Genomic DNA, 109,847 nt, shown 5'->3' on the forward strand with positions numbered 1-109,847 from the left:
ATCGATCACGGCGGCCCCCACGCTGGCGGGCAGGTTGTCCATCACGTCGCGCAGCGCCAGGATCAGGCCGTCGTTCAAGGCATTGCGCTTGGCGGGGCGGGTGAGGCGGATGACCGCGATTTCCTCGCGTTCGCCACGGATTTCAAGGGAGATGTCGGAGTTCTTGGTCATGGTGGTGTGAGTGAGTTAGGGAAATTATGGTTATCAAAAATAACTAAAACAAGACCGCAAGGCCGCTCTTTGCTAGGGGGTTTCCCTAGCTTTTCAAGCGACTCATATGGTTATGATAAATAACTAAAATTGGTGCGCAATCCAAGCAAGGACCCTGTCATGAACGCCTTCATCCCCTACGGTATCTACTGGTCGTCCCCGTTTGCCAAGTGGCAGGGCACGCTGGCCAACCTCAACGCGCTGCCGCTGGCCGCTGCGGTGGGCAAGCAGGCGCTCACCGCGCGCGGGTACGACCTGGCGGTGGTGGACCTGGCGATCCTCGGCATCACCAACCCGCAAAAGGGCAGCTTCTACGGCCTGCCTTGGGTCACCGGCATGATGGGTATCGACCGTGTGGCCGGGCCCACGGTGCAGCAGGCCTGCGCCACCAGTGTGCGCGCGCTGCAGATGGCCGCGCAAGAAGTGGCGTGCGGCACGGCCACCAGCGCGCTGCTGGTGATGGCCGACCGCCAGTCCAACGGGCCGGTGGTGTACTACCCCGACTCCAGCGGCACCGGCGGCTACGGCATTACCGAGCACTGGGTGCCCGACAACATGGGCCACGACCCGTATGCCAAGAACCCCATGCTGCAGACGGGCGAGAACGTGGCCGCGCGCTATGGCATCAGCACCGAAGAGCAGCACGCGCTCAAGCTGCACCGCTACCACCAGTACCAGGAGGCGCTGGCCGACGACCGCGCCTTCCAGAAGCGCTACATGGCCGATGTGCCCGTCACCGACTCCAAGTTCCGCAAGCAGACCGGCACGCTGAGCACCGATGAAGGCATCTTCCCGACCACCGCCGAAGGCCTGGCCAAGCTCAAGCCCGTCAAAGAGGGTGGCACGGTGACCTTCGGCGGCCAGACGCATCCGGCCGACGGCAACGCGGGCGCCATCGTCACCACGCGCGAACGGGCCCGTGCCGTGGCGACCGACCCCGGCATCGAGGTCGAGATCCTGGGCTTTGGCATGGCGCGCGTGGAGGCGGGCTACATGCCCATGGCGCCGTCGCCTGCCGCGTTCAACGCGCTCAAGAACGCGGGCCTTTCCATCAGCGACGTGGCGGCCATCAAGACGCACAACCCCTTTGCCGTGAACGACATCGCCCTGGCGCGCGACACCGGCTTTGCCTGGGAGCGCATGAACAACTACGGCAGCTCCATCATCTGGGGCCACCCCCAGGCGCCCACCGGCATGCGCGCCATCATCGAACTGATCGAAGAGCTGGTGCTGCGCGGCGGCGGCGTGGGCCTGTTCACCGGCTGCGCTGCGGGCGACACCGGCTATGCCACCGTGCTGCGTGTGACCGACAGCAAAACCACTTCCAAGGCCTGACCATGACTGCCACTTCGACAAGCTCTTTCTCCGCGCCCCTGAACGCCTGGCTGGTGGACGGCGTGCGCACGCCCATGGTCGATTACTGCGGCCCGCTGGGCCATGTGTCGCCCACCGACATGGGCATCAAGGTGGCGCGTGCCGTGCTGGCGCGCAGCGGCGTGCCCGCTGCCGATGTGGGCTCGGTCATCACGGGCTCCATGGCGCAGGCCGATTTCGACGCCTTTGTGCTGCCGCGCCACATTGGCCTGTATGCAGGCGTGCCGCAAGCCGTGCCCGCCATCCTGGTGCAACGCATCTGCGGCACGGGCTTTGAGCTGTTCCGCCAGGCGGCCGACCAGATTGCGCTGGGCTACACCGACGTGGCGCTGGTGGTGGGCACCGAGTCCATGACGCGCAACCCGATTGCGGCCTACACACACCGCACCGGCTTCAAGCTGGGCGCGCCAGTGGAGTTCAAGGACTTCCTGATGGAGGCATTGATCGACACCGCAGGCCCGGTGACGATGATCGAGACCGCCGAGAACCTGGCCAAGAAATACGGCATCACGCGGGAAGACGTGGATGCCTACGCCTCGCAGTCCTTTGCCCGCGCGCTCAAGGCGCAGGAGGATGGCTTCCTGGCGGGCGAGATCGTGCCCGTGACCAGCGAAAAGTTCGAACTGGCAGGCTACGCCACGCGCGGCATTACGCTGCCGCGTAAGGTCGCGCAGCTCGACCGCGACACGCACCCGCGTCCTTCGCCGGTCGAGGCCCTGGCCGCGCTGCGCACCGTGTACCCGGGCGGCGTGCAGACCGCCGGCAACAGCTCGGCCCTGGTGGACGGCGCCGTGGGTGCCGTGGTGGCCAGCGATGCCTATGTGCAGCAGCGTGGCCTCAAGCCGCTGGCGCGCCTGCGCGGTGTGGCCGCTGTGGGTGTGGCGCCCGAGTACATGGGCATCGGCCCGGCCCCGGCCATCCGCGCGCTGCTGGCGCGCACCGGCCTCACGCTGGATGACATCGGCCTGTTCGAAATCAACGAAGCCCAGGGCGCACAGACCCTGGCCGTGGGCCGCGAGCTGGGGCTGGACCTCAACAAGCTCAACGTGAACGGCGGCGCCATTGCCCTGGGCCACCCGCTGGCCGCCACCGGCGTGCGCCTGACGGTGACCCTGGCGCGCGAGCTGCGCCGCCGTGGGCTGCGCTACGGCATCTCCAGCGCCTGTGTGGGCGGCGGGCAAGGCATTGCTTTGCTGATCGAGAACACCGACGCGTAAATCCAGTCTTCACACCATTTGCAAGAGCACAGCACCATGAAAATCATCACCGCAGCCCAGGCCGGGGCACTCATCCCCGACAACGCCACCATCTTCCTGGGCGGCTTGGCCGTCTCCAGCCTGCCCGAGGAAGTGCTCAAGGGCATCGAGAAAAATTTCCTCGACCACGGCAGTCCGAAGAACGTGACCACCTGGGCCTGCGGCGCCATCGGCAACAGCAAGGACGCGGGCATGGTGCACTTTGCCCACCCCGGCATGATCAAGCGCACGGTGGCCGGCCACTTTGGCCAGACCGGCGCCGAGATGATGAAGATGGTGTTTGACGGCGAGGTGGAGGCCTACAACTTCCCGCAGGGCAGCCTGTCGCACCTCACGCGCCACATTGCCAGCCGCAGCCCCGGGCTGCTGACCAAGGTGGGCCTGGGCACGTTTGTAGACCCGCGCATCGAAGGCGGCAAGCTCAACAGCAAGTCCACCGAAGACCTGGTCAAGCTCGTCGAATTCAACGGCGAGGAATGGCTGTTCTACCCCTCGCCCAAGGTCGATGTCGCCATCATCCGCGGCACGCTGGCCGATGAGAACGGCAACATCACGCTGGACAAGGAAGGTGTGCTGTTGGAACAGATCAACATCGCCCACGCGGCCAAGGCCTGCGGCGGCATCGTGATCGCGCAGGTGGAGCGCATCGTGAAGGCGGGCAGCCTGCACCCCAAGTCGGTCAAGGTGCCCGGCGTGTCAGTGGACTACGTGGTGGTCAGCCAGCCCGAGAACCACATGCAGACCATCACCACGCAGTTCAACGCCGCGCTGTGTGGCGACGTGCGCGTGCCGGTGAACTCGCTGGCGCCCATGGCACTGGACGAACGCAAGGTCATCGCACGCCGCACCGCGCTGGAGCTGAAACCTGGCGCCATCACCAACCTGGGCATCGGTATTCCGGCCGGTGTGCCGTCGGTGGCGGCGGAAGAGGGCGTGGCGGACCAGTTCACGCTGAGCGTGGAAAGTGGCATCACCGGCGGCATTCCGGCGCAGCTGGGCGACTTTGGCACGGCCTACAACGCCGACGCGATCATTGAGCAGTCGTTGCAGTTCGACTTCTACGACGGCGGCGGGCTGGACGCGAGCTTCCTGGGCCTGGCGCAGGCCGACAACCACGGCAACGTGAACGTGAGCAAGTTCAACGGCCGGCCCGTGGGCTGCGGTGGTTTTGTGAACATCACGCGGTCCACCAAGAACCTGGTGTTCTGCGGCACCTTCACGGCGGGTGGCCTGGAGGTGAAGGTGGCCGACGGCCAGCTCACCATCGTCAAGGAAGGCCGCTCGCGCAAGTTCATCGAGAAGGTCGAGCAGATCACCTTCAACGGGCTGGATGCTGCCCAGCGGGAGCAGAACGTGCTCTTCGTGACCGAACGCGCCGTGTTCCACCTGACCACCGAAGGCCTGGAGCTGACCGAGATCGCGCCCGGCATTGACCTGGAGCGCGACGTGCTGGCGCACATGGGCTTCAAGCCGATCATGCGCAATGTGAAGACCATGGACGCGGGCCTGTTCCACGAAAAGTGGGGCGGGCTGGCGGCGGCCATGGCGGCGAAGTCTGAGGCGGTGGTACCGGCGGCCGCAGGCCAGTAAACGGGGCGCAGAAGCCGCCCGAAGCCGGGCACAAAACCAAAGACCAAGGGGCGCTGGCTGCAGCGCCCCTTTTTTTGTCAGGCCCCGTCGCGGGCGTAGACCTTTTGCAGCAGGCGGATCAGCGTCTTGCGTTCGGCGGCCGTGAGGCCTGCTGTGGCGTCCACCTCCAGCTGTGCGGCGGTCTGCTCGGCCTGGGCCGTCAGCTCCACACCGGCGGGCGTCAGGTGCAGGCCCATGGCGCGGCCGTCGCTAGGGTGGGGGCGGCGCTCGATCAGCCCGCGCCGCTCCAGCGCCGCAATCAGGCCCACCAGGTTGGGCGGCAACACGCCCAGCGTCACGCACAGCTGGCGCGAGGTCACGCCCGGGTTGTGCGCCACCAGCGACAGCACCGAAAAATCCACCACCTTGAGGCGGTACACCGCCATGCGTTCCATGAACACTTCGATTACGGCCAGCGATGCGCGCCGCGCGTTGTAGCCCACCAGGGTGCGCAGAAAGCCGGTATCCACCGATTCGGGTGCGGGCGCCGGGTTGGCTGGAACCATGGAGGCGGTGGTCTTTTTGGTGGGGCGAACGCTGGACATGGGGTGATTGTGGCGGGGGGTGGGCGCGGGTTGGCAGCAGGTTGCGCGGAAATTTGATTCAAATCAGCCGCTAGCGCTTATTTGACGGATATGTATTGCTATAAAAATTATAGTAATTGATGTGTGGCAGGCGACACACACGGTGCAGCATCGGCGCCTGTGGCTCTCAGACGGGGCTGCGCAACACGCGCCGGTATTGCACGGCCTCGGCCACATGGCCCACTTCGGTCGAGGGTGCACCCGCCAGGTCGGCAATGGTGCGCGCCACCTTCAGCGCACGGTGCGTGCTGCGGGCCGACCAGCCCAGGCGGGCGGCGGCGGTGTTGAGGAATTTGGCGGCGGCATCCTGCAGGTGCAGGTGGGTGTCGATCTCCTGGCCCTGCAGCGCCTGGTTGGTCTTGCCTTGCCGCGCCAGTGCCACGGCGCGGGCCTGCGCCACGCGTTCGCGGATCGCCTCGCTGGGTTCGCCCGCGGGTGCCTGCACCAGTTGATCGGCGGGCAGGGCGGGCACCTCCACATGCAGGTCAATGCGGTCCAGCAGCGGGCCGCTGAGCTTGGCCTGGTAGCGGTTCACCTGGTCGGGCGTGCAGCGGCACGCGCGCTGGGTGGAGCCCAGGTAGCCGCACGGGCAGGGGTTCATGGCCGCAATCATCTGGAACCGGGCGGGGAAATCCGCACGCTGCGCCGCTCTGGAGATGGTGATGTGTCCTGTCTCCAGCGGTTCGCGCAGGGCCTCCAGCGCAGCACGCGGAAACTCGGGCAGTTCGTCCAGAAACAAGATTCCGTTGTGCGCCAACGAAATTTCACCGGGCCTGGGGGGTGATCCGCCGCCCACCAGGGCCACTGCGCTGGCGGTGTGGTGTGGCGCCGCTGTGGGCCTGTGGCCCCACTGGTCGGTGCGAAAGCGCCCGGCCAGGCTGGCAATGGCGGCGCTCTCCAGCGCCTCGTCCACGGTCATCGCGGGCAGCAGCCCCGCAAACCGCAGCGCCAGCATCGACTTGCCCGATCCCGGCGGCCCGGCCATGAGCACGCTGTGCCCGCCAGCGGCAGCAATCTCGAGCGCGCGTTTGGCGCTGGCCTGGCCTTTCACGTCGCACATGTCGGGGCCTGTTGTGCTCGCCGCCATGGGGGTGGCCTGCAGGCGGGTCCAGCCGTCGTTGGCCACGTCGGCATCGCCCGCAGCCACGCTGCCCGGCGGCAGGAAGGCGCGCACCACATCCAGAAGATGCCGTGCGCGCACTACCTGCGCGGCGGGCACCAGGGCGGCTTCTTCAGCGCTGCCGGGGGGCAGCACCAGTTGCGCGGTGATCTGCTGGGTCTGCAGCGCCAGGCTGGTGGCCAGCGCGCCGCGCACGGGGCGCAGTTCGCCCGACAGCGACAGCTCGCCCGCAAACTCATAGCCCGCCAGACGGCTTGCGTCCACCTGCCCGCTGGCGGCGAGGATGCCCAGTGCAATCGGCAGATCGAAGCGCCCTGAGTCCTTGGGCAGATCGGCTGGTGCCAGGTTTACCGTGATGCGCTTGTTATGCGGGAACTCCAGCCCCGCGTTCTGCAGCGCCGAGCGCACCCGTTCGCGGGCCTCCTTGACCTCCACCTCGGCCAGGCCCACCAGAGTGAAGCTGGGCAAACCATTGGCCAGATGCACTTCGACGGTGACAGAAGGCGCCTGCAGCCCCAGAAGGGCGCGGCTTTGCACCAAAGCAAGACTCATGAAGCGGTTTCTCCCCAGATGGGTGCGTTTTATGGTTTTTTAGCGCGGTCCAGTTGTGTTGTGCACCAACAAGGTGCAACATGGTCCGCGCGCACACCGTCACTGTACTTGGGGATCGGTGTAACGCAACGCAACGGCGATGTGAAGGCGATGCAATGGTTGCACTGGCGTGGCACGGTCCGTGCTTAAAACGCTCGTCCCTACTTTGTCCAACCGGAGGAAACATGACCCGCGCCATCATCAAGACCCTGGGCGTTGCCCTTGTTGCAACCCTTCCCATGCTGGCCAGTGCCCAGCTCACCGGCAATGTCAGCCTGACCACCAACTACAAGTTCCGTGGCCAGGACCAGGACGTTTCCAAGTCCAAAGCGGTCAAGCCTGCACTGCAAGGCGGTTTTGACTACGCCTTCGGCGACACCGGCTGGTACGTGGGCAACTGGAACTCCAGCGTGGACTGGCTGGCCAACAACTCGCTCGAATCCGACCTGTACGGCGGCTACAAGTTCAAGGCTGGCGGCGCTGACCTGGACGTGGGCGCCCTGACCTACATCTACCCTGGCAACAGCAACGGCAACACCACCGAGCTGTATGGCGCGGCCACCATGGGCCCCTTCACTGCCAAGTATTCGCACACCATCTCCAAGGACTACTTCGGCTTTGCCGGCGCCAAGGCTGGCTCGGGCCTGAAGGGCCGCAACACCGGCTACCTGAACTTCGCGTTTGCGCAGGAAGTGGCCCCCAGCATCACAGTGAAGGCTTCGGTCGGCTTCACGCGCTTTGCCAGCGACATCAAGGACCTGGGCGTGCCCAACTACATGGACTACAGCGTGGGCGGTGCCTACGACTTCGGCGGTGGCCTGTCGCTGGGCGCTGCCGTGGTGGGTGCCAACAAGAAGGCCTTCTTCGGCCACGTCAACAAGTCGCGCGTGATCGTCACGCTCACCAAAACCCTGTAAGCAAGTCTCAATGGGCGCTTGCTGCGCCCATGTCGGAGGAACCAAAATGAAAATGGTGACAGCCATCATCAAGCCCTTCAAGCTGGACGAGGTGCGTGAAGCGCTTTCGGACATCGGCGTGCAAGGCATCACGGTCACTGAGGTCAAGGGCTTTGGCCGCCAGAAGGGCCACACCGAGCTGTACCGCGGCGCGGAATACGTGGTTGACTTCCTGCCCAAGGTCAAGATCGAAGCCGCTGTGGCGGACGACCTCGTGGACCGCGTGATCGAGTCCATCGAGAGCGCCGCCCGCACCGGCAAGATCGGCGACGGCAAGATCTTCGTGACCCACCTGGAGCAGGTGGTGCGCATCCGCACTGGCGAAACCGGCAAGGAAGCGCTGTAAGGGCGCGGCCGTACTACATCCAAGAAGAGAAACGCCATGAAAAAACTGCTTGCTTCCTTTATTCTGGGGCTGGGTCTGCTGACCATGGGCAACTTGTCCCTGGCACAGGCGCCCGCCGCCTCCGAGCCGGCTGCTGCCGCGCCCGCTGCTGCCGCAGAAGCCCCGGCTCCTGCTGCTGCCGCAGCCCCCGCAGCCCCCGCAGCGGCAGCAGCCGCCGCTCCCGCAGCTGCCGCCGAGGCACCCGCTCCTGTCCCCAACAAGGGTGACACCGCCTGGATGATGACCTCCACCATCCTCGTGATCCTGATGGTCCTGCCCGGCCTGGCGCTGTTCTACGGTGGCCTGGTGCGCAGCAAGAACATGCTGTCCGTGCTCATGCAGGTGATGGTCACGTTCTCGATGATCGTGGTGCTGTGGTTCATCTACGGCTACAGCCTGGCCTTCACCGAAGGCGGCGCGTTCATCGGTGGCTTTGACCGCCTGTTCATGAAAGGCATCTGGGACAACGCCGCAGGCACGTTTGCCAACGCGGCCACGTTCAGCAAGGGTGTCGTGATTCCTGAAGTGGTGTTCGCCGCCTTCCAGGCCACGTTCGCCGGCATCACCTGCGCCCTGATCGTCGGTGCGTTCGCAGAGCGCATCAAGTTCAGCGCCGTCATGATGTTCATGGTGCTGTGGTTCACCTTCAGCTACCTGCCTATTGCCCACATGGTGTGGTTCTGGATGGGCCCTGATGCCTACGCCTCCAAGGAAGTGGCCGACGCCATGACCGGCAAGGCTGGCCAGATCTGGCAGTGGGGTGCTCTGGACTTCGCTGGCGGTACCGTGGTGCACATCAACGCTGCTGTGGCGGGCCTGGTGGGCGCGTTCATGGTGGGCAAGCGCATCGGTTACGGCAAGGAAGCCATGGCGCCTCACAGCCTGACGCTGACCATGGTCGGTGCCTCGCTGCTGTGGGTGGGCTGGTTCGGTTTCAACGCCGGCTCTGCCCTGGAAGCCAACGGCTTTGCCGCCCTGGCCTTCATCAACACGCTGGTGGCCACCGCCGCTGCCGTGCTGGCATGGTGCATCGGCGAAGCGCTGATGCGTGGCAAGGCTTCGATGCTGGGTGCAGCATCGGGTGCCGTGGCCGGCCTCGTGGCCATCACGCCTGCCGCTGGCAACGTCGGTATCGGCGGCGCCCTGGTGATCGGCCTGGTGGGCGGTTTTGCCTGCCTGTGGGGTGTCAACGGTCTCAAGAAGCTGCTGGGTGCGGACGACTCGCTCGACGTGTTCGGCGTGCACGGCATCGGCGGTATCGTGGGTGCCCTGCTGACCGGCGTGTTCAACGCCCCTGGCCTGGGTGGCCCTGGCTACGTGGCCGACTGGGTGACGGCAACGATGGTGACATCGGCCGACTACTCCATCGCCGCGCAAGTCTGGACACAAGCCAAGGCTGTGCTGCTGACCATCGTGTGGTCGGGTGTGGTCTCCTTCGTCGCCTACAAGATCGTTGACCTCACGGTGGGCCTGCGTGTCACGGAAGAAGACGAACGCGAAGGCCTGGACATCACTTCGCACGGCGAGACAGCGTACAACCGCTGATCCGCCTGCACCCCACGCGCTGCGGTGTCTGGTGGCACCGCAGCGTCGCAACAAGAACAAGCGAGTCACTCCTCTGGTTGTTGAGCCCGCCGGCAACGGCGGGTTTTTTTCGTACCGGTGGGGGGGCTCGCTGTTGGCTTTGGCAGGGTTGCCAAGGCAGGTTCCCCCAGACAACTTGCCCGCAGGCCCGAGTCCTTTGCACGCGCCCTGTTCAAAAAATTCACGCACTGCGGGTGTAGCACCGGACAAGGCTGCCGCTACGATGCAAGGCATGGACCTCGCCCTTGCCCAGATCACCGAACGTGTGCGCACCGCCGCCGCCGACCAGACCCCCTTGCGCATCCGTGGCGGGGGCACCAAGGATTTTCATGGCCTGGCACTGCATGGTGAAGTGCTCGACACGCGGGTGTTGCGCGGCATCGTGAGCTACGAGCCGAGCGAGCTGGTTGTCACCGTGCGGGCGGGCACCCCGTTGGCCGAGTTGGAGGCCGCGCTGGCCGAACAAGGCCAATGCCTGCCTTTTGAGCCCCCGCATTTCGCCAAGGCCTCCTCGGATGCCGCCACCGTGGGCGGCATGGTCGCGGCAGGCCTCTCAGGCCCCGCCCGCGCCAGCGTAGGGGCTGTGCGCGACTATCTTCTGGGCGTGACCCTGCTCAACGGCAAAGCCGAGCTGCTGACTTTTGGCGGACAGGTCATGAAAAACGTGGCGGGGTATGACGTGTCCCGCCTCATGGCCGGTGCCTGGGGCACGCTGGGTTTGCTGACCGAGGTCAGCCTCAAGGTGCTGCCCGTGGCGCCCGGCGAGGCCACGCTGCGGTTTGACGACATCAACCAGGCCGACGCCTTGCGCAAGCTGCACGCCTGGGGCGGCCAGCCGCTGCCCCTGAACGCCAGCTGCTGGGTGCAAGACGGTGGCGTGGGCACGCTCTATGTGCGCCTGCGCGGCGCCGTGGCGGCGGTCGAGGCCGCCTGCAAAACGATGGGTGGCACGCGCATGGACAACGCCACGGTGGCCGCCGACTGGACGGCCTGCCGCGAGCAGACCCTGCCCTGGTTCACCGCACGTGCTGCACAGCCCGGCCACGCCCTGTGGCGCCTGTCCGTGCCCGCCACGGCCCCGGTGCTGAGCTTGCCGGGCGGCGCGCAGCCGCTGGTCGAGTGGCATGGCGCGCTGCGCTGGGTGCAAGCGCCCGAATCCGCAGGCGACGCCCTGCGCGAAGCCGCTCGGGCTGTGGATGGAAATGCTTCTATTTTTGTAGCTTCTGGCGCAGGTGGGACAAGCGCCAGCGGCACATTTGACCTTCAGTCCAAGGCGCTGGAACACATCCACGCCCGGCTCAAGCACAGCTTTGACCCGGCTGGCATCTTCAACCCCGGCCGCATGGCGCGGGCCTGGTAGGCGGGGTCAGTTCCATCACCACCACCGTTTTCACCGTCACCTTGGCCATGCGACGCCTTCGCCACCTCACCGGAAACCGCCGCACGGTCGCCAGCAACCGGGTGCTGGGCCTGCTGCTGGCGTTCAACGCGGGGGCCGTCAATGCAGGGGGCTTTCTGGTGGTGCACCTGTACACCTCGCACATGACCGGCTTTTTGTCCTCGCTGGCCGACAACCTGGTACTGGGCCAGATGAAGATCGTGCTGGGTGCCATCGGTGCGCTGTGGGCCTTCATGTCGGGCGCAGGCACCACGGCCATCATGATCAACTGGGCGCGCCAGCGCAAGCTGCGCAGCACCTTTGCGCTGCCGCTGGTGCTGGAGTCCGTGCTCATGCTGCTGTTCGGCCTGGTGGGGGCCATCACGCTCACCTGGCCCACACCGTTTGCCGTGCCGCTGGCGGTGTTGCTGCTCTCCTTCATCATGGGCCTGCAGAACGCCACGGTGACCAAGATGTCGTCGTCGCAGATCCGCACCACCCACATGACGGGCGTGGTGACCGACCTGGGCATCGAGATGGGCAAGATGCTCTACTGGAACCGCACCGGCACCGCGCCCGAATCACAAGTGCGCGCCAACCAGGCCCGGCTGCGGCTGTTTGCCGGGCTGGTGGGCATGTTCCTGGTGGGCGGCATTGCGGGCGCGGCGGGCTTCAAGCATGTGGGCTTTGTGTTTGTGGTGCCGCTGGCGCTGGTGCTGCTGGCCCTGTCGCTGCCCCCGCTGTGGGCCGACCGCGCAAGGCTGCGCCACCCCTTGCGCAAGCCGCTGGCGCTGGAAGCGCCCTTGGACCCACCGACCGCGCCGCGCTGAATCGGCCCTGATCTTTCTGTCTCTTCGCCCAGGCATGCACCATGCAAACCCAGCTCTCTCCTGAATACCGCGCCCGCGCCGATGGCCTGGAGGCCGAATCCATCCTGCGCAAGTGTGTGCACTGCGGCTTCTGCACCGCCACCTGCCCCACCTACCAGCTGCTGGGCGACGAGCTGGACGGCCCGCGCGGCCGCATCTACCTCATCAAGCAGGTGCTTGAAGGCGAGACCCCCACGCGCAAGACCCAGATGCACCTGGACCGGTGTCTCACCTGCCGCAACTGCGAAAGCACCTGCCCGAGCGGCGTGCAATACGGCCACCTGGTGGACATCGGCCGCAAGATCGTTGATGAAAAAGTGCCTCGCCCCGTGGGCGAAAAAGCCCTGCGATGGGCGCTGAAGGAGGGGTTGCCCTCGCCCCTGTTTGCCCCTGCCATGAAGGCCGGGCAACTGGTGCGCGGCCTGCTGCCCGCATCCCTCAAGGCCAAGGTGCCCGCGCCCCAAAATGCCGGCGCCTGGCCCACACGCGAGCATGCCCGCAAGGTGCTCATGCTGGCGGGCTGCGTGCAACCGGCCATGATGCCCAACATCAACACCGCCACCGCCCGCGTGCTGGACGCCGTGGGCATCCAGACCGTGATCGCACCCAAGGCCGGCTGCTGCGGCGCCGTCAAGTTCCACCTCAACGACCAGGAAGGCGGCAAGGCCGAGATGCGCGCCAACATCGACGCTTGGTGGCCGCTGGTGGAGCAGGGGGTGGAGTCCATCGTCATGAACGCATCCGGCTGTGGCGTGACGGTCAAGGAATACGGCCACATCCTCAAAGACGACACGATGTACGCGGCCAAGGCCGAGCGCATCAGCGCCCTCACGCGCGACCTGTCGGAGCTGCTGCCTGACCTGTTGCCCGAGCTGGCGCATAAGCTCGCCGGGCGCGTGCAAAAGCCCGACACGCTGTTCGCCTACCACCCGCCCTGCACGCTGCAGCACGGCCAGAAGCTGCGGGGCGGGGTGGAGATGCACCTGAACCAGCTGGGCTTCAAGTTGCGCGCGGCGCGCAACGATGCCCACCTGTGCTGCGGCTCGGCGGGCACCTATTCCGTGCTCAACCCCGAGCTGTCGTACCAGCTGCGCGACCGCAAGCTCGGCGTGCTCGGCGAGGCCTTTGGCGACCAGCTTCCGGACATGATCCTGTCGGCCAACATCGGCTGCATCACGCACCTGCAAAGTGGCACGGGCACGCCCGTGCGGCACTGGGTGGAGGTGCTGGACGAGGCGTTGCGCGCAGGCTGACCCTCCCATGCCCTGCTGCACAGGCACAGGGTAATTCAGGCCTCTGTCAGAGGCTGTTTTGCGCCCGCCGACCCAACGCTGGCATGATCGAGGGTTTTGTCGCCCCCATTTTTGCCCCGGAACTGCACCGCCATGACCGACTCCGTGTCCGCACAAGAACAACCCCACACAGCCCCTGTCGAACCCTTGGCAGCGCCTGTGGCAGCCGCGCCCACGGAGGCTGGGGCTCCCCCCCAGCGTACAGGGGGCTCGCGCCGTGGTGGCCGCAACCGCCGCAATGCTGACGGGCGCCAGGCGCCCCGGAGCGCGGAGGGGGCCGAGGGCGCCACCGTGCCAGCTGGCGCCCCGGGCCCGCGTGCGCCTCAGCGTGTTCACCCCGCGCTGGAACAACTGGCGGGGCTCTATCCCCATCTGTTTGGCGCCGTGTTCCGCCCGCTCAAGCGCGGCATCTTCCAGGACCTGCTGGCTGCGCACCCCGAGCTGTTTGAGCGCGAGGCGCTCAAGGTGGCTCTGGGCATCCACACCCGCTCCACACGGTATCTGCAAAGCGTGGCGGCGGGCGACAAGCGCCACGACCTGCAAGGCCAGCCTGTGGAAGACATGGCGCCCGAGCATGTGCACCACGCGCTGCTGGAGGTCTACCGCCGCAAGAAGGCCCGCGCCACCGATGACCTGCTGCCCAAGCTGCGCAACCGCATGATTGCCGCGTTCGAGGCCTCGGGCCTCACGCGCGAGGCGTATACCGAGCTGGTGCAAAGCCGCGACGAGGCCGCCAACGCCATCCTCGAAGAAGCCTTTGCCGAATGGGCAGCCCGCAATGCCAAGGACGAGGCCCTGCTGCGCGCCTTTGAAGCAAGCGGCCAGACGCTGGAGGCCTTTGCCGACATGTACGGCATGGTGCCTCGCACTGCGGCCCAGCAGGTCGAACGCGCGCGCCGCCTGGCCGCCGCGCGGGCCCAGGCCACCGTGGCTGCTGCGCCTGAGGGCCAAAGCAGCTAAGGCCAGCGCGGCCCGGGCCGACGGGGCCTAGAATCTCCCCGCGACCCGGTTCATGGGTTGCCGTAAGCGTTTACGTCAATCAACGTGCCAACCAACACCGGCCCTGCCGGGGTTGTGGTCCCTGGCCTGCATCTGCTGCAGGGTGGGGGCGGCACCTTGCTTGACCGGTCTGCTTTCTGGAATTTCAATGAACCAACCTTCCTCGCTCCCGCCGTCGTCCCGCCAGACCTTCCTCGGGCTGCGCAGATTGCCCCCACGCTCGGCGGCTTGGGTCATGCCACTGCTGCTGTCGCTGCTCATGACCTTCATCGTGTCCCTGATCAGCACCGTGCGCGTGGCGGGCTTCTCGCTGGACCTCCCGCGCCTGTGGCTGAGTGCCTGGGCGCTGTCCTGGGTAGTGGCCTTCCCCACGCTGTTGCTGGTGCTGCCTGTGGTGCGCCGCATCACGGCGGCTATCGTCGAGCAGCCGCGCTGATCGATCGCGTGGCGGGCGGTGGGCACCCTCACGCCGCTCATGTGCTGCGCCCACCCGGAGTCACCAGCGTGCGTGCACGCTACTGACATCAGGTTGTCAGTAGCGTGCACGCACCATGCCTCTCCTGCACGGCGCCCAGCGGCCCGCGCGCCAATTCCATTCATTGAAGACCAGAGAGGACCCGCCATGACAAACACCCCCGCAATCATCCAGATTCCAGCATTCAGCGTGGCCGGCATCGCCGTGCGCACCCGCAACAGCGAAGAGATGAACCCCGCCATCGCGCGCCTCGGAGGCCTGTGGAACCGTTTCTTCAGCCAGAGCTGGGAGCGCAAACTGCCCAGCCGGGGCGACGATGGACGCATCTTCGGCGTGTACAGCGGCTACGAGTCGAACGAGCACGGCGCCTTTGATGTGACCGCCGGTGTGGCCGTGGCCGACCCCGATGGGGCCCAGGCCGTACCCGGCGCCAGCCGCGTTGACATTCAGGCTGGCGACTACCTGGTCTTTACCGGCCAGGGCGATATGCCCCAAATGGTGATCGACACCTGGGTGCGCATCTGGCATTACTTTGCCGAGAACCCGCAGGTGCAACGCCGCTTTGGAACCGACTTCGAGGCCTATGAGGGCCCAGACCAGGTGGCCATCCATATCGGAGTGCTGCTTCAAAATTGATAGCTTGTAGCGCTTGATGGATAAGCGCTAGGACCTTAATACTCTGAAAAAATAAACCACCATGCGCCGCGCCGACCGCCTGTTTCAGATCGTCCAGCTCATCCGGGGTCGGCGCTTGTCCACGGCCGCCTTCCTGGCCGAGCGGCTCGAAGTCTCGCAGCGCACCATCTACCGCGACGTGGCGGACCTCCAGCACCAGGGCGTGCCCATTGAGGGCGAGGCCGGTGTGGGCTACCGCCTGGGCGCGGGTTTCGAACTACCGCCGCTGATGTTCAGCCAGGGCGAGGCCAACGCCCTGGTGGCCGCCGCGCGCCTGGCCCAGGCCTGGCTCGACGCCGGGCTGGCGCGCGAGGTCGAGGGGGCGCTGGGCAAGATCCTGTCGGTGCTGCCCCCCGCTGCCCGCGTAGCGGCCGAGGCGCAGGCGCTGTATGCGCCATCGGTGGGGCTGGACCCGCGCGTGCAGGCCACCCTGCAGGCCCTGCGCGAGGCGGTGCACAGTCGCCACGTGGTGCAGATCAACTACGCCGACGTACACGGCCGCCCCAGCCTGCGCCGCCTGCGCCCGCTGGGTTGCTTCTACTGGGGCAAGGTCTGGACGCTGTCGGCCTGGTGCGAGCTGCGCAATGACTTCCGGGGTTTTCGCATCGACCGCATCGTGGATCTGGTGGTGCTCGACGAACAGTTCCGCCAGGAGCCTGGCAAGACCCTGGCCGACATGCTGCGCAAGGTGGAGGCGGAGATGGCCGCCTGCCCGCCCGAATGGGGGGCTGCGCAGACGCCGGGGCTCAATGCCTGAAGTGAAACACCCCCTGAGTCGCTTCGCGCCTTCCCCCTCTCTCTCCTCGCTGCGCGAGTCGGGAGGGGGACGCCCCCAGCGCGGCGGGGCGGCCCTTGCGCGGGGGCACTGGCCTTGGCCGCGCCAGTTTTATGCGTGGAGGGTGGCGCGCAGAACAATGAATAACTGACATCGATTCGCGTTTGATCGCCGCAAGCCGTCCACGCTCAGCGTGAAGGGTTGTGTTTTGTGAACGCAGTCGGGTATGGGGCTTGAACAGCTCCCGAGGTATTTAGCCCGCGCGGGGTGCCAGCCCGTCCCGGTAGCGCCGGCTGCAGGGCACGCTGCTCCCATCCTTCATCACCAGGCGCGCGTCGCCGCTGTCCAGCGGCTCGATCACGGCGATGGCGTCCAGGTTGACCGCGTAGCTGCGGTGCACGCGCACGAAGCGTGACGGGTCCAGCTGGGTGAGGAAGTCGGTGAGCGTGGAGCGCAGCAGGTAGTCGTGCCCATTCACATGCAGGCCCACGTAGTTGGCCTGGGCCTGCAGCCAGGCGATGTCGCCTGCGGCGATCAGGAACTCGCGGCGCAGCTTGCGCACCAGGAAGCGTTCGGGGCGTTGTGCGGGCGGGGCGTGCGGGGTTTCGGGCGTTGATGCCGGGGCTTGCGCGGCGGGCGTTTCGGGCACGTCCTGCACCTGTGGCGCGGGCGGTTCGGGGGCATCCAGCACGCGCGCCTCGCCCTGCAGGCGCAGCAGCAAGAAGCGGTAGCTGACCAGCGCGCACACCGTGAGCGCGTAGCTGCGCACGTCTTTCAGGTATTCATACCCCCACTGCGCCCACCAGCTTGGCGGCTGGTAGCGCTCGCCCAGGGCCGCATAGCCCGCATGGCGCAGCGCCCACATGCCCGCCAGGTGCACGGTGCAGTAGGCCACGCTGGCCAGCACGTGCCAGGGCAGATGGCGCCGCAGCGTGCCCCAGCGCAGCACAAAGCGCCGCTCGAACGCCACCACGGCCGGGATCAGCGCCGCCACCACCAGCGCGCTCGTCAGCTCCCACAGCAGCGGCTCCCACGCGGCCACGGTCCGCCCGGCGCTGCGCAGTTCGATCCGGGTCACCACCGTGTTGAAGGTCGCCTGCACCAGCAGCACCACGGCCCAGAAGCTGACTTCCGCACGGCGCCGCAGGGCGCGGTCGTGGGGGTAGCGGTCGATCCAGGCGGGCGCGGGGGCGGTCATGGGTGGCAAGTGTAGGCAGGGCCGTGCGCCGCCGGGCGGGAGTTTCCCCGCGGCGGTTTCTTTTCGTCCCTCCTGCCCGCCGCTGGTCCCAGTGGCACCCCAGCCCGTCCCCCGGCGGTGCCGTGAGAAGGGGCGGGGCCGCAGCATCGGGCCCTGTGCCCACCCTGTCTGCGTTGTGCCATGTCTACACCTTCCTGTGCCTCCACCCCCGTCCGCCGCCATGACATCGACGCGCTGCGGGCGCTGGCCTTTGGGCTGGTCATCCTGTACCACGTGGCCATGTATTACGTGGCCGACTGGCACTGGCACCTCAAAAGCCCGTACGAGGCGGAATGGCTGCAGGCGCCCATGCGCGCGCTCAACCTCTGGCGCATGGACCTGGTGTTCCTGGTCTCGGGCCTGGCCTTCGGGCTGGTCCGGCGGGGGCAGTCGGTGGCGGGGCTGGTGCGGCTGCGCAGCCTGCGCCTGCTGGTGCCGCTGGCCTTTGGCATGGCCGTCATCGTGCCCTACCAGCCCTACGCGCAGGGGGTGGCCAACGGGCTCATCGCGCCGGGCTTCGGCGCCTTTCTGCTGCGCTACTACAGCGGCAGCACCTGGCCGCCGGGCGCATTTGACGGCTGGCACGCTGGCGTCACCTGGAACCACCTGTGGTACCTGGCCTACCTGTGGGTCTACACCATGGTGCTGGCGGCGTTGCTGCCCTTGGCCGAATCCGCCGCCGGGCAGCGCCTGCGCCGAGCCTTCACCGGGCTGCGGGGCGCTGCACTGATGGTGGTGCCCGTGCTGCCGCTGGCGCTGTATTCGGTGCTGCTGTGGCCGCATTGTCCGCCCACGCACGACCTGGTCCATGACGGGTGGCTGCACGCCGTGTACTTCACGGTGTTTGTCTACGGCTACTGGATCGGGCTGGATACCGGTCTGTGGGCCGAACTGGTGCGCCTGCGCTGGCGCACCCTCGCCATGGCGCTAGTGCTGCTGGTTCTGTACCTGGGTCTGCTCGGCCTGGCGCAGCAGCACGGCGTGCGGTTCGCGCGCTGGCCGCTGCGCGTGCTGGCAGACGTGTACCTGTGGGCGACCCTGCTCACTATCCTGGGCTGGGCCCACCACCGCCTCAATCGCCCCTGGCCCTGGCTGCGCTGGGCCAGTGAGTCGGTCTACCCCTGGTACCTGCTGCACCAGACGGCCATCATCGTGCTGGTGGTGTGGCTGGCGCCTGCGCAGCTGGGGCCGGTGGTGGAGCCGCTGGCCCTGGTGGCCGGGGCGGTGGGGCTTTGCTGGGGGCTGACGGCGGTGGTACGGCGTGTGCGGTGGCTGCGGCCGCTGTTCGGGTTGCCGGGCCAGGGCGAAAAGCCGTTGGTCAAACGGGCCCCAGCAAGTCTGGGATAGGAAGCGCTACCACGACCGCTGGTGCGATGAACACCATGCATCGATGGCTGCGTTGGGATCAACCCGCCAGCGCTGCCTCGATATCCCCCGCCAGCTTCTTCGGCGCATCCTGCGGCGCATAGCGGCGGATCACGCGGCCGTCCTTGCCGACCAGGAACTTGGTGAAATTCCACTTGATCGCCTTGCTGCCCAGCAGGCCCGGGGCTTCGGCGGCCAGCCACTGGTACAGGGGCGAGGCATTGGCGCCGTTCACGTCGATCTTGGCCATCATCGGAAAGCTCACGCCGTAGTTGAGCTGGCAGAAGCTGGCGATCTCGTCGTTGCTGCCGGGGTCCTGGCTGCCGAACTGGTTGCAGGGAAAACCCAGCACGACGAGGCCCTTGTCGGCGTATTGCTTGTGCAGATCTTCGAGCCCGCCGAACTGGGGCGTGAAGCCGCAGGCGCTGGCGGTGTTCACGATGAGCAGCACCTTGTCCTTGTACTGCGACAAGGGCACGGTCTTGCCGTTCATCTGCTGGGCTTCAAAGTCGTAGATGCTGGTGGGCATGCGGAACCTCCGGGGTTGGGATGACGGGCCATGGTAGCCCCTGTCGCCCATCCGCGTGCGGCGCGTGGCCTGCTCAGTGGGCCGTGGCGCCGGGGCGGCGAAACTGCAGCGCCGCGAGCAAGGATGCCAGCAGGATCAGCGCCCCACCCAGCACGGTCCGCGTGCTCAGGGTGGAGGCGCCCAGCAGGGCCGACGACACGCTGGCAAACATCACCTCCGACAGCATCACCAGCGCCGTGGTGCCCGCCGCGAGGCGCGCGGCGCCGAACTGCAGCGCCCAGTTGCCCAGCATGAGCACACCGGCCAGCAGAAGACCGGTGGTGAGCCAAGTGGCGTTCACGGCCGGGAACGGTTCCACCACGCCCACCTGCAGCCCCACGCAGGCCACGCCCAGCGCCATCAGCATGCAGCCGCCGAACATGGTGACCATGCGCGCAGGCCCCGGCACGGCGTGCAGGCGGCGCAGCGTGACGTTGGTGAGCGCGAACATGAAGCCCCCCAGCAGGGCCAGGCCGTCGGCCAGAGACAGGTTCTGCAGCAGGCGCGTGGCGGGCGCGCCCTCGGGCAGCAGCACCAGCACCACGCCTGCAAAGGCCAGCGCCAGGCGCAGCAGTGCCGCCGGCGTGGGGCGCTCGCCCAGAATGCGCCAGGCCAGCAGCACGGCCCAGGCGGGCATCAGGTAGAACAGCAGGATCACGCGCACCACGTCGCCAATGGTCACGGCCCAGTTGAAAGCCACGTTGTTCAGCCCCGATGCGAGCGCCAGCAGCCACAGCTGCGGGTGCGCCCGCACCTGCGCTAGGATCCCCGGCCGCCAGGCCAGCAGCGCCACCAGCACCACGGCGTACATCGACGCCGTGGCCCACAGCGGATGCAGCCCCGCCTGGTGCATGCGCTGAAACGGCCACCACGCCAGGCCCCAGACGAAAGCGTTGAACAGCAGGGCGGCAAAGGGCAGGGGAGATTGCATTGAGAGTAAAAATAGGCTCTAGCGCTTTATGGATAAGCGCTGGAAGCTATAAATTATGTAGCAATTTGCGCCAAGTCACACAGCGCTCAAAACAGGCACGCCCCAAGGCCAGTGCACCCGTGGAACTGGCTCTGCCAGGCCAGCGGGTGCGTCCCCCTCAGGGGGAAGGCGCCGAAGGCGACTCAGGGGGATTCAGTGGTGCGTATCGTGCCGCGCAATGTCCAGCAAGTGGTTCACTTCGTCGCGGTAGTTGATGCAGTTGCGCTGGTGCCAGCGGCGGATGATCCACATGATTCCGGCCACCACGAGGCCAAAGGTGATGATCGCGCCAAACACCGACAGCCCCAGCTTGAGCGACAGGCTGTAGAACGCGCCCAGGCCCAGGATGCAGGCCTGTTCGTTGAAGTTCTGCACAGCAATCGACCGGCCCGCGCCCATCAGGTTGTGGCCCCGGTGCTGCAGCAGCGCGTTCATGGGCACCACCAGGTAGCCGCCCAGGCCGCCCAGCAGGATGAGAAAGGGTATCGCCAGCCAGATGTTGCTGATGAACACCATGAGGATCAGCAACAGCCCCATGCCAATGCCCAGCGGGATCACCTTGGTGGCCATGTCCAGGCGCATGCGCATGGACGCCACCACCGCGCCGACGGCCGTGCCGATGGCCACCACACCGGTGAGGGCCGAGGCCTGCGTGGTGTTGTAGCCCAGTGCCACAGCCGCCCAGGCCAGCACGATGAACTTGAGGTTGCCGCCTGCGCCCCAGAACAGGGTGGTGGTGGCCAGCGAGATCTGGCCGAGCTTGTCGCGCCACAGGCGGCCGTTGCAGGCCCAGAAGTCGGGCAGCAGATTGAGTGCGTTGGCCAGCACGCTGCGCGAAGGGTCGGCGCGCAGGGGGCGCATCTCCACCCCGGTGTGCGGGATGCGGGTGTTGAACCAGGCCGCCAGCGCATACACCGCAATCAGTGCGGCGATGGCGGATTCGGCGGGCGTGTCCACGCCGGTGTCGATCATGGGGATGTCGATGCCCAGCAGCATGTGCGACAGGTGCTGCCCCACCAGCTGGCCGCCAAACAGCACGCCGAGGATGATGGACGCAATGGTGAGCCCCTCGATCCAGCCATTGGCCTTGACCAGTTGCGAGGCCGGAAGCAACTCGGTGAGGATGCCGTACTTGGCGGGCGAGTAAGCCGCCGCACCCAGCCCCACCACCGCATAAGCCATCAGCGGGTGCGAGCCAAACAGCATCATGAGGCAGCCCACCACCTTGATGGCGTTGCTGACAAACATGACCTTGCCTTTGGGCAGGGCGTCGGCAAAGGCGCCGACAAAAGGCGCCAGCACCACATAGAAGAGCGCAAACATGGGCACCAGGGCGGCGCGCTGCCACTCGGGGGCACCTTCTGTACGCAGAAGCTCCACGGCGGCCACGAAAAGTGCGTTGTCGGCCAGCGAGCTGAAAAACTGCGCCGACATGATGGTGTAAAAACCGCGCTTCATCGAATGGCTGTTGGCAGCATCAGTTCGGCTGATGCCCTGTTAAATGTGGGGACCCTGGCAAGTGACGGACGGTTATATCACGCGGATAAACGGCCACGGTGCCAGAATCCGGTGCTTCCCACCCGGTCAAACCCCATGCCCCGTCCCATTGCCGCCACCATCCACACCGCCGCCCTGCACCACAACCTGGAGCGTGTCCGACAGGCGGCCCCTGATGCCAAGGTCTGGGCCGTGGTCAAGGCCAATGCCTACGGGCACGGCATCGAGCGCGCGTACGAAGGCCTGCGCGGCGCTGACGGTTTCGCGCTGCTGGACCTGGCCGAGGCCGAGCGCGTGCGCCACCTGGGCTGGCGCGGGCCCATCCTGCTGCTCGAAGGCGTGTTCGAGCCGCGCGACCTGGAGCTGTGTTCGCGCCTGGGCCTGTGGCACGCAGTGCACTGCGACGAGCAGATCGACATGCTGGCCGCCCACAAGACGCAGGTGCCGCACCGTGTGTTCCTCAAGATGAACTCGGGCATGAACCGCCTGGGCTTTGCGCCCCAGCGCTTTCGCGCTGCCTGGGCGCGCCTCAATGCGCTGCCGCAGGTAGACGAAATTTCGTTCATGACCCACTTCAGCGACGCCGATGGCCCCCGGGGCGTGGCGCACCAGCTGGCCGTGTTCAACACCGCAGCACAAGACCTGCCGGGTGAGCGCACGCTGAGCAACAGCGCCGCCACCCTGCGCCATGCGGCGGACGCACGCGTGCGTGCCGACTGGGTGCGGGCCGGCATCGCGCTGTATGGCAGCGCCCCCGACTACCCGGAGCACACCGCCACCCACTGGGGCATGCGCCCCACCATGACCCTCGCCACCCGCCTCATCGCTACGCAGCAGCTGCAGGCGGGCGACACCGTGGGCTATGGCTCGCGCTTCACGGCCGATGGGCCGCTCTTGATTGGCGTGGCGGCCTGCGGCTATGCCGACGGCTACCCGCGCCACTGCGACACCGGCACACCCGTGCTGGTCAACGGCATCCGCACGCGGCTGGTGGGGCGGGTGAGCATGGACATGATCACAGTGGATCTCACGCCGCTGCAGCAGGCGGGCGTGGCCGCAGGGTTTGGCGCGGAAGTCACGCTGTGGGGCCAGGCCAGCAACGGCACGGTGCTGGGTGTGGACGAGGTGGCCGCCGCTGCGGGCACCGTGAGCTGGGAGCTGCTGACGGCGCTGGCCCAGCGGGTGCCGGTGTCGGTGGACGGCAACGCCTGATTCGTCGACAAGTTCACGCACGGCCGTATGCAGGGCTGCAGCGGCGCGGCAAACTGGTGTGAAATGGCGCGGTTCTGGCCGAACATGCGGCCGGCGACCACCCACTTTTCACCGCAGGCGTTCCGTCCATGGCCACTTCCCGCAGCGACCGCAGCAGCAACAGCAAGAAGAAAACCTCCACCTGGCGCTCCGTGCGCATGCCGCACCACGGCACGGTGGCGCGCACCCTGCAGCAGCGCTACAGCCTGCGCTGGCATGGGCTGCTGATCGGCAGTTTCACGCTGCTGCTGATGTGGTGCACCTCCCATGTGCAGATGCTGCTGGGCGTGGAGTCGCTGGCGCTGCGGTATTTCGTGACCCTCTCGGTCGGCTACCTGGGGTACCTTCTGGTGTTGCGCGCCTGGGCGGCGCGGCTGGTGCGGCAGGAACGAGCATCCCATCACGACGGCAGCAGCCTGGATGTGCCCGATGTGTCCTGGCCCAGCGGGTCGTCCGGCGGCGGCAGTGGCCAGGTACCGCTGCCGCGCACCGGCGGCGGTGATTTTGGCGGCGGCGGCGCATCCGGTGACTTTGGCGGTGCGTGGACGCAGGGCCTGTCCAGCGGGGGCTCGGGCAGCGATTCCAGCGCGCTGGGCGACCTGGCCAGCGGCGCCGCCGACGCCATTGGCAGCGCCGACGAAGGCGCGGTGGTGGTGGTGCCCGTGGTGGCGATTTTTCTCATCGGCGCGGCGATCATCTTTGGCGCGGGCTCGCTGGCCATGCTGTTCTTTGGTTGGGACGTGCTGCTGACCGTGGCGGTCGAAATCGCCTTCTCGGTGGCCACCGCCCGTGCCGCTGTGGGCGTGGAGCGCGAGGGCTGGCTCACGGCTGCCGTGCGCCTGACCTGGAAGCCGCTGCTGGGCGCGCTGGTCTGCGCCGTGGTGCTGGGCGCCACCATCGACCATTTCATGCCCGGCGTGCAGTCGCTGCCCCAGGCCGTGCGGGTGATCCAGGGGCAGTGATGGAAAAGATGAAATGCTACTAAAGTGATAGCTATAAATGTAGATCCATCAAGCGCTAGGCCCCGGTTTTCACCATTTTTCCCTCTTGGAGCGGGGACGGGCCTCCTGCGTCTCCCTTCCCGTCGCTAGCTGCGGCAGTCCCGGCCGCCCTGGCAGCCGGTGTCGATGGCGTCCAGGTTGCTGCGCACCTGTGCCAGCAGGGCGAGCAGCTGGGCCTGCGTGGCGTCGTCACACCCCTTGAGCAGCGACGCCGCCAGCCCCCGGCGGGCGTCGCGCAGCGCCTGGTGCAGGGTCGCACCCTGGGCGCTCAGGCGCAGGCAGCGGCTGCGCTTGTCCTCGGCATTCGGTGCGCTCTCCAGCCAACCCTTGTCCTGCAGCATCCCCACCATGCGGGCCACCTGTGCCTTGTCGGCACCGCTGTGCGCCACCAGTTCGCGCTGCGTGGTGCCAGGGTGGCGCCCCACGAACATCAGCGCCCGCACTTCGTTGTGCGTCAGGTCGGGGTGGATGGCGGCCATCGTGCGCACCATGTGCGCCCGGTAGACATGCAGCAGGTCGTGCATGGCTTCAAAGACATCGGCGGGTGCGTGGGTGGTCATGGCGATATGTGGTTGACAAAATCAACCAATTCGCAGATCATTGGTTGACTAAATCAACATTTTAAGCCATGAACGCACCTCTGCCTACCGCCACTCCTCCGGTTGACGCTGCACACCTTGCCGTCGAACGCGTCCGCCATCCCTTGCAAGCCCGCCACCTCCAGGTGGTGCGGCGCACCGCCGTCAGCCCCGGTTTCGTGCGGCTCACCCTGGCCGGGCCCGAGCTGGCCGGGTTTGTGAGCGCGGGGTTTGACGACCATCTCAAGCTCATCCTGCCCCAGCCGGGCCAGGAGCGCCCCTCGCTGCCGTCCCTGCACGACGGCCGCCCGGTTTTCCCCGATCCGCGCCCCGTGCTGCGTGACTACACCCCCGCACGCCATGACGCCGCCACGGGCGAGTTGGACATCGAAGTGGCCCTGCACGACGCAGGCCCCGCCACCGACTGGGCCGCCAGCGCCGCCGTCGGCCAGTGGGTGGGCATTGCCGGGCCGCGCGGCAGCATGGTGGTGCCCACCGGGTTTGACTGGCACTGGCTGCTGGGCGACGAAACTGCGCTGCCCGCCATCGCCCGCCGCCTGGCCGAGCTGCCCGCCCACACCCAGGCCACGGTGCGCATCCAGGTGCGCAACCCAGCCGACCAGCGCGTGCTTGCCAGTGCGGCACAGCTCGACCTGCAATGGGTGAGCGCGCTGCCCGCCGCCGTGGAAGCGCTGGCGCTGCCAACCGGCGCTGGGTTTGTCTGGGCAGCCGGCGAACACAGCGAGATGGCCGCCGTGCGCCGCGCCATGCTCGCCAAGCCGGGTGTGGATGCCAAGCGCATGCGCATCTCTGCCTACTGGAAACGTGGCGCCGCCGACCACCACGAAGACTTAGTCCAGTGAACCTGAGAAATCGGCGGTACGTGAGTACCTAGCCGCCCCGCATGCTAGGCGGCGGGCGCAGCCGGTTTGTATACCCGGCGAGCACGGCAACGACGCATGCGGGGCGGCGAGGCACTCACCCAAAGGGCCGGGGCCCCACGAGTCGCAGTGCAGCGTTGCAGTCCTTGGAGCACCGGCGTACCGTCGATTTTTCAGGTTCACTGGACTACTCAGCGCAGCAGGGTAAGCCCCGCCGCCCGCTGCACTGCTTCGGTCATGTGGTGCAGCGCCTGCACGTTCAGGCGCCAGGATTGCCAGTACAGCGGCACGTCCACCGGTTTGCCCGGAATCAGCTCGACCAGCGTGCCAGCCTCCAGGTCGTGCTGCACCATCGGGTCGGGCGTCATGCCCCAGCCCAGTCCGGCCCGGGTGGCCATGACAAACGCGTGCGCCTCGGGCAGCCAGTGCACGGGCGGCGTGAGTTTGCGGCGCGTGATGCGCCCCACAAACCGGGCCTGCAGCGCATCCTTGCGGTTGAACACCAGCATGGGCGCCGTAGCCAGCGCAGCAGCGGTCACCCCCTGGGAAAAGTAGCGCTGCATGAACGCGGGGCTGGCCAGCGCCCGGTAGCGCAGCGTGCCCAGCGGGAGCACCTTGCAGCCCTGCACGGGCTGCGGGTCGGCCGTCACGGCGGCCATCACGCGGCCTTCGCGCAGCAGGTTGGCTGAATGGTCCTGGTCCTCCACATGGATGTCGAAGGTGATGCTCTGGCCCTCGGCTGCCTGGGCCATGGCGTGCGGGAACCAGGTGGCCAGCGAGTCGGCATTGACGCCAATGGCCAGGCGCGTGGACGTGTGCTGCCCACCGCCAATGGTGGCAAGCGCGTCGGTCTCGCTCAGTGCCACTTCGCGTGCGTGCCGGTACAGCGCCTGCCCGGCTTCGGTGGGTGTGCAGGGCGTGGCGCGGCGCACCAGCACCTGGCCCACGCGTTCTTCCAGCAGTTTCACGCGCTGTGAAACCGCCGAGCGGGTGACGTGCAGCGCGGCGGCGGCCCGCTCGAAGCTGCCCTCGTCGATTACGGTGGCGAAGGCGTTGAGCTGGGCAGAGTCGAGGCGCATGGTGCGTTAGCCATTTTGACGGATCGTTAAAAAGTATAGCTGGCGTGACGAGAATGCGATCCCCACAATCCACGCCCATGAGCACCACTGCCTTTCTTCACGGATTCACTTCGACGGCCCTTCTGATCATGGCCATTGGCGCGCAAAACGCCTTTGTGCTGCGCCAGGGCCTGCGGCGCGAGCATGTGATGCCGGTGGTGCTGGTGTGCGCGCTGTCCGATGCGTTGCTGTTGCAGGCGGGCGTGTGGGGCATGGGCGGGGTGCTGCTGGCGCGGCCCGAGTGGGCGCAGTTCATGCGCTGGGCGGGCGCGCTCTTCCTGGCCGCCTACGCCGTGCAGGCCGCCAGCCGGGCCTTCAAGCCTGCCCAGCTGCTGGTGTCCGCCAACGGGCCGGGCGCCAGCCTGCGCACTACCGTGCTCACGGTGCTGGCGCTGACCTGGCTGAACCCGCATGTGTACCTGGACACCGTGCTGCTGCTGGGCACCATGGCCACCCCGTACCCCACCTGGGGCCGTGCCACCTTTGCCGCCGGGGGCTCGCTGGCCAGCGCCTTGTGGTTCCTGACCCTCGGGTTTGGCTCGCGCTGGCTGGCGCCTTTGTTCGCATCGCCCGGTGCGTGGCGGGTGCTGGACGCTGGCACGGCCGTCACGATGATGGGTTTGGCCATGGTGATGGTTCTAAGCTAACAAATACAAGTTCGTTACACGGAGAAGCGACTTGCGCCATAGTGGGGGACTGACTGATCTGGAGTGATTCCCCCATGCGTTTCAAGACCCTCTTGCTCGCGGCCGCGCTGGCCACGGCGCTTCCGATGGCTGTGCAGGCCAAGACCTTCCGCTGGTCCCGCTCGGTGGATATTTCCACCTGGGACATCCACACCCAGAACGTGGGCGTGAACAACACGATGCACGGCGCGGTGTACGACACGCTGGTCGAATACAACAGCAAGACCTTCAAGCCCGAGCCGTCGCTCGCCACCGAGTGGAAGCTGGTCAAGCCCACGCAGCTGCGCCTGACATTGCGCAAGGGCGTGAAGTTCAGCGACGGCAGCGAGTTCACGGCCGACGACGCCAAGTTCTCGCTGGAACGGGCCAAGGCCAAGACCTCCAACTTCGCCGTCTACACCCAGGGCATTGACCGCGTGGAAAAGGTTGATGCCTACACCATCGACATCCACTCCGACCTGCCCAACCCGGTGCTGGTGAACCAGCTGACCGAGCTGCGCATCATGAGCCGCGCCTGGGCCGAAAAGAACAAGTCGGTCGAGCCCAAGGACATCAAGACCAAGGATGAAACGTACGCCCACCGCAATGCGCTGGGCACCGGCCCGTACCAGCTCAAGCAGTGGGCACCCGACCAGCGCGTGGTGCTGGAGCCCAACCCGAACTGGTGGGGCAAGGGCAAGTACCCCACCAACCTGACCGAGATCGTCTACACCCCCATCAAGGCCGACGCCACGCGCACGGCGGCGCTGCTGTCTGGTGAGATTGACTTTGTGATCGACCCCAGCCTGCAAGACCTGGCGCGCATCAAGCAGACGCCCACCCTGCAGGTGCTCGAAGGGCCGGAGTACCGCACCATCTTCCTGGGCCTGGACCAGTTCCGTGACGAGCTGCCGGGCTCGGATGTGAAGGGAAAGAACCCGCTCAAGGATCTGCGCGTGCGCAAGGCGCTGTACCAGTCGATCGACATCCAGTCCATCCAGCGCGTGGTGCTGCGCGGCCTGGCCCAGCCCACGGGCACGCTGATCGCCAACCAGGTCAACGGCTGGACCAAGAAGGCCGATGTGCGCTACCCCTATGACCCCAAGGCCGCGCAAAAGCTGCTGGCCGACGCGGGCTACCCCAACGGGTTTGAGGTGGACTTTGCCTGCAGCGCGGGCCGCTACATCAACGACGAGCAGCTGTGCCAGGCCATCACGTCACATTGGGCCAAGGTGGGAGTCAAGGCCAAGCTGCGCTCGCTGCCGTTTGCCACCTACTTCCCGATGATCCAGCGCAACGAAGCCAGCATCTACCTGCTGGGATGGGGCGTGCCCACGTTTGACGCGTTCTACAGCCTGCAGTCGCTGGTGCGCTCGCCCGGCGCGGGTGGGGATGGCAACTTCAACCTGGGCCGCTTTTCGGACCCGCAGATGGATGCGCTGATCGAGCGTGTGAAGAAGGAAACGGACACCGCCACGCGTAACAGCCTGATCGAGCAGGCGCTGATCAAGGAGCACGAGCTGGTGTCGCACATCCCGCTGTACAACCAGGTGATTCCGTGGGCGGGGACGAAGAAGGTGGAGATCATCCACCGGGCGGACAACCGCATCGACTGGCGTTATCTGAAGGTCAATTGATCTCGGATACCCATTAAAAAAGCCCCGGCGCAGCAAAAGCACCGAGGCTTTTTTGTGTCCGCAGTGGGCGTATCAGGCCAGCGCGCGCTGCACCGCCGGGCGCTCCAGCATGCGCTGGGTGTGTGCAAACACCTTCGGGAACGAGGAAATGTCCACGCCGTCGCTTTTTAGCCAGGTGCCAATGGTGAACAGGTAACCGTCTGCCACGGTGTACTGCTCGCCCATGACCCAGGGGCCCTGGTCCGCTTTGGGCAGATAGTGGCTTTCGATGAGGTTGAAGCACTCGGTCATGTTCTGCGGCACCTTGCGCTGGATGGCGGCAATGGCGTCGGGCTCGTCGGCCCAGCGGCTGGCGCGGGGACGGTGGGCGTGGGCGATGTGCACGGTGGAGGCGAGGTAGCTGTGGAACTCCTGCATGCGTGCAAAGCCATGGGCATCGGCGGGGGCCAGGCGTGCCTCGGGAAAGCTCTGTGCCACATAAGCCAGCAGCGCGGGTGTTTCGGTCAAAGTGCCGTGTGGCGTGACCAGCGCGGGGACGCGGCCCTTGGGGTTGACGGCCAGGTACTCGGGCGTGCGTTGCTGGGCAGCGGCAAAGTCCACGCGCACAAGGTCATAGGGAGCGCCCGCTTCTTCCAGGCCGATGCGCACGGCTTGCGCGCAGGTGCCAGGGGTGTAGTAAAGGGTCAGGTTGGTCATAGGTTGTTTGCTATAAATTGAGTAGCTATAAGCGCTTTTTGGATAAGCGCTGGAGGCCAACTTGGCTTGAATTTTTCAGTAAAGCTTGCGCGTGCGTGCCATCAGCCGCACCAGGCCCAGCAGCGCGTCGGTGTGGGGCGTGGGCGTGCCGGTGATCTGGCCCAGCTCGCGCACCGCGCCCACCAGGGCGTCGATCTCCATGGGCTTGTTCGCTTCCACATCCTGCAGCATCGAGGTCTTGAACGCGCCCAGCTTGCGCGTGACGGCGTGGCGGTCCTCGGGCTGCTGGTCAATCGGCAGGCCCAGTTGGTCGCCGATGGCCTTGGCTTCCAGCATCACGGCGCTGACAAAGCCGCGCACCAGGTCGTCGTCCAGGATGCGGTCGGTGGTGGCGCCGGTGAGGGCGCTGATGGGGTTCATGGTGAGGTTGCCCCACAGCTTGAACCAGATGTCCTTCTGGATGCAGTCGCTCACTTCCACATCGATGCCGCCGCGCTGCAGCGTGTCGGCCAGTGCTTGCAGGCGCGGGCTGCGGCTGCCGTCCGGCTCGCCCACGATGAGGCGGTTGCCAAAGTGCTGGCGGACGAAACCCGGAGCCTCCAGCGAGCAACTGGTGTGCACCACGCTGCCCACCACGTTGCGCGCCGGGATGGCCTGGGCAATCACGCCGCCCGCGTCCACGGATTCGAGGGCACGCCCCTGCGCGGCGCCGCCAAAGCCGTCGAGAAACCACCACGGCACGCCGTTCATGGCGGTGAGCACGATGGTGTCGGGCCCAATCAGCGGCGCCATGGCGCGCGCCACGTCGGGCAGGCCCGGGGCCTTGACGGCGACCACGACCAGGTCTTGCACGCCCAGCGCTGTCGGGTCGCTGTGGGCCGTGACGGGCACCTGCGCCAGCGAGCCGTCCGCGCGCCGCATGCGCAGCCCCTCGGCCTGCAGGGCGCGCAGCGTGTCGCCGCGCGCCACCATGCTGACCGGGTGGCCCGCTTGCGCCAGGGCCACGCCCAGCCAACCTCCGATGGCGCCTGCGCCGTAAATACAAACTTTCATGGTGGTCGTGCCTTTGTCTTCCGGTGAGTGTCGTGGTGAATCGGTGTGTGGTGTCTTGTGGGCTTCAGTAGCCCGCAGGGCGCGCTGGTGTGCCCCCAGCGTCGGCGCGAAAGCGCGCCAGCAGATTCTGCGCAGCGCTGGCCAGCAGCATGGTGTCCACGCCCACGGCCACAAACAGTGCGCCCGCCGCCAGCCACTGGTGCGCCTGGGATTCGGTGGTGGCCAGAATGCCTGGCGCCTTGCCCGCACGCAGGATGCGGGTGATGCCGTCGTGGATGGCGGCCTGCACGTCTGGGTGCCCTGGGTTGCCGGGGTGGCCCATGGAAGCCGACAGGTCGGCCGGGCCGATGAACACGCCATCCACGCCGGGCGTGGCGGCAATCGCATCGAGGTGGGCCATGGCTTCCACCGTCTCGGCCTGCACCAGCAAGCAGATCTGCTGGTTGGCCTCGTGCACATACTGGGGGTAGGCCTGCCAGCGTGACGAGCGGGCCAGCGCGCTGCCCATGCCGCGCACGCCCTCGGGCGCGTAGCGCGTGGCGCGCACCAGCTGCTGGGCTTGCTCGGCCGTGTCCACCATGGGCACCAGCAGGGTCTGTGCGCCGATGTCCAGGTACTGCTTGATCAGTGCCGTGTCGCCCACGGGGACGCGTGCGATGGGGTGGGGCGCCTGCACGCCGGGGGGCAGCGCGCTGCTGGCGCTGGCGATGGCCTGCAGCTGGTGCAGGATGGAGCGCAGGTCGTTGGGCGCATGTTCGCCATCGACCAGCAGCCAGTCGTAGCCGGTGCCCGCTAGGATTTCGGCGCTGTAGGCATCGGCCAGCCCGAGCCACAGGCCGATCTGCGCCTGGCCCTGGGCCATGGCCTGTTTGAAGCGGTTGGTGGGTGTCTGCAATCTGAACTCCGTGCGGCAGTGCCAAGCCCGCCATCGTACGGGCTGTTGCTATTCCAGTGGGCATGGCCGCTATAGTCGGCTGCCCCCACTTCGGGGCAGCCTCAACGACACCTGCCATGGCCAAAGAAAAAACCACGTTCACCTGCACCGAATGCGGCGGTACCAGCCCGCGCTGGCTGGGCAAATGCCCGGCCTGCGGTGCCTGGAACACGCTGATTGAGCAGGTGGCCGAGGCCGGGCCGGGCAAGAACCGCTACAGCGGCTCGCAATTTGCCGGTTTGAACCAGGCCCAGGCCGTGATGCCGCTGTCGGCCATCGAGGCCAGCGATGTGGAGCGCACACCGAGCGGCATCGACGAGCTGGACCGGGTGCTGGGCGGCGGCATTGTCGAAGGTGGTGTGGTACTGATCGGTGGCGACCCGGGCATCGGAAAATCCACCCTGCTGTTGCAGGCGCTGGATGCGCTTCAGCGCGCAGGGCTGCCCACCTTGTATGTGACGGGTGAGGAAAGCGGTGCCCAGGTGGCCCTGCGCTCGCGCCGCCTGGGGCTGGACCACAGCCAGGTCAACGTGCTGGCCGAGATCCAGCTCGAAAAGATCCTGGCGACCATCGAGTCCATGCAGCCTGCGGTGGCCGTGATCGACTCGATCCAGACCGTGTACTCCGACCAGCTCACGTCCGCGCCCGGCTCCGTGGCGCAGGTGCGCGAATGTGCGGCGCACCTCACGCGTTGTGCCAAGGCCTCGGGCGTGGCCATCGTGCTGGTGGGCCATGTGACCAAGGAAGGTGCGCTGGCGGGGCCGCGCGTGCTGGAGCACATGGTGGACACGGTGCTGTACTTCGAAGGCGACACGCACAGCCAGTTCCGCCTGGTGCGGGCCATCAAGAACCGCTTCGGCGCGGTCAACGAAATCGGCGTGTTTGCAATGACCGAGAAGGGCCTCAAGGGCGTGAGCAACCCCAGCGCCATTTTTTTGAGCCAGCATTCCGAGCCCGTGCCCGGCAGCTGCGTGATGGTGACGCTGGAGGGCACACGCCCGCTGCTGGTGGAGATCCAGGCACTGGTGGACAGCGGTGGCCCCAGCCCCCGGCGCCTGTCCGTGGGCCTGGACAAGGACCGCTTGGCCATGCTGCTGGCCGTGCTGCACCGCCACGCGGGGGTTGCGTGCATGGACCAGGACGTGTTCGTGAATGCCGTGGGCGGCGTGCGCATCAGCGAGCCAGCGGCCGACCTGGCGGTGATGCTGTCCATCACCTCCAGCCTGCGCGGCAAGGCGCTGCCGCGCGGCTTTCTGGCGTTTGGCGAGGTGGGGCTGGCGGGCGAGGTGCGGCCCGCGCCCCGCGGCCAGGAGCGCCTGAAGGAAGCTGCCAAGCTCGGTTTCAGTGTGGCCGTGGTGCCCAAGGCCAATGCGCCCAAGAAACCCATTGAGGGGCTGACCATCCACGCGGTGGAGCGGGTGGAAGAGGCCATGAACGTGGTGCGGGGCTTGTAAGCAATGCCCACAGCCACACACGGTTGAGGCCGTAAGACAATCCCAGCCTATGAATCTGCGCAATATCCTGGTGCCCCTGGGGGCGGTGGCCCTGGTCGGGTTTGGTTTTACAGCCTATGGCTGGGCCGGTGTGGCGGCCGTGGTGGGCGGGCTGGTCATGTGGGCCCTGCTGCATTTCACGCGGCTGGTGAATGTGATGAAGAAGGCCGCCAAGCGCCCCATCGGCTATGTGGGCAGTGCGGTCATGCTCAATGCCCGGCTGGCTGAGGGCGTGAACCTGATGCATGTGGTGGCCATGACGCAGGCGCTGGGGGAACTGCTGTCGCCCGAGGGCGCTGACCCCGAGGTGTACCGCTGGACAGACGGCACCCAGTCGCATGTGACCTGCGAGTTTCGCCATGGCAAATTGGTGAAATGGACGCTGGTGCGGCCGGAGGGCGAAGCGGCCGCCACTCCCCCCCAAGGCTGACCGCTGCACAGGCCCTTGCCCTTGGCGGGGCACCATTTGCTGCACTGCACCCTGGTGCCCCGGTTCCTGGCCCGCTGCGGCCCCGTAAAATCCCGGTTTTGCGACCCACAGCAACCAAAGGATTCCCATGAGCCCCGTAGTTCCCTCGATGGCCGACCGTGACGGCAAGATCTGGATGGACGGCCAGATGGTCGATTGGCGCGACGCCAAGATCCATGTGCTGACCCACACCCTGCACTACGGCTGCGGCGCCTTCGAAGGCGTGCGCGCGTACAACACGGCCAACGGCACGGCGATCTTCCGCCTGGAAGAGCACACTGACCGCCTCTTCAACAGCGCCAAGATCTTGCGCATGAAGATCCCGTTCACCAAGGAAGAAGTGAACGAAGCCCAGAAGGCTGTGGTGCGTGAAAACAAGCTCGAATCCTGCTATCTGCGTCCATTGACCTGGATCGGCTCGCAAAAGCTGGGTGTTTCGCCCAAGGGCAACCAGATCCACCTCATGGTGGCCGCCTGGGCCTGGGGCGCCTACCTGGGCGAAGAAGGCATGAAGCGCGGCATCCGCGTCAAGACCAGCAGCTACACCCGCCACCACGTCAACATCACCATGACGCAGGCCAAGGCGGTGAGCAACTACACCAATTCCATCCTCGCCAACATGGAAGCCCTGGACGACGGCTACGACGAAGCACTGCTGCTCGACAGCTCGGGTTTTGTGTCCGAAGGTGCGGGCGAAAACATCTTTGTCATCAAGAACGGCGTGATCTACACGCCCGACCTGTCGGCCGGTGCCCTCAACGGCATCACCCGCAACACCGTGTTCCACATCGCCAAGGACCTGGGCCTGGAGATCGTGCAAAAGCGCATCACGCGCGACGAGGTGTACATCGCCGACGAAGCCTTCTTCACCGGCACGGCGGCTGAAGTGACCCCCATCCGCGAACTCGACCGGATCGAGCTGGGCAGCGGATCACGCGGCCCGATCACCGAAAAAATCCAGAGCGCCTTCTTTGACATCGTCAACGGCCGCAACTCCAACTACGCCCACTGGCTCGCGAAAGTCTGAACACCATGTCCCAAGCCGCCATCGAACTCCTGGCCAAGGACCTCAATGCCCAGGGTGGGGTTTTCTGCCCCAGCCCCAAGGCCGATATGAAAATCTGGAACAGCCACCCCAAGGTGTACCTGGACGTGGCCCGCACCGGCGAGGCCAAGTGCCCGTACTGTGGCACGGTGTACCGCCTGAAGGCGGGCGAGCACGTACACGCTGGCCACTGATTGATGCCCGTGGGAACCGGCGGCGCATCGGCGCCGCCCACGTTGACCGTGGCGGTGCTGACCCACAACGAGGCGCACCGTATTGAGGCCTGCCTGAAAAGCGCCGCGTTCGCCGACCAGCTGCTGGTGGTGGACAGCGGCAGCACGGACAACACCGTGGCCATCGCCCAAAGCCTGGGCGCCGAAGTCCACAGCTATCCCGACTGGCAGGGCTTTGCCGTGCAGCGCAACCGGCTGCTGGCGCATTCGCGCGGCGACTATGTGTTTTTCCTCGACGCTGACGAGGTGATGCCACCCGCGTTTGCGCAGGAACTGCAGGCCATCGTCCGTTCGGGCGAGCAGGCCGTGTGGACCATCCGCTGGCGCATGGTGGCCTATGGGCACGAGCTCAAGTATTTCCGGTCGCAGTCGCAGATCGAGCGCCTGTTTGTGCGTGCGCTGGTGAAGGAATACACCGGGGTGGTGCACGAGCAGGCCCAGCTCCATGCCCTGCCCGGTGGCGCAGCGGTGCCGCGTCGCCTCATCAAGGCGCGGCTGCTGCACTACTCCCGCACCACGGTGCGCGGCAGCCTGGAGAAGCTTACCCAGTACGTGATGCTCGGTGCCGCCAAGCGGGCGGAGGCGGGCAAACGCGGCGGGGTCTTGCGGGGCTTGGCGTCGGGCGGGTCGATGTTCCTGCGTCTGTATGTGTTCCGGCTGGGCTTTTTGTGTGGCGGCGCGGGCTTTCTGTACTGCCTGTTTGTGGCGCTGGAGGGCTTTTTCCGGTACGCCGCCCTGCATTACGACCGCGACAGCCTGACGGGGCGGGTGATTCGCTGATGACGTCTCCGCAGGATACCCACCGCTGGTTTTCCCGTTGCGCCAGCATTGGCGCGTTCATGGTCCCGGGGCTGGCGCTGTGGCTGCCCTCGGGCTATTCCTACGGCGCCGTGCTGCTGCTGCTGGCCACGCTGGCCAGCGCGCCGCTGTGGTGGCGCCGCCCTGCGCCGCGTGCCGCCTGGTGGCTGACGGCGGCTTTTTCGTGCATGGCTGCGCTGTGGATGCTGGATGTGGGCGCCACCTGGGGCTGGGGCAGCATGGATCGGCCGGTCAAATACCTCTTGGCCTTGCCCTGCATCTTTTTCCTGATGACGTTCGAGCCCCGTGCCGCCTGGCTGTGGATGGGGGTGGCGGTCGGCGCAGTGGGCAGCGGGCTGGTGGCGCTGTACCAGACCTTCGTGATGGAGCTCCCGCGTGCCAATGGATTTACCAACGCCATCCAGTACGGCAACCTGAGCATGCTGCTGGCCGTGATGAGCGGCCTGCTGCTCGTCGTGCAATGGAAGCGCTGGTGCCTGTGGCAGCGGTTGCTGCTGGCCAGCGCCATCGGGCTGGGTGCCGCCGGCTCGGTGCTCTCCCAGTCGCGCGGCGGCTGGCTGGCGCTGGTGCTGTTGCTGCCCGTGTGTGCCTGGCTGCTGGTGCGCACCACCGGGCAGCGGCGCGTGTACTGGGGCCTGTGTGCGCTGGCGCTGGCGGCGGCTGCGCTGTCGCAGGTGCCTGCGGTGGAGCAGCGGGTGGACGAGGCGCGCCAGGAAGTGCAGGTCTACAAGGACCACGGTGACGGCCGCAGCTCGGTTGGCCAGCGGCTGGCGCATTGGCGCCTGGCGTGGCAGATGGGCTGGGACCGGCCCTTCACCGGCTGGGGCCGGGCCGGGTACACCGACGAGAAGGCCCGGCGCGTGGCCGCCGGGCTGGCGCATCCCGTGGTGCTCGAATTTGGGCACGCGCACAACGAAATCCTGGACCTGTTTGCCAAACGCGGGCTGCCTGGCGTGCTGTTGCTCATGGCGTTCTACGGCATTCCGCTCGCGATGTTCTGGCCCACGGCGCGGCGCATTCGCGACGGTGCCGGCAAGATGGACAAGGAGTCGCTCTCGCTGTGCCTGGTGGGTGTGATGGTGCCCCTGTCGTACATCGGTTTTGGGCTCACGCAAGTGTTTCTGGCTCACAACAGCGGCAACATGTTCTACCTCTTCATGTGCCCCCTGGTGCTGGCGGCCCTGCACGAGCGGCGCACGCGCATGGGCTGCCCAAGACCGCTTTAGATGAAGCACCCCCTGAGTCGCTTCGCGCCTTCCCCCTCTCTCGCCTTGCTGCGCAAGGCGGGAGGGGGACGCCCCCAGTGCGGCGGGGCGGCCCTTGCACGGGGGCGCTGGCTTGGAGCGCGCCGGTTTCATGCATTGCGGGTGTCGTTTAGCGCCATGGAAAACTGAGACGAGAGATTTCCCTATGCACATTCTGCTCATCAACAACTCCCCCATTCCCGTCTTCGGCTACGGCGGCACCGAGCGTGTGATCTGGGATCTGGGCAAGACGCTGGTGCAGCTCGGTCACCGCGTGAGCTATCTGGTGCCCGACGGTTCCAGCTGCGACTTCGGGCATGTGCTGCCCATCCGCCCCGACGCACCGTGGGAGGGCCAGATCCCGGCCGATGTGGACATTGCGCATTTCCAGTTCAACCCCCGCACCGAGCTGAGCCGGCCCTATCTGGTCACCGAGCACGGCAACGCGCGCAAGCCCAAGCCGCTGCCGCTGAACACCGTGTTCCTCTCGCGTGACCACGCCGCGCGTTACGGTTCCACCGAGTTTGTCTACAACGGACTCGATTGGAGCGGCTATGGCCCTGTGGACTTTGACCGCCCACGGCCCCACTACCACTTTCTGGGTAAGGCGGCCTGGGGCGTGAAGAACGTGCGCGGCGCGATCAAGGTGGCCAAGATGGCTGGCGTGGAGCTGGACGTGCTGGGCGGAGACCGCATCAACTTCAAGCGCGGCTTTCGCTGGACGCTGTCACGCAAGATCCACTTTCACGGCATGGTGGGCGGCTCGCAGAAGACCAGCCTGCTCAATGCCTCGCGCGGTCTGATCTTTCCGGTGCGCTGGCACGAGCCCTTTGGGCTGGCGGTGATCGAAAGCCTGTATTTCGGCTGCCCGGTGTTTTCCACGCCCTACGGCGCATTGCCCGAGCTGGTGCCGGTGCACTGCGGTGTGCTGTCGGCCGAAGCCACCGTGCTGGCCGAGGCGGTGCGCAACAACCGCTTTGACGCCCGCGCCTGTCACCAGCATGTGGTCGATCACTTCGGCGCCGAGCGCATGGCCCGCAACTACCTGCGCATGTACGAGCGCGTGCTGGCGGGTGAGAAGATCAACGCCCAGCCGCCTGTCATCCAGGGGCCTGCGCGCGAACTGCCCTGGAAGGGCTGAACCCCCCCTGAGGCGCTGCGCGCCTTCCCCCGGAGGGGGACGCACCCAGTGGCCCGGCAGAGCCGGTTCCACGGGTGCACTGGCTTGGGTGCGCTCCGGTATCGAAGGGCGTGAACATCGCGGGCTGGTTGCTTGGCGATGCAGGACCGTCTACCAGCGTGCACATATCGTCCTACCCGTGCCCGCTCGGACTGGGCCGGTCGAAGCCAGGGCGCGTTCCGCGCGGTGGAGGCGTGTGAAAAACTGATCGAATTGGCCGCTAGCGCTTATTCATCAAGCGCAATATGCTATTTAATTAATAGCAAAATCACCTCTACCCCGCGCCCTGCGCTCCCACGGCTGCCAGCGCAGCCCGCCATTCCGCTTCCAGCACGGCCACGAGCGCCGCCGCTGGCATGGGGCGCACCGCCGCCACGCCCTGGCCGGCCCACAGTGAGAGGTAGTCCGCCCGCCCTGCCTCGGCAGACGCCCGGCGCAGCGCGCCGGTGAGGGCGTTCTGCACCGGGTAGGCTGGCACATCGGCCTCGTGCGCGTGCAGCCGCTGCAGCATCGTGTTGACGATGCCGCGCGCCGGGCGGCCCGAGAAGACGCGGGTGGTGCGCGTGTCCGTGCCGGTGGCGTGGGCCAGCGCATCGCGGTAGGCCGGGCCGATGCCCGACTCGTCGCAGGCCAGGAAGGCCGTGCCCATCTGCACCGCCTCGGCGCCCAGAGCCTGCGCCGCGGCGATGCCTCGCCCGTCCATGATCCCGCCGGCCGCGATCACTGCCACGCCCCGGGGGCGCAGCGCATCCACGCACTGCGGGATGAGGGCCATGGTGCCCACCATGGACGCCGCAAAGTCGGCCTGCGAGGGGCCCTTGGCGGCAGGGGCCTTTTCTGCGGGCGCAAGGCCCTCGGCCTGCAGACGGCCCGTGGGCAAAAAAGTGCCCCGGTGGCCGCCCGCCTCCATGCCCGATGCGACCACCGCGTCCGCGCCCACATCGGCCCAGGCCACGGCCTCGGCCACGGTGGTGGCCGTGCCGATGACAGTGCAGCCCGCGCTGTGCAGCCGCTCGACCTGCGCGGCGTTCAGGATGCCGAAGGTAAAACTCGCCACGGCCGGGCGCGCTTCGACCAGGGCGTCGAACTGGGCCGCAAAGTCCTCGCACCAGCGCGCGGGCACGGCGGGCGTGAGGCCGAACTCCGCATACAGCGGCGCCAGACGGGCCACGGCCTTTTCCACCGTGGCCGCATCGGGCGCGGGCGTGTCCTGCACGAAGAGATTGAGCCCGAAGGGCCGGTCGGTGCGCCGCCGCACCTCGGCCGCCGCCTCGGCCATGGCTGCGGGGGAGCGCATGCCGCAGCCCAGGGTGCCCAGCCCGCCCGCTGCGGACACGGAGGCAGCCAGCGCCGGGGTGTCGGAACCCGTCATGGGCCCCTGGATGATGGGCAGACGCAGGGAGAGGGCGGTGCGCAGGCTGGGGTGGGGCATGGTGGCGTTCCGTTCGCTAAAAAAGGGAAGAAGAGAAGGGTTATCAGTCGCGCAGCACTTGCTGCAGCGCATCCAGCGCCGCGGACCGGTAGCCGTGGCGCCACACCAGCAGCGTCTGCAGGGTGGTCAGGGGGTGCTGGGCCAGCAGCGCGGCGTGGGGCGAGAGCTGGAGCACCGAGCGCGGCACGATGCCCACGCTGCCACCCCCCGCCACGCTGGCCAGGATGGCGTGGTACGAGCCCAGTTCCAGCGTCTGCATGGGCGGGGTGCGGGCTGCGAACCAGTCCTGCGCCACCCCCCGGTAGGTGCAGCCAGGCTCGAACACCGCCAGCGTGCCGGGCACCACATCCTGCGGGCCGGACACGGGCGGATGCCCCGTGGGCAGCACCAGGATCAGTTCCTCGGCGAACACGGGGCTGGCTTCCAGCGCAGGGTCGGGCGACTGCCCTGGCGGCCAGGCCACCAGCACGGCGTCGAGCGCATGGGCGCGCAGCCGCTCCAGCAGTTCGCGCGTGGGGGCGGTCGACAGCTCCAGCGCCACCCCGGGCCACTGGCGGTGCAGTTGCGCCAGCGGGGCGGGCAGGCGGCTGGCGGCGGTGCTTTCCATCGAGCCCAGGCGCAGGCGTCCCGTGGGCTGGCCTGGCCGCACGGCCTGCCGAGCCTCCTCGGCCAGCGCCAGCAGCCGGTCAGCGTAGCCCCGCAGCACCTCGCCCTCGGGCGTGAGCGCCATGCGCTTGCCCTCGCGCAGGAACAGCGGGGTGCCCAGGTCGGCCTCCAGCTGGCGCACCCGCGTGGTCACATTGGACTGCACGCGCTGCAGCCGCTCGGCCGCGCGCGTGACGCTACCCTCTGCCGCCACGGTGCGGAAGATGTCGAGGGCGGCCAGATCGAGTGGGGGGGAAACTTTATCCATCTTGAAAAAGTATGAATGTCAAAAATTCAATCTCTTGCTAAGATCATAAGACCCCGCATCCGACGCCGCAACTCCCCCACCGTCCCACCCTCCCACCGCGCAACCGCCCCAATGCCGTGACCCAGGCCACTTCTTCTTCCACGCTTGCAGCCACCCAGCGTGGCGACACCGGCTCCTCCGCGCTCCAGGTCGCACTGGCGGGCATGGCCGCGCTGGCGGCCGCCATGGGCATCGGCCGCTTTGCCTTCACACCGCTGTTGCCCATGATGCTGCACGACGGCGTGGTGGACATCGCCACCGGCAGCTGGCTGGCCACGGCCAACTACGCGGGCTACCTGGGGGGTGCGCTGCTGTACATGGCCTTGCCCTGGCTGGGTCGGCGCCTGGGCGCGGTGCCCGGCAACGCGGCCCTGGTACGGGGCGGGCTGGTGGCCACGGTGCTGCTCACAGCCGCGCTGGCCCTGCCATGGCCCGTGCTGTGGCCGCTGATGCGGTTGCTGGCCGGTGTGGCCAGCGCCATGGTGTTCCTGGGCACGGCCAACTGGTGCATGGGCCGGCTGGCCCACCTGGGGCATCCGGCCCTGGGCGGGTTGATCTTTTGCGGTCCGGGCCTGGGCATCGTCGCCACCGGCCTGCCCACCAGCGCCATGGTGGCAGCGGGCTGGAGCGCCGCCACGGGCTGGGCGGTGTTCGCCGTGCTTGCCGCCTTGCTGTGCGCGCTGGTGTGGCCGGTGGTGCGGGGCAGCGAAGCCTCCTCGGTGGTGCCAAGCGCCGCAAACACGGCGGCAACGGCGCCACCTCCGCCCGCGCCGCACCCGGCAGCCGAGCGCGCCCTGCTGGCGCTGGCCTATGGCCTGGCCGGCCTGGGCTACATCGTCACGGCCACCTTCCTGCCCGTGATCGCGCGGGCCGCGCTGCCTGCGGGCTCGGCCTGGCCCGACCTGTTCTGGCCCATCTTCGGCGCGGGTGTGGCGCTGGGGGCGCTGCTGTCCACGCGCATTCACCCTGCGCGGGACCGGCGCCTGCTGCTGGCGGGGGCCTACCTGCTGCAGGCGGCGGCCATCGGCCTGGGCCTGCTCTGGCCCGGCCCGGCAGGCTTTGCATACGGTAGCCTGCTGCTGGGCCTGCCCTTCACGGCCATCACGTTCTTTGCGTTGCAGGAGGCGCGACACCAGTGGCCCCAGGCGGGCGCAGGCTTCACCGGCCTGATGACCGCGCTGTACGGCATCGGCCAGATCGCGGGGCCGCCCATGGCGGCGGCGCTCCTGGCGCTCGCGGGCTCGCAGACGCAGGGGTTTGACTGGGCGCTGGGCGTGGCGGCGGCGGTGTTGGTGTTGGGGGCGGTGATTTACGGCTTCATGGCGTGGCGCTGGCGGGTTGTGGATCAAAAAATGTAGCTGCTAGCGCTTGCTGTATAAGGCTTCACTGCCCATTTGACCCAAAAATTCCATGAAGCGCATCGACCTGACCCTGGCCGCGCAGCCTTTGGCGCAAACCCTTTTCGCGCTGGCGGGCAGCGTCCCCGCGCGGCAAGCGCAGGCCCTGGCGCTGCTGGCTGACCATCAACGCTGGGACGCCCTGCTCGCGCTGGCCCGGCTGTGGGGGCGGCCGGGTGCCAGTGAACTGCTTCGGCCCAAGGGGTTCACTCCATTTCTGTACCGCGCCAGCGCCTGCGCCGCCGCGTCCGTGGCAACGCTCGATGGCCTTCGCCGCCTGGGCGGCCTTCCAGGCAGCGACGCCCAGGTGGCCGCGCAGGCCCGCGAGCTGGCTGAGTGGAAGCGCGGCAAGTGGCCTGCTGCGCCCTCCACATTGCATGCCTGGCTCAATGAAGGGTTGCGCTGGGCGGTGCAGGGCGGCGATGTGGCGCGCGTGGAGTGGTGGGTGGCAGCGGGGGCTGACCTGCACCACCAGGATACCGAAGGCGACAATGCCATCCAACGGGCCCGCACACCGCAAATGCTGGACTGGCTGCTGGTTCAGGGCGTGTCCACGGATGGGAAATGCCGCCACGGGGGCCGCGTCGCCTGCAGCCTGGTGCGCTGGGGCCGTTATGAGGCGCTGCGCTGCCTGCAAACGCATGGCCTGGACATGGAAAAGCTGGATTGGCCGCCGTTGCACCGGTTGGTGGCGCTGGGCACGGCGCAGGAGGTGGGCTCTGCGCTGCAGGGGCCGGATGGTGCGGCTCTGCGCATGCAGCTTGAAGTCCGCGACGGCTGGAACCGCACGCCCGCTATCCACGCGGCGGCACAAGGTGCGGTGGACAAGCTCGTATTGCTGCGCGATGCAGGCGCCGACCTGCAGGTCAAGTGGCGCGATTTGCCGTTGCTGTACTGGATCATCGATTCCCGCCAGCCCGATGCGCTGCGCTGGTGGCTGGCCCAGCCGGGCGCGGATGTGGAATTGCCGCTCGGCGGCCCGCGCGAAACTCCCTTGCTGGCTGCGGTGGAGAACGACGACCTGCCCATGGCCACCGCGCTACTGCAAGCCGGAGCCGACCTCCAGCGCTACAACGATAACAAGAGCTGCCCCATGAACAGCGCCCGCAGTCGCGCCATGCTGGAACTGCTGGTCGCCCACGGCGGCCAGGTGGAGTACCTGGGCCGCGACGGCACGCGCCTCTGGCTGGCTCGTCACCTGCACGCCCGACGATTTCAAGCACCACCACACGCCCCGCCCAGGGCGGCACAACGGCGAGGACGTCACCACCGCGTTTCACCTTGCCATGCTGGAGTCGGGTGAGAGCGCTTATGGCGCGGGCGAGGCGTTCGGACTGGACCGCAGCTTCAGCGATACCCCCTGGCAGCACATCTGGAACGCCGACCGCTTCGGCCAAAGCCTGACCGCCCTGCCCGATGGCCGCTGGGTGCAGATCGGCGGAGAGCACGAGGACGGCTACGACCCCGACTTCTTCATCTACGCCGATGTGATCGTCCACACCCCGCCCAGCGAGCCGGGCGGCGCCTGGGACCGGCGCGTGTTCGCCTACCCGGAAGACGTGTTCCCGCCCACCGACTCCCACACCGCCACCCTGGTGGATGGCCGCATCGTCGTCATCGGCTGCCTGGGCTACCCCGCGCAGCGCCGTCCTGGCGAGACGCCTGTCTACGCATTGGATGCACACACCTTTCAGATGCAGAGGCTCGATGTCACGGGCACCGGGCCGGGCTGGCTGCACAAGCACCAGGCGCAGCGGGTGGCGCCGGGCGTGGTGGAGGTGTGGTGTGGAGAGCGCTGCACTGGCGCCAACCAATGGCAGGCAGTGCCGGGGCGTTGGCGGCTCGACCTGGCGCAGCTTCAATGGCAGGCCGTTGCTGGATCGTAAAAATTCAGGTCGATTTGGTTGCTAGCGCTTATCTGTAAGCCGCTAACAGCTATTATTTTTGTAGCGGTAGCCGCAGCACAAAGCAGGCCCCAGGGGCGCCATCCGGCCGGTCCTCGCAATGCACTGTGCCGTTGTGCCGCCCAGCAATTGACCGCACCAGCGCCAGCCCCAGGCCCACGCCGCCTGCGCGTTCGCTGGCGCCGGGCAGGCGGTAGAAGGGCTCGAAGATGCGTTCACGGTGGGTCACGGGCACGCCCGGACCCCGGTCGCACACGCGCACCTCGGCGTGACCCTGGCGGCGTTCGACCACCAGGGTGATCTCGCCGGTGCTGTAGCGCCGGGCGTTTTCCAACAGGTTGCGGATTGCGCGGCGCAGAAGCTTGGGGATGCCGCGCACGTCCACCGAGTCCGAACTCACGTCCAGGTCGGCGTCCACGCGTGCACACTCTTCGGCGGCCAGGCCGATCAGATCCACCAGCTCTACGGTACCCACATCGGCTTCGCGTGCATCCAGGCGACTGGCCAGCAGGATCTCGTCCACCAGCTGGTCCAGCTCGGCAATGTTGCGCAGGATTTCCTCACGGAACGCGGGCGAGGGCTGCTGCCCGCCCATCAGCTCCAGCCCCATGCGGATGCGGGTGAGCGGTGAGCGCAGTTCGTGCGAGGCGTTGGCCAGCAGCGATTTGTGCGACTTGACCAGCGTTTCGACGCGCGCAGCGGCGGCGTTGAACTGACGCGCGAGGTCGGCCACTTCGTCCTGCCCTTGCTCGGGCACACGCACCGACAGGTCGCCCTCGCCAAACTTTTGCACGCTGCGTTGCAGGGCTTCGAGCCGCAGCGTGAGGCGCCGGATGATGGGGTACACACCCACGGCCACGGCCAGGCCCACGATGCCCAGCAGCCACAAAAAGCCGAACGGTGGCCGGGTCCAGAACGCGGCGTCGCCCTGGTTCGGACCTCCGGGTCGGCCGCCCCGATCGCCGCGTGGCTGGCGAGGCGCCATCTGCAGCAGAAAGACCTGCCCGGTGTCCGATTGGATCTGGAATTCAATGCCTTCGCCCGGCTCGCTGGGCTGGCGCGTGGCCAGGCCCTTGAGCACCTGCGTGCCGTTGGGATCGCGCAGCACCATCTCGCGCGAGGGCGGCACGAACGGCTGGGCGTTCTGCGCCTTTTGTTCCTCAGCCATGCGCCAGGCCCAGCCCACGGTCAGCGTCAGCACCGCGATGCCGCCGACCACGGCCAGCCAGATGCGCAGGTACAGACGGCGGGAGAAGGGGGTGGAAAGGGACATTCAGCAAAAGTGGAGGTGCGCGCCGCTGCGGGGCCGCGCCCTACCAGTCAGTCTTGTTGTTTCGCAAAAACGTAGCCCACGCCACGCACCGTGAGGATGCGGCGCGGGTTCTTGGCGTCGGCCTCTATGGCGGCACGGATGCGGCCCATGTGCACGTCGATGGAGCGGTCAAACGCCTCCAGCTCGCGGCCGCGCACGGCCTCCATGATCTGGTCGCGCGTGAGCACCCGGCCCGCGCGCTCGGCGAGCGCCACCAGCAGGTCGAACTGGTAGGAGGTGAGGTCGGCCAGCTCGCCTGCCACGGTCACGGTGCGGGCGTCGCGGTCGATCTCCAGCGTGCCAAAACGCAGGACCTGCGTGGCCGCCGTTGCATTGCCGCCATCGGTGCGGCGGCGCAGGATGGCGCGGATGCGGGCCAGCAGCTCGCGCGGCTCAAACGGCTTGGGCAGGTAATCGTCGGCACCCAGCTCCAGGCCGATGATGCGGTCCATGGGGTCGCCCTTGGCGGTGAGCATGAGCACCGGCACCTGGGCCGCGTGGCCTTGCAACGAGCGGATGCGCCGGCACACTTCCAGGCCGTCCATGTCGGGCAGCATGAGGTCCAGGATCACGAGGTCGGGCAGCGGCCCGGCGTCGGGTCCCTGCAGCTGCGCCAGGCCACTCTTGCCGTCCGCGCGGTGCGTGACCTGCAGGCCCGACTGGCCCAGGTACTCGCCCACCATCTGTGCGAGGCGGGCGTCGTCTTCGATCATCAGCAGTTGGGAACTCATGGGGGCAGTGTAGTAGCGGGTGGCTTCATGGTCGCCAAGGGCTGTCTCGGTGCGTTGTCGGCCATGTAAACCTCCCGTAAAGCCACCAAGCCCGTGCAGCCGTACGACCGCGGTCAAACTTGCCCTGCCGCGCGGTCCCGCCCGGGCCGCTTGTGTTGCACGCATGCCATGCGCAGGAGGCGCAGCTTCTTCTTGTGTGGGCACTGCTTTGCCCCTACGCTCGGAGCATGAATTCCCCCTTCCTTACGCCGGGATGCCACGGCGCCAGCCCGCCGTCCGCATGACGCTCCCGGAGCCTCCCCTTGCCCCGTCCGGGCGCGACGTCTCCGTGGCGATCGTGGAGGACGATCCGCGCACGCGGCGGCGGTTCGAGCACGCGCTGGCGCGGGCCGACCGCCTGTGGCTGGCCTACTCTGCGGGCACGGTGGGCGAGATGGTGGCTTGGCTGCGCGACAACCGTGTGGACGTGCTCCTCGTGGACCTCGGGTTGCCCGACGGCTCCGGCCTTCAGGTCATCAGCCATTGCCGCAAGCTTTCGCCCGGAACCGAGATCATGGTCATCAGCATGTTCGGCGACGAAGCCAACATGATGCGCGCCTTCGAAGCCGGCGCACGCGGCTACCTCCTCAAGGACGGGACCGAAGACGATCTCGCCGACCATGTCCTGAGCCTGAATGCCGGCGGATCGCCCATGACCCCCATCATCGCGCGCCAGTTGCTGACACGTCTGTCGCCCGCGCCAGCGATGACCAGTGCGCTTCCCGTCGATGCGACCTTGACGGCGCGGGAGCGGGATATCCTCGCCAAGCTTGCGCGCGGCTACACCTACGCCGAAACCGCAGAGATCCTGGGCATCTCGCCTTCCACGGTCCAATCGCATGTCAAGAACATCTACAGCAAGCTGGCGGTTCATTCAAAGACGGAGGCGATTCACGAGGCGCGGCAGCTGGGGCTTCTGTAGGAGGCTGCCGGGCATGCCGCGGGAGGCACCGTTGTGCGTGCTCTGGATTGCGGTGCTGTGGGTGCTTCTGGGCGGCACGGTGCAGGCCCAACCGGAGGTAGGGACGATTGCGCAGGCCCATGCGTACCTCGAACCCGATGGCGCCGAACCCTGGGCGGGGCTGGTGGCGCTTCCGCATCTCTGGGACAAGGCCTACCCCGGCATGTCAGGGCGCGCGCGCTACCTGCTGACGCTTCCCCCCGTGCCGTCCGATGGAATCCTCAGGGGGGTCTATTTCCCCCGGGTGGGCAACCAGGTCGAAGTCTTCGTCGGCGGCGATCTGATTGCACACCGCGGCGTGCTGGGCGACGGCCGCACCGATGCGACCAAGGCGCCGCTGTGGGTGCCCGTGCCTGCGCGCCTGTTGTCCCAAAGCGTCCCCACCGTGCTGGAGGTTCGTGTAGCCGTGCAAGCGGTGCGCTGGGGTGGACTGGCCGCACCGCGCTTCGGGCCTGAGGCCGTGCTTCAGCCGCAGTACCGCGAGCGCTATGTCTGGCGGCAGTGGGGCGCAGTGGCCGTGGTGTTTGCACTGGCCCTCACGGGCGTGATTGCCGCAGGGCTGTGGCACCTCAACCGGGAGCCGGTGTACGGCTATTTCGCGCTGTGCGCGCCGTTCGGGATGCTGCGCTTCGGCGACCGTCTGTGGAGCACCTCGCCCCTGGGATGGCCGGTGTGGGGCGGCATCGTGGCGTTCTCGCTGGCGGTGCACGTCCTGCTGCTGGTGCGCTTCTCGCTGGCTTTGATCGGCCGCGACGGGCCTGGGGCCCGGCGGGCGTTCTGGGTGCTGCTGCTCGCTGAAACCCTCCTGGTGTCAGCAGCTTTTGGCCTGTTCCAGCCGGAGTACTGGACCGCCGCCCTGGGATTGCTATTTGTGCCTGCGGTTGGGGCCTACGTCATCGCTGCACGGGAAGCGATCGTGGCCCGCAAGCCCGAGGCCATCGCCTTCTGTATTGCCAGCTTCGTTCCCATAGGCGCGGGCCTGTACGACTTCCTGGAGATCCGCATCGCGACAGAAAGCGTGGGCCGCTCTTCGTACCTTCCGCTGGCGACCATGCTCTTCGTGCTCCTGATGGGCTGGCTCATCCTGGATCGTTATGCCCGCCAGGTGCGTGCATACCAGGCCCTGAGCAATTCCCTGGACGAGAAGGTGCGCCAGCGTGAGCGTGAGCTTGAGGTCAGCTACGCGCTCCTGCAGCAGGAGCATGAGCAGCACGCGGCCCTGCAGGAGCGCCAGCGCATCATGCGTGACATCCACGACGGCGTCGGCTCGCAACTGGTGGGGCTGCTCAGCCTCATTGGCAAAGGCCGGTCCAGCCGGGCCGCGCTGCGTGAGCATGCCCACGCGGCGCTCGATGAACTGCGCATGGCCGTGGACGCCATGCAGCCGGTGGACGGTGACCTGGCCACCGTGCTGGCCACGCTGCGCTACCGGCTACAACCGCGGCTGGCCGCCTCGGGCATCTCGGTCGATTGGCAGGTGGACGAAGAACTGCCCACGCTGGACAGCCTCACACCGCACAGGGTGCTTCAGATCCAGCGCATCCTGCTGGAGGCATTCACCAACGTGCTGCGGCATGCGCAGGCCACCCGCGTACGGGTCAGCGCGCACCAGCAGCCGGGTCTGGTACGCCAGCCCGATGATGAGTCGCCGTGTCTGGTGCTGGAGATCGCCGACAACGGCATCGGCATGCCCGGCCCGGCTGCAGCCGGGGGCCAGGGGCTGGCCAACATGCGCGCACGCGCGCAGGCTATCGGCGCGCAGCTGGATGTCACGTCTGTGCCGGGCCAGGGGACGTGTGTGCGGATTGCGTTGCTGGGGGAGCCTGCACCCGCGATGCCAGCCACACCAGCACCAGCACCGGCAACCCCAGCAGCGCCGTCGATGTGAAGAACTGCGCATAGCCAAACGCATTCACGTAGTCGCCCGAGAAACCCGCCACAAACTTGGGCAGCAGCAACATCATCGAGCTGAACAGTGCGTACTGCGTGGCCGAGTAACTCACGTTCGTCAGGCTCGACAGATAGGCAATGAATGCGGCCGACGCAATGCCGCTGGCCAGGTTGTCGGCCGACACCACGGCAATCAGCGCCGTCACGTCGTGTCCGTGGCCCGCCAGCCAGGCGAACAGCAGGTTGCTGGCCGCGCTCAGGATGGCGCCCAGCATCAGGATGCGCATCACGCCAAACCGCATCGACAACACGCCGCCCACAAAGGCGCCGGCCAGCGTCATGATCACGCCGTAGATCTTGGTCACGGCGGCCACTTCGTCTTTGGTGAAGCCCATGTCCACATAAAACGGGTTGGCCATGATGCCCATCACCACATCGCTGATGCGGTACACGGCGATGAGCGCCAGGATCAGCGCCGCGTGCCAGCCATAGCGGCGCAGAAAATCGGCAAAAGGCTCCACCATGGCGCTCTGGATCCACTCCGCCGCGTTGCGCGCAGGGGGCAGTTGCACGGGCGCGGGCTCGCGTGAGAACAGCACGGTGACCACGCCCACGGCCATCGAGGCCGCCATCACCAGGTACGCCACTTGCCACGCGCTGTTCTGGTAGGCCGCAGCGCCTTGTGCGATGGCCTGGCCCACGGCGGGCGCCACCTCGGAGCGCGCTGCAATCCACAACACGCCCGCTCCGGCCCAGATCATGGCCAGTCGGTAGCCCGTCTGGTACGACGCTGCCAGCGCCGCCTGGTGGTTGGCGTCGGCGGATTCGATGCGAAACGCATCGAGCGCGATGTCTTGCGTGGCCGAGCCAAATGCCACGGCCAACGCGCACCACACGATGGGCCCCAGGGTCTGGCGCGGGTCGGCCAGCGCCATGCCCACCAGCCCAGCCACGATCAGCGCCTGTGACAGCAGCAGCCAGCTGCGCCTGCGCCCCAGCGCGTGTGTGAGCAGCGGAATCGGCAGCCGGTCTACCAGTGGCGCCCACACCCACTTGAAGCCGTAGGCCAGGCCCACCCAGCTCAGGTAGCCGATGGTGCTGCGGTCAATGCCCGCCTCGCGCAGGCGAAAGCTCAGCGTGCCCAGCACCAGCAGCAGTGGCAGCCCGGCCGAGAACCCGAGCGTGAGCATGCGCAGGCTGGCGGGCTCCAGGTACACGCGCAGGGTTTGCAGCCAGGGCGTGCGGGGCGGCTTTTCCGGGGTGAGGTTGGGGGCGGATGAAGTGGAGGTGTCTGACATGGGCGCGCGGAGGTTTTGTCTATCATCGCCGACACACCCTTGTAGCCAGCCTGCCGGCCTCCATCTGCGCGGCAGACTCTGGTGTGTTGTGTGCCAGCTCTGCTCATTATTCCTTCTGGGATCGCCTTGTATGTGTCTTTTCTGCCCCGCTCCCTCTGTTGCGCCCTCGTCCCCGTGGTCGGCGCGCCGCGCCTTCCTGCTGGCGGCAGGCGCCAGCGCTGCGGCGCCAGTGCTCGCGCAGGTCGAGGTGGGCTCGGCATCCAGCCTGCGCAAGCTGGTGCCCGCTGAAACGCTGGAAAACTCCGCCGCCCAGCAGTACCAGCAGATGCTGCAGCAGGCCAAGGCCAAGCGCGCGCTGGCACCCAGCGACCACCCGCAGCTGCAGCGCCTGCACGCCATCGCCAAGCGGCTGATTCCGCACACCATGCCATGGAACGACCGCGCCAAACAATGGCGCTGGGAGGTCAACCTCATCGGCAGTTCGCAGATCAACGCCTTCTGCATGCCTGGCGGCAAGATTGCGTTCTACACCGGCATCCTGGACCAGCTCAAGCTCACCGACGATGAGACCGCCATGATCATGGGCCACGAAATGGCCCACGCCCTGCGCGAACATGCGAGAGAGCGCATCGCCAAGACACAGGGCACCAACCTGGCGCTGCGCCTGGGCTCGCAGCTGCTGGGGCTTGGCGACCTGGGCCAGGCGGCGGCGGGGCTGGGTGGGCAGCTGCTCACGCTGCAGTTCAGCCGTTCGGACGAGACCGATGCCGACCTGGTGGGGCTGGAGCTGGCCGCCCGCGCAGGCTACCAGCCCTCGGCCGCCGTAAGCCTGTGGCAGAAGATGGGCAACGCCAGCGGCAGCAAGCAGGGCGGGCTGGCGTTTTTGTCCACACACCCTTCAGGCCCCGCGCGCATCCGTGAGCTGGAGGTGAATGTGCCCAAAGTGCAGGGCCTGTACGAGGCGGCGCGGCGCAACGGGTAGTCGTGGACGGCGGGTCGGTGGCAAAGGCGCGCCATCGAAAGGTGCCTGGGAATCCTGATGCTACTGTTTTAATAGCTATTAGCGCTTGATGAATAAGCGATAGCGGCCAATTTGACTAAGAATTTGGCTGCCGTGGAGCTATGCCACGCTCACCCGGTTGCGGCCCGCGTTCTTGCTTTGGTACAGCGCCTTGTCGGCGCGTGCAATGGCGGCTTGCAGGTCTTCGGCGCTGTGCACCTGGGCCACGCCAAACGACATGGTCAGCGCGATGGGCGCCTGGCCCACGTCCAGTGGCGTTTGCTCGATGGCGGTGCGGATGCGTTCGGCGGTGGCGCAGGCGGCGTCCAGCGGGCTGGCGGGCATCAGCGCCAAAAACTCTTCGCCGCCCCAGCGCGCCAGCACGTCCCCTTCGCGCAGGTTGGCTGCCAGCACTCTGGCCATGGCCACCAGTACCTCGTCACCCACGGCGTGGCCGTATTGGTCGTTGATCCGTTTGAACAAGTCCACATCACACAGCAGCAGGGTGACTGGCGCACCGTCGCGCTGGCTGCGCGCCAGCGCGTTGGTGGACAGGGCTTCGAAGTGGCTGCGGTTGGCCAGGCCGGTCAGCGGGTCGAGCGTGGCCTGCTTGCGCAAGCGAGCCTCCGCGATCAGGATCGTGCGGCGGTAAAAGGCCGACAGCGCGGCCGACATGGCGAACACCAGACAGATGTGTACCCAGTTCACGATGTTGACGCTGCGGGCGGGCAGGGGGTCGAGCGGACCCAGGTGGCTGCTCAGTGCATGCAGGCCCAGGTAGTACGCCAGCAACGCCAGCACCATCGGTGCGGCATACCCCCGCGTATTGGCAATCACGATGGCAGGAATGAACATCAGCAGGTAGTAGTGAAACCCGCTGTCCCAGCCGATGAGCAGCGAACCCAGCGCCGAATGCCCCACCACCTCCAGCCAGATCAGCAACAGCCCGGCCACGTTGTAGCGTTTCTGTATGAGCCGGTATGCGCCCAGGTACATGCCGATGCTGATCACGTTGATGGCCGCCAGGGGCAGCGAGCCCAGCCACAGAAACAGCACGATGTAGCCGACATCAATGGCCGCTGCGGTCAGCGCCACCCGCTGCACCATGGCCCAGTAGGCCTTGCCCGCCAGGCTGGAGCCGCGCTGCGGTGCTAGGGGAGGGCGTGACTTGAAGGTGGGGTTCATGGCGCGAAAGCGGGGCGGGGCGGATGGAGTCTGGGCAAGGGTGCCACAGGCTGCTTACAACACGATACATCGTAAGCATGCAGACCATCGGCGGTCCGCAGAACTGGCCGCTTTTGCCGCGCATATCCGCCCCGGGCGGGCGCCTGGGTGGGGCGGGGCTACCTCCTAAAAGGAGAAGGTAGTAGTCAAATTGGTCACTAGCGCTTGTCCATCAAGCGCTGGCAGCTATCAAAAAGATACTAATCGATGTGCAACGAAGCGCTGCGGGACGTTTCTGAGGCTCTTCTGGCACGTCTCAGGTCCCGCCCACGTAGGGATTGCTCTGGCGCTCACGCCCGAAAGTGCTCTCGGGCCCATGCCCCGGGATGAACACCGTCTGGTTGCCCATGGGCCACAAGCGCTGGGTGATGCTGTCGATGAGCTGCTGGTGGTTGCCCTGCGGGAAATCCGTGCGGCCCATGCTGCCCGCAAACAGCACATCGCCCACAAACGCCCGGTCGATCTGCGGCGCGTGGAACACCACATGCCCTGGCGTGTGCCCGGGGCAGTGGCGCACGTTCAGGGTCTCGTTGCCGATCTGCACCGTGTCGCCATCGTGCAGCCAGCGCGTGGGCGTGAAGTGCTGCGCGGGCGGAAACCCAAACATCGCGCTTTGCTGCGGCAGGCCGTCAATCCAGAACTGGTCGCCCGGGTGGGGGCCAATGATGGGCAGCGAAAGCCGCTCTGCCAGCTCGCCCGTGCCGCCCGCGTGGTCGATGTGGGCGTGGGTGAGCCAGATCTGTTCGAGCGTGAGGCCTAGGCGCTGGATCTCTGCCAGCAGCACCTCCAGGTCGCCGCCGGGGTCGATCACGGCGGCTTTGTGGGTGGCGTCGCACCAGACGAGGGAGCAGTTTTGCTGGAACGCGGTGACGGGGATGGTGAGGTAGTGGAGCATGGTGGGTGAGGTGGTGGTGTGTATTTTTGCAGGCCTGGCGCACGGCGGCCGGGAGAGGCTCAAGCCTGTGCCAGCCGATCGACGAGGAAATCCACCAGCACGCGCACGCGCAGCGGCATGTGCCGGTTGGCGGGGTACAGCAGCGAAAACGGGCGGGAGGCACCGGCATGGGCGGGCAGCACCTCCTGCAAGGCGCCGCCGTGCAGATCGGCTTCCACAATGAAACGGTAGGTCTGCAGCAGCCCTGCGCCTGCACGCGCCAGGGTCACGGGGCCCAGGATGTCGTCGGCGCAGCGCAGGTGGCCTTGGGTGGGCACCTCCACATCGCGCCCGGCGTCGTCGCGCAGTATCCATGGCACCGCCTGGCCGCTGCTGGGCAGCACAAACTGGATGCATTCGTGCGCCGCCAGGTCGGCGATGGCATGCGGCGTGCCGCAACGCGCCAGGTACGCCGGGGCGGCGACCACCACCAGGGCGGCGTCCTCCAGCTTGCGCGCCACCAGCCCCGAGTCGATGGGGGCTCGACCGCGCACGGCCAGGTCAAAGCCTTCTTCGGTGAAGTCCACGTTGCGGTTGCTCAACTGCAGCTCCAGCTCCACGTCGGGGTAGGCCTGCGCAAATGCGGGCAGCAGGGGCAGGATGCGGCAGTGCCCGTAGGAGGTGGGCAGGCTGAAGCGCACGAGGCCTGCCGGGCTTTGCTGTTGGCCCGACAGCTCGCGTTCTGCCTCGGCCAGCTGGCCCAGCGCCTGGCGGCATTGCTCGTAGTAACGCTTGCCTGCGTCGGTCAGCCGCACCTGGCGCGTGGTGCGCTGGAACAGCCGCACGCCCAGGCGCGCCTCCATGCGCGCCACCGATCGGCTCACGGCCGCCGCCGTCAGCCCGGCCGCCTGGGCGGCGGCCGTGAAGCTTTGCCACTGCGCGGTCAGGCAGAACAGTTCGATGCTGCCCAGCTTCAGGTCGTCAAATTGGCGCGCCATGTTCTGTTTATTACTTCATGTAATCAGTGAAATTCCTGAAGCCTAGTTTATTGCTGTTTGCATCCTCAATACCATCGCTTCATCTTTCCACCACGCTCCAAAGGCAACCCCATGAAGCTGTACTTTTCTCCCGCCGCCTGCTCCCTGTCGCCCCACATCCTGTTGCGCGAATGTGGCCTCACTTTCGACCTGGAGAAGGTCGATACCGAGCGCCACCGCACGGCAGACGGGCGCGATTTTTATGCCATCAACCCCAAAGGCCAGGTGCCCGTGCTGGAGCTGGCGGACGGCTCCCGCCTCACCGAAGGCCCGGTCATTGCGCAGTACATCGCCGACCAGGCCCAGGCCACGCAGCTCATGCCCGCAGCTGGTACGCTGGCGCGCTACCGGGTGATGGAGTGGCAGAACTACGTGAGCACCGAGCTGCACAAGTCCTTCACGCCCTTGTTCCACGCCGGGCTGGACGACAACGCCAAGGCCACGCTGGCCGCTCTGCTGCGCAAGAAGATGGACTGGCTGGACGCGCAGCTGCAGCACGGCCCCTACCTGACGGGCGAGCACTTCACGGCGGCCGATGCCTACCTTTTTGTGGTGCTGGGCTGGGCCAAGTTCGTGAAGCTGGATATCAGCGACCTGGCCCATCTGCAGGCTTTCCTGCGCCGCGTGGCCGCGCGCCCCGCCGTGCAGGCCGCGATGCGGGCCGAAGGGCTGCTGGGCTGAGAGGCCATTGCTTCATCCCAAGGAAAATAGCCATGCCTTACATCAACATCAAAGTGACCCGTGAAGGTGTCACGGGTGCGCAAAAAGCGGCGCTGATCCAAGGCGCAACCGATTTGCTGGTGCGCGTTCTGAACAAGGAGCCCGCCACCACCTTTGTCGTGATCGACGAGGTCGAGACCGACAACTGGGGCGTGGCCGGTGAAACGGTGACCGTGCGCCGCCAGCGCGCTCGCGCCGCCGCCGACGGGAGCGCGCCATGAGTGACCCGCGCTTTGACGCAGTCGCCGCCGTGCTGCAGGAATATTTCGACGGCCTGTGCCACAGCGATACGCAGCGCCTGCGCCGCGTGTTCCACCCGCAGGCGGTCTATGCCTGCGCAACGGCCGAGCCCGCGGTGATCCTGCGCATGGAAGAATATTTCCCCATCGTGGACCAGCGCCCCTCGCCCGCCAGCCGGGGCGAGACGGTGCAGGAGCGCATCCTGTCCATCGAGTTTGCCGGGCCGGTGACGGCTTTGGCCAGGGTGGAATGCGCCATCCTGCCCAAGCACTTCACCGACCTGCTGACCCTGATCCACGTGGACGGGCGCTGGCAGATCATTGCCAAGGTGTTTCACTACGAACTGGATCGCTGAGGCGGCGGTGCGCGCAAGCGGGTGGGCGAGTTCTTCCTTTCGGAAGGACTCATTGATTGATAGCTGCTAGCGCTTGCCAGATAGGCGCTAGAGCCCAATTTGACTAAAAAACCGGCGGCAGGCATCACCGGCGGTGTGCCCGCCTCACAGGTTGGTCGCCGCGACCACTTCCGACATGTCGGTCAGCCCCTGCAGCACCTTCTCGATGCCGTCCTGGCGCAGGGTCAGCATGCCGGCGGCCAGTGCCGAGTGGCGGATGTCCGAGGCGGGGGCGCGGTGGCGGATGTGTTGGCGAATGGTCTCGTCGCTCATCATCAGCTCATGGATGCCCAGCCGGCCGTGGTAGCCATGGCCCTCGCACTTCGTGCAGCCCACATGGCGCCACAGGCGCAGCTCGCCCTGTGCGCCGCCGTGCTGCTGGCGCCAGCGCGCCACCTGTGCCTCGCGGGCCTCGGGGGAGTTGTTGGTGCCACTGTCCAGGTACTGCGACGCCAGGCCAAGCAGCGTGTCGTGGTCGGCCACACGCGGCTCGCGGCAGGCTGTGCACAGACGGCGCACCAGGCGCTGGGCCAGGATGGCGAGCAGCGAATCGGAGAAGTTGAACGGGTCCAGGCCAATCTCCAGCAGCCGCGCAATGCTCTCGGGCGCCGAGTTGGTGTGCAGGGTGGACAGCACCAGGTGCCCCGTCAGCGAGGCCTCGATGGCGATGCGCGCGGTTTCCTCGTCGCGCATCTCGCCGATCATGATCACGTCGGGGTCGGCCCGCAAAAAAGTGCGCATGGCGGCGGCAAAGGTCCAGCCGATGCGCGGGTTCACCTGCACCTGGCGCAGGCCCTCCTGCGTGATCTCGATGGGGTCTTCGGCCGTCCAGATCTTGCGGCCTGCGGTGTTGATGTCGCGCACCACCGAGTGCAGCGTGGTCGTCTTGCCGCAGCCCGTAGGGCCGCACACCAGCACCAGGCCATAACTTTTTTGCACCACGGAGCGCAGCGCCAGCAGGTTGGGCTGGCTCAGGCCGATGTTCTCCAGCGGCAGGGGCTTGGCACCCGCCAGCAGGCGCAGCACCACGTCTTCCAGTCCGCGCGAGGTGGGCACGGTAACCACACGCAGCTCCACCGGCGGGCCTCCGAAGCGCGCGAAGTCGATCTTGCCGTCCTGGGGCTTGCGGTGCTCGGAGATGTCCATGCCCGCCATGATCTTGATGCGCGCCACCATCGCAAAGCGGTAGCGCGCGGGCAGCTCCAGGTAGGGCGTGAGGTCGCCGTCGATGCGCAGGCGGATGCGCACGTTCTGCGGCGCGGGCTCGGTCTCGATGTGGATGTCGGACGCGCGGTGGTGGATGGCTTCGTCGATCACCGAGTTGATGAGCCGCACCAGGGTGTTGTCCGACTCGCTGATCACGTCGGCCTGCTCGGAGTCCGCGTCCGGGACGGTGCTGCCCAGGTTGGCGGCCAGCTCGCGCGAGGTGGCTCGGGCCGCGGTGGTGGCGTCGGCGCCGCCAGACTGGGTGCGGTAGGCGCGGTGAATGGCGGGCATCAGCGTGCCTGGCGCGGCCTGCAGCGGAATGAGCCGCCGCTGCGTGAGAAACCGCAGTTCGTCCAGCAGCACGCGATCGAGCGGGTCGGCCATCAACAGCACCAACGCGTCATCGCGGGCGATCAGCGGCAACACCGATTCACGTTCTGCCATCGCCCGGGGCACCAGGGCCAGGGCTGCCGCATCGGGGGTGATGTCGCCGGGGTGCACGGTGTAGTCGCCCAGCCACGCGGCAATGACCTGGCGCAACTGCTCCTGGGTCAAGACACCGTCATCCACCAGGATCTGCCCGATCAGCCGGTTCTGCCCGGCGCTGCGCTCCTGCTGCTGGGCCTGCAGGCCGTCTTGCAGGGCCGACGGGGACAACATGCCGGCGTGGATCAGCGCCTCACCCAGGTGCCGCGCCTTGCCGACGGTGGGATGGGGGGCGGAGAGCTGTTTCCACAAGGATTCCGCATTGGGCGGGCGGAATCCGTGGGCGGGGAGGGAGGGGGGAACAGCGGTGTCGGTCATCAAGGGTCAGGAGCGGGCATCGTCAAAGGCTGAAGTCATAGTCCACCGTGATGGGAGCGTGGTCTGAGAACTTTTCACCTTTGTAGATGGATTCAGCACGTGCCAGCGCCGCGAGCGCGGGGGTGGCCAGGTGGTAGTCCAGCCGCCAACCCACGTTGTTGGCATACGCCTGCCCCCGGTTGCTCCACCATGTGTAGGCGGTGTCTGTGGCGGTAGGTTGTAACTGACGGTAAACGTCTATGATGCCGCCGCCCTCATCAGTTGTGTGCAACAGTTTTGTCATCCAGGCCCGTTCTTCGGGTAAAAAACCACTGTTTTTCTGGTTACTGCGCCAGTTTTTGAGGTCGATTTGCTGGTGCGCAATGTTGATGTCGCCGCACAGAATGAAGTCACGTTCGCGCTTGACTTTCATCAGGTGGGGATGGATCTCGGCCAGGAACCGGAACTTGGCCTGCTGGCGTTCTTCGCCCGAGGAACCACTCGGAAAGTAAGCGCTGATGATCGACAGCTTGCGGGCCGGTGTGTCAAAACGCAGCTCCACATATCGACCTTCTGTATCGAACTCTGCTGACCCATAGCCAATGACTACATCAGAGGGCTCATGCCGGGTATAGATGCCCACGCCGGAATAGCCCTTTTTCTGGGCAAAGTGGAAGTGGCCCTGCAGGCCCGCCATGCGCTCGAACCGGTTGGCCATGTCGGCCGCCTGGGCCTTCACTTCCTGCACACAAATACAATCCGGCCGCGTGGCTGCCATCCAGCTTTCCACGCCTTTGCTGGTGGCCGAGCGGATGCCATTGAGATTGAGGCTGGTTAACTTGAACAAGGAATTCCCCATGGTGGATGTTGGCGCGCAAACCTCTGAACAGGGCCAGCTGGCGCAGGATTTTGTACGTTTTGCCGTCGAATCGGGCGTGCTGCGGTTTGGCGAATTCAAGACCAAGGCGGGGCGCCTGAGCCCGTATTTCTTCAACGCAGGGCTGTTCGACGATGGCCGCAAGATCGGGCGGCTCGCGGAATTCTATGCAAAAGCCCTGCTGGCCAGCGGCATCGAATTCGACATGGTGTTCGGCCCTGCCTACAAGGGCATTCCGCTGGCCGCTACCGTGGCCGTGGAGCTGGCGCGCCTGGGCCGCAACGTGCCCTTTGCCTACAACCGCAAGGAGGCCAAGGACCACGGCGAGGGCGGCACGCTGGTGGGCGCACCCCTCAAAGGCCGGGTGCTGATCGTGGACGACGTGATGTCGGCTGGCACCGCCGCCCGCGAGTCCATCGCCATCATCCGCGCTGCGGGTGCCACGCCGCATGCGGTTGCAATTGCGCTGGACCGCCAGGAAAAAGCCACGGAGAATGGCCAGGACGTGGACCACAGCGCCGTGCAGTACGTGCGCGAGCAACTGGGCATGCAGGTGTGTGCCATTGCCCGGTTGGCAGACTTATTGCTGTATCTCTCCCAAAACGGGGAAGAGGGGATGCGCTCGCATCACGAAAAAGTGCTGGCCTATCGCCAGCGGTACGGTGTTAACGAAGGGTAGACCATTTGAGCAAGTCGGCGTGGATCATGGGCGGGGTGATGCTGCTCACCCTGGGCGCAGAGCTGGCCTCGGCACAGTCCCAGGGTGCGACGGGCGGTATTTACACGTGCGTGGACCGCAACGGCCGTCGGCTGACGGCCGACCGGCCCATCCCGGAATGCCTGGACCGCGAGCAGCGCGAACTCAGCCCTTCGGGCATCACGCGCCGCCAGATTGGCCCCTCGCTCACCGAGCTGGAGCGCGCAGCCCAGGACGCCCAGAACCGCAAGGATGCCGAAGAGCGCGCCCGTGTGGTGGAAGAGCGCCGCCGCGAACGCGTGCTGGTGGCCCGCTACCCCGACAAGGCCGCCCACGATGTGGAGCGCGCTGCGGCCATCCAGATGGTGGATGACGTGACGGCCACCGCAGAAAAGCGAACGCTGGAGCTGAAGGCGGAGCGCAAGAAGCTCGATGTGGAGATGGAGTTCTACAAGAAGGACCCCAACAAGGCCCCCATGACGCTGCGCCGCAAGATCGCTGAGATTGACGACAGTCTGGCCGAGCAGCAGCGCTTCATCGCGGGGCAAGACCAGGAAAAGCGCCGCGTGCATGCGCGGTTTGACACCGAGCTGGCGCAGTTGCGCAAGCTGTGGGATGCGCAGCGTGTGCCCCCCTCCGCAGCGTCTGCTGTTGCGGCGCCCGCTGCCAGCGCGGTGCCTGCGGGCGGCAGCCGATAACCCACCAAGGTAGGGTCGCAGCGGACCAGAGAACGCGCCGCATCGCTGCCTCGGATGGACAGCATAAAAGCAAAGGGGCCGAAAGGCCCCTTTTTTGCGGCAGCTTCAACAGCCTTGCGCTCAGCCCGCCAGTTTGGCGCGCAGCAGTTCGTTGACCTGCGTCGGATTGGCCTTGCCCTTGCTGGCCTTCATGATCTGGCCGACCAGCGCGTTGAAGGCCTTGTCCTTGCCCGCGCGGAACTGCGCCACGTTGTCGGGGTTGGCGGCAATCACTTCGTCGATGATCTTCTCTAGCGCGCTGGAGTCGTTCATCTGCTTGAGTCCCTTGGATTCGATGACGGCATCCACGTCGTTCGACTCTCCGGTCCACAGCGCGTCAAACACCTGCTTGGCGGCGTTGTTGGAGATCGTGCCGTCGGCAATGCGGCCGATCAATGCTGCCAGCTGAGTTGCCGTGACAGGGGCCTGCTCGATACCGGTCTCCGCCATGTTCAGGCGGCGTGACACATCTCCCATGATCCAGTTGCTGGCCAGCTTGGGCTGGCTGCAGGCTTTGGCCACTGCTTCGAAGTACGCCGCCATGGCTTTGCTCTGCGTGAGCGTGGTGGCGTCGTACTCGGGCAGGCCATAGTCCGCCACAAAACGGGCGGCCATGGTGCGAGGCAATTCGGCCATTTGCGCCCGTTCTTCCTGCACCCACTGCTCTGAAATGTGTAGTGGAGGCAGGTCGGGGTCTGGGAAGTAGCGGTAGTCCGCCGCATCTTCCTTGGTCCGCATCGCGCGCGTTTCGCCCGTGTCCGGGTCGAACAGCACGGTGGCCTGCTGGATCGCGTGGCCGTCCTCGATCTGCTCGATCTGCCAGCGGATTTCGTAGTCGATGGCCTGCTGCATGAACTTGAACGAGTTCAGGTTCTTGATCTCGCGTCGTGTGCCCAATTCGGCGCCGGGCTTGCGCACCGACACGTTGGCGTCGCAGCGGAAGCTGCCTTCCTGCATGTTGCCGTCGCAGATGCCGATCCAGGTGACGATCTTGTGCAGCTCCTTCGCGTAGGCCACGGCCTCTTCGGACGAGCGCATGTCGGGCTCCGTCACGATCTCCAGGAGCGGTGTGCCCGCGCGGTTCAGGTCGATACCACTCTGGCCGATGAAGTCTTCATGCAAGGACTTGCCTGCGTCTTCTTCGAGGTGGGCGCGCACCAGGCGCACGGTCTTTTTCTCATCGCCCAGAAAGAATTCCACCTCACCGCCTTGCACCACCGGAATCTCGAACTGGCTGATCTGGTAGCCCTTGGGCAGGTCGGGGTAGAAGTAATTCTTGCGCGCAAAAATGCTCACTGGCGCAATGTGGGAGCCCAGTGCCAGTCCTAATTTGATAGCGCAGGCCACGGCCTCGCGGTTCATCACGGGCAGGGTGCCCGGCAGGGCCAGGTCCACCGCGCAGGCTTGCGTGTTGGGCTCGGCGCCAAAAGCGGTGGGCGCGCGGCTGAAAATTTTGCTCTGGGTTGCGAGCTGGGTGTGGGTTTCGAAGCCGATGACAACTTCGTAGCCATGGATCAGTTTGGCGGTCATGTCAGAAGCCCTCCGGACGGCGGAGGTGGAAGTCGGTGGCTTGCTGCAGGCGGTGCGCAGCGTTCAGGAGGCGGGCTTCCTGGAAGTAGTTGCCCAGCAACTGCAGGCCCACTGGCATGCCGCTCTCGCCAAAACCGGCGGGCACGCTCATGCCGGGCAGCCCGGCCAGCGAGCCGGGCAGGGTGAAGATGTCGGCCAGGTAGTCGGCCAGCGGGTCGTTGCCATGGTCGCCCAGCTTCCAGGCCACCGTGGGGGCCACCGGGCCGGCGATCAGGTCGCAGTCCTTGAAGGCATTCTGGAAGTCGTCGGCGATCATGCGGCGGATCTTCTGTGCCTGCAGGTAATAGGCGTCGTAGTAGCCGTGCGAGAGCACATAGGCGCCGATCATGATGCGGCGCTTGACCTCGTCGCCAAAACCTTCGGCGCGGGTCTTCTTGTACATGTCCACCAGATCGGTGTAGTCCTTGGCGCGATGGCCGAACTTCACGCCGTCAAAGCGGGAGAGGTTGGACGATGCTTCGGCCGGAGCAATGATGTAGTAGACCGGAATGGACAGCTGCGTGCGCGGCAGGCTGATGGGCACGAGCTTGGCGCCGAGCTTCTCGTATTCCTTCAGGGCACCATCTACGGCGGCGCGCACATCGGGCGCCAGGCCTTCTCCAAAGAACTCGGCGGGGATGCCGATGCGCAGGCCGTCGATGCTGTCGTTGAGCTTGGCGCTGAAGTTTTCTGCAGGCACATCGAGCGACGTGGAGTCGCGGTCCGGGTCGGGGCCGCACATGGCGGACAGCAGCAGCGCGCAGTCTTCGGCCGAGCGGGCCATGGGGCCGGCCTGGTCGAGGCTGGAGGCAAACGCGATCATGCCGTAGCGGCTGGCGCGGCCATAGGTGGGCTTGATGCCGGTAATGCCGCAGAACGACGCGGGCTGGCGGATGGAGCCGCCAGTGTCGGTGCCGGTGACGGCCGGGGCCAGGCGCGCGGCCACGGCCACGGCGCTGCCGCCGGACGAGCCACCCGGGATGCGGTCGGTGGCCCAAGGGTTGCGCACGGGGGCGGGGGCGTCAAAGCCCACGGGGGCGACGGCGGAGTTCTCGTTGGCCGAGCCCATGGCGAACTCGTCACAGTTGAGCTTGCCCAGTGTCACGGCACCCGCGTCGGCCAGCTTGGTGACCACGGTGGCGTCAAACGGCGACTGGTAGCCCGCGAGCATCTTGGAGCCGGCGGTGCTGGGGAAATCCTTGGTGACAAAGATGTCCTTGTGCGCAATCGGCACGCCCGCGAGCGGGCCGGCGGTGCCTGCGGCGATGGCGGCGTCCTGCGTGCGGGCCTGGGCCAGGGTGATGTCCGGGTTCACGGCCACGTAGGCGCCCAGGTTCTGGTGGGCCTGTGCGCGGGCGAGGAAATGCTGGGCGGCCTCGACGGCCGAGACGCGGCGCTCGCGCAGCTCGGTGGCCAGCTGGGCCACGCCCAGGTCATGCAATGCGGTGGAAGTCATGCGGCGGGGCTCTTACTCGATCACTTTGGGCACGAGGAACAGGCCTCGTTCGACAGCGGGGGCGCTTTGCTGGTTGGCTTCGCGCTGGTTGGGCTCGCTGGCCAGGTCTTCGCGCAGGCGCAGCTGCACGTCCTGGATGGCGGCCACGGGGTGGGCCAGGGGCGTGACGCCCGAGGTATCCACAGCCCGCATCTGTTCCACGATGTCAAAGAAACCATTGAGCTGCGTGAGCATGCGCTCACTTTCGGAAGGTGTCAGCTCAAGCCGCGCCAAGTTGGCAATGCGGCCGATGTCCTGGGGGGTCAGTGCCATAGGGAGGAGAATCTAGAGAAACCAGAAGTAAAGCTGTGATCCGGTGCTCGCCGGAGGGAGTTATTCACAGGGGATGGGGTATTATCCCGGCTTTGCCGCAAAGCTCCCGGAATGGGAGTCAATTGCGTGAAAAAAGCCAATAAACACCCCTGAAATACCTGGCGATGGCAGGCCGACGCGCATGCCGTGCCCGAGAGGACTTTTGAATGTTCGGAGCTTTCCGTCGGTACTTCTCCACCGACCTTGCCATTGACCTTGGCACAGCCAACACCCTCATCTTCGCCCGCGACAAAGGTATCGTTCTTGATGAACCTTCCGTCGTCGCCATCCGCCACGAAGGTGGCCCCCACGGCAAGAAAGTCATCCAGGCCGTAGGTCGTGAAGCCAAGGCCATGTTGGGCAAGGTGCCCGGCAACATCGAAGCCATCCGGCCCATGAAGGATGGCGTGATCGCCGACTTCGTGATCACCGAGCAGATGATCAAGCAGTTCATCAAGATGGTGCACCCGCGCACGCTGTTCACCCCCAGCCCGCGCATCATCATCTGTGTGCCCTGCGGCTCCACCCAGGTCGAGCGCCGCGCCATCAAGGACGCGGCCGAGGCTGCGGGCGCCACGGCGGTGTACCTGATCGAAGAACCCATGGCTGCTGGCATCGGCGCTGGTCTGCCCGTCTCGGAAGCCTCGGGCTCCATGGTCGTGGACATCGGTGGCGGCACCACCGAAGTGGGCGTGATCTCGCTGGGCGGCATGGTCTACAAGGGCAGCGTCCGCGTGGGCGGTGACAAGTTTGACGAGGCCATCATCAGCTACATCCGCCGCAACTACGGCATGCTGATCGGCGAGCCCACGGCCGAAGCCATCAAGAAGAACATCGGTTCGGCCTTCCCGGGCTCCGAAGTGCGCGAGATGGAAGTCAAGGGCCGCAACCTCAGCGAGGGCGTGCCACGCAGCTTCACCATTTCGTCCAACGAAGTGCTGGAAGCCCTGACCGACCCGCTCAACCAGATCGTCTCGGCCGTGAAGAACGCGCTGGAACAAACCCCCCCTGAGCTGGGCGCCGACATTGCCGACCGGGGCATGATGCTGACCGGCGGTGGCGCTCTGCTGCGCGACCTGGACCGCCTGCTGGCCGAGGAAACCGGCCTGCCCGTGCTGGTGGCCGAAGACCCGCTGACCTGCGTGGTGCGCGGCTGCGGCATCGCCCTGGAGCGCATGGACCGTCTGGGCAGCATTTTCACGAGCGAGTAAGCCAGCGGGCCTGTATGCTGCAGGCACTTTTTTCGCTCTGAATTGCATGACTGCACCTGCTCCAATGCTTGTTTCTGAGCACCCGCCCGTGGATGTGTCTCCACGGTGCCGACCCTGACCGCTGCGCACCATGCCCCTGGGTACTCTGGAGCGCAGCGCTCCCCCTTTCTTCAAACAGGGCCCTTCGGCCCTGTCGCGTTTGGCTGTGTTCAGCGCGCTGGCGCTTTTCCTCATGGTGGCCGATGCACGCTTTCAGATCACCGGCCCCTTCCGTCAGGCCGTGGCCACGGTGCTGTACCCCGTGCAGTGGCTCATGCTGCAGCCCGTGGAATTCGCCAGCCACGGGCGCAGCTATTTCCAGTCGCTGCAAACCGCGCAGGATGACCTGGATGCCGCCCGCAAGAAAATGACCGTGATGGGCCAGCGGGCCAACCAGGCAGATCAGCTGGCGATGGAAAACCAGCGGCTGCGCAAACTGCTGGAGCTGCGCGACCGGCTGCAGACACCCGCCCAGGCGGCCGAGGTGATCTACGACACGGCCGACCCCTACACGCGCCGCGTGGTTCTGGACCGGGGCCAGATGGGTGGCGTGGAACTGGGCGCCCCCGTGATGGATGAAGCCGGTGTGCTGGGTCAGGTCACCCGCGTGTTCCCGCTGGTCAGCGAAGTCACCTTGCTGGTAGACCGCGATCAGGCGATTCCGGTGCTGAACATCCGTACCGGTGTGCGCGGCGTGGCCTATGGCGACCCGGTAGCGGGCCATGGCGGTGGCATGGAGCTGCGCTTCATGCCCGCCAATGCAGACATTCGCGAGGACGACCTGCTGACCACCAGCGGTGTGGACGGTCTGTACCCGCCCGGCCTGCCTGTGGCGCGCGTGGTGCGGGTGGAGCGCCGTGCCGACTCTGCGTTTGCGCGCATCTATTGCATACCGCTCGCCCAGGTGCAGGGCGCGCGCCATGTGGTGGTGCTCAAGCCGCTGGCCGACAATGAACTGGCGCGTCCCGAACCCGCCCCGGCTGTCCCCGCCAACAAGCGCGGAGGCCGCAAGTGAGCCACCGCTTGACCCCACAAGGAGGCCCACGATGATCATGCCGCGTGGTGAGCCCCTGCTGATGCCGGTGAACCCGGTCTTCATCTGGGCCAGCTTGGCTGTGGGCCTGGCCATCAACATGCTGCCGCTGGGCCGCATCGTCTGGACGCCCGATGTGCTCATGGTGTTGTTGGTCTTCTGGGGTGTGCACCAGCCGCTGCGTATCGGCATGGGGGTAGCGTTCCTGCTGGGCCTGTGCATGGACGTGAGCCAGTCGGCGCTGCTGGGCCAGCATGCGCTGTCCTATACCGTGCTGTCGTTTGGCGCGATTGCCATCCACCGCCGCCTGCTGTGGTTCAGCGTGCCGTCGCAGGCCTTGCAGGTGTTGCCCCTGTTTGCCCTCGCCCACGCGATCGAGCTCTTGCTGCGGATGGCGTCCGGGGGCATATTCCCGGGGCTGTGGAGTTTTCTCGCACCGGTGCTGGAGGCCTTGCTGTGGCCCCTGGCCAGCTGGGTGCTTCTGGCTCCGCAGCGCCGCCCGCCCGACCGCGACCAGAACCGGCCTCTGTAGCCCATGCCTTTCTTGATGCCCGCACATTTCGCCAGCGTTCCGCCTTGGCCCCTGGGGGTTGAGCCTGGGCTTGCGCGCGCCCGAATGGGAGGGTGGGCGTGACTGAGGTGCGCAGCAGCGAAGCCGATGCTTCGCGCTTTCGGGTGCGGGCCCTGGTCATCGGCGCCCTGGTGTTTTTTGCGTTCTGCCTCATTGCTGCCCGGCTGGTGTATCTGCAGGTGGTCCGGCACGAAGACCTGGCGGCGCAGGCCGAGAGCAACCGCACGGCGGTGGTGCCCATCGTGCCCAACCGGGGGCTCATCCTGGACCGCAACGGCGTGGTGCTGGCCACCAACTATTCGGCCTACACACTGGAGATCACGCCCTCGCGGGTCGGGGTGCTGGACGAGACCATCGACGAGCTGTCCAAGGTGGTGGAAATCCAGAGCCGTGACCGGCGCCGCTTCAAGCGGCTCATGGAAGAGTCGCGCAACTTCGAGTCCCTCCCCATCCGCACGCGGCTGACCGACCAGGAAGTGGCGCGGTTCACCGCGCAGCGCTACCGTTTTCCGGGCGTGGACATCAAGGCACGGTTGTTTCGCAACTACCCGCTGGGTGACGTGGCCAGCCATGCCATCGGCTACATCGGCCGCATCAACCAGACGGAGAAGGCGCGCATCCAGGACTCCGAAGACGAGGCCAACTACAGGGGCACCGAATACATCGGCAAGCTGGGCATCGAGCAGAGCTTCGAGTCGGCCCTGCACGGCGCCACCGGGGTCGAGCAGATGGAAACTTCGGCCGGGGGGCGGGCGGTGCGCAAGCTCTCCAGCCACGCGGCCACGCCCGGCGACAGTGTGATGCTGTCGATCGACATCAAGCTGCAAAAGCTCATTGAAGACATGTACGGCAACCGCCGGGGCGCGTTGGTGGCCATCGACCCGCGCAACGGCGAGATCCTGGCGCTGGTGAGCAAGCCCACGTTCGATCCCAATCTGTTCGTCGAAGGCATCGACGTGGAGAACTGGACCGCGCTCAACGAATCCATCGACAAGCCCCTGCTCAACCGCGCCATGCGCGGCACCTACCCGCCGGGCTCCACCTACAAGCCTTTCATGGCGCTGGCCGCGCTGCAGCTGGGCAAGCGCTCGCCCAGCATGGTGGTCAACGACCCGGGCTTTTATACCTTCGGCGGCCACACCTTCCGCAGCCACGAGGGCGGGCTGGGCGGGGTGGACATGCACCGCGCCATCCAGCAGTCGAGCAACACGTATTTCTATTCGCTGGCGGTGGAGATGGGTGTCGATGCCATCCATGACTTCATGAAGCCGCTGGGCTTTGGACAGTCCACGGGCATCGACCTCAATGGCGAAGTGCGCGGCACCTTGCCCAGCACCGAGTGGAAGCGCAATGCCTACAAGCGCCCCGAGATGAAGCGCTGGTTCCCCGGCGAAACCGTGTCGCTGGGCATTGGCCAGGGCTACAACAACTTCACGATGCTGCAGCTGGCGCTGGCGCAGGCCACGCTGGCCAATGGCGGTATTCGCTACCGGCCGCACATGGCCAAGGCGGTGAAAAACGCGGTCACGGGCGTCGTCACCGAGATCAGCCAGCCGCCGGGAGTGGATCTGGGTTTTTTGCCGAAGAACGTGGACATCGTGCGCAACGCCATGGTGGCGGTGAACAAGGGCGGCACCGGCACGCGCGTGTTTGCCGGGGCGCCCTACACCTCGGGCGGCAAGACCGGCACAGCCCAGGCGGTGACGATGGGCCAGAACGTCAAATACAACGCCAAGGCGCTGGAAGAACACCAGCGTGACCACTCGCTGTTTGCCGCCTTTGCTCCTGCCGAAAACCCCACCATCGTGATTGCGGCCATCGTGGAAAACGCCGGTTTCGGCGCTGCGCACGCCGCCCCCATCGCGCGCCGGGTGTTTGACTACTGGCTGCTGGGCGACTATCCCAACGAGGAAGACATGGCGGCTGTGCAAAAAGGCCTGGCCTCGGCCCCGATCGGCAAGCCCCGCAAAGCGGTTGATGTGCCGCTGATTGCGCCATAGTTTGCTATATAAATAATAGCTGTTTGCGCTTTGTGAATAAGCGCTGGAGCCCGTTTTGGCTTGAAATGGCCGCGTCCGTGGTGCCCGTGCCACCTGTGGAACAGGCTCCGCCAGACCATGGGTGGCGTTCCCCTGAGAGGAAGGCGCGGAGCGGCTCGGAGGGCGTACCGCGCCTCTCAGGCCCGTTGCGTCCGGCCTGCGCGCGCAGCAGGCTGGATCTGGCTGAACACCAGCGCTGCCACGATGAGCGCGGCGCCACCGAGCCCCGCCCAGCCCAGCCTTTCCCCGAGCAGCACCCAGGCTGTGAGGGCCGCGAACACCGGCTCCAGCCCGAACACGATGGCGCTGCGCATGGCGTCCACGCGCTGCTGGCCCCAGGCCTGCAGCGTCACCACCACTACGCTGGCCAGCAGGCCCAGGTACAGCAGCGCCAGCAACGCATCCAGAGGCAGGTCGGCCACGGACCGTAGCCAGCCCATGCCCTCGCCCTGCGCAAGCAGCAGCGCGGTGGACGCCAGCGCCATAACCGTGGCCTGCGCGGCGGCCATGCGGGTGGCCCGCAGCGGCTGCGCGGCCGTGCGGCGTGCGCACTCTTCCAGCGCCAGGATGTACAGCGCGTAGAACACGGTGCTGGCCAGCGTCAGCGTATCGCCCAGGTTCCAGGGCTCGTTTTCGTGGAACATCAGCGCCATGCCCGCCAGCGCCATCACGCAGGCACCCCAGAGTCGCCAGCCATAGCGCCGTCCCAGGAAGGCCATGGCGATCAGCGGCACCACCAGCACGTTCAGGCCGGTGACAAACGCATTGCGGTTGCTGCTGGTGCGCGCGAGGCCCTCGATCTGCAGCCAGAACGCCAGGAACAGCAGCAACCCCAGCGCGCAGCCCCAGCGCCGCTCGTGGCGCAGCATGCCGCGCCACAACGGCGCCAGCACCAGCAGCGCGATCACGAACCGCAGCCAGATGATCTGCAGCGCGTCCAGGTGTGCTGAGAGCAGTTTCATGGCCGGGAAGGTGGTGCCCCACACCACGGTCACAGCCAACAGGGCCATCAGGCCCCAGCGTTCAGTACGCATCGGAAGAATTCCCCAAAACCAAAAGAAAAAAAGGGCCGCCGGTTGCCCGGCGGCCTCTGCTTTGCAGTGCAGTCCGGTGAGGACGCGGCTCAGTGGCTGACCTGGCCCAGGAACGCGCGGATGCGGTCATTGGCCGGGTTGCTGAAGAACTCCTGCGGCGGCGCATCGTGCGCAATGCGGCCTTGATCGAAGAACATCACGCGGTCGGCCACCTCGCGCGCAAAGCCCATTTCGTGGGTGACCACAATCATGGTCATGCCGCCACGCGCGAGGCCTCGCATCACGTCCAGCACTTCCTTGACCATCTCGGGGTCGAGTGCCGATGTGGGCTCGTCAAACAGCATCACCTTGGGTTGCATGGCCAGCGCCCGCGCAATGGCCACCCGCTGCTGCTGCCCGCCCGACAGCTGCCACGGGTACTTGTGTGCGTGGTCCTGCATGCCCACGCGGCGCAGCAGCTGCATGGCTTCGTCGTTGGCCTGGGTGCGCGGGGTGCGGCGAATGCGGCGGGGCGCCAGCGTCACGTTGTCCAGCACGCTCATGTGGCCGAACAGGTTGAACTGCTGGAACACCATGCCTACTTCGCAGCGCTGGCGCTGCAGGGTGGTGAGGTCGTCGCAGACGTCCACGCCGTCGATGGTGATGCGCCCGCTGTCGTGGGGTTCCAGCCGGTTGATGGCACGCAGCAGGGTGCTCTTGCCCGAGCCCGAGGCGCCGATGATCACCGTTACCTCGCCGGTGTGGAACACGGTGGAGACGTCCTTGAGCACCTGGTGTGCACCAAACGACTTGCACACCCGCTCGGCCACGATGTAGGGCTTGGGCTGGTTGGTCGTTGCGGTCATCGGTTGCGCCCTTCCACGTCAAAGCGGTATTCGACGGCGTTGGAGACTTGCGTGACCAGCGTGGTCAGCAGCAGGTAGGTGATGGCCACCGTGGTCAGCGTGGCAATGGGCTGGAACGTGGCCGACTGGATGCGGTTGCCCACATTGGTCAGCTCCACCACGCCGATGGCGTAGGCCAGTGACGAGTCCTTGAGCAGTGCCACAAAGTTGCTCACCAGCGGCGGCAGCGAGATCTTGAACGCCTGCGGAAACACCACGTCCAGGAACACGTGCATGCGGCCCAGGCCCAGCGCCTTGGCGGCCTCGGTCTGACCGCGGGGCACGGCCAGCAGGCCGGCGCGCAGGGCTTCGGCGTTGTAGGCGCCCACATTCAGCCCCAGGGCCACGACGGCGGCGGCAAAGTCGGGCAGGTTCAGCCCCGGCACCAGCACGGGCAGGGCAAAGTACACAAACAGGATCTGCACCAAGAGCGGCGTGCCGCGAATAGCCCAGATGTACACGCCGGCAATCCAGCGCACGGCCGTCCAGCGGGCGGTGCGGGCCAGCGCCGCCGCCGTGCCCAGCACCAGGCCCACGGCACCACTGACCAGCGTGAGCCACAGCGTGGTGCGCGCGCCTTCGGAAAACGCCTGGGCGTTGGGGCCGATGGGGTCGGGAAAGAACGAAAGCAACTGGCCCAGCAACGAGAGGGCCAGAACCATCAGCACCAGTGCAGCGACCAGCGTGGCATTGCTGCGCTGCTGTCGGGACCAGCCTTGTGGCCAAAGAGCGAGAAGCATGGATCGGACGACCGGAAGGTCTTGGTTGGAAATCGGGTCGGCGGCAGGACCATGGTGACGCCGTCAAAAACAGCAAAGGGTGCGCAACGGGCCAGGCCCAGCGCACCCCGTAGCGTGTTTTTATATCAGTTGCAGCGCACGTCTTCGTTGAAATACTTCTTGGAGACGGCGGCGTAGCTGCCATCGGCCAGCACTTCGGCAAACGCCTTGTTCCAGGCATCGGCCAGGCCGGTGTTGCCCTTGGCCATGGCGGGGGCGATGCGTTCGATGAACAGCATGTCGCCGAGCTTGAACCCGGCCTTGGCGTTCTTGGCGGCGGCTTCCTTGGCCACGAACTTGTCGCTCACCCAGGCGTCGACGCGTTTGGAGATCAGGGCGCGCTGGGCGTCGGTGTCCTGCGGGAAGTTCTTCACCTCCTTCACCCCGGTGAGCTTCTGCACGTTTTCCAGGTAGCTGGTGCCGGTCTGCACTGCCACCACCTTGCCGGTCAGGTCCTTGGCGTTGCGGATTTTTGCGTCCATGGCCACGATGATGCCGCCCGAGCAGTAGTGGGGGTTGGCAAACGTGACGGCCTTGGAGCGTTCTTCGGTCACGCCGTGCGAGGCAATGACAGCGTCCCAGCGGCTTTGGCCCAGGCCGGTCAGCAGTGCGTCAAAGCCCAGCGTCTTCCATTCGAGCTTCAGGCCCATCTTCTTGACCACCAGCTCTGCCACTTCCACCTCGAAACCCGTCAGCTTGGTGCCTTCGAAGAAGTTGAACGGGGCAAACTGGCCTTCGGTGGCCACGATGATCTTGCCGTCCTTCTTGATTTCGTCCAGCGTGCGGGCCTGGACGGCGAGGGCAGCGCACAGCGCCACGGCGGTGACAACGGCAGACTTGAAAAACTTCATGGCAGGTTCCTGTGGGGGTGGTTCAGGTACAAAAAATCCGGCATGCGGGTAGGCAAGCCGGAGCGGGTGAATGCAGGCATCGCCAACAGCGATGGGCCTCGTCATCAAACGGAAATGCGCAGAAATTATAGGACGGGCGTTCACATTCGGGCCATGCAGGGCAACCCCGATGACCTCGGGGCGCCCTGGTGGTAGGCCAGCTCAGCTTAGCAAGCATGATGCCATCCGGGGGCACGAGCCCCTTCGGGCCTCGGCTAGCGCAGGAACGCGTCGTAACCCGTCTTGAGGATCAGCGTGCTCACCACCACGATGAAGATGCCACGCACAAAACCCGTGCCGTGCTTGAGCGCCAGGTGCGTGCCCAGCAGGCTGCCCACCACATTGGCGATGGCCAGCGTCACCGCAAAGTGCCACCACACATGGCCCTTGGCGGCAAACAGCGCGATGGCGGCGATGTTGGTGGCGCAATTGAGCAGCTTGGCCGAGGCCGAGGCGTTCAGGAAGTCATAGCCCAGCAGCCGCACAAACAGAAAAACGAAGAAACTGCCGGTGCCCGGGCCGAAGAAGCCGTCATAAAAGCCGATGACCACGCCGATCAGGCAGGCCGCCAGCACTTCGGCCCTGCCCGCAAAGCGGGGTGTGTGGTGCCGCCCCAACTCTTTCTTGGCCAGCGTGTAGACCAGCACCCCCAGCAGCACCAGGGGCAGCAGCTTGCGCAGGAAGTCGGCCGACATCACGGTCACGGCCCAGGCGCCTGCAAACGACCCCGCAAAACCGGCCGCTGCCGCGGGCAGCATGGCCGACCAGCGAACCTGCACCTTGCGGCTGTACTGCCAGGTGGCCATGGCCGTGCCCCACACCGAGGCCGCCTTGTTGGTGCCCAGCAGCGTGGCAGGGGGCGCCCCGGGGAAAGCCGCAAACAGGGCCGGCACCATCACCAGCCCGCCACCCCCCACGATGGCATCCACGAAGCCTGCAAGCAGCGAGGCAAAGGTAATAAAAATCCATTCCATCGCAGGATTTTCGCAGCTTGCCTGCTATGGATTCAGGACTCCTCGGGGCACTGGCGAAAGGGAGGCCAGCGTAGAACAGGCAAGAAAAAGGCGCTGGGATCGCCAGCGCCTGGAAAAAAACGCACCTCGTTGGGTGCTTGAAATTTGTTTATTGGTAGAAAGAGTGTCTCCTCGGGCCCCTCGCTTGGCACACCGAAGCGCGCTTTCGAGTGCCGCAACTGTAGCGACTGCACTCCGCTGGTGCATTGGGGGTTTCCCGCCCCCGTTGTGGGGCAGTGATCGGGTTTCCAGGGGCGGAATCGGGGTGTTGGGGTTGGCACGGCTCGTGCAATCGCGCTTGTAACAATTTGCGAAAGGGAGCCGCCATGCGGGGAGTCAACCACCGGTTCGTTGGGGTAGGGTCGCTGTGTCTGGGCCTGTGCGCGAGTGCGCTGGCGCAGACGGCGCCAGAGGTGGCGGCGGGAGCGGTGCCTTCCTTGTCCCTCACACGTCCCGGGCTGGTGGCGCAGTCCACGATCAGCGCGGCAGATACCGCGTGGATGATGACCTCCACAGCGCTGGTGCTGCTGATGACGCTGCCGGGCATTGCCCTGTTCTACGCAGGCATGGTGCGCAAGAAGAACGTGCTCAACACCATGGCCAGCGTGGTGGCCATTGCCGCGCTGGTCAGCCTGCTGTGGTTTGGGGCGGGTTACTCGCTGGCCTTCACCCCGGGCAGCCCCTGGCTGGGGGGATGGGACCGCATCGGCTTTGCGGGCCTGGACTTTCAGCTCGCTGGCGGCAAGCTGGCCGTAAGCCATGTGGCGCCGCACATCCCCGAGTCGGTGTACGCCATGTTCCAGCTCACGTTTGCCATCATCACCGCCGCGCTGCTGGTGGGGGCGTTTGTCGAGCGCATGCGGTTTTCCGCCATGCTGATCTTCATCAGCCTGTGGACCCTGCTGGTCTACGCCCCGGTGGCGCACTGGGTGTGGGAGCCAGGGGGCTGGCTGGCCCAGATGGGTGCGCTGGACTTTGCCGGAGGCTCGGTGGTGCACGTGAATGCGGGTGTGGCCGGGCTGGTGTGCGCGTGGTTCCTGGGGCGGCGCACGGGCTATGGGCGCGAGGCGTTCGAGCCCTACAACCTGGGGCTGACCATGGCGGGCGCGGGCTTGTTGTGGGTGGGCTGGTTCGGCTTCAACGCAGGCTCTGCCGTGGCCGCCGACGGCCGTGCGGGGCTGGCGATGGCGGTGACGCACCTGGCCGCAGCGGCGGGTGCCTTGTCGTGGATGCTGGGCGAGTGGGTGGTGCGCGGGCGGCCATCCCTGCTGGGACTTTGCTCTGGCCTGGTGGCGGGCCTGGTGGCCATTACGCCTGCTGCGGGTTTTGTCACGCTGCGCTCGGCAGTGGTGATTGGCGTGGTGGCGGGTTTGGCCTGCTACTGGGGCGCCACGGGGCTCAAGCGCTTGCTGCGCGCCGACGATTCCCTGGACGTGTTTGGGGTGCATGGCATCGGCGGCATCGTGGGCTCGCTGCTCACAGGCATGCTGGCCAGCCGCACCGTGGGGGGTGTGCCAGGCAGCTTGCTCACCCAGGCCATTGGCGTGGGCGCTGTGATGGCCTACAGCCTCGTCGCAACCGCCGTGCTGTTGTGGATCACCAACCTGGCTGTGGGCCTGCGGGTGGATGAGCAGAGCGAGCAGACCGGGCTCGACATTGCCCAGCACCGTGAGCGCCTGGGGAGTTAATGAAGTCCACCTCCCTGATGCCCTGCGGTCCGTCCCCCCGCTCTCGCATTGCTGCGCAATGCGGGCAAGGGGACGCAGCCAGCGCGGCTGCCCGCGCTTGGGCCGCGCCGGTTTCATACGCTGCGGGTGGTGCGCAGCGCCATGGATGACTGAAATGCCATAAGGAGCCGACCATGCCCGATTCCGAAAAGCTTGCCATTGCCGCCCATTTGCATGTGCTGCTGCGCCGCAAGACGGGGCGCGTGACCGACACCGAATGGATGGCTTCCAACGTTGAATATGCGCTGGAGATCGTGCGGTTCGCACGCCAACGTGCCCAGGAGGACAACGTTCCGGAGCTGGTCGAGTGGGCCGACCGCCTCGATCTCGCCATCCATGCCGCCCCACCTGCTGCGCCGCGGCGACCCTTGCTGGATGTGGCCACGCAGGCGGTGCGCCAGCGCATGGCGCCGCCGCCGCCAGAGCCTGCGCCGGAGGTTCCCCGTTATGTGGGAGGGATTCGCTGACCACGCTGCGGCCGGGTGGCCGTTGCGCGGGCGGTGTCAGTGCGCTGCCGTGCCTTGCACGAACAGGCCCGCCGTGGGCAGCAGCCCGGCCAGCTTGTCATCGCCATAGGTGCGCAGCACCTGCGCAATCACGACCTGGTAGCCGTTGAGCCACTGCGCTTGCGCCGCCTTGGCCTTCAGGTGGGCGGGGTGCTGCATCAATGCCTGCAGCGCTTCGAGCGACTGCCAGTAGTAGACGTTGGACACGAGGCCCTTGCCCATGTCCTCCCACGATTCCTCGCCTAGGTAGCCGTCGATGGAGCGGGCGGCGGTCGCAATCGCCTCGTCCAGGCGGTGGAAGGCGTCGTCGAACTGTTTGGTGGCAAAGATGAAGGTGGAGGAGTACATGGGCGCGATGGTATCCGCGCTCATGCCGCGCGCCGCGCCTGGATGATCCACTCCGCCGCCTTCTCGGCCAGCATCAGTGTGGGCGAGTTGGTGTTGCCGCTGGTGATGGTGGGCATAGCCCCCGCATCCACCACGCGCAGGCCTGCAATGCCACGCACGCGCAGTTGGGAGTCCAGCACCGCCATCGGGTCGTCATCCCGCCCCATCTTCGTCGTGCCCACGGGGTGGAAGATCGTGGTGGCAATGTCACCGGCCAGGCGCGCGAGGTCCTCGTCGCTTTCAAACTGCACGCCGGGCTTCCACTCCTCGGGCTGGTACCTGGCCAGCGCGGGCTGGGCCACGATGCGGCGCGTGACACGCAGGCTGTCGGCGGCCACCTGGCGGTCTTCGGTGGTGCTGAGGTAGTTGGGGGCGATGGCCGGTGCGGCCTTGAAGTCGGCGTTCTTGATGTTCACCGTGCCCCGGCTTGTGGGGTTGAGGTTGCACACGCTGGCCGTGAAGGCCGGAAAGCTGTGCAGCGGCTCGCCAAAAGCGTCGAGCGACAGTGGCTGCACGTGGTACTCGATGTTCGGGTAGGGCTGGTCGGCGCTGCTGCGCGTGAAGGCCCCCAGCTGCGAGGGCGCCATGCTCATGGGGCCACTGCGTTTGGTCGCGTATTCGAGCCCGATCTTGGCCTTGCCCCAGAGCGAGCTGGCCATGGTGTTGAGCGTGGCCACGCCGTTGACCTTGAACACCGCGCGGATCTGCAGATGGTCCTGCAAATTGGCGCCCACGCCGGGCAGGTCGTGCACCACGTCGATGCCGTGCTGGCGCAGCAGCGCGGCCGGGCCGATGCCCGAGAGCTGCAGCAGCTGCGGTGAGTTGACCGCGCCTGCGCTCAGGATGACCTCGCCCGTTGCGCGGGCCGTGACCATCTCGGTGCCGTCCCACACCTGCACGCCGGTGCAGCGCTTGCTGCCGTCGGGCTGCGTCTCGACGATGAGCTTGACGGCCTGCGCGCTGGTCCACATCTCGAAGTTGGGGCGGCCGTAGCAGGTGGGCCGCAGGAAGGCCTTGGCGGTGTTCCAGCGCCAGCCGCTTTTCTGGTTGACCTCAAAATAGCCCACGCCTTCGTTGCTGCCGCCGTTGAAGTCGTCGGTGGCCGGGATGCCCGCCTGCTGCGCGGCCTGGGCAAAGGCGTCGAGCACATCCCAGCGCAGGCGTTGTTTTTCCACGCGCCACTCGCCGGTGCTGCCGGTGGCCTTGTTGCCATGCAGGCGCTTGAAGTTTTCATTCACGCCGCCGGGCTGGTCCAGGCGCCAGTGGTCCTCATGGCGGCGGAAGTAGGGCAGGGCGTTGTCCCAGCGCCAGCTGGCGTCGCCGGTCAGTTCGGCCCACTGGTCGTAGTCGCGCGCCTGGCCGCGCATGTAGATCATGCCGTTGATGCTGCTGCAGCCGCCCAGCGTCTTGCCGCGCGGGTAGCGCAGGGTGCGGCCGTTCAGGCCCGCATCGGGTTCGGTGTTGTAGAGCCAGTCGGTGCGCGGGTTGCCGATGCAGTACAGGTAGCCCACGGGGATGTGGATCCAGTGGTAGTCGTCCTTGCGGCCGGCCTCGATGAGGAGCACGCGGTGGCGGCCGTCGGCGCTCAGGCGGTTGCTCAGCAGGGCGCCGGCGGTGCCGCCGCCGATGATGATGGTGTCAAACGTGGTGTGGTCGCTCATGGGCAGGGGCGGTGGCAGTGTGAGGAAGGAGACGGAGGGCCATTGTGCGGACGGCGCCGGGTGTGTCGAGAGGGTCAGTGCCTATTGCTATTAAATATATAGCTATCAGTGTTTGGTGGTAAAGCGCTGGCGGCCTGTTTGATATTAATTTCACGCATTCCTGGCCCGCCTGTGCTTGGCGCACGGCCCTGGGGGTCCTCTGCACGAATCGCCGCGCCGTGTGCATCTGCGGTCTCGGGTGGTCTGCGGCGTTGCAAAACCTCGCAATAGCTACGGCTATTGCGAGGTTTTGCGCCTTGCAGTCCATCCCGATCCGCAGCGCACACTTTCCGCTCGATTCGTGCAGAGGATCCCTGGCGGGCATCAATCCTACGTGCCGCCTGCGTCCGGCTCCGCTACCATGCACGCTCCCTTTCATTCTTGGCAGCCCGCGCTGCCCAGTTCATGACCGACCCCGCTCCTCGCATTGTTCGCGCCGACACGCCCCAGGGGCCTTGTGCGCAGCTGCACGGGCGCTGGGGCGCGGCGGAGCTGGGAACCGGGGCACAGTGGCAGGCCGTGTCGGGTCAGCTACGCAGCCACCCGGCCGCGCCCACGCTGGGCTGGGACCTGATGCAGCTGCAGTGGCTGGACCACGTGGGCGCACAGTTGCTGTGGAACCACTGGCAGCATGCCTGGCCCGAGCGCCTGGCTTGCACCGACGCCCAGCGCGACATGCTGGCGCGCGTGGCGCAGTTCACCTGCACCGCGCCGCCGCCCGAGCCCTGGCGGCTGGGTGAGCAGGTGGACCACCTGGGGGTGCTGGTGCTGCACGGCGTGGACCATGCCCGCCACATGCTCGAAATGGTGGGCCGACTGGTGCTGGACCTGGGCCGCCTGGCGCGCGCGCCGCGCAAGGGGCCGTGGCGCGACGTATCGGGCCACCTGTACCGCATGGGGGCCACGGCCCTGCCCATCACGGCGCTGGTGGGTTTTCTCATCGGTGTGGTGCTGGCCTACCTGATGAGCCTGCAGCTGCGGCAGTTCGGCGCCGAGTCGTTCATCGTCAACATCCTGGGTATCTCGCTCATCCGCGAGCTGGGGCCGATGCTGGCCGCCATCCTGGTGGCGGGGCGCTCCGGCTCGTCGATCACGGCGCAGATCGGCGTGATGCGCGTGACGGAAGAGCTCGATGCCATGCGCGTCATGGGCATTCCCCACGGCTTTCGGCTGGTGATGCCGCGCACCATTGCGCTGGCACTGGCCATGCCGCTCATCAGCGTGTGGACCACGCTGGCAGCGCTGGCGGGTGGGATGCTGGCGGCCGACGTGGCCATGGACATCTCGCCCGGCTACTTCGTGCAGGCCCTGCCCGCCGCCGTCAAGATCGGCAACCTGGGCCTGGCCATGGCCAAGTCGGTGGTGTTTGGCGCGTTCATCGCGCTCATCGGCTGCCACTGGGGCCTGCGCGTGAAGCCCAACACCCAGAGCCTGGGCGAGGGCACCACCGCTTCGGTGGTCACGTCCATCACCATGGTGATCATCGTGGATGCGTTGTTCGCTGTGGCATTTAAAAACATAGGCATATGAGCAGCCACGCACGCACATCATTGCCCGAGCACATCGCCGTGGCGCCCGGCGAGCCGCCCATCGTGGACGTTCAGGGCCTGTGGACGCAGTTTGGCAAGGGCGATGAAACCTTCACCGTGCACCAGGACCTGAACTTCACCGTGCAGCGCGGTGAGATGCTGTCGCTGGTGGGGGGCTCGGGCACGGGCAAGACGGTGCTGCTGCGCCAGATCCTGGGCCTGGCCCGGCCTGCGCGGGGGCAGGTCACGGTGCTGGGGCGCCCGGCGTCCGAGATGGGGCGCGAGGGCGCGGCCAGCCGCGTGGGCATGCTGTTCCAGCACGGCGCGCTGTTCTCGGCCTTCAATGTGCTCGACAACGTGGCCTTTGCGCTGCGCGAGCAGGGCACGCTGCCCGACGACCTAGTGCGCGACGCCGCGCTGGTCAAGCTGCAGATGGTGGGCCTTCAGCCCGAGCACGCCACGCGCATGCCGGCGGATCTGTCGGGTGGCATGGTCAAGCGCGTGGCGCTGGCGCGTGCGCTCATCATGGACCCGCCGCTTCTGCTGCTCGACGAACCCACGGCGGGGCTGGACCCCAGCAGCTCCGACGACTTCTGTGCGCTGCTGCGCGAGCTGCGGGCCGCGCTGGGGCTCACGGTGGTCATGGTCACGCACGATCTTGATACGCTGTTTGCGCTGAGCACCCGCGTGGCCGTGCTGGCTGATAAGAAGGTCATCGTCACCGGTCCGCCGCACGAGGTGGCGCATTTCAAGCACCCGTTCATCGAACATTTCTTCCTGGGTGAACGTGGCCAGCGCGCCATGGCCCCGGTGCAATCCGTGGAGCACGCCCTGGCAGCACAGACTGCCGCCGCCGTGCCCACGCCCGACAAGGAACCCAGCTGATGGAAAACAAATCCCACGCCCTCGCCGCAGGCATCTTTGTGCTGGTGGTGGCCGCCATGCTGGCGGGCCTGGCCATCTGGCTCACGCGCGACAGCGCCAACTACGAGCAGTACGAGCTGTCCACCAAGGACGGCGTGAGCGGCCTGCAGCCCCAGGCCGCCGTGCGCTACAAGGGGGTGGCCGTGGGCAAGGTCACGCGCATCGGCTTCGACCCGCAGGTGACGGGCAACGTGCTCATCCGCATTGCCGTCAACGAGCAGGCCCCCATCAGCCCCACCACCTTCGCCGTGCTGGGCTACCAGGGCGTGACGGGCCTGGCCCACGTTCTGCTGGACGATGCCGACCAACCTTACCCCGAGCTGCCCCCGGGCCCCAGCGGCCTGCCGCGCCTGCCCATCAAGCCGTCGCCGTTTGGCAAACTCGCGGAGCAGGCCCCCGCCATCCTCACCCAGGTGGAAGAAGCCACACGGCGCATCAACCAACTGCTGGGCGACACCAACCAGCAAAAACTCACCGAAGCCCTGGGCAACATTGCCCAGGCCGCAGGCAGCGTGAACACGCTGACCCAGCGGCTCGATGCCACCGTGGCCCAGCGCCTGGACCCGGCCCTGGCCGCGCTGCCCCCGCTGGCCAGCGATGCGCGCAAGACCCTGCAGTCCCTGCAGCAGGCCGGCGCCAGCGTGTCGGTGCTGGCGGCCGACGTCAGCAAGACCACGCAGCGCCTGGGGGCCGAGGGCGGCCCCATCGACCAGATCACCATCGGCACGCAGTCCCTCGCCCGCGCGGCCGACCAGTTCAGCACCACCACGCTGCCGCGCCTGAACCGCGCGGCCGACGACACCTCGCGCGCGGCACGCACGCTCAGCCGCACGGCGGGTGGTGTGGCGGACAACCCCCAGCTGTTCATCTACGGCTCGGGCCGCATCCCGCCCGGCCCGGGCGAACCTGGTTTCGCGCCCTGAGAAGGTGTGAACGAACCCACCATGCCCACTCATTCCCCCAAAACACACCCGCTCGTCGTTGCAAATGCTCGCCATAGCCCGCGCTATGGCTGCACTTTGCGCCTGGACCGGCCGCGTTTCGGCGGCCTGCTCGGGCACGCCGGATTCATTCACACCTTCTGAGGAGAAGCGTTGATGAAAAACACTATTAAAAACATAGCTGCTAGCGATTTACCATCAAGCGCTAGAGGTCTATTTGTTTCAGTTTTTGCAGTGGGACTGCTGGGTATCGCCGGCTGCTCGGCGCTGCCCAGCCCACCCTCGCGCCCCGTGCTCTACGACTTTGGCCCCGGCCCGGTCGCCAGGGCTCCCAGCGATCGCCGCGCCCCCCTGCCCCCGTTGGCGCTGGCCGATGTAGAGGCCCCGGGCCTGCCCGAGGGCAGCAACGCCGTGCTTTACCGCCTGGCCTACGCCGACGCCCAGCAGCTGCGCCCCTACAGCCAGGCCCGCTGGAGCCAGCCACCCGCCCAGTTGCTGCAGCAGCGCCTGCGCGAGCAGCTCGGCCAGCGCCGCGCCATCCTCAAGGCCGACGACGGCGCGGCCCAGGCGCGCGACGCCGCCCAGGGCGGCCGCTTGCCAGCCGTGCTGCGCGTGGAGCTGGAAGAGTTCAGCCACCTGTTTGCCAGCGCCTCGGACAGCGCGGGCGTGGTGCGACTGCGTGCCACGGTGGTGGACATGACCCTGGGCGGTGAAGCGCTGCGCGGCCAGCGCGTGTTCACCGTGCGCACCCCGGCGCGCAGTGCGGATGCAGCAGGCGGCGTGGCTGCATTAGCCGATGCATCGACTCAGGTGGCGCAGGAAGTGGCTGATTGGGTGGAGCAGACAGGGCGCTAATCCAGCGCATGGGCTGGGTGCAGCTTGCTGCTACCTTTCAAAGTAAAGCGCGGGCGCCAGATTCCAGTCGCCAGCGCATGTCACCACCCTGAGCGTGCTGATGGACACCGAAGTCCACGCACGGCCCGATTTTGGGTAGCCATAGGCGCAAACACCGTATCTCCGGCTTGCGGAGTTGGCATGGTTGAACAAGGGGGGATCGTAGTAGGTCGGGTCGATGTGCAGTACCAGTGCCGCATCGGTATCTCTTGCGGGCACCCTCAGGTTGTTGGGCAGCTTCTGTTGCTGAGCAGCAGACAGATCGGTTTTCCAGTTGTCCGCAATCCGTTGGGGGAAGGGCTTGTCCACGTACTTGATTTCAAGCACGGCGTCCTCAGTGGTCGTTTCAGATAGAAAGGCGAACCCTTGTGCGCCCATGTCCGGATTGATGACTGTGCATGCGATGAGTGGCTCGGCTTGGCTACTCCAACCTGCGGAAGAGACGTTGAGCATGGCGCTTTCCGAGAACAGAGGAATGACGCAACTCGCCGATGTCGCACCGGTCGTCTGCGCGATGGAGAGCGCGGTCACTGCAACTAAAAGCCTGGTTTTGAATGCCTTCATTGGATGGTCCCTGCTGGTGATGATTTCTGTAGTGAGTGGCACGTTGTTGTCGCGCCGCAAAGATTAGCCGGTTTCCGTGTTTGTTTTGCCCTCAATCCCCGTCACCACCCGCGCATAGCGCGCAAAGCTCCAGTACGCCCAGGCCCAGTCCAGCAGCACGACCAAGCGGTTGCGAAAGCCGATCAGGAAGTAGACGTGCGCGAACAGCCAGAACAGCCACGCAAAGTAGCCCGAAAACCGCACCGGCCCAGCGGGCGAGGTGAGGTCCACCACGGCGGAGTTGCGGCCGATGGTGGCCAGGTTGCCGTAGTCGCGGTAGCGAAACGGCTGCGTGGCCTGGCCAGCCAGGCGGCGCAGGATGTTGGCGGCCGTGGCGCGCCCCATCTGCTTGGCGCCGGGTGATACACCGGGAACGGGGGTGGGCTCCTGGCCGGGCGCGTGGCTCTTGGCAGCAGCCAGGTCGCCGATGACGCTGATCTCGGGGTGGCCGGGCAGGCTGAGATCCGGCGCTACCACCACGCGGCCCGCCCGGTCGGTGGCGCAACCCGTGGCCCCGGCCAGCTGGCGGCCCAGCGCCGAGGCCGCCACACCGGCCGCCCAGACAATGCATTTGCTCTTGATTTGATAGCTGTTTGCGCTTGTTGGTTGAGCGCTGGATGGCGATTCGACCATCAACCCGTCGCTGTCGATGGCGGTGACGCGGGCGTTCAGGCGCACTTCCACGCCCAGCTTTTCGAGCTGCTCCCTGGCGCGCTGGCTCAGTGCCTCGGGCATGGACTGGAGCACGCGGGGGCCGCCTTCGAGCAGGATGATTTTTGCGCTGGCCGGGTCGATGTGCCGGAACTCACCGGGCAGTGTGTGGCGTGCGATCTCGGCCAGCGTGCCCGCCATCTCCACGCCCGTGGGGCCTGCGCCCACGACCACAAAGTTGAGCCAGTCGGCGCGGCGGGTGGGGTCCGCGTCCTTTTCTGCCGCCTCGAAGGCCAGCAGGATGCGGCGGCGGATCTCGAAGGCATCGTCCAGCGTCTTGAGGCCCGGGGCATGGGGTGCCCAGTCGTCGCGGCCGAAGTAGCTGTGGGTGGCGCCTGCAGCAACGATGAGGTGGTCGTAGGGCAAGGGGGCAGACGGGTGGGGCCCGTCCTTCAAATGCACGGTGCGCGCTGCCACGTCGATGTGCGTGACTTCGCCGAGCAAAGTCGTGACGTTGGGCTGCTGCCGAAACAGGTGCCGGATGGGCGCAGCGATGGCCGGCGCCGACAGCCCGGCCGTGGCCACCTGGTAAAGCAGGGGCTGGAAGAGGTGGTGGTTGGTCTTGTCGATGAGCGTCACATCCAGCGCGGCACCGCGCAGCGCACGGGCGGCTTCGAGGCCGCCAAAGCCGCAGCCGATGATGACAACACGGGGGCGGGGCGAGGGAGCGGAAGAAGTGGTCATGCCCCCATTATTGGGGCTCGCAGCTTCCGGGCAGCCTGTGAAACGGGCGCCCTCCCGGACACGGGCAGCCAAGCAAGGGCCGCCCCGCAGCGCAGCCGCTCAGGGGGGGCTCACATCACGCCATGAAACCCAGGTTGGTCGGGTAGTCGGCCCCGCCAAAGTGGCTCAGGTTGGGCAGCACGCCCGCCAGTTCGCTGTTGCTCACGCCAAACCAGCTGGCCAGCGTGGCCGCGTACTGGTCCACCGAGGTGCTGGGCAGCAGGCGGCCCTGGCCCACATGCCACTGGTCGTTGGCATCGGCAGTGTTGGTGATGCTGACCGGCGGCGCCTTGCCATAGAAGGCCTTGCCCTTGACTGCGCCACCCACCATGAGATGGTGGCTGCCCCAGCCGTGGTCCGAGCCGTCGCCGTTGGAGCTGAGCGTGCGGCCGAAGTCCGAGGCTGTGAACGCCGTCACCTTGTCGGCCACGCCCAGTTCGACCGTGGCGTTGTAGAACGCGGTCATGGCTTCGCTCACGCGCTGCATGAGCGTGGGCTGCTGCGAGATCAGGTTGTCATGCAGGTCGAACCCGCCCAGCGACACCATGAACACCTGCCGTTTGCTGCCCAATGCGGTGCGTGCACCAATGAGGCGGGCGACCATCTTCAGCTGGTCGGCCAGCGAATTGCTGGTGGGGAAGGCCGTGGCCAGCGTGACACCGGCCAGCCCGGAGGTGATGGAAGCCTCGGCGCCCACAGCCCGTGCGGTGACGCGGTTGTACTCGTTCTCCAGCGTCTGGCCGCTGGTTTGCTGGATCAGCGAGGTCAGCGCTGCGCGCACGGCCGTGGAGCCGTAGACATTGCTTTTGACGCCGTTGATCGGGATCGCACCGTTGGTGCTGACCTGGTACTGCAGCGCGGAGTCGCCCGAGAGGAACACCGCATTGCCCGTGACGGAGATGCAGGTGAACAGCGAACTGCCGTTGGAGGACAGCGCCAGGTCGCCGATGTTGCCGCCCCAGCCCACGGTGGAGCCTTCGGGCGAGGACGACTGCCAGACCGATTGCTGGTCGTTGTGCGAGAACAGCTTGGGGGGCAGCGGGTACAGCGCACGGTTGCTGCCGCTGTACTGCGCACGCGTGAGTGGAACCACCAGGGGGCCCACGTTCAGCTGCACGGCTGCCTTGCCGGTGTTGAACAGGTTGGTCAGCCCGGTCATGGCAGGGTGCAGCGCGTACTGGCGCCCACCGGCCAGTGGCGTGGTGGGCGCGAGCAGGGTGGGGGTCAGGGCGGACTTGGCCAGGGCAATGCCCCCCGCCGTCTGTCCGGCACCGCCTCCGCGCGCGGCGCTGTATTTGTTGTAGCTGTCGTCGTCATAGGTAATGACGGTGTTGGCGTAGTCGTTGCCGCCGTACAGGAAGACGCAGACCAGCGCCTTGTAGTCGGTGGCCGTGAAAGCTGCGGCTTCGCCCACGGCGGCGAGATTGAGCGCAAAGGGCAGGGCGGTGCCTGCCATGCCCAGCTGGGCCGAGCGGCGCAGGAAGGCGCGGCGGGAATGGAGGTCGGGTTGGAGGAGATGCATGGCGGCGCGCCTTATTTCTGGATCAGGTATTCGGCCGAGGCCATGACGAGGAAAATCGCGGCCGCCACGCGGTCACGTTTGGCGTTGTCCGTGCTTGCCGCCGTGACGGGGGTCGTCTTGAGGGCGTCTGCGATGAGCTTGACGGTGGCTGCAGACAGCTGGCCAGCCGTCATGAGCAGGTTGATCCGGTCTACCAGCGCATCGGCATCGGCCACGATAGCCAGTTCGTTGGTATAGGCCGCCTTGATGTCGAAGCCGTTGTTGCCGTTGCTGCCGTTGTTGGGCAGGTCTGGCGCGTTTACGAAGATACCGTTGCGGATCACGCCCTGCATGTAGTTGAGGTAACCGCCCACGCTGCTCTCGTTGACCAGCTGGAACTCGGGCGCCACGGCACCGGCCGTGGCCAATGCCGTTGAAGGCGGCACATAGCCCGGCCGGAAGAAGTTGAACACCGACGGTGAGCGCAGCGGGCTCTGCGCCAGGCGCGAGCCGGCCGAGCTGAGGTCGCCGATCTTCCAGCTGCCGTATTGCGACGCGATGCCAAAGGTGCGGCCCCACTGCACAAAGCGCAGCATGGGCTCGCGCAGGCGGCCGAACATGGGGTCCGTGAGCCCGGCGGGCGCGCGGGCTTCGTCGTCGAGCAACACAGCCTTGACCACGGCCCGCAGGTCGCCCCGCACGCCGAGGCCGTTGTTGTTGAAAGCGGCCGCCACACGGCTGATGTAGCCGGGTGACGGGTTGCTGGTGACCAGGCGCTGGATCAGCTGCTTGCCGATGAACGGCCCTACGTTGGGGTGGTTGAAGATGGTGTCCAGCGCCGTTTTGAGCGCCGCCGCACCGGGTGTGCCAGCGGCAACCGTGGTGCCCAGGAAGGTGGCGGCCAGCGTGGAGTGCCGCGACTCGTTGAGTGCCATGGGCAGCCGCGTGAAATGGGTGCTGGGCACGGTGCGCGTGGTACCCGGCACGGTGGTCTGCACGTTTTGCGACTGGTCGTAGTCGTAGCCCGTGAACACGCGTGCCAGGTTGGTGATGTCGCTTTGGGTATAGCTGTCGACCACTTGGCCCGAGCCATCGCGCTTGGCTGTGCCATCCTGGTTCAGCTCTACGAGCCCGATGGACATCAGCTGCAGGATCTCACGGGCATAGTTCTCATCGGGCTGGCGGCCGGTGGAGGGGTTTTCCTTCTGGTTGCCGCGCGTGTTGAGGTAGTAGCCCATCGCGGGGTTGAGGGTCACGTCCTCCAGCAGCTTGCGGAAGTTGCCGAAGGCATTGGCAACCAGCTGGTCCCAGTAGTGGGCGATGGCATGGCTGCGCCAGCTGAAGTCTAGGCCCGAGAGCGATACCACGCAGATCTCGGACAGCGCGAGTGCCACGCGCTTGCGCAAGCCGTCGCTGGATGTCATGAGCTGTTGCCAGATCATGTAGTCGCCCGGGTAGGTGTTGTCGTAGTACGACGTGGCGTTGTCCACCGTGTTGTACCCGCGCTGGTTCAGCCAGTCCCACCCCTTGGTGCCGACGGGCAGGCTGAACTGGTTGTTGATCCAGCTGTCGTAGGTGCTGGCGCGCAGGGTGGCGATTTCGCCGGTGGATGCCGAGAACTGCGCTTGCAGGAGAAACCGCGCCGCTTCCTGGTCGGTGTCGGCCCGTGTGTAGGTGTAGCTTCCAGCTCCCGGGGCTGGCGGTGGGGGCGGCGGCGTCGCAGGCCCTGGAGCGGGTGTGGGGCCGGGTGCTGGTGCAGGCCCTGGGGCGGGCGGCGTGGCGGGTCCTGGTGCGGGGGCTGGGCCAGGCGCAGGTGCCGCTCCAGGGGGGGGCGCGGAGCCCGGTGTTGGCGTCGTGGGCGGGCTCACGGTTTCATCAGCCGCATCACCACCACCACAGGCCGCCAACGCCACGCTGGCCATCAGGGCGGCGAGCGTGGCCTCCCTGGGCAACGGGGCCGGGCGCGGAGCCGGCTTTGTGGTGTCGATTCCCTCTGCGACCTCGGCAGGCGCTGCTGCGCAAGGCTCCTCTTTCAACAGTGTCATGGTGGTTCTGCTAGTTGTTTGTCACGCGAGCAACACCCTGCGTAGAGCCTTCCAACGCATTGCTTGCACGGGCCGTCTGCGTGGGTAGCTCTGCCCTGGGTGCCAAGGCCGGTGAATCAAGTGTATGGATTTGCAACTGGGAGGCACTCGGGCTAAATCGTTATGAATGACTACAAAAGTCACCAAATGCAACTTTTTACCCAATGAGGCTGGTTTCGACTATGGCGTATTCACCCACGGTTTTCTGAGCGGCGATCATGAGCGGCTTGTCTGGCATCGGTGTAGTCCACAGGCCGACGTTCTCTGCCTCTGACTGCCTACGTGTGGCGCGCCGCGGGGTTTCTACAGTGGGCTCATCGCTGACCGGCACCGTTTACCGCCATATCGGTGGCATGGCCGCAGCGAAACAACCGCAAGGAAGAAGACCATGAACGAAGACACCCTCAAGGGCAACTGGAAGCAGTTCAAAGGCAAGATGATTGAACAGTGGGGCAAGCTCACGAACGATGACTTTGACGTCATTGATGGCAAGCGTGAACAGTTCCTGGGCAAGCTGCAGGAGCGCCAGGGCATTGCCCGCGACGCAGCCGAAAAGCAGCTCAAGGAATGGCAAGAACGCCACCCGGACTTCCGCTTCAACGACTGACCGGTTGCCCGGCGCAGGGGCCCGGCCCCTGCCCTGCAGCAACACGGGAAACGACGGCTCCCGCACCCTGGTGCAGACAGCTGCACACCCCTGAATCACCCAATCCCGAGGAGAAACCCATGAAATTCGCACGTACTCTGATCGCATCCGTGGCTGCCGGCCTGCTGGCAACCTCTGCCTTCGCCATGACCGAACCCGAGCACAAGGCCGCCAAGGAGCGCATCTCGGCCGACTACAAGGCCGACAAACAAAAGTGTGATGCCCTGAAGGCGAACGCCAAGGACGTCTGTGTGAAGGAAGCCAAGGGCAAGGAAGATGTGGCCAAGGCAGAACTGGAAGCCCAGTACAAGCCGAGCCCCAAGGCCACCCAGAAGGTGGCAGAAGCCCGCGCTGACGCTGCCTACTCTGTCGCCAAGGAAAAATGCGATGACCTGAAGGGCAATGAAAAGGATGTCTGTGAAAAGGACGCCAAGGCTGCCCAGGTGAAGGCCAAGGAAGATGCCAAGGTTGCCGCAGCGCAGGCCAAGCCTGCTGACAACGCCGCCGAAAAGGGCGCCGCCGTGGCAGAGGCCCGCAAGGATGCCAACGCAGAAAAGAACGACGCCAACTACAAGGCCGCCAAGGAGCGCTGCGATGCGCTGTCGGGTGATGCCAAGTCCAAGTGTGTGGACGACATGAAGCGCATGTACGGCAAGAGCTGATCCGCTGGGGACCTCTCAGTGGCCGGTACTCCCAGCCGCTGGCAGTCTTCACAATGCCCCGCCCTGTGCGGGGCGTTTTTTGTTGTGGGGGCCGGATGGTGCTGAGCGGTTGATGCCGAACTGACCTGCATCAACACGCCCTGGTGGCTGGCGGCCTAAGCTCATGCCCTGTTTTTGTCTCGCTGCAAAGGGATTCCCATGGCACAACTCGAATGGTCGGACGCGCTGGCCCTGGACCTGCCCCTGATGGACGACACCCACCGCGAATTCGTGGACCTGCTGGCCGCCGTGGACCGGGCCGAAGATGCGCAGCTGCTCTCGACCTGGCATGCGCTCGTGGAGCACACCGATCACCATTTTGCGCAGGAGGACGCCTGGATGGCGTCCACCCGTTTTGCCTCGGGCAACTGCCACAGCATGCAGCACCGGGTGGTGCTGCAGGTCATGCGCGAAGGGGTGGTGAGGGCCCAGCAAGGCGACCTGCAAGTGCTGCGTGTGATGGCCAGCGAACTGGCGCTGTGGTTTCCGCAGCACGCCCAGAGCATGGACGCTGCGCTGGCCCTGCACTTGCGCCGTGTGGGCTTTGACCCGGTCTCGGGCGTGGTGCACGCGCCGCACGCGTTGCCGGGCGAACTGATCCAGGGTTGTGGTGGATCGACCTGCTCCGACACCTCGGCCGGTGTTGCCGCCACCGAGCCAGCGGCAATGGCCTGAGAGCGTCAACAGGCTCTTACCCCCGTGCGCAGGCCGCGCCGGTGTGGCATGCTGCCAAGTCTCTAGGCAAGTGGGCGGCATGACCGCTGTGTTTCATGGCCGAAACCTCTTCCCCAGTGGCTCTGTACGACGAGGCCGCAAGTCTCCAAGCCCTGCAGCGCTATGGCATTCTCGACACGCCGATGGAGCCCGCCTACGACGACCTGGCAGGGATTGCGGCCCATGTGTGTGAAGCCCCAGTCGCCCTGATCAGCCTGCTCGACAGCCACCGCCAGTGGTTCAAGGCCTCAGTGGGGCTCCCGCTGCGGGAAACCCCGCTGGACCAGTCCGTGTGCCGCTACGCCGTGCGGCAGCCCGGCGTTTTCATCGTGCCCGACCTGGCGAAGGATGCGCGTTTTGCGCACTTCAGCATCGTGACCCAAGAAAATCCGCTCCGCTTCTATGCCGGGGCGCCGCTGGTCACGCCCGATGGTTATGCCCTGGGCACGCTCTGCGTGCTGGACCACCGGCCGCGCCATCTGTCCCAAAAGGCCCAGGACATGTTGTGTGCGCTGGCGCGCCAGGTGATCCGCCTGCTGGAGCTCAAGCGCGCCAACGACCGCCAGGGCCAGATGCTGGTGGAGTTGGAAGAAGCGCGCCGCCAGATGGCCGTGCTGGCCCATACCGATGTGTTGACCGGCCTGGCCAACCGGCGCTCGTTCACCGCGCGCCTTTTGCAGGAGCAGGCCCTTTTGCGGCGCGACGGCGAACCCGCCTGCCTGCTGATGATGGACATCGACCACTTCAAGCGCGTCAACGACGTGCATGGCCACCATGTGGGCGACCAGGCCCTGCAGCTTTTTGCCACGCTCTGCCGCGATGTGTTCCGCGCGGCCGACATGGTGAGCCGCTGGGGCGGCGAGGAGTTTCTGGCCCTGTTGCCTGCTACCCGGGTGGAGCAGGCCCAGGCGGTGGCGCAGCGTGTGCATGACGCGCTGACCACCCACCCGGTGCCGGGGGTGATGCCGCCCTTGGCGCTGACCGTGAGCATGGGGCTGTCCAACTTCGATCCCCTGCGCCCTCTCGACATCACCCTTCGCGCGCTGGATTCAGCGCTCTACGCAGCCAAGCGCGAAGGCCGCAACCGCACCGTGGTGGTGTAAGTGCAGCGAATTTGCTTTAATTTTGATAGCTGCTAGCGCTTGTCAGTAAAGCGCTAGGGCCATATTCTTTCAATATTTCGACGCTGCTTCAGTGCCCTGCGGTGCGGGGCAGTATCAGCGCAGCCATGCGCCATGAAAGATCCCGCAGGGCCCGGCGCACGGCGGGCGAATCCTGCGCACCCACGGGGTTGGCATCGTTGCGCGGGCAGAACGCAGCCTCCAGGACGTGCTGCTTGGCGCAGACCAGCGCCACCCGGTCTTGCGCCCGCAGGGCCGCCATCAGCTGGTCGCGGTGGCGCTGCACGCGCTGCGCCTCGGCCAGCGTCAGGGTGGGTGGGGGCGCGGCAGCGCCTGCGGCCGGGCCGGTCAGGTGCTGTGCCCAGGACAGGGGCGTGGTGCGCGTTGTCATACAGCGCTCACCGGCGGTGTAGGGGGCGTGGCGGGGCGCGCAGCCGGTGGGGCGGGAGGGCGCACCTCCGGTGGCGCCATCGGGCGGCGGGGCGGCGTGTTGCCCTGCGACAGGCCGTACCAGTTCACCTTGCGCGTCAGCACCATCACAGCGGTCAGTACCAGGAACAGCGCAATGGCACCCACCACCAGGGCCGTCTGCTCCAGCTGCAGCAGCACGTACAGCAGGCCATACAGCACCGCGATGCCCCCGCCCAGCGGGATGCCCCGTGCCAGGCCACCCAGCATGTGGCTGGCGTAGTAGGCGAGCAGCAGCACACAGGCGCTGGCGGCCACGGCGTACGAGATGCCAAACGGCAGGTGCTCCGACAGGCTCACCAGCAGCAGGAAGAAGCTGCACAGCGCGCTGCCCACCAACAGGTACTGCACCGGGTGCACGCGCAGCTTCTTCATCAGCTCGAACAGGCCCACGGCCACGAAGGTGAGGGCAATGAACAGCACGCCATATTTGGTCGCGCGGTCCGACAGGGAATAGGGGTTCACCGGGTCGATGAAAGCCACGCTGAAGCTGTCGGCGCAGTCGCCGGGGGTGGTGCCACCGGGCACGTAGTCGCTGTGGCTGCCGTCGTCTGTGCCGCCCAGGCAGATGCGTTTGCCGTTGGCAATGTCGGCCTGCGCCGTGGTGGCCAGAGACGACAGGCGCCACTGTGCCGCGAAACCGGTCTTCTTGACCTCGCGCTCCGACGGCAGAAAGCGGCCCCCAAACGACGGGTGGGGCCAGCTGCTGGTCATCTGCACCTCGGTGTTGCCACCCAGCGGCACGAAGGCCAGGCGTTCGGTGCCCACCAGTTCCAGGTCCAGCGTGGCGGTCAGTCCGTCGGCCTTGCCGCGCACCGATTCTGGCAGTGCCGCATGCAGGCCCCGGCTGTAGGTGGGGTGGAAGGTGCCGGGCTTGAGGGCCAGGGTCTGCGAATCCAGGGTGAACTGCGCGGTGCGGATGCCACGCGCGTCGCCCACGGCCATCATGACGATGGGTGCACCGCAGTGCATGCGCGAGTTTTTCATGCTGCTTTGCGGCACCAGGCTCGCCAGCGAACCCCACTGGGCCGTCACGTGGGCCTTGAGGTTGAAGGTGTTCACCTTGTGCAGGCCGCGCGCACGTTCTTCCATCGCGGCGCCGGTGCTGAGCTTGAGCTGCTCGGGCATGGCGGTCAGCAGGAACTCGCGGCGCTGCTCCACCATGCGGCGCTCATCGCCCTTGCCGGTCTCTACCTCCCAGCTCTCCACACAGGCGCTGTGGATCATCGGGCCCATCAGCGTCTGCGGTCCGGCCAGGCTTTCGGCCACGCTCTGGGCGGTGATGCTGCGGTAGCGCAACCGGTCGCGCACCACGTCTTCGATCATGCCGAGGCCAAAGAGCAGCAGCACGGTGATGGCGGCCAGCGCGGCCAGTTTGGTGAACAAGGGGTGTTTGAGCAAGAGATCCTCCACAAATGATGTTGTGGAGGCAGTGTTGTGGCCCGGTGTGAGGGCGCTATGAAGTTTGTGAGGCCAGTGTGAAGTCGGGCGTTGTGTCGGCATGACCTGTCAGGTCATCGACGGCCGAACTCCTTGCACCTACAAACGGCACATGGCTAAAAGAAACACGTTTAGGGGGGCGGCATGCGCTATGGGGTTCCGGTGATTCTGGTCTTGGTGGCAGTGGTCCATGCCCTGCCGCTGGTGGGCGTGCTCGGGGCGGGCAAGCTGGCGCAGCTGTACGGCACCCCGGTGCAGGATGCAGGCGTGGAGCTGCTGTTGCGGCACCGGGCCGTGCTTTTCGGGCTGCTGGCCGCCTTCATGGGCTATGCAGCCCTGCGCCCCGATCTGCATCGGCTGGGCCTGGTGGCGGGGCTGGTGAGCGTGGTGTCGTTTCTGCTGCTGTCGTGGCTGCAGCGGGGCAGCGCGCTCAGCGCCCCGCTGGTGACGGTCGTGCGGGTGGATGGGGTTGCACTGGCCTTGCTGGTGGTGGGGCTCGCTCTACACCTGCGCCGCTCGCATTAACTGGCGGGAAACTCCAGCGCCACTTGCAACCCAGGCCCGGTATTGCGCACCACCATCTGCCCCCCGTGCAGCGCCATCACGCGCTTGACGATGGCCAGCCCCAGGCCCGATCCACTGCGCTCGCCGCCTGGCCGCGCGGTGGTGAAGAAGCGTTCGCCCAGGCGGGGCAGGGCGTAGTCGGGCACGCCGGGGCCGCTGTCCCGCACGGCCACGGTGGCGCCGTCCAGCTCCACCTGCACCGTGCTGCCTGCTGGCGCAAAGTCGATGGCGTTGTCCAGCAGATTGGTCAGTGCCATGGTCACGAGCTCGGCCTCCCAGGGGCCGTTGCTGCCCGTACCGGACAGGGCCAGCATGATGCCGCGTTGCGCAGCACGGGCGCGTGTCTGGCCGATGGCGGCCTCGGCGCAGGCCTGCAGGGCCACAGGCGCGCGGCCCTCGGCGTGGTGGCGCTGCTCCAGTTTGGACAGCTCCAGCAGTCGGTCGATGATGCGCTGCAGGCGTTCGCTTTGCTGCACCACCTGGGTCGCAAATTCGGCACGGTCGGCGGCGGGCAGCTCGTCCTGCAGCAGCTCGCCCGCGCCCCGGATGGCCGCCACAGGGCTTTTGAGTTCGTGCGTCAGCGCGCGCACGTAGCCCTCGATGTAGTCGCGCCCCTCCAGCCGGGCACGCATGCGGTCCATGGCGCGGGCCAGGTCGCCCAGCTCGCCCGGTACCTCGGGCACGGCCAGGGCCGTGGTGGGCGGGGCGCCGGGGTCATGGCGCTCGCCATCGGCCGGGCCCTGCACGCTCAAGGCGTAGTCGCGCAGACGGCGCACGTTCCATACCATCCACAGCGTCACGGCCACGCCGACGGCGGCCGAGAGCGCCAGTAGCAAAAGGCCGCCCATGAACACCTTGCGCTCGGCGCGGTCGATGAAGCGCTGCACGGTGCGGGTGGGTTTGGCCACCGTCAGCACGCCTGCAATCTGTTCTTTCACGTAGATGGGCGCCGCCACATGCATCACGCCGCTGGTGTCGTCGTCTTCCACATCGCGCGTGGAGCGTGCGCCGTACTCGCCCCGCAGCGTGCGGGCCACGTCGCGCCACTGCGAGTAGTCGGCGCCGATGGCGCGGTTCTCCGAGTCGAACAACACACGCCCCGTGGTGTCGGTCACATAGATGCGGTAGTCCAGTGACTGCTTGGAGAAGCCCCAGATCGCCGCATCGATGGGCCGCGTGGCATAGCGTCGCACATGCTGCGCAAACGGGCTGGTGCTGCTGTTGTCAGCCCCCGCCGCCAACCGCCCGGCGGCCAGGTCTTCGCTGGCCAGCTCGGCCAGGATGTTGGCCGTGTCCACCATCATGTCCTCCATCACCTCGCGCACGCTGGGCTTGATCTCGGCCATGAACACGCGCAGCACAAAAAACGCGGCGATGCCGTTGATCAGGAAGAAGGCGAACAGCAGGCGGATGCCCAGGCGCATGGGGCAGTTCTCTTAAAAAATCTTGACCGGCAAAGCGTCTCAGAAGCGCTGAGTATCGGTATGGAGCAAGACGATGTGGGGGACGGGCAGTGCGTAGCACGCCTGGCGGACATGCTGGTCAGATCGTACAGGCGGTTGAATCGCAAGGTGAATTTGGCCAGGAAGCGCGATGCGGGCTCCCTGTGCGTGATGCTGCGACCCAGTCCTTGCCATCTGGCACGGGATGCACCGTGGGGACGCAAAGCCTGTTGCGCGGCCCACAAAAGTTGCAAACGCGCAACGTTTTCGCTCGAAAACAGATCGTTGCGACCGGGCTGCTCCAGCGATCCCGTGCTACCCGCTGTTACCGCTTGAGACATGTCACCTAGGCTGAACCCGGAGCTGCCCACGGTGTGGCGCGGGCTTCTGCCAATTTCATGCAGCAACAGGAGACAAGTTATGAACAAAATGCGTGCCCTATCAGCGGCCGTGCTTGGGTGCTTTTCGTCGTTTGGCATGGCGCAAAGCGCGGCTGACGGGAGCAGTGTGACGATGTACGGCATCGTCGACGTTGGCATCCACCATGTCACCGGAGCACCCGGCGGCTCTAAGACCAGCCTTACCAGTGGGAACATGCAAGGTTCGCGCCTCGGATTCAAGGGAAATGAAGACCTGGGAGGTGGATACCGCGCCGTCTTCACGCTCGAATCGCGGCTCGAAGCTGACACCGGCGCACTGGGCAACCGCCCCATTTCCCAAGGGCGGCTGCCGGACCGACTCAGCAACGCTGGATTGTTGGGCCTGCCCGCTGCGCTTCAGCCTGCTGTGTCCGCAGTGGCCGCCCAGATCGGTAATTCCGTGGGCGTCAACTTGGGCAACAACTTCTTTGATCGGCAAGTATTCACCGGCCTGATCACCCCGTTCGGTGCCTTCACATTCGGGCGACAGTACACACCGGGCTACTTGGCCAACGCCAACTTTGACGCGATGAAGACCGAGTCCAGCCTGTCACTGGGACAGTTGGTGGCGATTCCGGCTTCGTTCGATATCCGCGTGAGCAACTCACTCCAGTACGGTCTGCAATGGAACGGATTCACCGCCACCGCGATGTACGCAGCCGGGGAAGTCGCAGGTCGGTCGAGCGCGGGGCGGCTGTGGGGTGCCATGGCCATGTACAACGGCAACGGCTATTCGTTCGGCGGCGGTTACAACACACGCAACAACGAACTGGGTGAAAAGTCGCTGACGACCGCTGTCCTCGGCGCGACGCTGGATGTCGGGCCGGGCACCCTGTCGGGCCAATTCAGCGTCATCAAGGACGACCATCCCACCAACCTGTCCGGCATTTCCGCAGTCCTGTCTGCCAACCCTGCCACGGCACCAGTGGCCGGTCTGGTGCAAAACGCCTTCATTCAGGGTTTCCGGCAAGACGCACGCCTGTTCCAGGTTGGCTACCGCATCACCAGCGGCGTGCACGCCGTGACCGTGGCCTACAACAACATGAACGACAAACGCCCGTTCAATGCGGATCGCGCGTCGTATGGGGTGGCTTACACCTATGCACTGTCCAAGCGCACCGACCTGAATGCCGTACTCACACACCTGAACAACAAAAACACGTCGCAAGACATGTTGGGCGGCAACGGATTCCTGGGTGGCGTTGCGGCAGCGCCCGGAAAAGACGTCAATAGCCTGGCACTGTCGATTCGCCACCGTTTCTGAGGGCTTGCAGAGCGGAGGGCATCCGTGTGCTGCGCCGCTCAGGCCCTACACGCTACCCCGCCAGATAGTCCGCCTGTCCAGCCCTCCGGCCCGAGCATTTCTCAGTTTTCGGTGGCATGCGGCCGTGGCCTGCACGCCAGTGCTCGCGCCTGCTGGGGGCGGGATGCCTTGCAAGGGCCCGCTCTACCTATGAGTGCGTGTGATGTCATCGACTCCATCGACGGGGCCAATGGGGTTTTAAAAATCGATGCAATACCCCATGCCCCGGTGCGTGCTGATGTACTCGCGCCCCGGGTCCACCTCGCGCAGCTTGGCGCGCAGGGTCTTGATATGGGTGTCCACCGTGCGGTCGGTGCTCTCGCTGTCGTCGCCCCAGGCAGCGGCCAGCAGCGCGTCGCGCGAATGAATGCGGCCTGCGCCTCGCAACAGGTGGGACAGCAGGCGGTATTCGCGCCGGGTCAGCGGCAGGGCCTGGCCGCGCAGGCTGATGCGCTGGCCCGTCTCGTCGTCGAGGAACAGCGCGGTGGCCGTAGCGGCGGGCGCTGCCGGGTGGCCGTTGCCGTTCCCGTTGCCCGCGCGGCGCAGCAGCGCCTTCACGCGTGCCGCCAACTCGCGCGGGCTGAAGGGCTTGGTGAGGTAGTCGTCCGCGCCCAGCTCCAGGCCCAGCACGCGGTCGATTTCTTCGCCGTGGGCGCTGAGCATCAGCACGGGCAGGGCGGCCGTGGACGCCGCGTTGCGCACGTCGCGCAGCAGGTCCAGCCCGCTGCCGTCGGGCAGGCCCACGTCCAGCACCAGCAGGTCAAAACGGGCGCGCTGCAGTTGCTGGCGCGCATCGTGTACCAGCAGGCTGTGCGTGACGGTAAGGCCATCGCGCTCCAGCGCATAGGCCACGGTGCGGGCGATGGCGGGGTCGTCTTCGAGCAGAAGGAGTTTGGCAGACATGCCTCAATCATCCCCGTTGCTGCGCACCCCGCGCAGACAACGCAACTGGCGCGGCGCCGGCCAGGGACGCCGAGCAAGGGCCGCCCCGCAGTGAGGGCGTCGTCCCCCTTGGGGGAAGGCGCCGCAGGCGACTCAGGGGGTATTCCATGTCAGCGTGCAACGAGGATGGGGAACAATTTACCCAGCCCGTCGGCCATCACCTCTACGGCCAGGGCGGCCAGGATCAGGCCCATCAGCCGGGTCATCACGTTGATGCCGGTCTTGCCCAGCACGCGTGCAATCGGGTCGGCCAGCGCAAAACACACGGCCGTGGCCAGCGCAATCACCACGCCGTAGCCCACCAGCGCCGCGTGCTGCCAGAAGGTCTGTGCGCGGTCGGCATAAATCACCACCGTGGACATGCTGGCTGGGCCGGTGAGCAGCGGGATGGTGAGCGGCACCACGGCAATGCTGCTGCCCGCTGCTGCCTTCTCGGCCCCTTCTTCGTACTCATTGGTGCTGGGCTTGGCCTCAGCGGGCTGGGCGTTGAGCATGTTCATCGCGCTGATGAGCAGCAGCATGCCGCCGCCCACCTGGAAGCTCTGCAGCGAGATGTTGAAGAAGTCGAGGATCTGCAGGCCCAGCAGCGCACAGGCTGCAATCACGCAGAACACGCTGAAGCTGGCCACCTGGATGGTGCGTCGCCGCTGCGGGTACGAAAAGCCCTGCGTGTAGTGGATGAAAAACGGCACGATGGCCAGCGGGTTCACGATGGCCAGCAGGGTGATAAGAGGTTTCAGGTCCATCAGCGTCCTCCAGAGACTTCAAGCAATGACATGGTGGTGTAGGGCGACGCATCCGACATCAGCCATACGATGGCCTCGGCCACTTCTTCGGCCGTGCCGCCGCGTTGCATGGGCACCTGGTGGGCCAGGTCGCGCACGCGGTCGGGCAGACCGCCGCTGGCGTGGATGTCGGTCTCGATCAGGCCCGGGCGCACGGCGTTCACACGGATGCCTTCTGCCGCCACCTCGCGTGCCAGGCCGATGGTGAAGGTGTCGATGGCGCCCTTGGCCGCCGCGTAGTCCACATACTGGTGGGCCGCGCCCAGCCGCGCGGCGGCGCTGGAGACGTTGACGATGCTGCCGCCCGCGCCGCCGTGGCGGGTGCTCATGCGGCGCACGGCCTCGCGGGCGCAGACAAAGCTGCCGATCACGTTGATATCGAACATGCGGCGCAGGCGCGCCACGCTCATTTCGTCCACCCGCTGGGTGGTGTCCACCACGCCCGCGTTGTTCACCAAGGCGGTGATGCGCCCGAGTTGTGTATCCACGGTGGCAAACATGGCCAGCACCTGGGCCTCGTCGGCGACATCGGCCTGCACGGCCAGCGCGGTGCCGCCTGCGGCGCGGATCTGCTGCACCACTGCATCGGCGGCGGCCTGGTTGCCTTGGTAGTTCACCGCCACCGCCCAGCCCTGGCGCGCGGCCAGTTGGGCGGTGGCGGCGCCAATGCCTCGGCTGGCGCCGGTGATTAAGACGATCTTGTCCATGAAATCGGGGTCTCCTGCAAGAATGGCGCATTGGAACAGGTTCTGGGTGCTGCGGGCAGCGGTTTGCAGCAGGCACACCTCCACTCCGGCGCATTTTTATCAAGGAGATTGCAGCATGGGACAGTTTGTCGATCTGACTTCGGGTGACGGTTTTGTATTTCCGGCCTGGGTGGCCCAGCCCGATGCCGCACCGCGTGGCGCCGTGGTGGTGCTGCAGGAAATTTTTGGCGTGAACTCCCACATTCGCGCCGTGGCCGACCGCTTTGCGGCGCGTGGCTACCTGGCGGTGGCGCCTTCGACCTTCCACCGTGTGAAACCCGGCGTGGACCTAGGCTACACCGGCGACGACATGCAGGTGGGCATGGGCCTGAAGGCCGCAGTGGAGGCGTTGCCCGCCCCCGGCGTGATGCCCGACATCCAAGCCGCCATCGACTACGCCGCCGCGCAAAGCGGCCGCAAGGTGGGCATCGTGGGCTTTTGCTGGGGTGGGCTGCTCACCTGGCGCGCGGCCTGCACGCTTACCGGCCTGTCGGCCGCCGTGCCCTATTACGGTGGTGGCATGACCAGCCCTGACGAAGCTGCGCGCCAGCCGCGCGTGCCTGTGCTGGCCCACTTTGGCGAGCGCGATCACTGGATCCCCGTGGACAGCGTGCAGGCCTTTGCCCGCGCGCAGCCGGGAGCCGAGGTGCACATCTACGCAGCCGACCATGGCTTCAACTGCGACCAGCGCGGCAGCTACGACGAGCCTGCGGCCATGACGGCACGCGACCGCACCCTGGCGTTCTTCGACAAGCACCTCGCATGAATTGGAATCCCCCCTGAGTCGCTGCGCGCCTTCCCCCAGGGGGGACGACGCCGTCGCTGCGGGGCGGCCCTTGCTTGGCGTCTCTGGCGGGGGCGCGCCCATTGCAGGCGCCAGGGCGCAGCGATGAACTGCTCAATGTTTGGAGGCCGCCATGGCGAGTTCGACGTATATCCAGGTTTTGAGGCAAATTTGGCCGCTACCGCTTGCCTGTAAATCGATAACAGCTATTGTTTTAATAGCATTTGGATTTCAGGCCCACGCGGCCGACTACACCGGTCCCCTGTTCGATGCGCACCTGCACTACAACGAGGAAGCGTGGGACGGCAAAACCGGCCCCCACCCGCCCGCCGATGTGCTGGCGCGCATGAAGGCCAGCGGCGTGCGCGCCATCGTTGCCAATTCGCGGCCCAACGCGGGTTCGCTCACGCTGGCGGGCCTGCCGCAGACGCGCGAGGCGGGCGTCACCGTCGTGCCCTTTGTGCGGCTGTACCGCAACCGGGCGGACTACACCGGCTGGTTTGCCGACGAGAGCATCTACACCATGGTGCAGACCGAGCTGGCGCGCGGCACGGCGGCCGGGCCCTACCGGGGCATTGGCGAGTTCCACCTGTACGACAGCGCCAATGCCGACGGCCCGGTAGCCAAAAAGCTCATGGTCCTGGCCGAAGAGCGTGACCTGGTGGTGCTGGCCCATGTGGACGATGTGGCCATCGACCTGCTGATGGCCCACACGCCGTCGAAGGGCCAGAAGGCGCGCCTGATCTGGGCACACACCGGCATCGGCGGTGCGCCCGTGGAGCGGGTGGATGCGCTGATGGCGCGCTACCCCGGCCTGGTGGGCGAACTCTCGTACCGCCCGGGCCTGGTCTGCGACGACAACCAGCTGTGCCCCGCCTGGCGTGCGCTGCTGCTCAAGTACCCCACGCGCTTCGTGATCGGCTCGGACACCTGGGTCAACCAGCGCTGGCAGCACTACGAAAGCCTGATGCAGGGCTACCGCCAGTGGCTGGGTGGATTGCCTACCGATGTGGCGCGCAAGGTGGCGTGGGACAACGGGGCGGGGTTGTTCGGCGTCCAGGCGCCGCGCTGATCTTGCGACCCAAGGTCCCAGCCCGATCGCACCCCGTGCTACCGGCTGATGCGCCCGCGTGATGGCCCAGCCTCCGGTGCACGCGGCGGTGGTGGCGGGAACCACAGGGTGAACACCGTCGGATGGCCTGGGGCGCTGCGCACGTAGACCAAGCCTCCATGCAATTCCATGGTGCTTTTTACGATGGCCAGCCCCAGGCCAACGCCGGGTGCTTCTTCGTTGCTCGGACTTTCAACCCGGTATGCGCGTTCAAAAATCCTGGCCTGGTGCTTGAGGGCGATGGGCTCGCCCTCGTTGGAGACCGAAATATGGCAGCCGCCATTCGATGCCACCGATCCTGAGAGCACAACCGTGCTGCCTGGGCGGGCGTGGCGAATGGCATTGGTCAGCAGGTTGCCGGTGGCGCGGGTGAGCAGGGTGTCATCAGCCCAGACGTGGGCGCTCTGGTCTACCTGGAGCGCCAGCTCCAAACCCCGCTCCTGGGCGAGCAGTTCGAAGAAGGCTGCGATGGCCCCCAGCCGTTGCTCCAGCGGGATGAAGGTGGCATGAACGGCGCTTTGCTGGCTCTCGGCGCGCGCGAGGAACAGGATGTTCTCGATCATCCGCCCCATGCGCTCATACGTTGGAACGGCCGACTCGATCACCGCACGGTATTCGTCCGCACTGCGGGGGCGGTCCAGCGTGACCTGCGCGACCATCAGGAGACGGTGGATGGGAGTGCGCAGATCGTGCGCAATGTCGGACGACACACCCGACAGGCGGGTGAAGGAATCCTCCAGCCGGTCGAGCATGTTGTTGAACGCCCGGGCCACGGGTTCCAGCTCGGCAATGTTGTTCTCGGGGGCCAGCCGTTCGTGCAAGGCCTGGGCGCTGATGCGGTTGGCCGTGTTGGCCAGGCGGTGGGCCGAGGACAGGATGAGCTTGGCGGTGCACCATGCGAAGAGGCTCGCGGCCAGCGCGCCGACACCCAGCGTGATGGCAAAAACACGCCATGAGCGCAGGGCAAAGGCATGGCCCCGCGCGTGCAAATCCTCTGCAGGGATATGGACCATGCCTCCGTTGCTGGCGAGCAGCGGCAGGAGGTCGTTGAAATCCTGGCCCAGCAGGTAGATCACCATCCAGAAGCTGGCCGTGATCAACAGCAGGGTGATCAAAGAAATCGCCAGCGCGATCTTCAGGGGCAGAGAGCGCCGCAGGAAAGTCCTCGCCCTAGGCGTTGTTTCGGAGTTCGAGGACATAGCCGACGCCCCTGACGGTGTGAATGAGTTTTTCGGCGAAGGGCTCGTCTATCTTGGCGCGCAGTCGGCGCACCGCCACATCAACCACATTGGTGTCGCTGTCAAAGTGCATGTCCCACACGTTCTGCGCGATCAGGGTGCGCGATACGACCTGGCCGGCATGGCGGGCCAGATAGTCCAGGAGAACAAACTCCTGGGTGGTGAGGTCAATGCGCAGCGCGCCCCGTTTGACGCGCCGGCGCGCGGTATCGACTTCCAGCTCGCCCACGCGCAGCAAGCCCTCTGGTGCGGACATGGGTGCACGGCGGCGCGCGACCACCTGGATGCGTGCCAGCAGCTCGGAAAACGCAAAGGGCTTGACCATGTAGTCGTCGGCACCCAGCAGGAGCCCCTTGACGCGGTCTTCGACCTCGTCGCGGCCCGATATGAAAAACACCGGTGTCTGTTGTTGTGTGCGAATGCCCTGCAGCACATCCCAGCCGCTGGCGCCGGGCAGCCCCACGTCGAGCAGGATGAGGTCGTAATGCCCTGAGGTGGCCAGATGCAGGCCCTCCACACCGTCGAACGCCGTGTCTACAACATGGCCATGCTCGGTCAGGCCTTTTTGCAGGTAAGCGGCGGTTGATCGTTCGTCTTCAATGGAAAGCAAGCGCATGTGACGAGATCCCGGCGGTTTCTCAAGGGACAGAAAAGGTGGAGTGCAGACGGATGGAGGGAAGCTGCGGATTGACTTTGGTGGATTGTTGAAGGTGCGTGTGGATTTGAGAAGCTTGCTGGATCGAAATGCACTGTTGCGAATTCACGAACAGTCGTGAGAGCTTGTGTGCGGTCTCGCGGGAGGATTGGTCTGGAGCGTGACCATGATCCTCGCGGATGCTTCGGGTGCGCCGTTTGCGCTAGGGATCCTCTGCACGAATCGAGCGGCAAGTGGGCGCTGCGGATCGGGATGGGCTGCAAGGCGCAAAACGCAGCAATAGCCGCAGCTATTGCGAGTATTTGCAACGCCGCAGACCGCCCGAGACTGCAGCTGCACACGGCGCGGTGATTTGTGCAGAGGGTCCCTAGCCCTTGCGCAATCAGCGGTTGTGTCTCCTCACCCGATTTCGCGACAACCTTTCGGGCCGTGGTGTTTGCAGCCGGTCTCTGCTTTTGCAGCGGTTTTGCAAGTCCAGGCTATCTATCTATTGCACACCGTGTCTGGCGTACCCATCCCGCCAAACCGCTGTGTGCCTCCCGGGGATCGCCAACAGCCTTTCAGTCCGGAGGGAATGTGGCACCTGTGAAACGGCGTTGTCCCAAACCGAGGGGGGGGCGCATGCGTGTCCCCCGTGGTTGCGCTCTGCGGTCTGTGGGCACGAGGGTGCAGTGCCTACGCTTGCACCATGTCCTGCCAACAAGGCGTGGGACATGACTCCGATTGAACCCACTTAACAAGGATGACCATGAAAAAATTCGCCACATTGGCTGTGCTTGCAGCCATCAGCGCAACCTCTTATGCACAATCGTCTGTCACGCTGTTTGGCGTGGCCGACGTGGCGGTTCAGGTGGGCCGCGGCAGTGAGACGAACCGGACCAGCGTGGGCAGCGGTGGTCTGGCGTCCAACCGCCTCGGTTTCCGAGGTATTGAAGATCTTGGTGGTGGCATGAAGGCTGGCTTCTGGCTGGAAGCCGGGTACAACCTGGACGACGGTACAGGCGTCGGCAACACCTTCAACTTCAACCGTCGCTCGACCATCAGCTTGATGGATGACCTCTGGGGCGAAGTTCGCCTGGGCCGTGATTTCACTGCGACCTACAACAACATCTATGACGCATTCGGCGACAACGGCGTCGGCGCTCTTCTGAAGACGACTTCGCTGGGCAGCAACTACGGCTACGCCATGCAGACGCGTACCAGCAATTCCGTGTCGTACTTCACGCCCAGGAATCTGGGTGGGTTCTTTGGCCAGGTGCAGTACTACCGTGGCGAGGCCGCCAATGGCTCCAATGACGGCAATGGCTATGGGTTGCGCGCTGGCTATGAAAACGGCCCCCTCAATGTGGGCGTGAGCTACGGCTCGGTGTCCAGCCTTGGTGCGTATGGCGACGTGACGAATGCCAACATCGGAGGTTCTTACGATTTCGGTGTGGCCAAGCTGCTGGTTGAAGCTGGGCAGGATGAGTCCAAGGCCCGCGACGAGAAGGCTCGCCACTACATGATCGGTGCGACGGCTCCCGTGGGCAGCGTTGGCCTGGTCCGCGCTTCGTGGTCCCGCGTCAGCGTTCAGGACACCAATGTGCAGGCGAACAAGTTTGCCGTGGGGTACGTGCACAACCTGTCCAAGCGCACTGCCCTGTACACCACCTTTGCGTACCTGAAGAACAAGAACGGTTCTGCGCTTGCACTGAACGGTGCCAAGACCAGTGCAGGTGACAACTCCAAGGGCCTGGACTTCGGCCTGCGCCACACGTTCTAAGACCCCAGGCGGTCTTCCTCTTGCCCATTGCGATGGGCAATTGTCTCCAAGGTAAACGATTGGTCCGCATCCCCCAGGGGATGCGGGCTTTTTTGCATGGGTCGCGGGCAGGCCAAGCGGTTCATTACAGAGATGTCATGTGCGCGCAATCCCGCTGTCAGGCGTGCGTTTCTATTCTTCAAACCTGTCCAAAGCAGGGGGTGTTTGCCAGTTTGCGTGCCAAAAGCCGCTTTGGTGTGCCGCCCCCGCAACACGTTGAAGAGAGCCAAGCATGCGCCGACAAGACATTCAATTGCTGACCCTGGCCCGCCAGGGCGATCCCGCCGCCCGCAGCAAAGCGGGCCGACGTTATTTGGTGGGGGGCGATGGCTTCCCGCGCCATGTGGCCACGGGGATCGAGTACCTCTCACACCCCAGCGTCCGTGAGCTGCCAGAAACCGCGTGTGCCATTGCAGAGAGTTTGCCGCTGCAGGATTTGCTGGACCTGAAACAGGAAGATGCATTGCACAAGGCTGCCGCTGCGGGAAGCCCCTTGGCGCAGTTCAAGCTGGGCGTGTGGATGGCGTTGACGCGCAGCTCCGTCACGGCGGGGCAGTCGTGGCTGGAGACTGCCGCCGCAGCCGGGCACGTCGAGGCCTGCCAGGTCATGGCGGCCGTGGAAGGTGCACGCTCGGACCGCGCCCTGGAGGCGATGGTGGAATCGATCCAATCCAGCGCCGCAGTGGACGTGGTGCAGGTCGCGGTGATCGCTGCGCGCCAGGCGCGTGAAGAAGGGGGACTGGACCAGCTGGTCGATTGCCTGCGGGTGGCGCTGATGGTGGCGCCGCGCTTGACACACGCCCTGTCGGATCTGGTCGTGGCGGCGGTCTTGTGGGCCGAGCGCGAGAAACACTCCTTGCGCGGGCTGGCACCTGACCAGATTGAGGCCAGCCTGGAGCTGGCTGTCGTACGCGGGGATCGGGACGCTGCGTGCCTGCTGGGCCGTGCGCGTTGCGGAATTGACAGCGGCACGCTGGCGCCAGCGCGGCTGGCCACGTCGCTGAACCTGCGCAAAGGCGTGGCCTTGTTGTTGCGCGCTGCGGACGCGGGCCGGGACGATGCATGGCTTGCCTTGTACGCGACGCATGCAGACCACCGCTCGTCGGTATCCAACCCGCAGATGGCCCGCTTCTTCCTGGAGAAAGCGGCCATGGCCGGACAGTCCGAGGCGCAGCGCAAGCTGGGGGCTTTGATACTGCGCGCGTCGAACTCGGTGGTGGAGTCGGAGCAGGCCATTGCGTGGCTGCATGCCGCTGCCAACCAGGGCGATGCGCACGCGCAGCGCCTGTTGGGCTCACTGGTGCTGCCGCTGCAGGGGAGTGAATCCGTGGCGCGCGAGGCGATTGAGCAAGTGCGTCAAGCCGATCCCTGGCTGGCCGTGCGGCTGACGCTGGCGCGCGACTTCGGTTTGACCAAGCTGGAGGCCTTGAGTGTCGACCCTGTCGAGGGCCGTCGGCCCTGGGGGTTGCTGGTGGGGCAAAACCCGTTTATCGCGCAGGCCCGTTTGTCCGCACCGCGTGCCGTGCCGGCATTGACGCCCCTGGCGCTGCAGAACCTGGCGCGCGCGGCAGCATTGTTCGAACAATCGCGCGGTGACGGCAATGCCTTTGAGGGGGATCTGCGCCGCCGCTCGGTGCGCCAGCGGCGGGTATTTGAACGCCTCCATTTGTCCGAAGACCTCTTTTTTGCTACCGCTTCCTCGCGCAGGCTGGAGGCCTTCCGTCTGGGGCCGAAATGGGCTTTTCGCGCACGACAACCACTGGCCCTGGCGTTGGCGGGTTGACGGCTGCGTGGACTCTGGTGCGAAGAACGTCTGGCTGTGAGAGCTTCGTCAGCTGAGTGCCTTCGCGAGCATGGTCACCTCGTCCTCGCCAGATACCGCTTGCGCCAGAACAGCATCACCAGCGACAGGGCGATGAAGACCATCGAGCCCAACGCCCACCAGAACCCATCGGCCTTGTGGATGAGCGGCAAGAACTCAAAGTTCATGCCGAAGATGCCCGCTATCAGATTGAGCGGCAGGAACACGGCGGTGAGCGCCGTGAGCGTGCGCATGATGTCGTTGGTGCGGTTGCTCTGCACGCTGAAATGCATCTGCACGGCGGTTTCGGTGCTCTGCTCCAGCCGCCGCACGTGGTGCACCACGCGCTCGATGTGCTCCAGCACGTCGCGGCTGCGCACCTTGAGCAGGTCCAGCTCGCGCAGGCCAGCCGGGGTGTCGGGCAAGGCCCAGGTTTCCAGCGCATCGATCCAGTCCTGCACGGCGGTGCGCTGGTCTTCGCAGATCTCGTCGAGCTTGTGCAGGGCCAGCCGTGCTTCCAGCAGCGAACTCCAGTTCACATACCGCGCCCGGGGCTTGAGCAGCTCGTTTTGCCAGTGGTCGAGCTGGCGCGTGAGTTCGCGGCGCAGGTCCAGATAGCGGTCCACCATCATGTTCACCACGCGCAGCATCAGGTCGGCCGGGCTGGCGGGCACGCGGGCGCCGGGCACGGGGCTGCTGCGGCCTTCGGTGCCGTTGCTGGTGGGTAGCGATGCCAGCAGACGGGCCGCATAGGCGTCGCGCACTGCGCAGTCTGCGGGGTGTACGGTCAGCAGCAGCTGGTCGAACACCGCAAACCCCACCGGGCTGGTGTCGATGCGGCGCAGCACCGGTGGGCCGCTGCGTTTGAGTGGGCTGGCGGGGCTATCACCTTCCACGGGCGAGTCGACGGTGTCGCCCTGCGCGGTGGCCAAGCGGCGAAACACCAGCAGGTCATATTGCGAGGTGTAGTCGTAGTGCGAGGGCAGCTGCGCGTTGAGCAGGTCGGACACGTGCAGGTCCACCAGCTGCAGCCCCACCAGGGTTTGCAGGCGTGCCTGGATCTCGGCCAGCCGCGCCTGGAAGGCGGGGCGCCCGCAGGCGATCCAGACAAAACCCTGGGCGGGCATCTGAGCGGGCAACGCGGTCAGCTCCTGCACGCCGCCGTTGTGGATGTGAAAGATGCGCATGACCCCGGTTTTGAATGAAAAGTGCCTCTAGCGCTTGTCCATAAAGCGCTAGTAGCTATTATTTTGTTAGCAAACGAGCCGCGTCGCGCGCAAAGTAGGTCAGCACGCCATCGGCACCGGCGCGCTTGAAGGCCAGCAGGCTTTCCATCATCACGGCGTCGTGGTCCAGCCAGCCATTGGCGGCAGCGGCCTTGATCATGGCGTACTCGCCGCTGACCTGGTAGGCGAAGGTGGGCACCTTGAACTCGTCCTTCACGCGGCGCACGATGTCCAGGTACGGCATGCCGGGCTTGACCATCACCATGTCCGCGCCTTCGGCGATGTCGATGGCCACCTCGCGCAGGGCTTCGTCGCTGTTGCCGGGGTCCATCTGGTACACATTCTTGTCGGCCTTGCCCAGGGCGCCACGTGTGCCCACGGCGTCGCGAAAGGGACCGTAGAAGGCGCTGGCGTACTTGGCGCTGTAGGCCATGATGCGGGTGTGGATATGGCCCTGCACTTCCAGCGCCTCGCGGATGGCGCCGATGCGCCCGTCCATCATGTCGCTGGGCGCGACGATGTCCACACCCGCCTCGGCGTGCGTGAGCGCCTGGCCGGTGAGGATCTCCACCGTCTCGTCGTTGATGATGTAGCCGGTCTCGTCCAGCACGCCGTCCTGGCCGTGGCTGGTGTACGGGTCCAGCGCCACGTCGGTCATCACGCCCAGGCCGGGGAATTCCTTCTTCAGCGCCCGCACCACGCGCGGGATCAGGCCGTCGGGGTTCAGGGCCTCTTTGCCATCGGGCGTCTTGAGCGACGGGTCGATCGCCGGGAACAGCGCCAGAACCGGAATACCCAGCTTCACGCAGTCTTCGGCCACGGGCAGCAGCAGGTCCAGGCTCAGACGGTCCACACCGGGCATGGAGGTCACGGCCTCGCGGCGCTGGCTGCCTTCATGCACAAACACGGGGTAGATGAGGTCGTGCGGCGTCACAGCGTTTTCGCGCACCAGGTTGCGGGTAAAAGCATCGCGGCGCAGGCGGCGCGGGCGGTTCTGGGGGAAGGGAGCGGGGCTTTGGAGGTGCATCGCGAGATTATCTCCCTGAGCCGCTGCGCGGCTCCCTCGGGGGACGCACCCCCTGGACCGGCGAAGCTGGATCCACGGGTGCACTGGCATGGGGCGCGCCGGTTTCAAACACCATGGCGACGCCTTCTCACCTTGGAAATGCCGCTTGTAACACCCGATGCCCGGTGCTAAATTGGCGCCGGGCGGCTTGCCGCCCCCCGCTTTCCCTCCCTGAGCGGGGCCTCGGGTTGCAGCGATGCAAAACAGGCTTTCCCGGCCCGGCGGATTTGCCGGGCTTTTTTTTGGTGCGGCCTCGGGTGGCCCGCACAGGCCCTTAAACTGCCTCCATGCTCTGGGTCAAAGCCTTTCACATCGTCTTCGTGGCCAGCTGGTTTGCTGGCCTTTTCTATCTGCCGCGCATCTTCGTCAATCTGGCGATGGTGGCGCCGGGCTCAGCCGCCGAGCGCGACCGCCTGCTGCTCATGGCACGCAAGCTTTTTCGCTTTACCACGCTGCTGGCCGTGCCTGCGCTGGCGCTGGGCCTGTGGCTGTGGATGGGTTACGGCATCGGCTGGGGCCCCGGCAATGGCTGGATGCACGCCAAGCTTGCGGTGGTGCTGCTGGTGATCGGCTACCACCACGCCTGCAGCGTGGTACTGCGCAAGCTGGCCGACGGCACCAGCCGCAGGAGCCATGTGTGGTTCCGCTGGTTCAATGAGGCTCCCGTGCTGATGCTGGTGGCCGCCGTGGTGCTGGTGGTGGTCAAGCCGTTCTAGGCCCGCACGCAGGTGTCCAAGACCTCCGCCTGGCCTCTTGCGCTGATCTATACAGCGCTCATCGTCTTTGCCAGCCTGTTCCCGTTTGACGGCTGGCGCGCCCAGGGCATTGACCCCCTGGTCTTCCTGCTGGCGCCGCTGCCCCCGCCGTACTGGACGGGTTTTGACATTGCCACCAATGTTGTGGGGTATGCCCCGCTGGGTTTTCTGCTGGTGCTGGCCATGCTGCGCTCGGGCTGGGGGCGGGGCGCGGTGCTGCTGGCCACGCTGGTGGGCATGCTGCTGTCACTGGCCATGGAGTTCCTGCAGATCTACCTGCCCCGTCGTGTGCCCTCCAATCTTGACTTGCTGCTCAACGCGGCGGGCTCCCTGGCGGGGGCGCTGAGCGCCGCGCTGCTGGAGCGCCTGGGCGCCATCGACCGCTGGAGCGATTTCAAGGGCCGCTGGTTTGTGCAGGACGCCAGCGGCGCCATCGTCCTACTGGCGTTGTGGCCGCTGGCGCTGCTGTTCCCGGCGGCGGTGCCGTTCGGGCTGGGGCAGGTGCTGGAGCGGCTGGAAGCGGCGCTCATCGAGGTGCTGGCCGACACCCCGTTTCTGGACTGGCTGCCGCTGCGCGAGGCTGCGCTCGACCCGCTCTCGCCCAGTGGGGAGCTGCTGTGCGTGACGCTGGGCCTGCTGGCCCCGTGCCTGCTGGGCTACTGCGTGATCCGCCATGTGGGGCGACGGGCGCTGTTTGCCCTGGGTGTGGTGGCCGTGGGCGTCACGCTCACTGCGCTGTCGGCCGCCCTGAGCTGGGGCCCCGTGCATGCCTGGGAATGGATGGGCCTGCCCACGCGCGTGGGCGTGTGGGGCGCGCTGGCGCTGGCGGTGATGCTGCTGGCCTTGCCTCGGCGTGCCTGCGCTGCCGTGCTGCTGGTGGCCCTGGTCTGGCACCTGGCGCTGCTCAACCAGGCGCCCACCAGCGCCTACTTTGCGCAGACGCTGCAGATCTGGGAGCAGGGCCGGTTCATCCGCTTTTACGGCCTGGGCCAGTGGCTGGGGTGGCTGTGGCCCTACGCTACGTTGATCTACGTGGTGTTTCGGGTGTCGCGCAAGGAAGGCTCCTCCTGAGTCGCATTCAGCGCCGCGCCGACATCGTGGACGCGTGGGTTCGTAAAATGCAGCCATGAGCGAAACCACCCCCGCACCGGCCGCAGCGCCCGGCTACTACCAGCGCCACATCTTCTTCTGCCTGAACGAACGCACCAACGGTGAGGACAGCTGCGCCC

The 109,847-nt window shown here is 66.4% G+C and carries 106 protein-coding genes (2 of these 106 cut by a window edge); 60 read left to right on the plus strand and 46 right to left on the minus strand.

Features of this window, described 5'->3' with window-relative positions:
• Positions 1–171 carry the beginning of a crotonase/enoyl-CoA hydratase family protein gene (locus KW832_RS20850; RefSeq protein ID WP_055399790.1) on the minus strand. The gene continues 615 nt to the left of window position 1, outside the view, so the window shows 171 of its 786 coding nt (coding positions 1–171); its start codon is at positions 169–171; the stop codon falls past the left edge of the window.
• 159 nt (positions 172–330) lie between these two features.
• Here KW832_RS20850 and KW832_RS20855 point away from each other — a divergent pair, with 159 nt between their 5' ends.
• From KW832_RS20855 to KW832_RS20865, 3 genes are read left to right on the plus strand one after another with little or no spacing between them, the layout of a single operon-like run.
• The gene (locus tag KW832_RS20855; protein ID WP_218301274.1) at positions 331–1,545 is read left to right on the plus strand and encodes a thiolase family protein; all 1,215 of its coding nucleotides are present in this window, start codon (positions 331–333) and stop codon (positions 1,543–1,545) included.
• Between the two features lie 2 nt (positions 1,546–1,547).
• A complete protein-coding gene (locus KW832_RS20860) occupies positions 1,548–2,801 on the plus strand; it encodes a thiolase family protein (protein WP_218301273.1) in 1,254 nt (417 codons plus the stop codon).
• 36 nt (positions 2,802–2,837) lie between these two features.
• On the plus strand, positions 2,838–4,430 hold the full coding sequence (locus KW832_RS20865; protein WP_218301272.1) for an acyl CoA:acetate/3-ketoacid CoA transferase: 1,593 nt from the start codon (positions 2,838–2,840) through the stop codon (positions 4,428–4,430).
• 77 nt (positions 4,431–4,507) lie between these two features.
• On the opposite strand, the gene KW832_RS20870 is transcribed toward KW832_RS20865, so the two are convergent.
• Both KW832_RS20870 and KW832_RS20875 read right to left on the minus strand, forming a co-directional pair.
• Positions 4,508–5,014, minus strand: coding sequence for a MarR family transcriptional regulator (locus KW832_RS20870; protein WP_218301271.1), 507 nt, complete (start codon positions 5,012–5,014; stop codon positions 4,508–4,510).
• 166 nt (positions 5,015–5,180) lie between these two features.
• Positions 5,181–6,725, minus strand: coding sequence for a YifB family Mg chelatase-like AAA ATPase (locus KW832_RS20875; RefSeq protein ID WP_218301270.1), 1,545 nt, complete (start codon positions 6,723–6,725; stop codon positions 5,181–5,183).
• A gap of 224 nt (positions 6,726–6,949) precedes the next feature.
• On the opposite strand from KW832_RS20875, the gene KW832_RS20880 reads away from it, so the two are divergent.
• From KW832_RS20880 to KW832_RS20925, 10 genes are all read left to right on the plus strand, one after another.
• A complete protein-coding gene (locus KW832_RS20880; RefSeq protein ID WP_218301269.1) occupies positions 6,950–7,681 on the plus strand; it encodes a TorF family putative porin in 732 nt (243 codons plus the stop codon).
• A 46-nt stretch (positions 7,682–7,727) separates the two neighbouring features.
• Positions 7,728–8,066 carry a P-II family nitrogen regulator gene (glnK, locus tag KW832_RS20885; protein ID WP_010466918.1) on the plus strand — a complete coding sequence of 113 codons (339 nt, stop codon included), beginning with the start codon at positions 7,728–7,730 and terminating at the stop codon, positions 8,064–8,066.
• A gap of 36 nt (positions 8,067–8,102) precedes the next feature.
• Entirely contained in the window at positions 8,103–9,650 is a 1,548-nt protein-coding gene (gene amt, locus KW832_RS20890) for an ammonium transporter (RefSeq protein ID WP_218301268.1), read from the plus strand.
• A gap of 262 nt (positions 9,651–9,912) precedes the next feature.
• Positions 9,913–11,049, plus strand: a complete 1,137-nt coding sequence (gene glcE / locus KW832_RS20895; RefSeq protein WP_218301267.1) for a glycolate oxidase subunit GlcE — start codon at positions 9,913–9,915, stop codon at positions 11,047–11,049.
• Positions 11,050–11,096: 47 nt separating this feature from the next.
• Complete coding sequence (locus KW832_RS20900; protein WP_055399803.1) at positions 11,097–11,897, plus strand: YoaK family protein; 801 nt, start codon at positions 11,097–11,099, stop codon at positions 11,895–11,897.
• A 41-nt stretch (positions 11,898–11,938) separates the two neighbouring features.
• On the plus strand, positions 11,939–13,189 hold the full coding sequence (gene glcF, locus KW832_RS20905) for a glycolate oxidase subunit GlcF (protein ID WP_218301266.1): 1,251 nt from the start codon (positions 11,939–11,941) through the stop codon (positions 13,187–13,189).
• 132 nt (positions 13,190–13,321) lie between these two features.
• Positions 13,322–14,188 carry a ProQ/FINO family protein gene (locus tag KW832_RS20910; RefSeq protein ID WP_218301265.1) on the plus strand — a complete coding sequence of 289 codons (867 nt, stop codon included), beginning with the start codon at positions 13,322–13,324 and terminating at the stop codon, positions 14,186–14,188.
• 187 nt (positions 14,189–14,375) lie between these two features.
• Positions 14,376–14,663, plus strand: a complete 288-nt coding sequence (locus tag KW832_RS20915) for a DUF2798 domain-containing protein (protein ID WP_218301264.1) — start codon at positions 14,376–14,378, stop codon at positions 14,661–14,663.
• 186 nt (positions 14,664–14,849) lie between these two features.
• Positions 14,850–15,338, plus strand: coding sequence for a GyrI-like domain-containing protein (locus KW832_RS20920; protein ID WP_218301263.1), 489 nt, complete (start codon positions 14,850–14,852; stop codon positions 15,336–15,338).
• Between the two features lie 61 nt (positions 15,339–15,399).
• Positions 15,400–16,134: a YafY family protein gene (locus KW832_RS20925; protein ID WP_055399814.1), complete on the plus strand. Its 735-nt coding sequence runs from the start codon at positions 15,400–15,402 to the stop codon at positions 16,132–16,134.
• A 271-nt stretch (positions 16,135–16,405) separates the two neighbouring features.
• Here KW832_RS20925 and KW832_RS20930 read toward each other — a convergent pair whose 3' ends face one another.
• Positions 16,406–17,350 (minus strand): LytTR family DNA-binding domain-containing protein, encoded by a 945-nt coding sequence (locus tag KW832_RS20930; RefSeq protein ID WP_218301262.1) that lies wholly within the window; start codon positions 17,348–17,350, stop codon positions 16,406–16,408.
• A 180-nt stretch (positions 17,351–17,530) separates the two neighbouring features.
• Between KW832_RS20930 and KW832_RS20935 the strand changes: the two genes are divergently transcribed.
• On the plus strand, positions 17,531–18,736 hold the full coding sequence (locus tag KW832_RS20935; RefSeq protein WP_218301261.1) for an acyltransferase: 1,206 nt from the start codon (positions 17,531–17,533) through the stop codon (positions 18,734–18,736).
• Between the two features lie 58 nt (positions 18,737–18,794).
• Here the strand turns inward: KW832_RS20935 and KW832_RS20940 are convergent, their stop codons facing one another.
• The 3 genes from KW832_RS20940 to lplT form a co-directional block, all read right to left on the minus strand.
• The gene (locus KW832_RS20940; protein ID WP_121421936.1) at positions 18,795–19,283 is read right to left on the minus strand and encodes a glutathione peroxidase; all 489 of its coding nucleotides are present in this window, start codon (positions 19,281–19,283) and stop codon (positions 18,795–18,797) included.
• A gap of 73 nt (positions 19,284–19,356) precedes the next feature.
• Positions 19,357–20,253 (minus strand): DMT family transporter, encoded by an 897-nt coding sequence (locus KW832_RS20945; RefSeq protein WP_218301260.1) that lies wholly within the window; start codon positions 20,251–20,253, stop codon positions 19,357–19,359.
• 192 nt (positions 20,254–20,445) lie between these two features.
• Positions 20,446–21,750 (minus strand): lysophospholipid transporter LplT, encoded by a 1,305-nt coding sequence (lplT, locus tag KW832_RS20950; RefSeq protein WP_055399829.1) that lies wholly within the window; start codon positions 21,748–21,750, stop codon positions 20,446–20,448.
• Positions 21,751–21,885: 135 nt separating this feature from the next.
• Between lplT and alr the strand changes: the two genes are divergently transcribed.
• Both alr and KW832_RS20960 read left to right on the plus strand, forming a co-directional pair.
• On the plus strand, positions 21,886–23,001 hold the full coding sequence (gene alr, locus KW832_RS20955) for an alanine racemase (RefSeq protein ID WP_218301259.1): 1,116 nt from the start codon (positions 21,886–21,888) through the stop codon (positions 22,999–23,001).
• A 128-nt stretch (positions 23,002–23,129) separates the two neighbouring features.
• Positions 23,130–24,002 (plus strand): hypothetical protein, encoded by an 873-nt coding sequence (locus tag KW832_RS20960; protein WP_218301258.1) that lies wholly within the window; start codon positions 23,130–23,132, stop codon positions 24,000–24,002.
• Positions 24,003–24,127: 125 nt separating this feature from the next.
• Here the strand turns inward: KW832_RS20960 and KW832_RS20965 are convergent, their stop codons facing one another.
• Positions 24,128–24,601 carry a MarR family winged helix-turn-helix transcriptional regulator gene (locus tag KW832_RS20965; RefSeq protein ID WP_218301257.1) on the minus strand — a complete coding sequence of 158 codons (474 nt, stop codon included), beginning with the start codon at positions 24,599–24,601 and terminating at the stop codon, positions 24,128–24,130.
• 68 nt (positions 24,602–24,669) lie between these two features.
• On the opposite strand from KW832_RS20965, the gene KW832_RS20970 reads away from it, so the two are divergent.
• Positions 24,670–25,482: a siderophore-interacting protein gene (locus KW832_RS20970; RefSeq protein ID WP_218301256.1), complete on the plus strand. Its 813-nt coding sequence runs from the start codon at positions 24,670–24,672 to the stop codon at positions 25,480–25,482.
• Between the two features lie 209 nt (positions 25,483–25,691).
• Here the strand turns inward: KW832_RS20970 and KW832_RS20975 are convergent, their stop codons facing one another.
• Positions 25,692–26,579, minus strand: coding sequence for a LysR family transcriptional regulator ArgP (locus KW832_RS20975; protein WP_218301255.1), 888 nt, complete (start codon positions 26,577–26,579; stop codon positions 25,692–25,694).
• A 77-nt stretch (positions 26,580–26,656) separates the two neighbouring features.
• Here KW832_RS20975 and KW832_RS20980 point away from each other — a divergent pair, with 77 nt between their 5' ends.
• A complete protein-coding gene (locus KW832_RS20980) occupies positions 26,657–27,265 on the plus strand; it encodes a LysE/ArgO family amino acid transporter (protein ID WP_121421942.1) in 609 nt (202 codons plus the stop codon).
• Positions 27,266–27,339: 74 nt separating this feature from the next.
• The gene (locus KW832_RS20985; RefSeq protein WP_218301254.1) at positions 27,340–28,920 is read left to right on the plus strand and encodes an ABC transporter substrate-binding protein; all 1,581 of its coding nucleotides are present in this window, start codon (positions 27,340–27,342) and stop codon (positions 28,918–28,920) included.
• Between the two features lie 72 nt (positions 28,921–28,992).
• Here the strand turns inward: KW832_RS20985 and KW832_RS20990 are convergent, their stop codons facing one another.
• The 3 genes from KW832_RS20990 to hpaI all read right to left on the minus strand — a co-directional run bounded on the left by KW832_RS20990 (position 28,993) and on the right by hpaI (position 31,564).
• Positions 28,993–29,616: a glutathione S-transferase family protein gene (locus tag KW832_RS20990; protein WP_218301253.1), complete on the minus strand. Its 624-nt coding sequence runs from the start codon at positions 29,614–29,616 to the stop codon at positions 28,993–28,995.
• Between the two features lie 75 nt (positions 29,617–29,691).
• Positions 29,692–30,669 (minus strand): 2-dehydropantoate 2-reductase, encoded by a 978-nt coding sequence (locus KW832_RS20995; RefSeq protein ID WP_218301252.1) that lies wholly within the window; start codon positions 30,667–30,669, stop codon positions 29,692–29,694.
• A 64-nt stretch (positions 30,670–30,733) separates the two neighbouring features.
• Positions 30,734–31,564: a 4-hydroxy-2-oxoheptanedioate aldolase gene (hpaI, locus tag KW832_RS21000; protein ID WP_218301251.1), complete on the minus strand. Its 831-nt coding sequence runs from the start codon at positions 31,562–31,564 to the stop codon at positions 30,734–30,736.
• 116 nt (positions 31,565–31,680) lie between these two features.
• On the opposite strand from hpaI, the gene radA reads away from it, so the two are divergent.
• The 7 genes from radA (at position 31,681) to KW832_RS21035 (ending at position 38,047) form a co-directional block, all read left to right on the plus strand.
• Entirely contained in the window at positions 31,681–33,057 is a 1,377-nt protein-coding gene (gene radA, locus KW832_RS21005) for a DNA repair protein RadA (RefSeq protein WP_121507864.1), read from the plus strand.
• Positions 33,058–33,106: 49 nt separating this feature from the next.
• The gene (locus KW832_RS21010; protein WP_176887903.1) at positions 33,107–33,526 is read left to right on the plus strand and encodes a glycerate kinase; all 420 of its coding nucleotides are present in this window, start codon (positions 33,107–33,109) and stop codon (positions 33,524–33,526) included.
• Positions 33,527–33,653: 127 nt separating this feature from the next.
• Positions 33,654–34,592: a branched-chain amino acid transaminase gene (locus KW832_RS21015; protein WP_121421947.1), complete on the plus strand. Its 939-nt coding sequence runs from the start codon at positions 33,654–33,656 to the stop codon at positions 34,590–34,592.
• 5 nt (positions 34,593–34,597) lie between these two features.
• Positions 34,598–34,804: a zinc-finger domain-containing protein gene (locus KW832_RS21020; protein WP_055399857.1), complete on the plus strand. Its 207-nt coding sequence runs from the start codon at positions 34,598–34,600 to the stop codon at positions 34,802–34,804.
• Between the two features lie 3 nt (positions 34,805–34,807).
• Positions 34,808–35,623, plus strand: a complete 816-nt coding sequence (locus KW832_RS21025) for a glycosyltransferase family 2 protein (RefSeq protein ID WP_218301250.1) — start codon at positions 34,808–34,810, stop codon at positions 35,621–35,623.
• Complete coding sequence (locus KW832_RS21030; protein ID WP_055399862.1) at positions 35,623–36,888, plus strand: O-antigen ligase; 1,266 nt, start codon at positions 35,623–35,625, stop codon at positions 36,886–36,888. Before KW832_RS21025 ends, KW832_RS21030 begins: the two co-directional genes overlap by 1 nt.
• A 184-nt stretch (positions 36,889–37,072) precedes the next feature.
• Positions 37,073–38,047, plus strand: a complete 975-nt coding sequence (locus KW832_RS21035) for a glycosyltransferase (protein ID WP_218301249.1) — start codon at positions 37,073–37,075, stop codon at positions 38,045–38,047.
• Between the two features lie 313 nt (positions 38,048–38,360).
• Here the strand turns inward: KW832_RS21035 and KW832_RS21040 are convergent, their stop codons facing one another.
• Together KW832_RS21040 and KW832_RS21045 are read right to left on the minus strand one after the other, a co-directional pair.
• Complete coding sequence (locus tag KW832_RS21040) at positions 38,361–39,518, minus strand: nitronate monooxygenase family protein (protein ID WP_218301248.1); 1,158 nt, start codon at positions 39,516–39,518, stop codon at positions 38,361–38,363.
• A gap of 43 nt (positions 39,519–39,561) precedes the next feature.
• Positions 39,562–40,431, minus strand: coding sequence for a LysR substrate-binding domain-containing protein (locus tag KW832_RS21045; protein WP_218301247.1), 870 nt, complete (start codon positions 40,429–40,431; stop codon positions 39,562–39,564).
• A gap of 203 nt (positions 40,432–40,634) precedes the next feature.
• On the opposite strand from KW832_RS21045, the gene KW832_RS21050 reads away from it, so the two are divergent.
• From KW832_RS21050 to KW832_RS21060, 3 genes are read left to right on the plus strand one after another with little or no spacing between them, the layout of a single operon-like run.
• Complete coding sequence (locus KW832_RS21050; RefSeq protein ID WP_218301403.1) at positions 40,635–41,828, plus strand: YbfB/YjiJ family MFS transporter; 1,194 nt, start codon at positions 40,635–40,637, stop codon at positions 41,826–41,828.
• Between the two features lie 52 nt (positions 41,829–41,880).
• On the plus strand, positions 41,881–43,170 hold the full coding sequence (locus KW832_RS21055) for an ankyrin repeat domain-containing protein (RefSeq protein WP_218301246.1): 1,290 nt from the start codon (positions 41,881–41,883) through the stop codon (positions 43,168–43,170).
• Entirely contained in the window at positions 43,154–43,753 is a 600-nt protein-coding gene (locus KW832_RS21060; protein WP_218301245.1) for a hypothetical protein, read from the plus strand. Before KW832_RS21055 ends, KW832_RS21060 begins: the two co-directional genes overlap by 17 nt.
• Before the next feature lie 52 nt (positions 43,754–43,805).
• Here KW832_RS21060 and KW832_RS21065 read toward each other — a convergent pair whose 3' ends face one another.
• Both KW832_RS21065 and KW832_RS21070 read right to left on the minus strand, forming a co-directional pair.
• On the minus strand, positions 43,806–45,044 hold the full coding sequence (locus KW832_RS21065; protein WP_121421953.1) for an ATP-binding protein: 1,239 nt from the start codon (positions 45,042–45,044) through the stop codon (positions 43,806–43,808).
• 47 nt (positions 45,045–45,091) lie between these two features.
• Positions 45,092–45,814, minus strand: coding sequence for a response regulator transcription factor (locus KW832_RS21070; RefSeq protein ID WP_055401574.1), 723 nt, complete (start codon positions 45,812–45,814; stop codon positions 45,092–45,094).
• Positions 45,815–46,094: 280 nt separating this feature from the next.
• Between KW832_RS21070 and KW832_RS21075 the strand changes: the two genes are divergently transcribed.
• Complete coding sequence (locus KW832_RS21075; RefSeq protein WP_218301244.1) at positions 46,095–46,775, plus strand: response regulator transcription factor; 681 nt, start codon at positions 46,095–46,097, stop codon at positions 46,773–46,775.
• 13 nt (positions 46,776–46,788) lie between these two features.
• Positions 46,789–48,702 carry a sensor histidine kinase gene (locus KW832_RS21080; RefSeq protein WP_218301243.1) on the plus strand — a complete coding sequence of 638 codons (1,914 nt, stop codon included), beginning with the start codon at positions 46,789–46,791 and terminating at the stop codon, positions 48,700–48,702.
• Here the strand turns inward: KW832_RS21080 and KW832_RS21085 are convergent.
• The gene (locus tag KW832_RS21085; RefSeq protein WP_218301242.1) at positions 48,584–50,002 is read right to left on the minus strand and encodes an MFS transporter; all 1,419 of its coding nucleotides are present in this window, start codon (positions 50,000–50,002) and stop codon (positions 48,584–48,586) included. The two genes, KW832_RS21080 and KW832_RS21085, sit on opposite strands and share 119 nt — an antisense overlap.
• Before the next feature lie 130 nt (positions 50,003–50,132).
• On the opposite strand from KW832_RS21085, the gene KW832_RS21090 reads away from it, so the two are divergent.
• Positions 50,133–50,984: a M48 family metallopeptidase gene (locus KW832_RS21090; protein WP_055401567.1), complete on the plus strand. Its 852-nt coding sequence runs from the start codon at positions 50,133–50,135 to the stop codon at positions 50,982–50,984.
• 138 nt (positions 50,985–51,122) lie between these two features.
• Here KW832_RS21090 and KW832_RS21095 read toward each other — a convergent pair whose 3' ends face one another.
• The 3 genes from KW832_RS21095 to KW832_RS21105 form a co-directional block, all read right to left on the minus strand.
• Positions 51,123–52,187 carry a GGDEF domain-containing protein gene (locus tag KW832_RS21095; RefSeq protein ID WP_218301241.1) on the minus strand — a complete coding sequence of 355 codons (1,065 nt, stop codon included), beginning with the start codon at positions 52,185–52,187 and terminating at the stop codon, positions 51,123–51,125.
• A gap of 295 nt (positions 52,188–52,482) precedes the next feature.
• Positions 52,483–53,121 (minus strand): MBL fold metallo-hydrolase, encoded by a 639-nt coding sequence (locus tag KW832_RS21100; protein WP_121507853.1) that lies wholly within the window; start codon positions 53,119–53,121, stop codon positions 52,483–52,485.
• A gap of 59 nt (positions 53,122–53,180) precedes the next feature.
• A complete protein-coding gene (locus KW832_RS21105; protein WP_218301240.1) occupies positions 53,181–54,098 on the minus strand; it encodes a LysR family transcriptional regulator in 918 nt (305 codons plus the stop codon).
• 111 nt (positions 54,099–54,209) lie between these two features.
• Between KW832_RS21105 and gstA the strand changes: the two genes are divergently transcribed.
• The 3 genes from gstA to KW832_RS21120 are packed head-to-tail and all read left to right on the plus strand — an operon-like array spanning position 54,210 to position 55,452.
• Entirely contained in the window at positions 54,210–54,818 is a 609-nt protein-coding gene (gene gstA, locus KW832_RS21110) for a glutathione transferase GstA (protein WP_218301239.1), read from the plus strand.
• Between the two features lie 32 nt (positions 54,819–54,850).
• Complete coding sequence (locus KW832_RS21115) at positions 54,851–55,078, plus strand: 4-oxalocrotonate tautomerase family protein (protein ID WP_008903571.1); 228 nt, start codon at positions 54,851–54,853, stop codon at positions 55,076–55,078.
• Positions 55,075–55,452 carry a nuclear transport factor 2 family protein gene (locus KW832_RS21120; protein WP_055400737.1) on the plus strand — a complete coding sequence of 126 codons (378 nt, stop codon included), beginning with the start codon at positions 55,075–55,077 and terminating at the stop codon, positions 55,450–55,452. Before KW832_RS21115 ends, KW832_RS21120 begins: the two co-directional genes overlap by 4 nt.
• A gap of 144 nt (positions 55,453–55,596) precedes the next feature.
• Here KW832_RS21120 and KW832_RS21125 read toward each other — a convergent pair whose 3' ends face one another.
• Together KW832_RS21125 and KW832_RS21130 are read right to left on the minus strand one after the other, a co-directional pair.
• The gene (locus tag KW832_RS21125; RefSeq protein WP_218301238.1) at positions 55,597–57,501 is read right to left on the minus strand and encodes a GspE/PulE family protein; all 1,905 of its coding nucleotides are present in this window, start codon (positions 57,499–57,501) and stop codon (positions 55,597–55,599) included.
• Positions 57,502–57,523: 22 nt separating this feature from the next.
• Positions 57,524–58,327, minus strand: coding sequence for an exodeoxyribonuclease III (locus KW832_RS21130; protein ID WP_121421965.1), 804 nt, complete (start codon positions 58,325–58,327; stop codon positions 57,524–57,526).
• Between the two features lie 10 nt (positions 58,328–58,337).
• Between KW832_RS21130 and pyrE the strand changes: the two genes are divergently transcribed.
• Together pyrE and KW832_RS21140 are read left to right on the plus strand one after the other, a co-directional pair.
• Positions 58,338–59,036 (plus strand): orotate phosphoribosyltransferase, encoded by a 699-nt coding sequence (gene pyrE, locus KW832_RS21135; RefSeq protein WP_055394401.1) that lies wholly within the window; start codon positions 58,338–58,340, stop codon positions 59,034–59,036.
• Positions 59,037–59,041: 5 nt separating this feature from the next.
• Positions 59,042–59,752 carry a DUF4124 domain-containing protein gene (locus KW832_RS21140; protein ID WP_121507849.1) on the plus strand — a complete coding sequence of 237 codons (711 nt, stop codon included), beginning with the start codon at positions 59,042–59,044 and terminating at the stop codon, positions 59,750–59,752.
• A 120-nt stretch (positions 59,753–59,872) separates the two neighbouring features.
• Here KW832_RS21140 and gatB read toward each other — a convergent pair whose 3' ends face one another.
• Genes gatB through gatC form a run of 3 tightly spaced genes read right to left on the minus strand, consistent with a single transcriptional unit; the run spans position 59,873 to position 63,128 of the window.
• Complete coding sequence (gene gatB, locus KW832_RS21145; protein ID WP_218301237.1) at positions 59,873–61,321, minus strand: Asp-tRNA(Asn)/Glu-tRNA(Gln) amidotransferase subunit GatB; 1,449 nt, start codon at positions 61,319–61,321, stop codon at positions 59,873–59,875.
• A gap of 1 nt (position 61,322) precedes the next feature.
• A complete protein-coding gene (gatA, locus tag KW832_RS21150; RefSeq protein WP_218301236.1) occupies positions 61,323–62,816 on the minus strand; it encodes an Asp-tRNA(Asn)/Glu-tRNA(Gln) amidotransferase subunit GatA in 1,494 nt (497 codons plus the stop codon).
• Positions 62,817–62,828: 12 nt separating this feature from the next.
• Positions 62,829–63,128, minus strand: coding sequence for an Asp-tRNA(Asn)/Glu-tRNA(Gln) amidotransferase subunit GatC (gene gatC / locus KW832_RS21155; protein ID WP_055394393.1), 300 nt, complete (start codon positions 63,126–63,128; stop codon positions 62,829–62,831).
• Between the two features lie 206 nt (positions 63,129–63,334).
• Between gatC and KW832_RS21160 the strand changes: the two genes are divergently transcribed.
• From KW832_RS21160 to mrdA, 4 genes are all read left to right on the plus strand, one after another.
• Complete coding sequence (locus tag KW832_RS21160) at positions 63,335–64,378, plus strand: rod shape-determining protein (RefSeq protein WP_005798130.1); 1,044 nt, start codon at positions 63,335–63,337, stop codon at positions 64,376–64,378.
• A 130-nt stretch (positions 64,379–64,508) separates the two neighbouring features.
• The gene (mreC, locus tag KW832_RS21165; protein WP_055394389.1) at positions 64,509–65,432 is read left to right on the plus strand and encodes a rod shape-determining protein MreC; all 924 of its coding nucleotides are present in this window, start codon (positions 64,509–64,511) and stop codon (positions 65,430–65,432) included.
• Positions 65,433–65,463: 31 nt separating this feature from the next.
• Complete coding sequence (gene mreD / locus KW832_RS21170) at positions 65,464–65,982, plus strand: rod shape-determining protein MreD (RefSeq protein ID WP_055394387.1); 519 nt, start codon at positions 65,464–65,466, stop codon at positions 65,980–65,982.
• A 98-nt stretch (positions 65,983–66,080) separates the two neighbouring features.
• On the plus strand, positions 66,081–68,021 hold the full coding sequence (gene mrdA / locus KW832_RS21175; protein WP_218301235.1) for a penicillin-binding protein 2: 1,941 nt from the start codon (positions 66,081–66,083) through the stop codon (positions 68,019–68,021).
• A gap of 176 nt (positions 68,022–68,197) precedes the next feature.
• On the opposite strand, the gene KW832_RS21180 is transcribed toward mrdA, so the two are convergent.
• The 5 genes from KW832_RS21180 to KW832_RS21200 form a co-directional block, all read right to left on the minus strand.
• Positions 68,198–69,094, minus strand: coding sequence for a DMT family transporter (locus tag KW832_RS21180; RefSeq protein ID WP_055394385.1), 897 nt, complete (start codon positions 69,092–69,094; stop codon positions 68,198–68,200).
• An 89-nt stretch (positions 69,095–69,183) separates the two neighbouring features.
• Entirely contained in the window at positions 69,184–69,939 is a 756-nt protein-coding gene (locus tag KW832_RS21185) for an amino acid ABC transporter ATP-binding protein (RefSeq protein WP_218301234.1), read from the minus strand.
• The gene (locus KW832_RS21190; protein ID WP_121421972.1) at positions 69,936–70,718 is read right to left on the minus strand and encodes an amino acid ABC transporter permease; all 783 of its coding nucleotides are present in this window, start codon (positions 70,716–70,718) and stop codon (positions 69,936–69,938) included. Before KW832_RS21190 ends, KW832_RS21185 begins: the two co-directional genes overlap by 4 nt.
• Before the next feature lie 125 nt (positions 70,719–70,843).
• Positions 70,844–71,608, minus strand: a complete 765-nt coding sequence (locus KW832_RS21195) for a transporter substrate-binding domain-containing protein (protein ID WP_121421973.1) — start codon at positions 71,606–71,608, stop codon at positions 70,844–70,846.
• A gap of 254 nt (positions 71,609–71,862) precedes the next feature.
• Positions 71,863–72,621, minus strand: coding sequence for a TSUP family transporter (locus KW832_RS21200; protein WP_055394375.1), 759 nt, complete (start codon positions 72,619–72,621; stop codon positions 71,863–71,865).
• A gap of 365 nt (positions 72,622–72,986) precedes the next feature.
• On the opposite strand from KW832_RS21200, the gene KW832_RS21205 reads away from it, so the two are divergent.
• Positions 72,987–74,348 (plus strand): ammonium transporter, encoded by a 1,362-nt coding sequence (locus KW832_RS21205; RefSeq protein WP_055394373.1) that lies wholly within the window; start codon positions 72,987–72,989, stop codon positions 74,346–74,348.
• 173 nt (positions 74,349–74,521) lie between these two features.
• Entirely contained in the window at positions 74,522–74,854 is a 333-nt protein-coding gene (locus KW832_RS21210) for a hypothetical protein (RefSeq protein ID WP_218301233.1), read from the plus strand.
• Between the two features lie 36 nt (positions 74,855–74,890).
• On the opposite strand, the gene KW832_RS21215 is transcribed toward KW832_RS21210, so the two are convergent.
• Together KW832_RS21215 and KW832_RS21220 are read right to left on the minus strand one after the other, a co-directional pair.
• Positions 74,891–75,241, minus strand: coding sequence for an antibiotic biosynthesis monooxygenase (locus tag KW832_RS21215; RefSeq protein ID WP_218301402.1), 351 nt, complete (start codon positions 75,239–75,241; stop codon positions 74,891–74,893).
• A 20-nt stretch (positions 75,242–75,261) separates the two neighbouring features.
• Complete coding sequence (locus tag KW832_RS21220) at positions 75,262–76,941, minus strand: GMC family oxidoreductase (protein WP_218301232.1); 1,680 nt, start codon at positions 76,939–76,941, stop codon at positions 75,262–75,264.
• Between the two features lie 444 nt (positions 76,942–77,385).
• Here KW832_RS21220 and KW832_RS21225 point away from each other — a divergent pair, with 444 nt between their 5' ends.
• The 4 genes from KW832_RS21225 (at position 77,386) to KW832_RS21240 (ending at position 81,229) form a co-directional block, all read left to right on the plus strand.
• On the plus strand, positions 77,386–78,510 hold the full coding sequence (locus tag KW832_RS21225; protein ID WP_176887926.1) for an ABC transporter permease: 1,125 nt from the start codon (positions 77,386–77,388) through the stop codon (positions 78,508–78,510).
• Positions 78,507–79,394 (plus strand): ABC transporter ATP-binding protein, encoded by an 888-nt coding sequence (locus KW832_RS21230; protein ID WP_121421978.1) that lies wholly within the window; start codon positions 78,507–78,509, stop codon positions 79,392–79,394. Before KW832_RS21225 ends, KW832_RS21230 begins: the two co-directional genes overlap by 4 nt.
• Positions 79,394–80,356, plus strand: coding sequence for an MlaD family protein (locus KW832_RS21235; RefSeq protein WP_121421979.1), 963 nt, complete (start codon positions 79,394–79,396; stop codon positions 80,354–80,356). Before KW832_RS21230 ends, KW832_RS21235 begins: the two co-directional genes overlap by 1 nt.
• A 252-nt stretch (positions 80,357–80,608) precedes the next feature.
• A complete protein-coding gene (locus tag KW832_RS21240) occupies positions 80,609–81,229 on the plus strand; it encodes an ABC-type transport auxiliary lipoprotein family protein (RefSeq protein ID WP_370628758.1) in 621 nt (206 codons plus the stop codon).
• Positions 81,230–81,259: 30 nt separating this feature from the next.
• On the opposite strand, the gene KW832_RS21245 is transcribed toward KW832_RS21240, so the two are convergent.
• The 4 genes from KW832_RS21245 to KW832_RS21260 form a co-directional block, all read right to left on the minus strand.
• The gene (locus KW832_RS21245) at positions 81,260–81,832 is read right to left on the minus strand and encodes a hypothetical protein (protein ID WP_218301230.1); all 573 of its coding nucleotides are present in this window, start codon (positions 81,830–81,832) and stop codon (positions 81,260–81,262) included.
• 63 nt (positions 81,833–81,895) lie between these two features.
• A complete protein-coding gene (locus tag KW832_RS21250; RefSeq protein WP_218301229.1) occupies positions 81,896–83,266 on the minus strand; it encodes an NAD(P)/FAD-dependent oxidoreductase in 1,371 nt (456 codons plus the stop codon).
• Positions 83,267–83,381: 115 nt separating this feature from the next.
• Entirely contained in the window at positions 83,382–84,827 is a 1,446-nt protein-coding gene (locus KW832_RS21255) for a DUF1501 domain-containing protein (protein ID WP_121421982.1), read from the minus strand.
• An 11-nt stretch (positions 84,828–84,838) separates the two neighbouring features.
• A complete protein-coding gene (locus KW832_RS21260) occupies positions 84,839–86,851 on the minus strand; it encodes a DUF1800 family protein (protein WP_199727048.1) in 2,013 nt (670 codons plus the stop codon).
• A gap of 427 nt (positions 86,852–87,278) precedes the next feature.
• On the opposite strand from KW832_RS21260, the gene KW832_RS21265 reads away from it, so the two are divergent.
• The 4 genes from KW832_RS21265 to KW832_RS21280 all read left to right on the plus strand — a co-directional run bounded on the left by KW832_RS21265 (position 87,279) and on the right by KW832_RS21280 (position 90,054).
• Positions 87,279–87,497, plus strand: a complete 219-nt coding sequence (locus KW832_RS21265; RefSeq protein WP_055398709.1) for a CsbD family protein — start codon at positions 87,279–87,281, stop codon at positions 87,495–87,497.
• Positions 87,498–87,616: 119 nt separating this feature from the next.
• Positions 87,617–88,198, plus strand: coding sequence for a hypothetical protein (locus tag KW832_RS21270; protein WP_121421983.1), 582 nt, complete (start codon positions 87,617–87,619; stop codon positions 88,196–88,198).
• A 198-nt stretch (positions 88,199–88,396) separates the two neighbouring features.
• Positions 88,397–88,912: a hemerythrin domain-containing protein gene (locus KW832_RS21275; RefSeq protein ID WP_218301228.1), complete on the plus strand. Its 516-nt coding sequence runs from the start codon at positions 88,397–88,399 to the stop codon at positions 88,910–88,912.
• A 95-nt stretch (positions 88,913–89,007) separates the two neighbouring features.
• The gene (locus tag KW832_RS21280; RefSeq protein WP_121421985.1) at positions 89,008–90,054 is read left to right on the plus strand and encodes a sensor domain-containing diguanylate cyclase; all 1,047 of its coding nucleotides are present in this window, start codon (positions 89,008–89,010) and stop codon (positions 90,052–90,054) included.
• An 88-nt stretch (positions 90,055–90,142) separates the two neighbouring features.
• Here KW832_RS21280 and KW832_RS21285 read toward each other — a convergent pair whose 3' ends face one another.
• Both KW832_RS21285 and creD read right to left on the minus strand, forming a co-directional pair.
• Positions 90,143–90,463, minus strand: a complete 321-nt coding sequence (locus KW832_RS21285; RefSeq protein WP_255577879.1) for a hypothetical protein — start codon at positions 90,461–90,463, stop codon at positions 90,143–90,145.
• On the minus strand, positions 90,460–91,941 hold the full coding sequence (creD, locus tag KW832_RS21290; RefSeq protein ID WP_218301227.1) for a cell envelope integrity protein CreD: 1,482 nt from the start codon (positions 91,939–91,941) through the stop codon (positions 90,460–90,462). Before creD ends, KW832_RS21285 begins: the two co-directional genes overlap by 4 nt.
• A gap of 183 nt (positions 91,942–92,124) precedes the next feature.
• Between creD and KW832_RS21295 the strand changes: the two genes are divergently transcribed.
• A complete protein-coding gene (locus tag KW832_RS21295; protein ID WP_121421987.1) occupies positions 92,125–92,505 on the plus strand; it encodes a phosphopantetheine adenylyltransferase in 381 nt (126 codons plus the stop codon).
• Here the strand turns inward: KW832_RS21295 and creC are convergent.
• Positions 92,502–93,968, minus strand: a complete 1,467-nt coding sequence (creC, locus tag KW832_RS21300; RefSeq protein ID WP_218301226.1) for a two-component system sensor histidine kinase CreC — start codon at positions 93,966–93,968, stop codon at positions 92,502–92,504. The genes KW832_RS21295 and creC overlap by 4 nt on opposite strands.
• Before the next feature lie 438 nt (positions 93,969–94,406).
• Here creC and KW832_RS21305 point away from each other — a divergent pair, with 438 nt between their 5' ends.
• Positions 94,407–95,669 carry a porin gene (locus KW832_RS21305; protein ID WP_218301225.1) on the plus strand — a complete coding sequence of 421 codons (1,263 nt, stop codon included), beginning with the start codon at positions 94,407–94,409 and terminating at the stop codon, positions 95,667–95,669.
• A 237-nt stretch (positions 95,670–95,906) separates the two neighbouring features.
• Here KW832_RS21305 and KW832_RS21310 read toward each other — a convergent pair whose 3' ends face one another.
• From KW832_RS21310 to KW832_RS21320, 3 genes are all read right to left on the minus strand, one after another.
• Positions 95,907–96,611 (minus strand): response regulator, encoded by a 705-nt coding sequence (locus tag KW832_RS21310; protein ID WP_218301224.1) that lies wholly within the window; start codon positions 96,609–96,611, stop codon positions 95,907–95,909.
• A gap of 149 nt (positions 96,612–96,760) precedes the next feature.
• Positions 96,761–97,396, minus strand: coding sequence for a MarC family protein (locus tag KW832_RS21315; protein ID WP_055402029.1), 636 nt, complete (start codon positions 97,394–97,396; stop codon positions 96,761–96,763).
• Complete coding sequence (locus KW832_RS21320) at positions 97,396–98,142, minus strand: SDR family oxidoreductase (protein WP_121423008.1); 747 nt, start codon at positions 98,140–98,142, stop codon at positions 97,396–97,398. Before KW832_RS21320 ends, KW832_RS21315 begins: the two co-directional genes overlap by 1 nt.
• A 115-nt stretch (positions 98,143–98,257) precedes the next feature.
• On the opposite strand from KW832_RS21320, the gene KW832_RS21325 reads away from it, so the two are divergent.
• Together KW832_RS21325 and KW832_RS21330 are read left to right on the plus strand one after the other, a co-directional pair.
• Positions 98,258–98,947 carry a dienelactone hydrolase family protein gene (locus tag KW832_RS21325; RefSeq protein WP_218301223.1) on the plus strand — a complete coding sequence of 230 codons (690 nt, stop codon included), beginning with the start codon at positions 98,258–98,260 and terminating at the stop codon, positions 98,945–98,947.
• A gap of 151 nt (positions 98,948–99,098) precedes the next feature.
• Entirely contained in the window at positions 99,099–100,037 is a 939-nt protein-coding gene (locus tag KW832_RS21330) for an amidohydrolase (RefSeq protein ID WP_255577881.1), read from the plus strand.
• Positions 100,038–100,075: 38 nt separating this feature from the next.
• Here KW832_RS21330 and KW832_RS21335 read toward each other — a convergent pair whose 3' ends face one another.
• Both KW832_RS21335 and KW832_RS21340 read right to left on the minus strand, forming a co-directional pair.
• Positions 100,076–101,191, minus strand: coding sequence for a heavy metal sensor histidine kinase (locus tag KW832_RS21335; protein ID WP_218301222.1), 1,116 nt, complete (start codon positions 101,189–101,191; stop codon positions 100,076–100,078).
• A 55-nt stretch (positions 101,192–101,246) separates the two neighbouring features.
• A complete protein-coding gene (locus tag KW832_RS21340) occupies positions 101,247–101,930 on the minus strand; it encodes a heavy metal response regulator transcription factor (protein WP_218301221.1) in 684 nt (227 codons plus the stop codon).
• 787 nt (positions 101,931–102,717) lie between these two features.
• Between KW832_RS21340 and KW832_RS21345 the strand changes: the two genes are divergently transcribed.
• Together KW832_RS21345 and KW832_RS21350 are read left to right on the plus strand one after the other, a co-directional pair.
• The gene (locus KW832_RS21345; protein ID WP_057228604.1) at positions 102,718–103,731 is read left to right on the plus strand and encodes a porin; all 1,014 of its coding nucleotides are present in this window, start codon (positions 102,718–102,720) and stop codon (positions 103,729–103,731) included.
• 271 nt (positions 103,732–104,002) lie between these two features.
• On the plus strand, positions 104,003–105,553 hold the full coding sequence (locus tag KW832_RS21350) for a tetratricopeptide repeat protein (protein ID WP_218301220.1): 1,551 nt from the start codon (positions 104,003–104,005) through the stop codon (positions 105,551–105,553).
• A gap of 74 nt (positions 105,554–105,627) precedes the next feature.
• Here the strand turns inward: KW832_RS21350 and KW832_RS21355 are convergent, their stop codons facing one another.
• Complete coding sequence (locus KW832_RS21355) at positions 105,628–106,758, minus strand: magnesium transporter CorA family protein (protein WP_121421994.1); 1,131 nt, start codon at positions 106,756–106,758, stop codon at positions 105,628–105,630.
• A 58-nt stretch (positions 106,759–106,816) separates the two neighbouring features.
• The gene (gene hemB / locus KW832_RS21360) at positions 106,817–107,824 is read right to left on the minus strand and encodes a porphobilinogen synthase (protein WP_121421995.1); all 1,008 of its coding nucleotides are present in this window, start codon (positions 107,822–107,824) and stop codon (positions 106,817–106,819) included.
• A gap of 326 nt (positions 107,825–108,150) precedes the next feature.
• Between hemB and KW832_RS21365 the strand changes: the two genes are divergently transcribed.
• The 3 genes in view from KW832_RS21365 to KW832_RS21375 are tightly spaced (at most 55 nt apart) and all read left to right on the plus strand, a layout consistent with a single transcriptional unit that may run on beyond the window.
• Positions 108,151–108,579 carry a CopD family protein gene (locus KW832_RS21365; RefSeq protein WP_176887945.1) on the plus strand — a complete coding sequence of 143 codons (429 nt, stop codon included), beginning with the start codon at positions 108,151–108,153 and terminating at the stop codon, positions 108,577–108,579.
• A gap of 12 nt (positions 108,580–108,591) precedes the next feature.
• Positions 108,592–109,689, plus strand: coding sequence for a VanZ family protein (locus KW832_RS21370; protein ID WP_218301219.1), 1,098 nt, complete (start codon positions 108,592–108,594; stop codon positions 109,687–109,689).
• A gap of 55 nt (positions 109,690–109,744) precedes the next feature.
• Positions 109,745–109,847 carry the 5' portion of a ferredoxin gene (locus tag KW832_RS21375; protein ID WP_218301218.1) on the plus strand. It continues 257 nt past the right edge of the window, so only the first 103 of its 360 coding nucleotides appear in the window; its start codon is at positions 109,745–109,747; its stop codon lies beyond the right edge, outside the window.

The sequence above is a fragment of the Acidovorax sp. sif0632 genome (genome assembly GCF_019218805.1).
Taxonomy (GTDB): Bacteria; Pseudomonadota; Gammaproteobacteria; order Burkholderiales; family Burkholderiaceae_C; genus Acidovorax; species Acidovorax facilis.

What these genes read in the sequence shown, in the direction of transcription:
- KW832_RS20855 (WP_218301274.1), top strand. Translation starts at nt 331, where the DNA reads ATGAACGCCTTCATCCCCTACGGTATCTACTGGTCGTCCCCGTTTGCC.
- KW832_RS20860 (WP_218301273.1), top strand. Translation starts at nt 1,548, where the DNA reads ATGACTGCCACTTCGACAAGCTCTTTCTCCGCGCCCCTGAACGCCTGG.
- KW832_RS20865 (WP_218301272.1), top strand. Translation starts at nt 2,838, where the DNA reads ATGAAAATCATCACCGCAGCCCAGGCCGGGGCACTCATCCCCGACAAC.
- KW832_RS20870 (WP_218301271.1), bottom strand. Translation starts at nt 5,014, where the DNA reads ATGTCCAGCGTTCGCCCCACCAAAAAGACCACCGCCTCCATGGTTCCA.
- KW832_RS20875 (WP_218301270.1), bottom strand. Translation starts at nt 6,725, where the DNA reads ATGAGTCTTGCTTTGGTGCAAAGCCGCGCCCTTCTGGGGCTGCAGGCG.
- KW832_RS20880 (WP_218301269.1), top strand. Translation starts at nt 6,950, where the DNA reads ATGACCCGCGCCATCATCAAGACCCTGGGCGTTGCCCTTGTTGCAACC.
- glnK (WP_010466918.1), top strand. Translation starts at nt 7,728, where the DNA reads ATGAAAATGGTGACAGCCATCATCAAGCCCTTCAAGCTGGACGAGGTG.
- amt (WP_218301268.1), top strand. Translation starts at nt 8,103, where the DNA reads ATGAAAAAACTGCTTGCTTCCTTTATTCTGGGGCTGGGTCTGCTGACC.
- glcE (WP_218301267.1), top strand. Translation starts at nt 9,913, where the DNA reads ATGCAAGGCATGGACCTCGCCCTTGCCCAGATCACCGAACGTGTGCGC.
- KW832_RS20900 (WP_055399803.1), top strand. Translation starts at nt 11,097, where the DNA reads ATGCGACGCCTTCGCCACCTCACCGGAAACCGCCGCACGGTCGCCAGC.
- glcF (WP_218301266.1), top strand. Translation starts at nt 11,939, where the DNA reads ATGCAAACCCAGCTCTCTCCTGAATACCGCGCCCGCGCCGATGGCCTG.
- KW832_RS20910 (WP_218301265.1), top strand. Translation starts at nt 13,322, where the DNA reads ATGACCGACTCCGTGTCCGCACAAGAACAACCCCACACAGCCCCTGTC.
- KW832_RS20915 (WP_218301264.1), top strand. Translation starts at nt 14,376, where the DNA reads ATGAACCAACCTTCCTCGCTCCCGCCGTCGTCCCGCCAGACCTTCCTC.
- KW832_RS20920 (WP_218301263.1), top strand. Translation starts at nt 14,850, where the DNA reads ATGACAAACACCCCCGCAATCATCCAGATTCCAGCATTCAGCGTGGCC.
- KW832_RS20925 (WP_055399814.1), top strand. Translation starts at nt 15,400, where the DNA reads ATGCGCCGCGCCGACCGCCTGTTTCAGATCGTCCAGCTCATCCGGGGT.
- KW832_RS20930 (WP_218301262.1), bottom strand. Translation starts at nt 17,350, where the DNA reads ATGACCGCCCCCGCGCCCGCCTGGATCGACCGCTACCCCCACGACCGC.
- KW832_RS20935 (WP_218301261.1), top strand. Translation starts at nt 17,531, where the DNA reads ATGTCTACACCTTCCTGTGCCTCCACCCCCGTCCGCCGCCATGACATC.
- KW832_RS20940 (WP_121421936.1), bottom strand. Translation starts at nt 19,283, where the DNA reads ATGCCCACCAGCATCTACGACTTTGAAGCCCAGCAGATGAACGGCAAG.
- KW832_RS20945 (WP_218301260.1), bottom strand. Translation starts at nt 20,253, where the DNA reads ATGCAATCTCCCCTGCCCTTTGCCGCCCTGCTGTTCAACGCTTTCGTC.
- lplT (WP_055399829.1), bottom strand. Translation starts at nt 21,750, where the DNA reads ATGAAGCGCGGTTTTTACACCATCATGTCGGCGCAGTTTTTCAGCTCG.
- alr (WP_218301259.1), top strand. Translation starts at nt 21,886, where the DNA reads ATGCCCCGTCCCATTGCCGCCACCATCCACACCGCCGCCCTGCACCAC.
- KW832_RS20960 (WP_218301258.1), top strand. Translation starts at nt 23,130, where the DNA reads ATGGCCACTTCCCGCAGCGACCGCAGCAGCAACAGCAAGAAGAAAACC.
- KW832_RS20965 (WP_218301257.1), bottom strand. Translation starts at nt 24,601, where the DNA reads ATGACCACCCACGCACCCGCCGATGTCTTTGAAGCCATGCACGACCTG.
- KW832_RS20970 (WP_218301256.1), top strand. Translation starts at nt 24,670, where the DNA reads ATGAACGCACCTCTGCCTACCGCCACTCCTCCGGTTGACGCTGCACAC.
- KW832_RS20975 (WP_218301255.1), bottom strand. Translation starts at nt 26,579, where the DNA reads ATGCGCCTCGACTCTGCCCAGCTCAACGCCTTCGCCACCGTAATCGAC.
- KW832_RS20980 (WP_121421942.1), top strand. Translation starts at nt 26,657, where the DNA reads ATGAGCACCACTGCCTTTCTTCACGGATTCACTTCGACGGCCCTTCTG.
- KW832_RS20985 (WP_218301254.1), top strand. Translation starts at nt 27,340, where the DNA reads ATGCGTTTCAAGACCCTCTTGCTCGCGGCCGCGCTGGCCACGGCGCTT.
- KW832_RS20990 (WP_218301253.1), bottom strand. Translation starts at nt 29,616, where the DNA reads ATGACCAACCTGACCCTTTACTACACCCCTGGCACCTGCGCGCAAGCC.
- KW832_RS20995 (WP_218301252.1), bottom strand. Translation starts at nt 30,669, where the DNA reads ATGAAAGTTTGTATTTACGGCGCAGGCGCCATCGGAGGTTGGCTGGGC.
- radA (WP_121507864.1), top strand. Translation starts at nt 31,681, where the DNA reads ATGGCCAAAGAAAAAACCACGTTCACCTGCACCGAATGCGGCGGTACC.
- KW832_RS21010 (WP_176887903.1), top strand. Translation starts at nt 33,107, where the DNA reads ATGAATCTGCGCAATATCCTGGTGCCCCTGGGGGCGGTGGCCCTGGTC.
- KW832_RS21015 (WP_121421947.1), top strand. Translation starts at nt 33,654, where the DNA reads ATGAGCCCCGTAGTTCCCTCGATGGCCGACCGTGACGGCAAGATCTGG.
- KW832_RS21020 (WP_055399857.1), top strand. Translation starts at nt 34,598, where the DNA reads ATGTCCCAAGCCGCCATCGAACTCCTGGCCAAGGACCTCAATGCCCAG.
- KW832_RS21025 (WP_218301250.1), top strand. Translation starts at nt 34,808, where the DNA reads ATGCCCGTGGGAACCGGCGGCGCATCGGCGCCGCCCACGTTGACCGTG.
- KW832_RS21030 (WP_055399862.1), top strand. Translation starts at nt 35,623, where the DNA reads ATGACGTCTCCGCAGGATACCCACCGCTGGTTTTCCCGTTGCGCCAGC.
- KW832_RS21035 (WP_218301249.1), top strand. Translation starts at nt 37,073, where the DNA reads ATGCACATTCTGCTCATCAACAACTCCCCCATTCCCGTCTTCGGCTAC.
- KW832_RS21040 (WP_218301248.1), bottom strand. Translation starts at nt 39,518, where the DNA reads ATGCCCCACCCCAGCCTGCGCACCGCCCTCTCCCTGCGTCTGCCCATC.
- KW832_RS21045 (WP_218301247.1), bottom strand. Translation starts at nt 40,431, where the DNA reads ATGGATAAAGTTTCCCCCCCACTCGATCTGGCCGCCCTCGACATCTTC.
- KW832_RS21050 (WP_218301403.1), top strand. Translation starts at nt 40,635, where the DNA reads ATGGCCGCGCTGGCGGCCGCCATGGGCATCGGCCGCTTTGCCTTCACA.
- KW832_RS21055 (WP_218301246.1), top strand. Translation starts at nt 41,881, where the DNA reads ATGAAGCGCATCGACCTGACCCTGGCCGCGCAGCCTTTGGCGCAAACC.
- KW832_RS21060 (WP_218301245.1), top strand. Translation starts at nt 43,154, where the DNA reads ATGCTGGAGTCGGGTGAGAGCGCTTATGGCGCGGGCGAGGCGTTCGGA.
- KW832_RS21065 (WP_121421953.1), bottom strand. Translation starts at nt 45,044, where the DNA reads ATGTCCCTTTCCACCCCCTTCTCCCGCCGTCTGTACCTGCGCATCTGG.
- KW832_RS21070 (WP_055401574.1), bottom strand. Translation starts at nt 45,814, where the DNA reads ATGAGTTCCCAACTGCTGATGATCGAAGACGACGCCCGCCTCGCACAG.
- KW832_RS21075 (WP_218301244.1), top strand. Translation starts at nt 46,095, where the DNA reads ATGACGCTCCCGGAGCCTCCCCTTGCCCCGTCCGGGCGCGACGTCTCC.
- KW832_RS21080 (WP_218301243.1), top strand. Translation starts at nt 46,789, where the DNA reads ATGCCGCGGGAGGCACCGTTGTGCGTGCTCTGGATTGCGGTGCTGTGG.
- KW832_RS21085 (WP_218301242.1), bottom strand. Translation starts at nt 50,002, where the DNA reads ATGTCAGACACCTCCACTTCATCCGCCCCCAACCTCACCCCGGAAAAG.
- KW832_RS21090 (WP_055401567.1), top strand. Translation starts at nt 50,133, where the DNA reads ATGTGTCTTTTCTGCCCCGCTCCCTCTGTTGCGCCCTCGTCCCCGTGG.
- KW832_RS21095 (WP_218301241.1), bottom strand. Translation starts at nt 52,187, where the DNA reads ATGAACCCCACCTTCAAGTCACGCCCTCCCCTAGCACCGCAGCGCGGC.
- KW832_RS21100 (WP_121507853.1), bottom strand. Translation starts at nt 53,121, where the DNA reads ATGCTCCACTACCTCACCATCCCCGTCACCGCGTTCCAGCAAAACTGC.
- KW832_RS21105 (WP_218301240.1), bottom strand. Translation starts at nt 54,098, where the DNA reads ATGGCGCGCCAATTTGACGACCTGAAGCTGGGCAGCATCGAACTGTTC.
- gstA (WP_218301239.1), top strand. Translation starts at nt 54,210, where the DNA reads ATGAAGCTGTACTTTTCTCCCGCCGCCTGCTCCCTGTCGCCCCACATC.
- KW832_RS21115 (WP_008903571.1), top strand. Translation starts at nt 54,851, where the DNA reads ATGCCTTACATCAACATCAAAGTGACCCGTGAAGGTGTCACGGGTGCG.
- KW832_RS21120 (WP_055400737.1), top strand. Translation starts at nt 55,075, where the DNA reads ATGAGTGACCCGCGCTTTGACGCAGTCGCCGCCGTGCTGCAGGAATAT.
- KW832_RS21125 (WP_218301238.1), bottom strand. Translation starts at nt 57,501, where the DNA reads ATGACCGACACCGCTGTTCCCCCCTCCCTCCCCGCCCACGGATTCCGC.
- pyrE (WP_055394401.1), top strand. Translation starts at nt 58,338, where the DNA reads ATGGTGGATGTTGGCGCGCAAACCTCTGAACAGGGCCAGCTGGCGCAG.
- gatB (WP_218301237.1), bottom strand. Translation starts at nt 61,321, where the DNA reads ATGACCGCCAAACTGATCCATGGCTACGAAGTTGTCATCGGCTTCGAA.
- gatA (WP_218301236.1), bottom strand. Translation starts at nt 62,816, where the DNA reads ATGACTTCCACCGCATTGCATGACCTGGGCGTGGCCCAGCTGGCCACC.
- gatC (WP_055394393.1), bottom strand. Translation starts at nt 63,128, where the DNA reads ATGGCACTGACCCCCCAGGACATCGGCCGCATTGCCAACTTGGCGCGG.
- KW832_RS21160 (WP_005798130.1), top strand. Translation starts at nt 63,335, where the DNA reads ATGTTCGGAGCTTTCCGTCGGTACTTCTCCACCGACCTTGCCATTGAC.
- mreC (WP_055394389.1), top strand. Translation starts at nt 64,509, where the DNA reads ATGCCCCTGGGTACTCTGGAGCGCAGCGCTCCCCCTTTCTTCAAACAG.
- mreD (WP_055394387.1), top strand. Translation starts at nt 65,464, where the DNA reads ATGATCATGCCGCGTGGTGAGCCCCTGCTGATGCCGGTGAACCCGGTC.
- KW832_RS21180 (WP_055394385.1), bottom strand. Translation starts at nt 69,094, where the DNA reads ATGCGTACTGAACGCTGGGGCCTGATGGCCCTGTTGGCTGTGACCGTG.
- KW832_RS21185 (WP_218301234.1), bottom strand. Translation starts at nt 69,939, where the DNA reads ATGACCGCAACGACCAACCAGCCCAAGCCCTACATCGTGGCCGAGCGG.
- KW832_RS21190 (WP_121421972.1), bottom strand. Translation starts at nt 70,718, where the DNA reads ATGCTTCTCGCTCTTTGGCCACAAGGCTGGTCCCGACAGCAGCGCAGC.
- KW832_RS21195 (WP_121421973.1), bottom strand. Translation starts at nt 71,608, where the DNA reads ATGAAGTTTTTCAAGTCTGCCGTTGTCACCGCCGTGGCGCTGTGCGCT.
- KW832_RS21200 (WP_055394375.1), bottom strand. Translation starts at nt 72,621, where the DNA reads ATGGAATGGATTTTTATTACCTTTGCCTCGCTGCTTGCAGGCTTCGTG.
- KW832_RS21205 (WP_055394373.1), top strand. Translation starts at nt 72,987, where the DNA reads ATGCGGGGAGTCAACCACCGGTTCGTTGGGGTAGGGTCGCTGTGTCTG.
- KW832_RS21210 (WP_218301233.1), top strand. Translation starts at nt 74,522, where the DNA reads ATGCCCGATTCCGAAAAGCTTGCCATTGCCGCCCATTTGCATGTGCTG.
- KW832_RS21215 (WP_218301402.1), bottom strand. Translation starts at nt 75,241, where the DNA reads ATGTACTCCTCCACCTTCATCTTTGCCACCAAACAGTTCGACGACGCC.
- KW832_RS21220 (WP_218301232.1), bottom strand. Translation starts at nt 76,941, where the DNA reads ATGAGCGACCACACCACGTTTGACACCATCATCATCGGCGGCGGCACC.
- KW832_RS21225 (WP_176887926.1), top strand. Translation starts at nt 77,386, where the DNA reads ATGACCGACCCCGCTCCTCGCATTGTTCGCGCCGACACGCCCCAGGGG.
- KW832_RS21230 (WP_121421978.1), top strand. Translation starts at nt 78,507, where the DNA reads ATGAGCAGCCACGCACGCACATCATTGCCCGAGCACATCGCCGTGGCG.
- KW832_RS21235 (WP_121421979.1), top strand. Translation starts at nt 79,394, where the DNA reads ATGGAAAACAAATCCCACGCCCTCGCCGCAGGCATCTTTGTGCTGGTG.
- KW832_RS21245 (WP_218301230.1), bottom strand. Translation starts at nt 81,832, where the DNA reads ATGAAGGCATTCAAAACCAGGCTTTTAGTTGCAGTGACCGCGCTCTCC.
- KW832_RS21250 (WP_218301229.1), bottom strand. Translation starts at nt 83,266, where the DNA reads ATGACCACTTCTTCCGCTCCCTCGCCCCGCCCCCGTGTTGTCATCATC.
- KW832_RS21255 (WP_121421982.1), bottom strand. Translation starts at nt 84,827, where the DNA reads ATGCATCTCCTCCAACCCGACCTCCATTCCCGCCGCGCCTTCCTGCGC.
- KW832_RS21260 (WP_199727048.1), bottom strand. Translation starts at nt 86,851, where the DNA reads ATGACACTGTTGAAAGAGGAGCCTTGCGCAGCAGCGCCTGCCGAGGTC.
- KW832_RS21265 (WP_055398709.1), top strand. Translation starts at nt 87,279, where the DNA reads ATGAACGAAGACACCCTCAAGGGCAACTGGAAGCAGTTCAAAGGCAAG.
- KW832_RS21270 (WP_121421983.1), top strand. Translation starts at nt 87,617, where the DNA reads ATGAAATTCGCACGTACTCTGATCGCATCCGTGGCTGCCGGCCTGCTG.
- KW832_RS21275 (WP_218301228.1), top strand. Translation starts at nt 88,397, where the DNA reads ATGGCACAACTCGAATGGTCGGACGCGCTGGCCCTGGACCTGCCCCTG.
- KW832_RS21280 (WP_121421985.1), top strand. Translation starts at nt 89,008, where the DNA reads ATGGCCGAAACCTCTTCCCCAGTGGCTCTGTACGACGAGGCCGCAAGT.
- KW832_RS21285 (WP_255577879.1), bottom strand. Translation starts at nt 90,463, where the DNA reads ATGACAACGCGCACCACGCCCCTGTCCTGGGCACAGCACCTGACCGGC.
- KW832_RS21295 (WP_121421987.1), top strand. Translation starts at nt 92,125, where the DNA reads ATGCGCTATGGGGTTCCGGTGATTCTGGTCTTGGTGGCAGTGGTCCAT.
- creC (WP_218301226.1), bottom strand. Translation starts at nt 93,968, where the DNA reads ATGCGCCTGGGCATCCGCCTGCTGTTCGCCTTCTTCCTGATCAACGGC.
- KW832_RS21305 (WP_218301225.1), top strand. Translation starts at nt 94,407, where the DNA reads ATGAACAAAATGCGTGCCCTATCAGCGGCCGTGCTTGGGTGCTTTTCG.
- KW832_RS21310 (WP_218301224.1), bottom strand. Translation starts at nt 96,611, where the DNA reads ATGTCTGCCAAACTCCTTCTGCTCGAAGACGACCCCGCCATCGCCCGC.
- KW832_RS21315 (WP_055402029.1), bottom strand. Translation starts at nt 97,396, where the DNA reads ATGGACCTGAAACCTCTTATCACCCTGCTGGCCATCGTGAACCCGCTG.
- KW832_RS21320 (WP_121423008.1), bottom strand. Translation starts at nt 98,142, where the DNA reads ATGGACAAGATCGTCTTAATCACCGGCGCCAGCCGAGGCATTGGCGCC.
- KW832_RS21325 (WP_218301223.1), top strand. Translation starts at nt 98,258, where the DNA reads ATGGGACAGTTTGTCGATCTGACTTCGGGTGACGGTTTTGTATTTCCG.
- KW832_RS21330 (WP_255577881.1), top strand. Translation starts at nt 99,099, where the DNA reads ATGGCGAGTTCGACGTATATCCAGGTTTTGAGGCAAATTTGGCCGCTA.
- KW832_RS21340 (WP_218301221.1), bottom strand. Translation starts at nt 101,930, where the DNA reads ATGCGCTTGCTTTCCATTGAAGACGAACGATCAACCGCCGCTTACCTG.
- KW832_RS21345 (WP_057228604.1), top strand. Translation starts at nt 102,718, where the DNA reads ATGAAAAAATTCGCCACATTGGCTGTGCTTGCAGCCATCAGCGCAACC.
- KW832_RS21350 (WP_218301220.1), top strand. Translation starts at nt 104,003, where the DNA reads ATGCGCCGACAAGACATTCAATTGCTGACCCTGGCCCGCCAGGGCGAT.
- KW832_RS21355 (WP_121421994.1), bottom strand. Translation starts at nt 106,758, where the DNA reads ATGCGCATCTTTCACATCCACAACGGCGGCGTGCAGGAGCTGACCGCG.
- hemB (WP_121421995.1), bottom strand. Translation starts at nt 107,824, where the DNA reads ATGCACCTCCAAAGCCCCGCTCCCTTCCCCCAGAACCGCCCGCGCCGC.
- KW832_RS21365 (WP_176887945.1), top strand. Translation starts at nt 108,151, where the DNA reads ATGCTCTGGGTCAAAGCCTTTCACATCGTCTTCGTGGCCAGCTGGTTT.